This is a genomic window from Streptomyces sp. NPDC085866 (genome assembly GCF_044541035.1).
Lineage (GTDB): Bacteria > Actinomycetota > Actinomycetes > Streptomycetales > Streptomycetaceae > Streptomyces.
The window spans coordinates 688811-773256 of sequence record NZ_JBITSQ010000002.1; the positions used below are offsets into that span (position 1 = coordinate 688811).

Genomic DNA, 84446 nt, shown 5'->3' on the forward strand with positions numbered 1-84446 from the left:
AGTCCGGGTGGAAGTCCACGAAGACCTCACCGGCCAGGTCGTCCGGTGTCAGCACCGCCCCGGCCGCGGCGAGCCGGTGATCGGGATGGCACAGGACCGTCATCGGCTCGCTGGTCAGCGACACCGAGCGCAGCTGGTCGTCGTCCGCCTGGGTCCGGTAGGCGAAGGCCAGGTCCAACCGTCCGGCCGCGACCTCCTCGGCCAGCGCGCCGGAGCCCGCCTGCCGCAGCCGGATCTCCACGTCCGGATGCCGCCGCCGGAAACCTGCCAGCAGTTGCGCCACGTGCACCCCGGCGATGCACTGCTCGGTGCCCAGCGCCAGCGTGCCGCGCAGCACGCCCTGCACCGCCGCCACCGCCTCGTGCGCCGAGCGCACCTGTGCCAGGATCCGCTCGGCCTCCACCAGCAGCGCGCGCCCCGCCTCGGTGAGCGTCACCCGCCGGGTGGTGCGCACGAACAGCGGCGCCCGCAGCTCCCGTTCCAGCGCCCGGATCGACGCCGACAGGCCGGACTGCGACACCATGAGGCGTTCGGCGGCCCGGGTGAAGTGCTGGTCCTCGGCGACCGCGACGAAGTGCTGGAGATGGCGCAGTTCCATGACTCAGAAGCGTATCCGCTGAATTCCATCGGATTCTCCTGTTGGACCACTGCCCGCGGGCCGCGACAGAGTAGACACCGGTTCCCCGGAACCGGACTCACCTGTGCCAACCCCTCTGGAGTCGCGTTGTACACCGCACACCCCGTCCGTTACGCCGACATGCCCTACCGGCGCACCGGACGCAGCGGCCTGAAGCTCCCGGCGCTGTCCCTCGGCCTGTGGCACAACTTCGGGCCCGACCGGCCCGTCGAGACCCAGCGCGCCATCCTGCGCCGCGCCTTCGACCTCGGCATCACCCACTTCGACCTCGCCAACAACTACGGTCCGCCGCCCGGCGCCGCCGAGTCCGCGCTCGGCGAGGCCCTGAAGGCCGACTTCACGCCGTACCGCGACGAGCTGGTGATCTCCACCAAGGCCGGCTACCTCATGTGGCCCGGCCCGTACGGCGAATGGGGCTCGCGCAAGTACCTGCTGTCCTCGCTGGACCAGAGCCTCACGCGGCTGGGCCTCGACCACGTCGACATCTTCTACTCGCACCGCTTCGACCCGGACACTCCGCTGGAGGAGACGATGGGCGCCCTGCACTCCGCGGTGCAGCAGGGCAAGGCGCTCTACGTCGGCGTCTCCAACTACTCGGCGGAGCAGACCCGCGAGGCCGCCCGCATCCTCGGCGAGCTCGGCACCCCGCTCCTCATCCACCAGCCGCGCTACTCGATGCTCGACCGGCGCCCCGAGGACGAGGGCCTGCTGGACGCCCTGGACGAGCTGCAGGTCGGCTCCATCGTGTACTCCCCGCTGGAGCAGGGCCTGCTCACCGGCCGCTACCTCGACGGCATCCCCGAGGACTCGCGGGCCGCGAGCGACAGCCCCTTCCTGAACTCGGACGCGGTCACCGAGGACCTGGTCGGCCGGCTGCGCGCCCTGGACGAGATCGCCAAGTCCCGCGGCCAGACCCTGGCCCAGCTGGCCCTGGCCTGGGTGCTCCGGGGCGGCCGGGTGACCTCCGCCCTGGTCGGCGCGAGCAGCCCGCGGCAGATCGAGGACAGCGTCGGCACGATCCGCAACCTGGACTTCGAGGACGGGGAACTGGCGCGGATCGACGCGATCGTGAAGGGCTGAGCACGCGGGGCGGTGAGCGACCGTCAGGCCGTGAGCCGTTCGCTGACCTCCCAGAGGCGGGCCGCAGCCTCTGGGTCGACGGCGTACGGCAGCACGCCGGGCAGTCCCGATTCCGCCCGCCACCCGGCCTCGTTCTCAGGGGTCACCAGGGGGCTGATGTCGCAGTTCTCGCAGTAGACACCGCCCAGTCCGTCGAGCTGCGGACCGGTGGCGCACCACACGCTGGTCGCCGCTCCCTGCGGGACGGTCTTCTGCTGCCGGGCGGGGTCGCGCACCGGGCGGCCCTGCTCGTCGACGGCACCGGCCGCCCGCAGGGCCTCCTCGGTGAGGTGCTTGGCGAGGCCGGTGTCGATGATCTGGCCGGGGTGCACGGAGAAGGCCCGCACGCCCTCCGCCCGGCCCCGCCGGTCCAGTTCCACGGCGAAGAGCGCGTTGGCCGTCTTCGACTGGCCGTAGGCGAGGAACGGCTCGTAGACACGGTGCTCGAAGTGCAGGTCCTCGAGGACGACCGGCGAGAAGCGGATGCCGCGCGAGGACACCGACACCACGCGCGCACCGCCCGCCGCCACCAGCGCGGGCCACAGCCGGGCCACCAGCCGGAAGTGCCCGAGGTGGTTCGTCGCGAACTGCGCCTCGTACCCGCGCGCGTCCCGGGTCAGCGGGGTCGCCATGATCCCGGCGTTGTTCACCAGGATGTGCAGCGGACGCCCGGAGGCCAGGAACTTCTCGGCGAAAGCGTCGACGGAGGCCGGGTCCATCAGGTCCAGCTGCTCCACCTCGGACCCGTCGACCTCCTTCAGCGCGGCGCGGGCCCGCTCCGGATCCCTGGCCGGTACGACGACCTCGGCGCCCGCCGCCCGCAGGACGCGGCTCGTCTCCAGCCCGATGCCCGAGTAGCCGCCGGTGACGATCGCTACCTTGCCGGTCAGGTCGATGCCCCGGATCACCTCCTCGGCGGTGGACGCGGCACCGAAGCCGGAGTGCAGGGGCTGCTGGGGGGTGGTCATGGCGGGTGTCTCCTCGACGTGATCGATGTCGGCCATGAGACCACCGTAGATGCGTGGATTCGAACGATGAATGCTTGAGAGTGCGCTCTAGTTGCGTGATAGTTCGAACATGGCCATCGATGCTCGCTCCGATCCTTTGTCCGATCCTCTCTCCGACGCCCTCGCCGTCGCCGACGCGCGCGGTGTGTTCTCCGGCGGCTTCACGGCCGGCGGGCGGTGGGCGATCCGGCTGCGGGGGCGCGACAAGCTGAAGGTGAACGTCCTGGCGCGGGGCACCTGTCTGCTGATTGCCGAGGGCGGCGCCGAACCGGTCGCCCTGTCCGAGGGCGACATCGTCGTCTCCGACGGGCGGCGGTCGTACGTCCTGTGCAGCGACCCCGGACTCGAACCGCTCGACCCGGCGGAGGTCGTCGTGGATCCGCGCACCCGCATGGGAGCGCTCGGCGGGGGAGAAGAGGTGGTGTGCGTCTCCGGGCACATCGACCTGAGCCGGGACAGCGGCGACCTGCTGCGCCGGGCCCTGCCCGAGCTGATCCACGTGCGCTCCGCCGCGGCCGAGGCACCGGTGCTGCGCTGGCTCACCGCGCAGCTGATGCAGGAGATGGCCGCCGGCCGGGCAGGTTCCGCCTTCTCCTCGGACCACCTGGCCCAGCTGATGTTCGTCCAGGTGCTGCGTGCCTGTCTCAGTGAGGCGGCGGGGCTGCCGGCCGGCTGGCTGCGGGCGCTGGCGGACGAGCGGCTCGCCCCCGCCCTGCGCCTGATGCACGCCGACCCGGCCCATCCCTGGCAGCTGGAGGAGCTGGCCCGGGCGGCCGTGATGTCCAGGACCACCTTCGCCGTGCGCTTCCGGGAAGCCGCCGGCGTGCCGCCCCTCACCTACCTCCAGAACTGGCGGATGAGCCTGGCCGCCCGCGCTCTCAGGCAGGACTCCACCCCCGTCGCGGCGCTCGCCCGCTCGGTCGGCTACACCTCCGAGAGCGCCTTCAGCAACGCCTTCAAACGCACCGTCGGCGTGGCGCCCCGCCGCTACCGGGAGGCAGCCAGGGGCTGAGCCGCTCCGAGAGGCGTGTGGTCGGCTCCGCTCCGGAAGGCCTGCGCTCACGGCCGCTCCGGAAGGCGCGCGATCACAGTCGCTCCTGGAGGAGTACGGTCACCGTGTCGCCCTCGCCCTTGCCGATAGCCTCGCGTACGTCGGCCTTCACGGGGAGCTTGTGGGTGCCGTCGCCCAGGGCCATGAAGGAGCTCTGGAAGGGGTGGCCGTCGACCGTCCCGCGGACCTTGACCAGTCCCCGGGTGCCGAAGAATTCGACGGACCGCGGCCAGACCACATAGGTCCAGCCGCCTTTCTCCGGGCTTTTGCGCAGGACGGCGGTGAATTCCTCGTCGACTTTCCCCGCCGTGCCCGTGTTCCTGCCGTTGGTGTTCATGACGGTCTCCGCTCGCGGTGATCTTTTCCTGACTTACCGGACCGCCGCGAGCGGGAAAACTCATCGCCGTCTCTGCCTCAGGCCCCCGGCAGCCGGTCCAGGAAGCCCAGCACCTGCCGGATCCGGCCCTCGCCGTCCAGCGTGATCACGTCGAACCCGGCCACCGGCGCCGAGCCGTCCGCCTCGTTCACCAGCTCCCAGCCGAACCGCGCGGTGTCGTGGTGCCCGTCCACCGCGCCGAGCGGGCGGAACGCGAACCCGGGGAACTGCTCGTGGGCCGCGGCGATCACGGCGGCGATCTGGTCGTGCCCGCGGACCTCGGCGAGCGGGTCGGTGTAGCTGCCGTCCGCGGTCCAGGCCGCCGCGACCGCCTTCTTCAGGGCCTCCGGCTCGGTGGCGTTCCAGGCCTCGAAGTAACGGGCGACGGCGCTGTCGTAACTGTTGGTGTTCGTGGTCATGGCGAATCAGCCTCCATCGAGGTCGTATCTGCTGGTCAGGAGCCGGATCCGGGGTTCCGTCGATCCGGTGTGACCACCATGCCCGAGCGACGGGGACGGGTCGATTACCTCCCGGGTAATGACGGAGGCGCCGCAAAGCCGGTGCATAGCCGGTGCATTTTCGGCCAGAACGGGCGGTGAATATGCCAGGAGACTGGCCGGAAAGTCATGGTGACAGTGTTTCGGGAGTGGCGATACTCGAACTTCAGGGGCACTTTCACCGCACGGGAGCCGCACGGAAAGCGAGGGTTCGGCCGGCACCACAGCTATGCGTTCGGGGGAGTGATCGTGCACGACGAATTCCTGTGCCATGTCACCGCGTACGGCGTGTGCGGCGGACAGCGGATCGGCGTACCGCTCGGCACCTATCGCGCGCCGACCCTGGCGCTGGCCCTGTGGTGGCTGCGGGACCGGGCGTCCTGGATCGCCGAGCGGCTCGACCCCAGCCCGGAGACCCCTGCCTTCCCCGCGGGGGCGCTCGTGCCGGTCGCGGACACGGTGGCCGACGTCCCCGCGCTGCTGCGTGCCTGGTGCGCCGACGACGTGCAGCAGGAGTTGGTCGCGGACGAGTTGGCCGGCGGGCGGCTGGTGCGGATCGCTGCCACCGACGACACCACCGAGTACGAGCTGCTCGCCGAGTCCGTGGACGCGCTGCGTATGCAGCGCACCCTCCCGGCGCTCGTCGTACCCGTCGCCTGACACGTGCCGCGGGGCCGCGGGGGTTCCGCGCTCCCCGAGAACCCGAAGCCATGAGGGCGTATATGTGAACGAATCGGTACAATTTTTGCCATGGCGGAGCAGCCGGTCGCCCCGACGTCACTCGAACTCGTTCTGGAGACCGACACGGGCTCCACGGTGATGAGCCCGGGCCACGACTACCACGTCGGACGTGATCCGTTGAGCGACATCGTGTTCGACGATGCCCGGGTCTCATGGCACCACGCCGTGCTGAGCCGTGGCCACGACGGCTGGACGCTCAGGGACGAGCAGAGCACCAACGGCACTTTCGCCGACGGCCTGCGCATCCGGGAGTGGGACGTCCGCCCCGGCAGCGTGATCCGCTTCGGCAATCCCGACGACGGCCCCCGAGCCGTCCCGCTCGGCCCGCGCGCACCCGCCACCGACCGCCTGCCGGGGATCTCGCGTCCCGAGCTGACCGGAACCTTCCACGCGCCGAGCAGCGTTCGGCCGCTGCCCGCGCACACGATCCGGATCGGCCGCTCCGACGGCAACGACCTCGTCGTCGACGACCTGACCGTCTCCCGCCGCCACGCCGAACTGCGCGCCCTCCCGGACGGCGGCCACGAGATCGTCGACCTCGGCAGCCACAACGGCACCTATCTCAACGGCCGACCCGTCACCCGCGCCCCGGTCGGTCCCGGCGACATCATCGGCGTCGGCCATGTCGCGTACTGCCTGGTCGGCGACGCACTCCAGGAGTACGTCGACCGCGGCGAGATCTCCCTCGACGTGCAGGACCTCACGGTCGCCGTCGACCACGGCAGCAAGGTCCTCCTCGACCACGTCTCCTTCCCGGTGGGGGAGAAGTGCCTGCTCGCGGTGGTCGGACCGAGCGGCGCCGGAAAGTCCACGCTGCTGCACGCCCTGACCGGCCAGCGCCCCGCCGACCACGGCACCGTCCTGTACGACGGCCGCGACCTGTACCACGACTACGCCGAGCTGCGCGGGCGCGTCGGCCTGGTCCCGCAGGACGACATCCTGCACCCCCAGCTCACCGTGCGCGCCGCCCTGTCCTACGCCGCCGAGCTGCGCTTCCCCGAGGACACGGCGAGGACGGAACGCCTGGCCCGGGTGGACGAGGTGATCCGGGAACTCGGCCTCGAACAGAGCGCCGGGCAGCCCGTGCACAGCCTCTCCGGCGGGCAGCGCAAGCGGGTCAGCGTGGCCCTGGAACTGCTGACCAAGCCGTCGCTGCTGTTCCTGGACGAGCCGACCTCCGGCCTCGACCCCGGCATGGACAGGTCGGTGATGCACATGCTGCGCGGTCTCGCCGACGACGGCCGCACCGTCATCGTGGTCACGCACAGCGTCCTCAGCCTCGACGTCTGCGACCGCCTCCTGGTCCTCGCCCCCGGCGGCCGGATCGCGTACTACGGCATGCCCGACGACGCGCTCGCCTTCTTCGGTTTCGAGCAGTGGCCGGAGGCCTTCGAGGCCTTCGACCGCGACCACGACCGGGACTGGGCCGGGGAGTACCGCGACTCGCCGTTCCACCGGCACTACGTCGCCGAGGCCACCACCCAGCCCCGCCTCCCGGACTCCGCGCCGGTCGCGCCCGCACCACCGCCCCGCCCCCGCAGCCGGGGTGCCCAGCTCGGCACCCTCGTCCGCCGCTACACCGCCGTCCTCGCCGCCGACCGCACCTTCCTCGCCGTGATGATCGCCCTGCCGTTCGTGATGGGCGCCATGGACCGCGCCCTCGCGGGCGGGAGGCTGACCCCGGACACCGCGATGAACGCGCTGCTCATCCTGTGTGTCGGCGGTGTGCTCATCGGCGCCGCCAACGCGGTGCGCGAACTCGTCAAGGAACGTGTGGTCTACCGGCGCGAGCGCGCCGTCGGGCTGCCCAGATCGGCGTACCTGATGTCCAAGGTCGTCGTCCTGGGCACCATCACGGTCGTCCAGGCTGTCGTCCTCACCCTGGTCGCCCTGCTCGGCGTCGACCTCGGCGCCCCCGGCGGCCACGGCGTCCTGCTGCCTCCCCTGGCCGAGATCACGCTCGCGGTCGCCCTGCTGGCGTTCACCGCGATGATGCTCGGCCTGCTGGTGTCCGCGCTGGTGCGCAAGGAGGAGGTGACGATGCCGCTGCTGGTGCTGCTGGCCATCGTCCAGGTCGTCTTCTGCGGCGCCCTGCTCCCGTTGCACGGCGTGCCCGTCCTCGAACAGCTGTCCTGGCTGGTGCCCTCCCGCTGGGCGCTCGGCGCCATGGCCGGCACGGTCGACCTCGCCCGGATCGTGCCCGGCGACCTCACCGCCGACCCCCTCTTCCGGCACTCGGCCGGCGTCTGGCTGCTGGACCTCGCCATGCTGCTGGTGCTGTCCGTCGGTTACGGTCTCCTGGTCGCCCGGCTGCTGCGCCGGCACGAACCCGCCGTGATGCGGAAGTAGGCGGCGCCATGACGAAACAGCAGCCCCCCGGATTCCGGCCGACCCACGTCGTCCCGCCGAACGGCATGCCCGCCTGGGAGGTCCCGGACCCCTCCCGGCCCACGGTGCCGCTCGACCCGCTGCTGCCCGTGGTGCTGGTGGAGCGGCTCGGCGACTGGGGACACATCCGCTGCGCCAACGGCTGGGCCGCCTGGGTCGACGGCCGCCACCTGATCGCCGTGCCCCAGGACCCGCCCGCCGGCGACGGCCCGCCCACCGGCACCTCCGACCCGCGCCCGCTGCTGGCCCGCGCCGAGGAGGCCCTGGCCGACTACCGGTCCGCGGTGGAGGAACTCGCGGCCGGAGACCTGGACGGGCAGTCCTTCGGGGACCGCACCCGCGGACTGCGCATCGGGGTCGTGCTGGACGGCGAGTCCATGTGGGTGTACGACCCCGAGGAGGAACGGTGGCTGTACGGCGACGGACGGCGGCTGCACACCTACGCCACCGACCGGACCCCGTCGGACGAGGACACCGGGCACGCCCCCACCCGCTTCGCGGCCCCCAAGGGTGAGTCGTGATGGCCCGCCAGACCAGCCTGTCCTCCCGTCGGCCCTCGCAGCTGATCGGGTGCCAGGTGGCCGGTTACCTGGTGCAGAGCGAGATCGGTCGCGGCGGCATGGCCGTCGTCTACCGCGCCCGCGACCTGCGTCTGGACCGCACGGTCGCGCTGAAGCTGCTGGCCCCGGAACTCGCCCGCAACGACACCTTCCGGCAGCGTTTCACCCACGAGTCCCGGGTGGCCGCCGCGATCGACCATCCGCACATCGTGCCCGTCTTCGAGGCCGGCGAGACGGACGGCGTGCTCTACATCGCCATGCGGTACGTCCCCGGCAGCGATCTGCGCCATCTTCTCGACGAACGTGGACCGCTGCCGTTCGAGGTCGCCGTGCGCATCGCCGCGCAGGTGGCCTCCGCGCTCGACGCCGCCCACGAACACGGACTGGTCCACCGGGACGTGAAGCCCGGCAACATCCTGGTCGCCCGGGGCACCGACAGCGAGCACCCCGAGCACGTCTACCTCACCGACTTCGGACTGACCAAGAAGTCGCTGTCCCTGACCGGGTTCACCAGCGTCGGCCAGTTCGTCGGCACCCTCGACTACGTGGCCCCGGAGCAGATCTCCGGGCGGCCCGTCGACGGGCGCTGCGACGTCTACGGCCTCGCCTGTGTCGTCTACGAGACCCTGGCCGGACACCCGCCCTTCGTGCGCGAGGACGACATGGCGCTGCTGTGGGCCCACCAGTACGACGAGCCGCCCCCGCCGAGCGAGTCCCGCCCCGACCTCGTACCGGCCGCCGACGCCGTCTTCGCCAGGGCCCTCGCGAAGAGCCCGGATGCCCGCTACGACACCTGCCTCGACTTCGTCGCCGCCCTGCGCACGGCCCCGACCGGCGGCGTCGGCCACGACGACGGTGAGGGTGACGGAGACGGCGAACCGGACACCGAGACGGACCTGCGGAAACCGGCCGAACCCCCGCAGCCTCCGGAGTGGGCTCGGCCCTTCTTCCGCTAGAGGGGTTCCGAGAGGGTCTCTAAGGCGTCTCGACCTTGCCCCTCCGGTGCACCGGCCGGGCCAGCAGCGCGCCCAGGAAGCCGGCGGCCAGCCCCCACAGCGCACCGAGTCCCACCGCCTGCCACAGCTGGGGTTCGAGGAACAGCTCCCCGGACAGACCGCCGCCCAGCTCGCCGATGCCGAGCAGGGACAGGCCGTAGTGCGCCGAGACCCGGCACAGCAGACAGATCATCAGCACTGTCAGGGCCAGGGCGACGGCCAGCCGCAGGGCGTGCTGCCAGGCCCGGACCCGGGCCGGGGACCGCGCCGCCATCAGGAAGGCGACCCCCGACACCACCACCACCTCCGTGATCAGCAGCCACCACATCCCGTGGTCGTACTCGGTGAGCGTGCGCAGATTCAGCGTGGCGACATCGGGCGTGCGCAGGATCCGGTCCAGGACATGCGGCATCGACAGGCCGAACGGACCCTCGACCCGGCCGTGCCAGGTGGCGCCCTGACCGAGGGTGAGGGCGAGCCAGGCCAGGTTGGGCAGGCCGAGCAGGATCACCGCGAACGTCTCGGCGGCGTGCCCGCGCGTCACCGCCGACATCAGTGCGACGACGAGGCCCAGGACGACATAGGCCAGCAGCAGGACGACCATGGCGTGCGCGGCGGGGCGCACCGACTCCTGGCAACGCAGCAGGCGCCCCGGCAGTGGCGCGCCGGGCGCGACCAGCACGGTCAGCACCAGCACCCCGGCCAGCCACAGCAGCCCGAACAGTACGGTCAGCGGCACGTTCGTGGTGAACCCGACCTTCGGCGTCGCGTCGAACAGGTCGGTGAGATCGCTGAGGGTGCCGTTGCCCACGTCCACGGCGAAGGTCTGCCGGGCGGCGAAGGAGAGGCCGAGCAGGGCGACCAGCCACAGCACCGCGATCCGGGCGGCCCAGCCCGCCAGTTCCCGGGCCGAGGCGACCGCCCGGTGCCGCAGCGGGCGCAGAAAACCCGCGCCGATCACCAGTGCACCGGCGAGGGTCACCGACAGCGGGATCACCGTGAGGCCGGCCCGGGTCTGTGCCAGCACACCGGCGTTGCCGGAGAGTTCGAGCGTGCCGCCCACCGCCGCCACCACGGTCGCCGTCACCACCCGGGCGAAGGCGCCGTCCGGCAGATCCGCCGCTCCGGCCGCCCACAGGCCCAGTGCGGCGAGTACGACCATGACGGCCAGCCCGGCCAGCACCGCGGCCGCGGCCTGCACCCAGCCGTGGCGGGCGATGGGCCGTGCGGGGACGGTCTCAGGGCTCACCCTTGCCACGCTAGGCAGTGCGCGGGCACCCCGCCCGCCGGGTGGCCCGTCCGCGTCGGCTTGCGAGTCACATGGGGCAGGAGCACACAATAGGGGGAATTGTGCTGCCAAAGCACAGCGAACGGTACTTTCTCTGATATAAGCCACGCTTCGCGACGGGAAGCGCGACGGGAAGAAGTGCTCGTGAGCGTCGAACCTCCGTCATCCGGCCGCCCGACGGGACCGCCCTCCGGCCCGCTCTCGGGACCCTCCCAGCCCCCCTCCGGACCGCCCGAACCACCACCCGGCGGAGGCTCCGGGGCAGGGGCCGGTGGACCGCACCGGCCGTGGTGGAGGTCCGCCCCGCGCGTGGCCGCCCTCACCGGCGTCGTGGTAGCCGCGGTCGTGGTGGCGTTGGTCCTCACCCGCCCCGGCGGCGGAGGCACCGCGCAGAGCGGCGAGGTCTTCCTGCAGGCCGCGAGCAAGACCGGCCCGGACCCCTTCACGGAGTCGACCGTGACGGAGAGTTCCGCCCCGCCGAAGACCTCCGCCCCGCCGAAGACCTCCGCCCCGGCCAACACCTCCGCCCCGCCGAAGACCTCCCCGCCGAAGACCTCCGCCCCGGCCAACACCTCCCGGGCGACCACCTCCGCACCCGCACACGTCAACCAGGTGCGCGTGGTCGACGGCGGTGCGCCGGGCCTCTACAGCGGTGTCCAGAGCCGCCCCAGCTGTGACGTCGGGAAGCAGATCAGGGCCCTGCAGGCCGACCCGGCCAAGAACCGCGCGTACGCGGCAGCGGTCGGCGTCCAGCCCTCCGCCGTCCCCAGCTACCTGCGCTCGCTCACCCCCGTGACGCTGCGTGCCGACACCCGCGTCACCAACCACGGCTACCGCAACGGCTCCGCCAGCCCCTACCAGGCCGTCCTCCAGTCGGGCACCGCCGTTCTGGTCGACGGACACGGCGTGCCCCGGGCGCGTTGCGCCTGCGGCAACCCGCTGGCCCCGCCGGTCGCCCAGCGCACCACGACACGGCAGACGGGCGACCACTGGGCGTCGTACCACCCCGCGAACGTCATCGTGGTGCGGCCCACCATCGTGGTCGTCAACGTCTTCGTGGTCTACGACCCCCACCACGGCGACTGGTTCCACCGCCAGCGCGGCGATGACACCGGCCGCCACGACCAGCACACCAAGCCGCCCCGCGACACCCACCCCTGGAGCGTCCCGCCGACGCCGATGCCGACTTCGACCAGCCCCTCGAACTCGTCCTCGTTCTTCCTGTCCTCCTTGTCCCCCTCGCCCTCGTCGCCTTCGTCTCCTTCGCCCTCTTCTTCGTCGTCCTCGACATCGGCTTCGCCCAGCTCCGAGTCGCCCTCGCCGTCGTCGTCACCGACGTCGCCGTCGTCCGAGTCGCCCTCGCCGTCTTCGGAGTCGCCCTCGTCGGAGTCGCCGTCTTCGGAGTCCCCGTCTTCGGAGTCCCCGTCGTCGAAGTCCCCGTCCTCGGAATCACCGACCTCCGAGTCCCCGTCGTCGAAGTCTCCGTCTTCGGAGTCACCGACCTCCGAGTCTCCGTCTTCGGAGTCCCCGAAGACGGAGAGCTCCACTTCGGGAGCGCCGTCCTCGAAGTCATCCGTGTCGGAGCCCCCGTCCAGCCAGGGTGAGTCCCCGAAGACCCAGCCGTCGGCGGAGAAGTCCAGTGCTCAGGAGCAGCCGTCGGCCCAGAACTCGCCCGCCGAGAACTCTCCGGCCGAGAGCCCGCCCGCCGAGAACTCCCCGGCCGAGAACGCCCCGGCTACGTGAGCGGCCCCACAGTCCCGCCCCGGCGGCTGTGACAAAGCTCGCTGTGCGCGGTCGGTGAACGCACCGGGGGACTGCCGGGCCCGGCTCTGGGTACGAGGACTGGTGCAACACTGAACGGCCGGATCGGGCCTCCGGGAGAGACACGCATGACCGAATACCTGGGCGGGGCAGTGATACCGACTGGTTTCGACGTACCCGTGGAGCCGCTGCGACGCGCGGCGCACTACACCGGCGAACCCGGATGCATCGGCGACGCACGGGCCTTCGCGGCCCAGTTCCTGCAGCAGCTGAGGACCGAGTGGTGCGCCACCATCGACAGCCGGGCCGACGGCGAGCTGCTCCTCGTCGTGAGCGAGCTGGTCACCAACGCGGACCGGCACAGCAGCGGCCCGTACATCCTGGAGCTGGAGGGCACGGACACCGCCGTCACGGTGGTGGTGTACGACAGCAGCTCGGCCCTGCCCCGCCTGTTCCCGAAGGACCCCGAGCGCGTCGGCCGGCACGGTCTGGAGATCGTGCACGCCCTGGCCGCGCAGGTGACCGTGGAACGCGTGCCGGTCGGCAAGCGCGTGTGCGCGCGGGTGGAACTCGGGCCCTAGGGTGAGGGGGTGAGCAACCAGGTGAGCAACGAAGCCCGTGTGATCCCGCTCCGCGCGGAGCCGAACCGGACCGAGTCGAACCGGACCGAGTCGAACCGGACCGAGTCGAACCGGAACGAGGCGATCCGGACGGAACCCGCCCGTCCCCAGCCGGTCCGGACGGACGCTCCGGAGCCCGCGCCCAGGGAGCCCCTGTGGCGCGATCTGGTCGGTGAGGTGCTGCGCCGTGAGCGGCTGGCGCAGGAGCGCACGCTCCGGGACGTGGCCGACGAGGCCCGGATCTCCCTGCCCTATCTCTCCGAGATCGAGCGCGGCCGCAAGGAGGCCTCCTCCGAGGTCCTCGCGGCGGCCGCCCGCGCGCTCGGCCTGGGCCTCGGCGACCTGCTGTCGCTCGCGCAGGGCGAACTGACCCGGCACTCCGCCGCGGGCCGCCGTACGGCCGCGGTGCCGCAGCGCCCGTACCAGCCGTACAACGGGTTGTGCCTGGTGGCCTGAGGCGCGGGCCCCGGTCCGCTCAGCCGATGCCCTTCTCGCGCAGCTGCCGGAAGAAGGCCCGGAGGTCGGCGGCCAGCAGGTCCGGTTCCTCCAGGGCCGCGAAGTGCCCGCCCCGGTCGAACTGCGTCCAGCGCACGATGTTCTCGGTCCGGTCCGCCTTGTGACGCAGCGGGATCTGGGGCTCGGCCGGGAACAGGGCGAGGGCGGTCGGCACCGTGGACGGCTCGGCGGGCCGGGTGGTCCGGCCGCGCGCATGGGCCCGCTCGTAGTAGATGCGCGCGGACGAACCGGCCGTGCCGGTCAGCCAGTACAGTATGACGTTCGTCAGCAGCCGGTCCCGGTCCACGGCCTCCTCCGGCACCTCCTCGGAGTCGGTCCACTCCCGGAACTTCTCGACGATCCAGGCGAGTTGACCTACCGGCGAGTCCGTCAACGCGTACGCCAGGGTGTGCGGCCGGGTGGCCTGCAGGACGGCGTAGCCCGTGCCCTCGCGCGACCACTGCGCCCACCGCCGCCACGAGGCGAGGGTGTTCTCCCGTTCGTGCGCGCCGAGCCCGCTCAGTTCCTCGGCGCCGGGCTCGGTGGCGGCCTGGGCGCCCGGCAGCAGGGTGAGGTGGACGCCGATCACCCGGTCGGGACGGGCGCGGCCCAGCTCGCGGGAGACGACCGCGCCCCAGTCGCCGCCGTGTGCGCCGAAGCGCTCGTAGCCGAGCCGCCGCATCAGCTCCGCCCAGGCGTCGGCGACCCGGGCCGCCTCCCAGCCGGGCTGCGTGGTGGGCCCGGAGAGACCGAAGCCCGGGAGGCCCGGCACCACGACATGGAACGCGTCGGCGGCCTCGCCGCCGTGCGCCACCGGGTCGGTGAGCGGCCCGACGACGTCCAGGAACTCGACGATCGACCCCGGCCAGCCGTGGGTCAGGATCAGCGGGGTCGCGTCCGGCTCGGCGGAGCGCACATGGGCGAAGTGGACGTGCGCCCCGTCCACGGTGGTGGTGAACTGCGGCCACTCGTTCAGCTGCGCCTCGGCGGCCCGCCAGTCGTACTCGTGCCGCCAGTACCGGGCCAGATCCCGCAGATAGCCGCCGGGAACGCCGTACTCCCAGCCCGCCCCCGGCAACTCGGCCGGCCAGCGGGTGCGGTCGAGGCGGTCGTACAGGTCGTCCAGATCGCTCTGCGGGACCGACAGTCGAAACGGCCGGATGGTCTCGGCGGACGCAGACGTCATGGCCCGGATGCTAGTACCCGGCGGGCCGTGTCCCCGGCAAGCCGGCCGGTGGCCGGCCGATGAGTTTCGGGGCGTGGGCCGGTCGATACACATGACCGTGTTCCACGCTCCAGGAGGTGCGCATGACCACCGACGGATTCACCACGTGTCTCTGGTTCGACGGCCAGGCCGAGGAGGCCGCCGACTACTACGTGTCGATCTTCAAGAACTCCAGCGTCGGCCGCGTCGGCCGCTTCACCGAGGCCGGGCCCGGACCGGCCGGTTCCGTGGTGGCCGTGGAGTTCACGGCCAACGGCCACAAGTTCGTCGCGCTCAACGGCGGCCCCCAGTTCACGTTCAACGAGGCGATCTCGTTCCAGATCTTCTGCGCCGACCAGCAGGAGATCGACTACTACTGGAACCGGCTCACCGAGAACGGCGGCGAGGGCGGCCCCTGCGGCTGGCTCAAGGACCGGTACGGCGTCTCCTGGCAGGTCGTCCCCGACCGCCTGATCGACATGATCGGCGACCCGGACCCGGAGAAGGCGAGCCGCACCAGCCGCGCCATGCTGAGCATGGGCAAGCTCGACATCGCCGAGCTGGACAAGGCGTACGCGGGCGAGTAGGCCGGTCCCACGGCGGACTGGGCCGCTACCCTGCCTCGGCGAGGATCTCGGCGATCACATGCCGGGAGTTCTCCGCGAGCACCGGGTTGGTGTGCCAGTAGTACGGCAGCTGGATCAGCGAGATCGACAGCGCCCAGCCCCGCCCGCGCGCCCACTCGGCGTCGTCGGCGCCCACGGTCTTGCGGAAGGTGTCGCGGGCGGTCGCGGGCAGCAGGTTCCAGGCCACGATCAGGTCCACGGCGGGATCACCGACCCCGGCACAGCCGAAGTCGATCACCGCGCTCAGCCGCCCGTCGGCCACCAGGACGTTCCCGGGGGACAGATCGCCGTGCATCCAGGCCGCTGGCCCGCCGTGCTCCGGGGCGCGCAGCGCACGCTCCCACAGGGTGGTCACCGTGTCGGTGTCGATCCTGCCGGTGAGCTGCTCCAGGGCCGCACGGGTCGGTTCGTCGCGGGTCGCGAGCGGGACACCCCGGCCGGCGGACGGCCCGTCCCGGAGGTCGGTCCGGCGCAGCGCGGCCACGAACGCCCCCAGCTCCTCGGCCAGCCGCTCCGGCGCCTCGACGGCACCCGCGACCGGGTTGCGGCCGTCCAGCCAGCGGTACACCGACCAGGGCCACGGAAAGTCCTCGTCCGGCTCGCCGAGCCCGGCCGGCTCGGGCGTGGCCACCGGAACGCGCGACCCGAGGAGGGGCAGCCAGCGCTGCTCGTGCACCACGTCGGCCACGGCGCCGGGATGCCGGGGCAGCCGCACCACCAGTTCCGTCCCCAGACGGAACATCGCGTTCTCGGTACCGGAGGACTCCAGACGCCGGACGGGCAGCGACGCCCAGGCGGGGAACTGCCGTGCGACCATCCGCCGGACCAGCGCAGCGTCGGTCCCGACCTCGTCCTCGTGCATCTTCACCGCACACATGGGGCCCCATCCAAGGGCCCGGCGCGTCCCCCTGTCGAGCGAAATACCGAGGGGCGGCGTCGTCGGACACCGCCCCCGCCCGTCGGGCCGCCGGGATCAGACCCGGTCGGCCACGATCAGCAGGTACTGGAAGCTGCCGTTGCGGTACGCGGACAGGAAGGTGTCCTCGATGCCCGTGACCAGGTGGTCCGCCTCCTTGCGCAGTTCCCAGTAGGGGATGGTGGCCTGCGTCAGGTCCTCGACGTGCACCGGCACCAGCCGGTTGCGGGCCATCGCGCGGAAGTACTCCGACCTCGGGTGGATGTCGCAGATGTAGTGCGCGTTGATCAGGGACACCTCGCGCGAGGCCTGCCCGTAGGTGTCGTTGTAGCAGCCGGTGATCACCACGTACCGTCCGCCGCGGCGCAGCAGCCGGGCGTGCTCGGCGAACAACAGGTCCAGCTCGACGTACATGGTGGACTCGTTGTTCCACGACGCGGCGTACGCGCCCGACTCGAAGCCGGTGTCGAGCATGTTGCGGTGGTGGTAGCGCACCTTGCCGTCGATGCCCCGCTTGCGGGCCATCTCGTTGGCGAAGTCGGCCTGCTTGGCGGAGATCGTGACACCGTCGGAGTGGCAGCCGTGGCGCAGGTTCGCCACCACGCTGCCGCCGCCCCGGCCGCAGCCGGCGTCGAAGACGCGGTCGGCGGGGGTGAGCGGGCCGAGGTGGGTGGCCAGCAGCTCGGCCTGGGCGTGCTCGAGACGGTGCAGTTCACCGGTCACCCGCGTCTTGCGCAGATCCGGGTCGGGCTCGTCGAGTACCGACCAGTCGGCGTCCCCGATGCCGTAGTGGTGGTGGTACAGGTCGTCGATCTTTCCGAGTTCGAGGTTGACCGGGTTCTCCTCGGCGTTCCAGTAGTCCGCGACACGGGTCTGGTACGTGGACTGGGTCGGCACCGGAGCTGACGTGGGGGTCTTCCGGGCGACAGGGGCGGTGGTCAACAGTGACTCCTCGAAGTGCGTCTGACGGTGTTTCAGCGAACTGGTGGGATCACCAGTAGTCGGGAAGGTGGTAGCGGGTGGAGTTGGTGGAGTGCCACTCGTGGTTGCCGGCGACCCAGGCGGACAGCCCCTGGGCGTAGCGCTCGACGAGGGGCGAGGTGGCGGACAGGAGGGCGGACTCCTCCTCGAAGGCCTCCATGATCCGGTTGTGGATCTCGACGGACCTCAGATAGGCCGCCTTCAGGCCGCGCCGGTCGTTGGCGGCGACCACCTGGGGCAGATTGAGGTGGTCCGGATCGCTCGCCAGCTCCTTGGTGAAGGAGTACAGGTCGTTCATGATGGTGGTCGCGTTGCACGCGAGAGCGGTGATCCGCTGGATCTCCGGCCGGGCGTAGACCTGCTCGGGCAGTTCGTAGCCGTCCACCGCGTCGACGAGCGACAGACAGGGGCGGAAGTTGTTGAACTGCCGCATCACCAGGTACTCCCAGACCCGCGGCACGTACTTGGTCTCCATCCAGGCGGCCTCGCCCAGGTAGCCCATGTGCAGCCGGGCCATGTCGTGCACGAACCGGTCGGTCTGGCTGGGCGTGGCGATGGCCGCGTAGTCCGCGAGGGCGAAGTGGTACGAGCGCAGCGGACCGTCGGCCCGGATGCCCTCGCGCCACTCCTCCTCCAGCTCCGGGATGCCGTGGAAGGGGTCGAGCGCCGACTGGGCGATGATCAGCGGGCCGCCCAGACCGCGCCGCGATCCGCCCCGGCCCTCGTCCTCCTCGCAGTAGCAGGAGTCGACGATGTTCTCGGCGAGCAACAGCTTGCCCGCGGCGGTGAGGCGGTCCAGGTCGAGGGCGCCCGGATGCTGGAGTACGACGGCTCGGCCGAACTGGAAGTCCGAGAAGTCCCCGGTCCAGGCCTCGGGAAACAGATCCAGGTCGCGGGCCCAGGTCTCGAGCCGGCGGTCGATCTCGGCGGCCTTCTCCGGGTCGGCGGGAACGGCCGGCCGGTGGTGCAGTCCGGGGATCACCCCGGTGCGCCGCGGACGGCGCATGCTCTGGGCGATGTTCGGCGGCCCGGGCAGTGCGTAGGTGTGGGTGGGTGTGCTCATGGCGTGCTCCAGGCCGTCAGTCGGCGGTCCGGCCGAGCTGGACGTTCTCCAGGATCCCCGCGGCGTCGGGAACCAGGATGGCCAGCGAGTAGTAGGCGGTGACGAGGTACTTGATGATGGCGGCGGTGTCGATACCCATGAAGCGGACGTTCAGGCCCGGCTGGAACTCCTCCGGGATACCGGTCTGGTAGAGGCCGATGACGCCCTGGTCGGCCTCGCCGGTGCGCAGCGCGATGATGCTGGTGGTGTGGTCGTCGCTGATCGGGATCTTGCTGCACGGATAGATCGGGACACCGCGCCAGGCCGGGATCTCGTGCCCGTCGATGTTCGCGGAGGCGGGCACCAGACCGCGTCGGTTGCACTGCCGGAAGAAGGCCGCGATCGCCTTCGGATGTGCCAGGAACACCTTGGTCTTGCGGCGCATGGAGAGCAGCTCGTCCATGTCGTCGGGCGTCGGCGGCCCGGTGAAGGAGCTGATCCGCTGGCCGTAGTCGATGTTGTGCAGCAGCCCGAACTCCCGGTTGTTGACCAGCTCCCACTCCTGCCGCTCACGGATCTCCTCGACCGTGAGACGCAGCTGCTGCTGGGTCTGGTCCATCGGGTTGTTGTAGAGGTCGGCGACCCTGGTGTGGACCCGCAGCACGGTCTGGGTGAGCGACAACTCGTATTCGCGGGGGGCGAGTTCGTAGTCCACGAAGCCGCCGGGCAGCGTCTGCTCGCCGACGTGGCCGGCCTGCACCGGGACCTCCGCCTCGCCCTTGCGGTTCATCGGCCTGCGCTGCTGCTCGACGTACGCGTGGAGATGGGCGGCGAGGGACGGCACCCGCTCGGTGAACTCCCGGACGACGTCCCAGGGCAGCGCCAGCACCACGCCCGCCGTCTCGGCCCGCACCGAGGTGAGCCACAGCGGGTCGGACTGACCGACCGCCTCGTCGCCCATCTGGTCGCCGTCCGTGACGACCCCGACGATCTCCTCCTCGCCGTACTTGCCGGCCGCGAACCGGGTGAAGCGGCCGTGCACCACCAGGTACGCCTCCGTGACCGGCTGCCCGGCCTCGAACAGCACCTGGCCCGGGCGCACCTCCCGGGGCTGGAAGCGGGTGGCCATCTCCCGCAGCACGTCAAGGTCGGGGTAGCCGCGCAGGATCGGCAGCTCGGTCAGCGTCTCGGGAACGACCCGGATGTCGTCCGCGCCGTTCTGCTCGAAGTGCACGCGCCCGCGCCCGGTACGCAGCTGCAGACGGCGGTTGACCCGGTACGTGCCGCCCTTGACGTCCACCCACGGCAGGGTCTTCAGCAGCCATCGCGAGGTGATGGCCTGCATCTGTGGTTCGGACTTGGTCGTGGTGGCGAGGTTGCGGGCCGCCCGCGTGCTCAGGCTGGTGAGCTGCCCGTCGGCCGGGAGCCCGGGATCGGGTTCGTCGACTGCGGAACCGGTGGCGATGTCCGGAGTGGACACATTCCCTCCTGCGGAGAGGCGAACGGGGGTGATGGGGATCGGTCGTTGGTGCACGGGGTGCCGGTGCGCTCCGACCAGCCAAACAGGACGCGTGATCTTCGGGTACCGCGCGAAGGGGGCGCTTTTGATCAACGAGTGGTGCAAACCCGCCGGTGAGGGCGTTGCGAGGCGGTGTTCGTGATCATGCGCCGGAACTCTGCCTCCGCACGCGGTGAATCCTCACGTTTGCGTTCAGGAAAGATCATTCACCAGCACCGCTGCCCCGTCGAAGCGCCCGGCCTTGAGGTCCTTCAGGGCCTGTGGCGCCTGCGACAGGGGATACGTGTGCGTCGTCGCACGGACTTTGTGCAGCGCGGCCTTCTCCAGGAACTCGCGGCCGTCCGCGCGCGTGTTGGAGGTGACGCTGCGCAGTTCCTTCTCGTAGAAGAGGTCGCTCTCGTAGTGCAGTGGCGGTACGTCGCTCAGGTGGATGCCCGCCACGGACAGCACTCCGCCGCGGTCCAGCGCCCGCAGAGCGACCGGCACGAGGTCGCCGACCGGGGCGAACAGGATCGCGCTGTCCAGGGGTTCCGGCGGCAGGTCGTACGCGTCGCGCGCCGAGGCGGCGCCCAGTTCGAGGGCCAGCTGCCGGGCGGCCGCGCCGCGCGTGAGGACGTGCACGGTGGCGCCCTCGGCGATGGCCACCTGCGCGCACAGGTGGGCGCTGCCCCCGAACCCGTACAGCCCGAGCCGGCCGCGCGGCGGCAGCGAGGCGCGTCGCAGCGCGCGGTAGCCGATGATCCCGGCGCACAGCAGCGGCGCCAGTGACACGTCGTCCAGAGTGCCCGGCAGCCGGTAGGCGAAGTCCGCCGGCACGGTCGTGTACTCGGCGTAACCGCCGTCGGCGTCCCAGCCGGTGTACCGGGACCGCGGGCAGAGGTTCTCGGCGCCCCGCAGGCAGTACGCGCACGCGCCGTCGGTGTGCCGCAGCCAGGCCACGCCCACCCGGTCGCCCACGGCGAAGCCCTCGACACCCGCTCCGAACCCGGCGACCACGCCCACCACCTCGTGCCCGGGGGTCACCTCCTGCCGGTGCACCGGCAGGTCCCCCTCGGTGACGTGCAGATCGGTGCGGCACACGCCGCAGACGCGCACGTGGACCAGCAGCTCGTCGTCCCCGGGCACGGGCACCGGCCGCTCGACGAACCGGAGGGGATCCTCCTCCACCGGCCCGGGCCGGGTCACCGACCACGCGCGTGCGGTCCCTGCCGTCGCCATCAACTCCGACATTCCGCGCCCCGTCTCGCCGAAGCCCGCCGTCTCCCTCGTCCCCCTCGTCCAGTGTCGGGCAGTTTCACCCGTTCGGCGCGCGGGCCGACCCAGGGATGACTAGCGTGAGAATCGGGACAATCCGCCTCATCGGAGAGGGCCGCGACCATGGCCGTGCAACCTGAAGGAACGCCCTGCTGGGCCGACGCGATGTTCACCGACATCGAGGGCGCCAAGAGCTTCTACGGCGAGGTCCTCGGCTGGACCTTCGGCGAGGCGTCGTCGGAGTACGGCAACTACACACAGGCCTATGCGAACGGCAAGGCGGTGGCCGCCGTCGTACCGCCGATGTCCGGCCAGGAGGGGCAGTCGCAGTGGTGCCTGTACTTCGCGTCGCCGGACGCCGCCGCCACCGCGGCCCGGATCCGGGACAACGGTGGCGAGGTGCTGATGGAGCCGATGCAGGTCGGCGAGTTCGGCACGATGTGCCTGGCTCTTGAGCCCAGCGGTGCCGTGTTCGGTGTGTGGCAGGCGGGCGTCCACGAGGGCTTCGAGGCGACGGCGGTGCCAGGTGCCTACAACTGGGCCGAGGTCTTCACCCGCGACCCCGATAAAACGGACACGTTCCTCACGGCCGTCTTCCCGTACGCGGCGAAGCAGCTCGAGGACGACGGGGTCGACTTCCGTGTCTTCAACCTCGGCGACGACACGGTCCTGGGCCGGATGCGAATGACCGACGAGTTCCCGCCCGAGGTCCCGTCGTACATCAACGTGTACTTCGGCGTCGACGACTGCGACGCGGCCGTGGCCCGGGCCACCAAGCTGGGCGGCATTCTGCGCTTCGGGCCCATGGGCAGCCCGTTCGGCCGCTTCGCGGCACTCAGCGACCCGCAGGGCGCGAACTTCTCCGTGATCGACACCACGACCACCGAGGGCGACAGGCCCAGCTTCCAGGACGTGTGACCAGGCCCGGAGCGGTGACGGGCGCGGTCATGGCATGATCGGCCGCATGCGTGAACGTGTGGTGGCCGCGTGCGACGGGGCTTCGAAGGGAAACCCCGGACCGGCCGGATGGGCATGGGTGGTCTCGGACGACGAGCGGACCCCCGCCCGCTGGGAGGCGGGCCCGCTCGGCCGGGCCACCAACAACGTCGCCGAACTGACCGCGCTGGAGCGCCTGCTGGCGGCCGTCGACCCGGACGTGCCGCTGGAGATCCGCATGGACTCCCAGTACGCGATGAAGGCGGTCACCACCTGGCTGCCCGGCTGGAAGCGCAACGGCTGGAAGACCGCGGCCGGCAAGCCGGTCGCCAACCAGGAGCTGGTGGTCCGTATCGACGAGCTGCTCGACGGCCGCTCCGTCGAGTTCCGCTACGTTCCCGCCCACCAGGTCGACGGCGACCCGCTCAACGACTTCGCCGACCGCGCCGCCAGCCAGGCCGCCTCCGTCCAGGAAGAGGCCGGCAGCGCCCTCGGCTCCGCTGAGCCGCCGCCGTCGCCCGACACGCCCAAGGCGGCCGCCCCGCGCCGCAAGGCGCCCCGCCGGACCGCCGGCGGAGCGTCCTCGCGCACCATCAAGGCGAAGTTCCCCGGCCGCTGCCTGTGCGGCCGCAGCTACGCGGCCGGCGAGTCCATCGCCAAGAACACGCAGGGCTGGGGACACCCGGAGTGCCGTACCGCCGAGGCCTGATCAGCTGTCGAAGGTGTAGAACTTCGTGTGGTCCAGCAGGTCCGACGGGCGCACGTCGTTCCACGGCTTCATCGTGTCGTTCAGGTCGATGACGTCGGGCGTCCCGCCGGTCGGTACGTAGCCGGCATCCGGGTGCCGGCGCTGCCATTCGGCCCACAGCTTGTCGACGTAGGCGTGGTGCAGCCAGAACACCGGGTCGTTGGGGGAGACCCCGGTGGCCATCTGCCCGCCGACCCACACGTGGACCCGGTTGTGCAGATTGACCCCGCGCCAGCCCTCGAGGTTGTTGCGGAAGCCGTCGGAGGAGCTGTTGTAGGGCGCCATGTCGTACGTCGCCATGGCCAGCACGGACTCCACCTCCGCGCCCGTCGGCAGCTCGCGCACGGCCGTACCGAGCGAGCGGCGCAGGAACGTACGGCCGTCCACGCGGACGCTCATCGGCCAGTTGCCGGTGGACCCGGCGAACGGGCCGTCCATCACCCGGCCGTCACTGCTGCGCCCGGTGCCGCCGAGGAAGTCCGGCGCCCACAGCGAGGCGCGCACCGTGCGGTCGGTGCTCCAGTCCCAGTAGGGCAGGGCGACCGAGGAGTCGACCGCCTGCAGGGCCTGCTCGAAGTCGAGCAGGAATCTGCGGTGCCAGGGCAGGAAGGACGGGGAGCGGTGGCCGGTCCGTTCACCGCTGTCGGTGTCGGCCATGATGAAGCCGTTGTGCGTGCGGACGAATTCGTCGTAGCGCCCGTTGCGCTTGAGTTCGAGGACGGCGTTGACGAAGCGGCGCTTCTCGTCGGCGGTCAGAGTGGCCTGGTTCTTGCGAACGGTCATGTGCGTGGTGCTCCGGATGTCCTTGCGGGGGCGGTCAGTTGGCGGGGAACGACAGCAGCGGGGCGCCCTGCAGCTCGTCCACCGCGGCACGGGCGGCGGCGCGCGGCGTGGGCACCGGGTCGTAGTGGCTGACGACGCTGATCCAGCTGCCGTCCGCGTTCCGCATCACGTGCAGTTCCACCCCGTCGACGAACACGGAGTAGCCGCCGCCGTGTTCGTGGTGGTGACCGCCCATGCTCGACGGACGGCCCTGTATCCGGCGGCCCTTGTAGACCTCGTCGAAGGAATCCGGTGCGCCGTGCTGGTGTTCGGCGGCCCGGGCGCCGGGTGCGACGAGCGTGGCGGCCGAGGCCGTGGCGGCCAGGGCGGCCGCCGCGGTGAGCGCGCGGCGCCGGGTGATTTCGGGCATGCGTGTCCTCCTGTGGGGGAGTTCGAGTGGTGACTCCGCATGCCTACCGGGCGGTTCAGGAGGGGAAGAAATCGCCCGGAACCGGTTGGCTGTGATCCGGACAATTAACCACATGTCGTAGAAGATTGAATCAAGATGATCTTACTGCGGTGATGGGCTCTTCTGTCGCGGAACGGGGAATTCCTTGCCGGGGCGTCCGGGAATCCGGTGATCCTTCTCGCCCGTGGTGTGCCCGAGTGGCGCGGGTCACCGCGCCAGACTGACGTGATCCGGAAGCCGGTCGACGGCGCACCGGAACCAGCGTGCTCCGCTGCCTCCCGGGGCGACGCCGACGCAGTCGCATGCGGCGACCGGGCCGAGGGGCCGGCCGTCGGCCCCTGCGCACCCGCCTCCGGCGGTGTCCGCGACCACTCCATGCGCGACCACCCGGGCGCGCCGGAGAGCAAACCTGGCCTGGCGGGCGGGCTGAGTGCGGGGTGAAATCTTGGGTGAATGACCATTCACTCGATAAAGTGAATTCTTATTCACCGAGCAGTCCGAGCCGTTCACAGGAGCGCCCATGGACCACCCCGTCCCGATACCCCAGCCACCCGGCACGTCCACCGCGGCGCCCCGGCTGCGGGACCGCCTCACCATCCCGGTGCTCGCGTCGGGCGGCATTCTCATGGCCGTCATGCAGACCGTGGTCGTACCGCTCCTGCCCGACCTGCCACGGCTGACCCACGCCTCGGCGGCCGCCGTGTCCTGGATGGTCACCGCGACCCTGCTGTCCGGGGCGGTGCTCACCCCCGTGCTCGGCCGGGCCGGCGACATGTACGGCAAGCGCCGGGTGCTCACCGCCGCGCTCGGCCTGATGACCGTCGGCTCGGTGATGTGCGCCCTGTCCTCCGACATCGGCGTGCTCATCGCGGCCCGCGCCCTCCAGGGCGCCGCCGCTTCCGTCGTCCCGCTCTCGATCAGCATCCTGCGCGACGAACTCCCGCCGGAGCGCCGGGGCTCGGCGGTGGCGCTGATGAGTTCCACGGTCGGCATCGGCGCCGCCCTCGGCCTGCCGCTCGCCGCGCTGGTCGTCCAGTACGCCAACTGGCACACCATGTTCTGGCTGACCAGCGCCCTGGGCGCACTCGGCGTGGCGGCCACCTGGTGGGCGGTCAGGGAGTCGCCGGTGCGCGAACCCGGCCGCTTCGACGTCCTCGGCACGCTGGGCCTGGCCGCGGGACTGGTGTGCCTGCTGCTGGGCGTCTCCCAGGGCGGCCAGTGGGGCTGGGGCAGCCCCCGGATCCTCGCGCTGTTCCTCGCGGCCGTCGCCGTCCTCGCCCTGTGGTGGTGGCAGCAGCTGCGCGCCGAGCGACCGCTGGTCGACCTGCGCCTGGTCACCCGGCCGCGGGTGGGCCTGTCCCATGTGGCGGCCCTGCTGACCGGCTTCGCCTTCTACGCCAACTCGCTCGTGACCGCCCAGCTGGTGCAGGCCCCGAAGGCCACGGGCTACGGCCTCGGGCTGCCCATCGTCGCCACCGGCCTGTGCCTGCTGCCCGGCGGCGTCACCATGCTGCTCTTCTCGCCCGTGTCCGCCCGTATCTCCGCCGCGCGCGGCCCACGCGTCACCCTCGCCCTCGGCGCCGCCGTCATCGCCTGCGGCTACGCGGTCCGCATCGCCGACAGCCGCGACCTGTGGATGATCATCCTCGGTGCCACGGTGGTGGCGACCGGCACCACCCTCGCCTACTCCGCACTCCCGACCCTGATCCTGCGGGCCGTCCCGGCCGCCCAGACCGCCTCCGCCAACGGCGTCAACGTCCTCATGCGCACCATCGGCCAGGCCGTCTCCAGCGCCGCCGTCGCAGCCGTCCTCGTCCACCACAGCAGCCCCGTCGGCGGCGTTCCGGTGCCCACACTGCACGGCTATCTGCTGGCGTTCACGATGGCCGGGGCCATCGCCCTGGTTGCCTGCGCCGCGGCCCTGTCCATCCCGGGCGACGGGCCCTGCGACGACACCCGGCGCGCCGGGGGAGCGACCCGGGGCGCGCGCGACGGGGCGATGGAGGGAGCATGAGTGCCGTGAGCACTCCATCCGGCCCCCGAGCGCCCGCCCCGGAAGCCCCCGCGCGCCGCGACGCCGAGGCCACCAAGGCGGTCATCCTCAAGGCCGCCCGCTACCTGCTGGCCCGGCACGCGCACGCCGACATCACCCTGAAGGCCGTCGCCGAACGGGCCGGTGTCAGCCCGCCGTTGATCCTGAAGTACTTCGGCAACAAGGACGCCCTCTTCGCCCGCGTGATGTCCTTCGACACCGACGCGGACGATCTGCTGGACGCGCCCCTGGAGCAGCTGGGCCGCCACATGGTCCGCCACGTGCTGGCCAGCCAGCGCGAGCGAGGCGCCGACCCGTTGGTGCGCATCGCATTCGCGCCCCTGCAGGGCGACCACGGCGAGATCCTGCGCGCCAACTTCCGCGCCCAGGTGACCGAACGCCTCGCCGCCCGGCTCACCGGCCCCGACGCGGGCCTGCGCGCCGAACTCGCCGTCGCCGGCCTCCTCGGGCTCGGGGCGATGTACGGCATCGCGCGCGGCCCGCACCTGCGCGAGACCGACATCGACTCCATCGCCGACCGCTACGGCCCCCTCGTGCAGGAACAGCTGACGCCCGGCACCTGAGTCACTCGTCGGCCCGGGGGCCGGTCAGCAGGGCCTCCGCGCAGCTGCGGAACGCCGCGAGCAGACGACCGTTGTCGCCCGCACGGGTCGCCAGCGCGACATGGCTCGGTTCGACGCCGTGCAGCGGGATCGAGGTGAGGCCGGGGCGGATGCTGATGCCGGGGACGCCCGCCGCGATCGCCACCGCCTGCCCGGAGGCGACGAGTTCGAACTTGTCCTCGATGTCGTCGATGTACGGGCCGTCCGGGGCCGGGCTGCCGTCGGGCCGGGGGTCGATCCGCCAGAACGCGTCCCAGAGCCGGTCCGGCACCCGGGGGAGCGGTTCGTCGGCGATGTCGTCCACGGTGACCGACTCCTTGCCCGCCAGCCGGTGGTCGAGCGGCACGACCAGGATCCGCGGTTCGTCGTAGAGGACCGTCACCCGCAGGCCCTCGGTGACGAACGGCAGCCGGGCCACGAGCGCGTCCACGCGGTGGTCGAGCAGCGCGTCCCGCGCCTCGTTCCAGCGCAGATGCGCGGTCCGCACGTCGGCCTCCGGAAACCTGCGCCGCAGGTCGCGCACCGCCGGGGTGACGAAGATGCCGGTGGTGTAGCCGACGGTGATCCGGCTGGGCTCGGCGGCGGCCCGGGCGACTGCGGCGGCCTGGGCCGCGGCGCGCAACAGCGCCTTGGCACGCGGCAGGAAGACCTCTCCGGCCTCGGTGAGCCGGGTGCCCTGCGGGGTGCGGTCGAACAGCCGGGCACCCAACTGCTGCTCCAGCCGCCGCACTTGACGGCTCAGGGACGGCTGGGCGACGTGCAGGTCGGTCGCGGCGCGGCCGAAGTGGCGGTGCTCGGCCACGACCGTGAAGTACCGCACCAGCCGAAGGTCGAGGTCCGCGTGGGCGGCCGAGTCGGTCATGCCTCAAGCGTACTGCCGTCTGCGTCCTTCCTGGACGCACTCAAGGGTACTGACCTGTGGTGATGCCTGATCTGTATTTCGTCATGCGAAACAGGCTTTGGACCTGGAGGCGGCCTCGGACCAACGATGAGGTCATTCCCACCCAGCATCCGAGGAGCAGATCAACCATGCGTGTTTTCGTCACCGGTGCCACGGGGTTCGTCGGATCCGCCGTCGTTCCCGAGCTCATCGCCGCCGGGCACGAGGTCGTCGGCCTCGCCCGCTCGGACGAGGCGGAGGCCTCGCTGAAGTCGGCGGGGGCCGAGGCACACCGCGGCAGCCTGGACGACCCCGAGGGGCTGGCCCGCGCCGCGGCCGCGGCCGACGGCGTGATCCACCTGGCCTTCATCCACGACTTCACCGACATCTACGCCGCGGGTGCCACCGACCTGCGCGCCATCGAGGCGATCGGCGCCGCCCTGGCCGGCTCAGGCAAGCCCTTCCTGGTCACCTCCGGCACGGGGATCGCCAGGGCGGACGGTGTGATCACCGAGGAGGACGGGCCCGCCCCGGGCAGCCACCGGGCGGCGTCCGAGGAGGCCACGCTCGCGCTGGCCGAGCGCGGGGTGCGGGCCTGCCTGGTCCGGCTCGCCCCCTCCGTGCACGGCCGGGGCGACCAGGCCTTCGTGCCGCGCCTGATCGAGATCGCCCGGGCGAAGGGTGTGTCGGCCTACATCGGCGACGGCGCCAACCGCTGGACGGGCGTGCACCGTTCGGACGCGGCCCGCCTGTACCGGCTGGCCCTGGAGTCCGCGCCGGCCGGCACCCGGCTGCACGCGACCGACGAGGAAGGGGTGCCCTTGCGGGACATCGCCACGGTCATCGGCCGGCATCTGGGCCTGCCCGTCGTCGGCGTGGCCGCCGAGCAGGCCGAGGACCACTTCGGCTGGCTCGGGCGGTTCGCCGCCGTCGACTGTCCGTCGTCGAGCGAGCTGACCCGCAGGCTCCTCGACTGGGAGCCGCAGGGGCCCGGCCTCCTCGCCGACCTCGACGAGGGCCACTACTTCCAGGCGTAGTCAGCGCAGGAGTCGGTCGAGGAAGCCGTTCGAGAACACCCGGTGCGGGTCCAGACGGTCGAGGATCCCGACCGCCTGCTCCCACGCGCCCGTCCCGAACGAGCCGGGCACGGCCGAGCCCAGCACCTCCGGGTCGCTCCATACGGCGTCCTCGGTGTACGCCCAGCCCTTGGACCACTCCACGCGCGCGAGGGCGTACCCGCCGTCGTACGTGCCCAGCAGGAACCGCTCCAGCTCGCGCAGGAACGCCTCCGCGTACGGGGTCCCCGGCAGGGTCAGCACGTCCAGCCACACCGCGGTGTCCCACTCGGGACGGGCCCCGCTCGGCCGCAGCGTGGACAGCAGCGGGGCGCGGGCGCCCTCGACACCCGTGTCGGCGGGATCGTCCAGGCCGGTCACCCGGATCTCCACCGAGCCGTTCACCGGGAACCGGCCCAGCGCCGCGTACGCCTCGAGCCGCTCCCGGTAGCGGCTGGTGAACTCGTGCACCACCCGCTGCACCCCGGCCCGCGTGGTGAGGATCGCGTACCCGTTCGCGGTGACCCGCAGCGTGGTGGGCCGCAGGTACAGCAGGGTGTTCTTGGACGGCCCCCACAGATCGGCGGACCGCGTGGCCGTCAGCCCCAGGGCGGCCGCGTCGAGCTGTGCGTTGCCGAGCGCCGGCGCCAGGTACCAGGCCGCGTCCGTGAACATGCGCCCCACCAGGTCGGCCACCAGGGTCGGCACGCTGTCGGAGAAGGGGTAGTTGTACGGCGAGGTGACGTGCCGTGAGGTGAGAGGTTTGCCGGGGGTGACGCTCCACTCCTTCAGCCAGGGGAACTCGGTGAAGGCGAACCAGATCGTCTCGACCCGGCCCGAGCGCCGCAGGAACGTCTGCAGGGTGCGCCCGCGGGACCCGGGCGCCGCGAACAGTTCGGAGGCCGGGATGTCGGTACGGCTGACACAGCGCAGGGCGCTGTCCGGGCCGACCCGCAGGACCACCTCCGTGACGAAGGACCGGCCGAGATGGGTCAGGAGCGCGGCGCAGTCCGCCTCCGTGCGGTGGAACGTCCGCAGGACATGGGCCCCCGCGCCCTCGTCCCACACCACCGCGGTCAGCTCCAGCACCCGGTTGCTCAGCGAGCCGTACGTCGTGCCGGCCGGCGGGTGCTCACCGTCGGCCGGCACGGCCGTGCCGTGCGCGTCGATCGCCAGGGCGCCGCCGAGGGTGAGGTCGCCGGGTGCGGGTGCGGCGGTGAGGCCGAGACCGTGCGCCTCCAGGAAGGTGAGCAGGGCTTCGAGACTCACACCCGTGCCGGCGCGCACCGCCGACGCGTCTTCCAGCGCCACGCCGGTCAGATGGGGTGCGGTGTCGACCAGCAGGACCCGGGTGTCCGCCGCCGTGCCCTCGGTGATCGTCAGCGGTGACCAGCCGTGCGAGCTGCCCCGCGCACGCACCCGCCACCCGTTGCGCCACGCCCAGTTGACGACGGAGAGCACCTGCTCCGGGGTGGTGGGCGCGCAGGCCCACAGCCCGTCCGCGGTGATCTCGCCCACCCAGTTGCGGTACGCCGAGCGGTGGAGCGCCACCTCGGCCGGAAACCCGGGGAGTTCGGCCGCGGCTCGGGCCGGATCGGCCGCGACCAGCACGGGTACGGCGGCCAGCGCGGTGGCGGTGCGCAGGAAGCCGCGGCGGCTCACGGGAGCCGAACCACCGCTCCGGGAAGGGAAGTTGCTCACTGAACGATCGATCACGGTCTCACGCTAAGGGCCGCTTTACGGCAACCGGCGTTCTGTCGAGTCCTCAATCACTCATGTGGGTGAGACACGCACAGGTTCCTGCCGGAGCGACGTGTTCCGCGGGATGCGAGACCTGGTGACACACTGACGCCATGGACGAACGCGTAATCGGCAGGTCGGGTCAGCGGGCATCGGTCGTCGGACTCGGCACATGGCAGCTGGGCGCCGACTGGGGCGACGTGGACGACAAGGAGGCCCTGTCCGTCCTGGAGGCGGCGGCCGAGTCGGGCGTCACCTTCTTCGACACGGCCGACGTGTACGGCGACGGACGCAGCGAGTCGACCATCGCCGCCTTCCTGGGCGGCCGGCCCGATGTGCACGTGCTCGTGGCCACCAAGATGGGCCGCCGGGTCGAGCAGATCCCCGAGAACTACGTCCTGGACAACTTCCGCGCCTGGAACGACCGCTCCCGCCGCAACCTCGGCGTCGACCGCCTCGACCTGGTGCAGCTGCACTGCCCGCCCACCCCCGTCTACTCCTCGGACGAGGTGTTCGACGCCCTCGACACCCTGGTGGCCGAGGAGCGGATCGCCGCGTACGGCGTGAGCGTGGAGACCTGCGCCGAGGCGCTGACCGCGATCGCCCGGCCGAATGTGGCGAGCGTGCAGATCATCCTCAACCCGTTCCGCATGAAGCCCCTGTACGAGGTGCTCCCGACGGCGCGGGAGGCGGGTGTCGGCATCATCGCGCGCGTGCCGCTCGCCTCCGGACTGCTGTCCGGCAAGTACACCAAGGACACGGTCTTCGCGGCCGACGACCACCGCACCTACAACCGGCACGGCGAGGCCTTCGACCAGGGCGAGACCTTCTCCGGCGTCGACTACGCGACCGGCGTCGAGGCGGCCGCCGAGTTCGCCGCGCTCGCCCCCGAGGGGTACACCCCGGCCCAGCTGGCCCTGCGCTGGATCGCCGAGCAGCCCGGCGTGACTACGGTCATCCCCGGTGCCCGCCACCCGGAGCAGGCCCGGGCCAACGCGGCCGCCGCCAAGCTGCCGCCCCTGCCCGAGGAGACGTTCACCGCGATCCGAGACCTGTACGAGCGCCGGATCAAGGGCCAGGTGGAGCAGCGCTGGTAGGTGCCGTCCGGGCGGTCAGCCGGCCGTACGGGCTTCCAGTGCGGCCAGCTGACGGTCGTGCACCCTGCTGAGGAGCAGCAGCGACAGCACGGCGCCGATCAGGGCGCAGAACATGTCCCACTGGGTGTCCCACACATCGCCCTGGGTGGCGAGGAAGGCGTCCGCGCCGTGCCCGCCGATCACGGCGGCCGCCCACTCCAGCAGTTCGAAGCAGGCGCTGAAGGCGAGGCAGGCGCACACGGTGAGCGGGGCCAGCCAACGGCTGCCACGCAGCGGCGAGGTGCGGCTGAGCAGTTCGCGGACGAGGACGGCCGGGACGAAGCCCTGCATCAGGTGCCCGAACCGGTCGTACGGGTTGCGGGACAGACCGAAGGTGTCCCGCACCCAGTCGCCCACCGGGACCTGCGCGTAGGTGTAGTGGCCGCCGACCGCGAGGACCAGCGCGTGCACGGCCAGCAGCCCGCACAGCAGCCCGGTCAGCGGGAAGCGCCGCCAGACCAGCACCACCAGGGGCAGCCCGACCAGCGCCCATACCGTCTCAAGGAACCAGGTCGTGCGGTCGCGCACGTCCCACGCCGACACGGCGAGGCCCACCGCCGCCACGCCCGCGAACAGGGCGGGCGGCACGCGGCGCGGTGCGGGCAGCGGGGCGGGATGCACTGCGGTCATGGCGGGGCTCCTTGCCGGAGGAGAGACGGAGCCCCCATCGTGGCGGCGGCCGACGAGCCCGGACATGAGTACCGCTACTCAGCCCGGGCTGAGGATGTCCGCCGGGCCCTACGGCCGGCTTCCGCGGGCTCCGCGCAGCGCGGTCAGGCAGGTGCCGATGGCCTGCTGGAGCTCCTCCAGGCGCTGGACCATGTCGTCCTCGTAGAAGTCCTGGGCGTCGTCGAAGGTCAGCTCCTCGAACGCCCGGGTCGCCTTCTGCAGGCTGCTGTAGAACTTCGTCCGCCGCTCCTGGACCCGCAGCTCGGGGTCGGCCTCGACCGTCTCGGCGACGAGGGACTTCAGGGTGTCGTAGGCCTCGGTGGCCCACTCGCCGGTGTCCTCGCCGTCCTCCAGCTCGTCGATCAGCGACAGATGCCGCTCGGCCTCCTCGCGCAGCTCGACGGGCGCGTCCACGGTCTGTCCGGCCGGCGTCCTGAACTGGCCGGACTCGGCGATCTGCCGTACGTAGCCGATCCGGTCGGCCGAACGGCTCTCGCTCGCCACGGCCTTCTTCAGGTCGTCGGTGCGTACGACGTCACGGGCCAGCTCGGCCTGCAGGTCCGGGTCCTCCTTGAGCCGGTCCAGCAGGGCGGAGCGGGCGGCCCGGGCGGTGGAGGGGTCGGCGAGGATCGCGGCGCGCAGCGCGGTGGGGTTCTCGGCGACCTCCAGGGCCTTGGTGGGACGGATGCCCTCGGCCTCGGCGGCCTGGGCGATGGCGGTGCCGCGTTCCGAGGTGGCGCTGTTGCGGGAGACGTAGTAGCTCAGCCACACGTCGGCGTCCGGCAGCTCGACGGCCTGGCCCGGCCGGAGCGCCTCGAAGTGCGGGACCAGCCCGTCGTCGGCCGCGCGGTCCCAGGCCTTGTAGTAGCGCATGACCCGCTCGGGCGAGCAGCCGGCCAGCTCCGCGAACTCCTTCGCCGACACCTTCGGCGTCTCAGCGGCGGCCTGCCCGCCCGGCCGCACGCTGCGCGCCACCATCAGCGCGAAGGCCCAGCCGCCGGTGCGCGCGTAGACGCCGAACTCGCGTGCGTCCCGCGCCACGAGGTCGGACAGGGCCGCCGCGGTCGGCGCGGACGTCTCGGACGGGTCGATCGCAAGGGTCACGGATGACTCTCCTGGAGGCATGTCTCAACGGGGTCGCACTCGGTGCGCGAGTGCGACTGGACAGCCTATATCCACCCATTGGCAATGCTTTGGCGGCCCTGCCTGTCCGGCGCGGGGCGCCGGTCAGCCCTTGGTCTGGCGGAAGGTCTGCAGGAAGGTCCTGAGTGCGAGCTGGTTCCCGGCATCGTCCCAGGCCTTGTCCGCAGTGGTGAAACGCAGGGAGAAGCTGCGCCCGCCGCCGAGCAGGAAGCCGCGCCCGAAGGTGTGCACCCGTGCGTCGCCGGACCCGGACAGCCACTCCAGGTCGGCTGCCCGGTAGCCCTGGTAGGTGGTGGCCCGGATGCTGCCGACCCGGTGGTAGCCGGGGAGCCGCTCCAGCACCGGTTCGACCTCGTCCCGCCACACGGCGACCGGGTCCGGGCCGGCCTGCTCGCTGTAGGTGACGGCGAGGGTCGAGGAGTCGGCGTCGGTGCCGTAGGTGATGCGGTAGGCGTGGTCGGCCCCGCGTGAGGTGGTCAGTCGCTTCCAGCCGTCCGGCAGGGCCACGGAGAAGCCCTCCGGGGCGGTGTAGCGGTGGAAGCCGGCAGGCAGGGCCGGGGACGGTGAACTGCTGGGGGCCGCGGACGGGGAGCTGCTGGGGCTCGGTCCGGTGCTCGTGCTCGTGCTCGGGCTGGCGCTCGGGCTGGGGGCGTTGTTCTCGGGGCGGTCGGCCGGCGGGGCGGCCGTGGCGGTGGGCCGCGGCGGCTCGGCCGCGGTGGAGGTGCCGGGCAGCTGGTGGGTCGCGGCAAGGACGGCCGACGTGATGGTGACGACGGCCAGCGCGGTCCCGGCCACCATCATCCGTCTGCCCCGTTCCTGGCCCACGTGCCGGACGGCCGCGTAGGCGCTGCGCAGCCGGGGCGCGGGCGCGGGATCGCGGTCCGCGTCGGCGTCCTCGTCGAGGGCCCGGATCAGCGCCTCGCGGACCACCGGCCGGGTCAGCCGCTCCCGGGAGTTCTTGCGCAGCAGCCCCTGGACGGACTGGGTGAGCGGGCCGGTGCGCAGCGGGGTGCGCAGGGGCAGCCGGTCCACGGCCTTCAGCGTGGCGTCGGGGCGGCCCCGGTCGCGGAACGGAGGGCGTCCCTCGACCGTCGTGTAGAGGATCGCGCCCAGCGCCCACAGGTCGGCCGCCGGTCCGATGCGCTCGTCGCGGGCCTGTTCCGGCGAGGCGTACGACGGTGCCGTGAGCCTCGGGGCCAGCGTCGCGCCCGCCAGTCCGAACCCGGCGACCACGACCGGCCCCCCGTCCCGGACGAAGACCTGGCCGGGGCTCAGCTCGCCGTGAGTGATGCCCTCGTCGTGCGCGGCCTGGAGCACGTCGAGGAGTTCGAGACCGACCCGCGCCGCCCGCACCGGGTTGAACGGGCCTTCACGGTCGAGGAGTTCGCTGAGAGGGGTGCCGTCGATCCAGTCCGTGACGGTCCACAGGGTGCCCGCCTCCACGACGGCGTCGACGACCGTGACGACCTGGCCGGGGCACAGGAGCCGCATGGTCTCGGAGGTCCGGACGACCCGGGCCGTGGCGCGGCGCAGGGTGTCCGCGTCGCAGGTCTCCGGGAGGCCGATCTGTGCCACCAGGCGGGGCTGGTTCGCCGTCACGTCCTCCGCGTACCACCACAGCCGGTTCGTCTCCCGGGCGAAGACCTCGAGGAGCCGGTACCGGCCGGCGACCAACTCGTGTGCGGAGACGTGCGCCTTGACCATGGTCATCCCTCGCTGAAACCCCTGACTCGTCCTTGCCCACAGGTACGCGGGGGGCGCGGGGGAGTGTTCAAAGAATCCGAAACTCCGGCCCGGTTCCTGCCTTTTATTCAACTCTTCGAAAGCGCTTGCGAGTTTGGGATAACGGCACATGACCGGGCATCGACCTGCGGGTAACCGACGGTAAATGCCCGGGTGCGCCGCCGCGCTCGGAGAGTCCGAGGTCAACGCGGTCTCAGAGGTCGCGGGCCACCAGGAAGTCCAGCAGCCGGAGCATCTCCTCGGCGGCGGGCGGCGGGACTTCCGTGAGCAGGGAGCGAGCGGCGGCGGTGTGCATGCGGGCCTCGGCCAGCGCTGCCCTGCGGCCGCCCGCCCGCTCGATCAGCTCGGCCGCCTCCTCGGTCGGACCGGGGCGGTCCAGTAGCGCGGGCAGGTGGCGGGCCGCGGGGGAGTCGAGCGCGGCCAGGACCGGGAAGGTCTTCTTGCGCTCGCGCAGGTCTCCGCCGGCCGGCTTGCCGGTGACGGCCGGATCGCCCCAGATGCCCAGCACGTCGTCCACCAACTGGAAGGCGACGCCCAGATGCCGACCTGCGCGGTCCAACGCGGTGACGACCGGCTCGGGCGCCCCGCCGAGTGTGGCCCCGAGCGCAGCGGCGCAGCCCAGCAGCGCCCCCGTTTTGTGCTCCGCCATCGCCCGGTACTCCTCGGGCGTGACCCGCTCCGGCCCGCCGAAGGGCCGTGCGGCGAACAGCAGGTCGTCGGCCTGCCCGCGCACCAGATCGGCGAGGGCGGTGGACAGGAGCCGCACGGCACCGGGACCGCCCGGCTCGGCGGCGAGGGTCTCCACGGCGAGCGCGAACAGGGCGTCCCCGGCGAGGACCGCGGGACCCGTGCCGTACGCCTTCCACACCGCGGGGCGCCGGCGCCGGGTGGCGTCGCCGTCCATGATGTCGTCGTGGAGCAGGGAGAAGGCGTGCACCAGTTCCACGGCGACCGCCGCCGGGACCCCGGCCCGCCCGTCGGCGCCGGCCGCCCGGGCGCCGAGCACCGCCAGGGCCTGCCGTACGCCCTTGCCGCCCGGCGCGGCGGCGGGAGCGCCGCCGACCTCGCACCAGCCGAAGGAGTACGCGGCCATCTCGGCCACCCAGGGGTGCAGCCGTCCCACCGCCTCCGTCAGCGCGGGGCGCACCAACTCCCGGCAAAGGTCGAGGATTTCCGGAGCCGAGGGCGGCGCCTGCACCGCAGAGGGGAGCGCGGTCACCGTACGACCTCGGCGTCCAGGCCGAACTCCGCCTGCGCCCGGGCCACCATCTCCCGTGCGTGCCTGAGTCCGCTGCGCTCCAGCACCCGGGCCAGATCCGCCAGTTCGGCCGCCGTCTCGGCGCGGTCGTGACCCAGGTGGGCCAGTGACTTGGCCAGGCCCAGCCGGGCCAGCGCCTCGCCGCGCGGCTCGCTCATCGCCCGGAACTCCTCCAGGGCCAGCTCGTACAGGTCCCGCGCCTCGGCGTACCGCCCCGCGCGGTAGAAGACGTTGCCGCGCATCTTGTGGTTGTAGGCGAGCGCGCTGGACAGGTTCATCGCCCGACAGGTGACCTCGGCCCGCGCCAGCAGCTCCAGCGCCCGCTCGGCGTCTCCGTCGCGGACCGAGAGGACATCGGCGAGCCCGCGCAGCGCCCAGGCGTGACCGCGCCGGTCCTCGGCCCGCTCGGCTATCTCCGCCGCCTCCTCGAAGAGCGCGTACGCCTTGTCGTACTCCCCGGTGTTGCGGTGCATCTGCGCGATGCCCTCCAGCGCCCACACCGTGTGCCGGGCCTCCCCGCGCCTGCGGGCCTCGGCCAGCAGCTGCTCGTGCAGCCGGCCGACCGCCTCGTAGTCGCCCTGGATGCGGCCGGTCTCCGCGAGGCCCGCCAGCGAGTAGCCGCGGACAACGATGTCGCCGCCCTGCTCGCCGAGTTCGGCCGCGAGCCCGAGCAGCCGCCAGGCCAGCGGGAACGCGCCGCGCTGCCGGGCCAGGGTGCCGCCGCTCCACAGTGCCCACGCCATCGCGGCCGTGTCCCCGGCCTCCCGGGCGGACCGGTAACTCGCCTTCCAGGCCCGGTCGGCGTCCCGCACCTGGCCGAGCCGCCGGTGCGCCTCGGCGACGGCGAGCCCGCAGCGGGCCGCCTCGTCGGGGCGACCCGACCGCTCGGCCTCGCGCAGCCGCTCGGTGCCCTCGCTCAGTACATCCACCAGCGAGGAGTTCACGGACAGGGTGGTCAGGGCGCCCTGGTACTCCGGGGCGAAAGCCTTGCCGTACATGCATGCCTTTCTATGCACGGTGTGTATACATGATGTGTATAGCGCGCCGAAAACACGCCCTGACCCCGGGGGCCAGGGCTTGGTCTGTTGTCGGTCAAGACGCCGGTACGGCAAGGGGGGTTGCCTGTGAGGCGTAGATCACGTCACGGGGCGTCAGTGCTGCTGAACCTTCTGCGGGGTCTCCTCGCTCGGCCGCACCACGACGTACCCCTCGCCCTGCAGCATCAGCTGGACGGCCTCCCCGGAGCCGCCGCGCAGCATCGAGCCGAACGACTGGGAGCGGTGCAGGGACGTCTGCAGATGCGCGGTCCAGCCGACCACCGCGTCCGTGTCGACGTACACCGGGTACTGGGCCGAGACCGGTATGACCAGCGGGTTGCCCTCACAGACCAGGCCGAGCCGGCCCTGTCCGCTGAACACGCTGTTGAACAGGCCGCCGCCGGCGATGCCCGAGCCCTTCACGGTCTTGATCTCGTACGACAGCGACGGGTCGAAACACAGGACGTTGCGGCCGTTGACGGTGAACTGGTCACCCTGCTCCACCTCGACGATGAAACAGTTCTGCGCCTCGTGCGCGAACCACACCTCGCCCTGTCCGCGCACCGCCATCAGCGGCAGCCCCTCGCCGGTGACCGCACGCTTGAGCATGCCGCCCACGCCCTGGCCCTTTCGCTCGAACTGGAGACCGCCGCGGTAGGCGATCATCGCGCCCTGGCGGGCGAACATCTCGCCGTTCACCGCGTACTTGATGCACTTGGCGTTCTCGACGGTCATGCCCGGCTCGACGGCCGGGCGCACCATGTGCTGACTGGAAAACAGATCACCCTTCATGCGGGGCATGGTGTCCCGGAAGGTGTCGCTCCGCCAAGATCACGGTATGTACCCGGTCAGCCACCGAACAGCTGGGCCCAGTAGGTGCCCGCCCGGCCGCCGCCGGTGAAGCCGACGCCGATGTGCGTGAAGTCCGGTTTGAGGATGTTCGCGCGGTGGCCCGGGCTGTTCATCCAGCCGTCCACCACCTCGGCGGGGGAGCGCTGTCCGCAGGCGATGTTCTCGCCGATGGTGCGCCGGTGGGAGCCCGCCCTGGCGGCCCGGTCCCAGGGGCGGCTGCCGTCGGGGCAGGTGTGTGCGTAGAAGTCGCGGGCCACCATGTCCGCGCAGTGCGCCTGCGCGGCCCGCGCGAGCGGCGGATCCGCCGCCAGCGGAGCCAGCCCGGCCCTCGCCCGCTCGGCGTTGGTGAGTGCGACGACCTCGGCGACCGTCCGGGACAGCTCGCCCGGCGTCAGGGGCCTGGCCCACACCGCGGTCCAGTACCGGTCGCCCGCGTCGGAGTGGGCCAGGCCGAGATGGGTGAAGCCCGGGTCGAGCAGGGTGTGCCGGGCCTGGCCGGTGTCCAGGCAGTAGGTGACGAACTCGGCCGGGGTGCGTGGCCCGGACACGAGGTGCTCGCCGACGGTGACGTACGCGTATCCGGTGGCCGTGATCCGCTGGTGGACCGAGACGCCGTCCAGGCCCTCGGCGGTGAGCCGACCGGCCGCGGCCATCGCGTCGGAGTGCGCCCGGGCGGCGGAGCCGAGGCGCGGGTCGAGCGCCACCGGTGGTGAGCCGGCCCGGACCCGGGCGGAGTTGACCAGCCCGAGGAAGCCGTCGGCATCCGGACCGGGCCGCGCCTGCGGACCGTCGTCCACGACGTCCACCCCGAAGTCCCGGGCCAGCCCCGCCAGCCCGTCGGCATACCCCTGCCCGATCGCCCGCAGCTTCCAGCCAGGGCCCCGCTGATACAGCTCGGCGAGCAGCAGCACGGTCTCCGGCCCGAGTCTCGGCGGGACGAAGCGGGCCAAAGCGTGCCCGGAACCGTCGGTGACTTCCAGCCGCGGCGCGGGCAACCGCCCAAGAGGCGTGCCCGACTCGGCCGCACTGACGGCGACGGTGACCCGGGTGGCCCCGGCCCTCAGCCGTGCCGGATCGACGTGGAGCGTGTCGCCACGCAGCCGCACCCCAGGCGCACCCGGCTGGTTGTAGAACACGAAGTCCCCGTCCCCGCCGACCTGTCCGCCCCCGTCCGTGACGAGGGCGGACACATCGAAGGACCCGGCAACCCGCAGCACCAGCGCACCGCCCGGCAGGGCCAGATTGCCCCCGGGAGCCAACTCGCTCGTCACATCACAAGGAACGCACGAACGGCCCAGCCGAGTTCCGGCACCTTGCGAGCAAACGGCCAGGTGTCCTGCTCGGGAGGCGCGGGGCTGTTTCGATGTGCGGCTCCGCCGCGCGGGCGCGACCAGCCACACGACCCGCGCCCGGCGACGTGACCCCTACTCCTTCAAATCCCTCTCCGTCACCGCCGAACCGCTCAGTGCCTTCGCCGGCTTGCCGCAGAACGCCGACTCCAACACCCCCGCCAACGTGTTCAGCACCTTCGAGTTGTTGGACGTGTTGGCCACGGCGGTGACGCTCCGCTTCCCGTCCTTCGTGGCGAACGCGTACGTGTAGTACCCCTGCACCGCCCCCGTGTGCCCGTACACCGACACCCCGCACGTCAGATCCCGCCGCCGCAGCCCGAGCCCGTACGCCGTCGTGCTGTTGACCTGGGTGAACCGCTCCATCTCCGCAAGCCGCGCAGCGGACATCAGCTTCCCCCGCAGCAGCGCCGAGTAGAACGTGTTCAGGTCGCGCGCGCTGGAGATGATCGCGCCCGCGCTCTGCGCCCACGACACCGTCTGCGCGGTGGCGTCGACGAGCTGGGCGCCGGCCGTGTCCGGGGTGAGGTACCCGCGCGTGAACCGGCCCGGGATCTTGGTGTCGGGGTGGACGTAGAAGGTGTCGGTCAGCTGCAGCGGCTTGAGGATGCGGTTCTCGTACTCGGTCTTCACGGAGTGCCCGGTGAGCTTCTCGATCAGCATGCCCGCCACGACGAAGTTCGTGTTGGAGTACGAGTACGCGGCGCCGGGCGCGTTGGTGCGGGGCTTCTTCAGGGAGAGCGTGACCAGCTGCTGGTAGGTGTAGACCTTGTTCCGTACCGCCTCGAAGCCGGACACGCTCTGCGCGAACATGTCGTTGCTGTAGTCGTACAGGCCGCTGCGGTGGCTCAGGATGTGCCGGACCGTGATGCCGTCGTCCGGCAGCAGCCTTGGCAGGTAGCGGTTGACCGGGGCGTCCAGGTCCAGCTTGTGCTCGTCGGCCAGCTGCAGCAGGACCACGGCCGAGAAGGACTTGGTGACGCTGCCGATGCGGAAGCGGTCGTCGGTGCTGATGGCCTGCCGTGTGCTGCGGTCGGCGACGCCCCGACTCAGCCGGTACGTACTGCCGTTGTCGTCGATCCGGGCCAGCGCACCGGGCGCGCCCTGGGTCACGGCCGAGCGCAGCACCGCGTCCAGGCCCGTGGTGTCGGGCGCGGGCAGCGCCGCCGGCGTGGGTGCGTCCGCCTGCGCGGTCGCGGCCCGCGCCGGGACCGCGACGAGCGACAGCACGACCGCTCCGAGTACCGCACCCCTGCTCACCCTTGCTGAGACCATCCGGCCCCTCCATCCACGCGGTTTCTGATGCGACATCGGTCACATTCCGGCCTGGGAACCTAGGGGATTCAGGCAACGTCTCCACAGCCGACACACAGTTGGCCGTATCGTGATCACCCTCGCGGCAGGCATTCGTAAAGGATTGTCATAGAAAACCGCGAAATGGATCATTCCGGCTTTACGTGCGCATGACTCATCCGCAAGGGTTACTCCTCGGAGCCCGACCAGCTCCCATGGCGCCCAACAGTGCCATGTCTCAAGGCGGTTGGTGATCCCAGCTGTCTTCGAACGAAGGAACCCTGATCAGATTGCGTAGACCGCACATACGCAGCGTGGCGGTTGCCGTCGCGGTGACGACGGCTGCTACGGGCCTGGCCGGTACGGCCTTCGCGGGTCCCTCCACGGGGGTGGAGCGGTCCGCCGCGTCCGCCGCCTCGACGGCCACGCTGGTGGTGGAGGCGGCGCGTACCGCGGCCTTCGCCCACAACGCGGCGACTGGCGTCTCGAAGGGCGACGAGCTTCACGTCCAGGACGTGATGATCGACCCCGAGGGTGCACGCCACGTCCGCTTCGTCCGTACTCACAACGGAATGCCCGTTCTTGGTGGCGACCTCATCGTCCACCTGAACCGGCAGCTGGCCTACGCGGGTGTCACCCGCGCGGCCGGCAAGTCCGTCAAGCCCGCCACCACCACGGCCAAGCTGACCGCGGGTCAGGCCGCGGCGAAGGCCGCCCAGGTCGCCAAGGGCGACGCGGGCGACGCCGAGCTGGTCGTGGACGCCCGTGGCGGCGCCTCCGCCCTCGCCTACCAGGTGACGGTGACCGACAAGGGTGCCTCCAGCACCGTCGTCATCGACGCCGTCACCGGCAAGGTGCGCAGCAACACGCCCGACGCGGACCAGTTCCTGTCGCCGAAGCTGGTCGACACGCTGCGCAAGCGCGGCGAGACCATCGACCCGGCCACCGGCATCGGCTCCGACGCCACCGCCGGCCTGCTCGGCTCGGGCGCCTCCGGCGCGACGAGCTACCCCTCGACCGCGCACGGCACCGGCAAGACCCTCTTCGTGGGCAACGTCGGTCTGACCACCACGGCGACCTCGCGCGGTCACTACCAGCTCAAGGACCCGACCCGGTACGGCACCGAGACCCGGGACGCCAAGGGCAAGTACACGGAGAGCTTCGGCGCGGGCACGAAGTTCACCAGCACCACCAACGTGTGGGGCAACAACAAGACCAGCAGCCGTGCCAGCGCGGCCGCGGACGCCCAGTACGGCGTGACCAAGACCCTGGACTTCTACAAGAAGACCTTCAACCGCAAGGGCATTGCCAACAACAGCAAGGCCGCCCGCGCGATGGTCCACTGGGGCAACAAGGTCGCCAACGCGTTCTGGGACCCGACCTGCAACTGCATGCTGTACGGCGACGGCGACGGCACGATGTTCAAGAAGCCGCTCGTCGTCCTGGACGTCACCGGTCACGAGCTGACCCACGGCGTCGTGGAGGCCACCGCCAAGCTCGAGCCGACCTACGTCGACTCGGACGGCAACCAGTACGGTGAGCCGGGTTCGCTGAACGAGTCCCTCGCGGACATCTTCGGCTCCAACGTGGAGTTCTACGCGAACAACACGAAGGACACGCCGGACTACCTGATCGGCGAGAAGCTGGGCCTGGACCAGAAGTTCCTGCGCCGTCTCGACCACCCGTCGCTCGACAAGCTCGAGGGCACGATCGACTACTGGTCGCCGGACACGTACTACACCGAGGTCCACGCGGGTTCCGGTGTCTCCTCGCACGCCTACTACCTCCTCGCGGAGGGCAGCGGCAAGAAGACGATCAACGGCGTGAACTACAACTCGCCGACCTACGACGGCTCCACGGTCAAGGGCATCGGCCGCAGCAAGGCCACCGCCATCTTCTACCGTGCGCTGACCCGCTACATGGTCTCCACCACCGACTTCCACCAGGCGCGCATCGCGACGCTGAAGGCGGCCAAGGACCTGTACGGCAGCACCAGCACCGAGTACAAGACGGTGGACAAGGCGTGGGCCGCGGTGAACGTCACCGCCGCCAACACGCCGTCGGCCGCCCACTGACGGACGGCAGCAGCACACCAGCACGACCGGATGCCCCGCCTCGCGCGGGGCATCCGCATGTCCGGAGCCGTGAGCCGGTGCCCGGCCAACTGCCTCCGCAACAACCGCCGTTTCTTTTATTGACAGCGGAAAATAATGGCCATAGGTTCCCGGCCATGCGCTCGACCCCCGCCGCCGAGACGTTCCCGGCCCACACGCCGGCCGCCTCGCAGGTCTTCACGACGGTCCTGTCCCACGGCCCGCTGACCCGCCTGGAGGCGGGCCGCCGTGCGGGGCTGTCCCCGGCCGCCGTCACCAAGGCCGTCCGCCCCCTGCTGGAGGCCGGCTATCTGGTGGAGGGCGCCGACGAGGAGGCCCGCCCCGCCCTCGGCCGGCCCGCCAACCTGGTCCGGGTCAACGGCGAACGGGCCCTGTTCATCGGCGTCAAGGTGACCGGCGACGAGCTGATCGCCGTACTGACCGACCTGTGCTGCCGCATCCGCCTCGCCCGGCGCGTACCCCTGCCGGACCGGGCGACCCGCAAGGTGCTGTCCTCGATCGCGGACCTCGTCCGGGAACTCCTCGGCCACGCCACCGAGTCGGGCGCCCCCGTCCTCGGGCTCGGCATCGCCGTCTCCGGCGATGTCGACCGTGCCGAGGGCGTGGTGCGCTACTCGCCCTTCCTGGAGTGGCGGGACGTGCCCCTCGCCGAACTCGCCGGAACGACCAGCGGGTTGCCGGTCACCGTCGACAACGACGTGCGCGCGCTGACCGTCGCCGAGCAGTGGTTCGGAGCCGGAGCGGGCCTCAGCGACTTCGCCGTGGTCACCGTCGGCGCGGGTATCGGCTGCGGACTCGTGGTCCACGGACGGGTGGTCGCGGGCGCGCACGGCGTGGCGGGGGAGATCGGCCACATCGTCATCGACCCGTCGGGGGCGCCCTGCCACTGCGGCAACCGCGGCTGTGTCGAGGCGATCGCCGGGGACGCCGCCATCGTCGCCCGCATGCGCGAGGTGACGGGCCGTCAAGTCAAGGACAGCGCCGAGGCGGTGGCCCTTGCCCACCAGGGCGTTCCCGGGGCCCGCGAGGTCTATGCGCGGGCCGGAGAGGCCATCGGCCGGGGCATCGCCACCGTGGCCAACCTGCTCGGACCCGAGCGCGTGATCATCTCCGGCGAGGGTCTGGCCGCCTACGACCTCTTCGCCGAGCAGATCCGTGAGGCGTTCACCGCGGCCGCCTTCGGCTCGGCCGCGCAGTGCGACGTTCGGACCCGCCCGCTCCCCTTCGAGGAGTGGGCGCGCGGCGCCGCGGCCGCCGCGATCCAGTCCTTCATCACCTCGACCCCCAGCAGCGGAAAGGGCTGAGCGCCCCGACCCGAACCCACCCAGGAGGTACGGCCCATGTGGTCACCCTCGTATTCCGTCCTGCCCGCACGCGGGCTCAGAGCCGCTGTCGTCCTCGCCCTCACCGCGGGCCTCGCCACCACCGCACCGGCCGCCGCACAGGCCGACACCCGGCCGGCCCTGGCCGCCAAGCCCTACATGGGCTGGTCCAGTTGGAGCATGCAGTCGTCCAAGTACCCCGGTCTCAACCCGGACGGCGACTACAGCTACCTCACCGAGGCGAACGTCCTGAAGCAGACCGACGCCCTCGCCGCCAAGCTGAAGAGATACGGCTACGAGTACGTCAACATCGACGCCGGCTGGTGGCGGGACAGGACCTGGAAGCCCGACTTCGACCAGTACGCCCGGCAGACGCCCGACCCGGTCCGCTTCCCGCACGGCATGAAGGCGGTCGCCGACCACATCCACGCCAAGGGCCTCAAGGCCGGCATCTACCTGCCGGTCGGCCTGGAGAAGGAGGCGTACGGCGACGGCAAGGTGCCGATATGGAACGCCGACGGCTGCACCACCGCCGACATCGTCTACGGAGACCTGCGCACCACCAACGGCTGGGACAGCGCTTACAAGCTCGACTTCGCCAAACCCTGCACCCAGAAGTACGTCGACTCCCAGGCCCAGGCGCTCGCCGACTGGGGCTATGACTTCCTCAAGCTCGACGGCGTCGGCCCCGGTTCCTTCAAGAGCGGCGACAACTACGACAACGTTGCCGACGTGGCCGCCTGGCAGAAGGCCATAGCCGCCACCGGCCGGCCCGTCCACCTGGAGATCTCCTGGTCCCTGGACATCGGGCACGCCGCCGACTGGAAGAAGTACTCCAACGGCTGGCGCGTGGACACCGACGTCGAGTGCTACTGCAACACCCTCGTCAGCTGGGAGAACTCGGTCGACGACCGCTTCGACGACACCCCCGGCTGGACCCGGCACGCCGGACCCGGCGGCTGGAACGACCTCGACTCCCTCGACATCGGCAACGGCGCCATGGACGGCCTGACCAAGGCCGAACGTCAGACCTACGCCACCCTGTGGGCCGTCGCCAAGTCCCCGCTCTACACCGGCGACGACCTGACCAAGCTCGACAGCTACGGCCTCTCCCTGCTGACCAACAAGGAGGTCATCGCCGTCGACCAGGGCGACACGCCGCCCGCCCGGCCGGTCACGCCCTCCGACCCGCAGCAGGTGTGGGCCGCGAAGAACCCCGACGGCAGCCGCACCGTCGCCCTGTTCAACCTCGCCGACTCACCGGCCGCCGTCACCGCCGACTGGTCCGCCCTCGGCTTCACCGGCAAGGCGGGCGTGAGGGACCTGTGGAACCACGAGAACCTCGGCACGTACAAGAACAGAATTACCGAGGCCCTGCCCGCCCACGGCTCCCGCCTGTTCACCGTCACCCCGCACGGCAGCGCCCTGCACACCACCGGCTACGAGGCCGAGTCCGCCGGCAACACCCTCAGCGGCAACGCGTCCGTCGCCGACTGCGCCGCCTGCTCCGGCGGCAAGAAGGTCGGCAACCTCTACCTGGGCGGCAAGCTCCGCTTCGACAACGTCGTCGTCGACAGGCCCGGCACCTACCTGATCAAGGTCGCCTACGTCAGCGGCGACGCGCGCTCGGTGAACGTCTCCGCCAACTCCGGTGGTGCCACCCGCCACAAGTTCCCCTCCACCGGCGACTGGGGCAGCGTCGAGACGGTGAGCGTGCCCGTCACCCTGAAGGCGGGAGCCAACACCCTGACCTTCGACAGCGGTTCGGACTACGCACCGGACATCGACCGCATCGACGTTCCCGTCTCCCCCCGCCTGTGATCGGAGCCCGCCATGGAGAATCCGCCCAGCAGACGCGGCTTCCTCGCCCTCGCCGCGGCCACCGGAGGCCTCGCCTCACTGCCGTCCTTCACCGCGACCGCCGCCCCGCAGCGGCCCACCGCGACTCCCGCGCCCGACCCCCGTCACCAGCTGTGGTGGCGGGCCCCCGCCGACGAGCACTCGCTGATCGAGCAGGGACTGCCCGTCGGCAACGGCCGGCTCGGCGCCCTCGCCACCAACGATCCCGGACGGGACGTCCTGCTCGTCACCGACGCCACCCTGTGGACCGGCGGGCTCAACGACACCCTCGACTCCGACGGCCAGTTCCCCTACGGCCGCGACGACTTCGGATCGCTCACCCTCCTCGCCCGCCTGACCGTCGACATCCCGGACCACGACCTGGGCGCCGTCACCGGCTACCGTCGCACCCTCGATCTCGCCCAGGGCGTGGTGACGACGTCGTACGTCCGCTCCGGAGTGACGTACGAGAGGCAGCTGTTCGCGAGCCGCCCCGACGACGTGGTGGTCCTGCACCTGACCCAGAAGGGCGGCGGCAGCTACACCGGCACCGTGACCCTCGAGGGCACGCACGGCGAGAAGACGGCGAGTGCCACGTCCTTCGCCGGCTCCTTCCGCAACGGACTGCGGTACGCGGCCGCGGTCACCGCGTACGGCAGCGGCGGCACCGTCCGTGTCGACGGCACCCGGGTGACCTTCTCCGGGTGCAAGGATCTGACCGTGGTGGTCAGCGGCGGCACCGACTACGCGCCCGACGCCGCCACCCACTACCGCGACCCCTCCCTCGACCCCGAGTCCCTCGCCCGCACCAAGGTCCACGCGGCCGCCGCCCACCCGGCGGACACGCTGCTGCGCACCCATGTCGCCGACCACCGGGCGCTGTACGGGCGGTTCGACATCCGGCTCGGCACCTCGTCGGACCGGCAACGCGCCCTCGACACCTGGGAGCGGATCAAGGCCCGCGCCCTGGACGACGCGCCGGACCCCGAACTCGAGGCCGCCTACCTGCAGTTCGGCCGCTACCTGATGATCTCCGGTTCCCGCGGCAGCCTGCCGATGGGCCTGCAGGGCCTGTGGCTGGACGGCAACGACCCGGACTGGATGGGCGACTACCACACCGACATCAACATCCAGATGAACTACTGGATGGCCGACCGGGTGGGCCTCTCGCCCTGCTTCGACGCGTTCACCGACTACTGCGTGGCCCAGCTCCCGTCCTGGACCGACCTCACCAGGAGACTCTTCGACGACTCCCGCAACCGCTACCGCAACTCCAGCGGCAGGACCGCCGGCTGGACGGTCGCCATCTCCACCAACCCGTACGGCGGAGGAGGCTGGTGGTGGCACCCCGCGGGCAACGCCTGGCTGTGCAACTCCCTCTGGGAGCACTACGAGTTCACGGCTTCGCGCGCCCATCTGAAGAAGATCTACCCGCTCCTCAAGGGCGCCTGCCAGTTCTGGGAGGCGCGGCTGCTCACCCACACGCTGCCGGACACCGGCCGGGAAGTCCTCATCGCCGACAGTGACTGGTCACCGGAACAGGGCCCGCTCGACGCCAAGGGCATCACCTACGCCCAGGAACTCGTCCGGGCGCTCTTCGGCAACTTCCGCACCGCCGCGGCCGAGCTGGGCCGGGACGCCGGGTACGCCCGTACCGTCGGCGCTCTCCGCGACCGCCTCTACCTCCCGGTCGTCAGCCCGAAGACGGGCTGGCTGGAGGAGTGGATGTCCCCCGACAACCTCGGCGAGACCACGCACCGGCACCTGTCCCCGCTCATCGGCCTCTTCCCCGGCGACCGCATCCGCCCCGACGGCTCCACCCCCGCCGACATCGTTGCCGGCGCCACCGCCCTGCTGACCGCCCGCGGCATGGACAGCTTCGGCTGGGCCAACGCCTGGCGCGCGCTGTGCTGGGCCCGGCTGAAGAACCCCGGCAAGGCCTACCAGCTGATCGTCAACAACCTCCGCCCGTCCACCGGCGGCGGCAACGGCACCGCTCCCAACCTCTTCGACATCTACCAGGTGGAGCAGGGCCGGGGCATCTTCCAGATCGACGCCAACTTCGGCACCCCGGCCGCCGCGGTGGAAATGCTGCTGTACTCCCGCCCCGGCCACCTGGAACTCCTGCCCGCCCTGCCGGACGCCTGGGCCGCCTCCGGGTCGCTGACCGGCGCCGGGGCCCGCGGCGGCTTCGTCGTCGACCTGCACTGGCGGGACGGGAAACCCACCGAGGTGCGGATCCGCAGCATCGGCGGCACCATGACCTCCGTGGGATACGCAGGCACGTCCCGGACGGTCCGCCTGAAGCCCGGCGAGTCCGTCACACTGAAGGACCTCGCGCGGTGACCGGCCGGTTGGGGCGCGTATGCCGGATCGCCGCCGTCCTGCTGGTGGCCGTCGCCTGCCAGTCCGTACCCGCCAGCGCCTCCGGCCCGCTGCCCGAGGCCACCGCCCGGGGCTCCGGAGTCGTCACCTGGGCGGCCGGCGCCGACCGGCTGGGCGAGGGCACGGCCGACAGCGGATACCGGCTGGTCGTGCACACCAGCGTCGGCGGCAGCGACCTGCGCATCCGCCTGTCCAATGCCTTCGGCGACCGCCCGCTGACCCTGGACAGCGTCTACGCCGGCCTGCAGGGCCAGGGCGCCGCGCTCCGGCCGGGCAGCAACCGGCGGCTGACCTTCGGCGGCGCCCGCACGGTCACCGTCCCGGCCGGTGCCGTCGCGTGGAGCGATCCGCTGCCCGGAAAGGTCCCCGCCGCCGTCAACCTGGTCGTCAGCCTCCACACCCCGCAGGCGGGGGGCCCGGCCACCGGCCACGGCATGGCGATGCAGACGTCGTATCTCGCCCGGGGCGACCACACCGCCGAGGCCGGCGCGGCCAACTGGACCGGGACGACCGGATCCTGGTGGTACCTCGACGCCGTCTCCGTACGCCCGCAGAACGCCGCCGCCGGTGCCGTGGCGGTGCTCGGCGACTCCATCACGGACGGCTGGCAGTCCACCACCGACCTCAACCGGCGCTGGCCCGACTACCTGGCCCGGCGCCTCGGCGGAGCCGGTACGGCCGTCCAGGGCGTGGCCGACGAGGGCATCTCCGGCAACAAGGTGCTCGCGGACGGTGCCGGGCAGAGCGCCCTTCACCGGCTGGACCGGGACGTCCTCGCCCTGCCCGGCGTGCGCACCGTCCTCCTCTTCGAGGGGGTGAACGACCTCAAGGCCCACACCGGCGTCACCGCGGCCGACCTGATCGCCGGATACCGCGAGATCGTCCGGCGGGCGCACGCGGCCGGGAAGTGCGTGGTGGGCGCGACCGTCGGCCCGTTCGAGGGCTGGTCCGAATGGGACCCGGCCGCCGAGGCCGTACGCGAGGACGTCAACCGGTTCATCCGCACCAGTGGGGAGTTCGACGCGGTCACCGACTTCGACCGCACGCTGCGCAGCCCCTACGTCCGTGAACGGATCCTGCCCTTCTTCGACAACGGCGACCATCTGCACCCCAACGACAAGGGCATGCAGGCCCTGGCCGACTCCGTCGACCTGGGCAGCCTGGACTGCACCCGCTGACAGCCGGGGCCGACCGGGGCACCCCGACCCGGCCGGCCCGATGCTGTGTCTCCCCGCCGATCCGCCGCCGGTTCAGCGCAGCGTCTCGGCCCAGTCGGCCGGCACCCGGCCCGCCGGTCCGGGTGTCGGCTGGTCGGCCGGATGGCTGACCGGGGGCGCGAGTTCGGGACCGGACTCGTACAGCTCGTTCTTGGCGTAGTTCCAGAACCATCCCTCGCCCGGCTCGAAGCTGCGGATCACCGGATGCCCGGTCTCCCGGTAGTGGCCGGTGGCGTGCTTGGCGGGGGAGTCGTCGCAGCAGCCGATGTGCCCGCAGGTCGCGCACCGGCGCAGGTGGAACCACCAGCCGCCGGCCTCGTCGCACTCCACGCACCCGGTGCCGCTCGGCGCAACGCTCGGGTCGATCGCGGCCTCGTCGCTCATACTGCCTCCTCGGAGGTGGTCGTCAGGGCGGACGTCTCGCCGTCCGGCGCCTCGGCGGTCAGCGGCAGCAGCACCTGGAATCGGGTGTCGCCGGGCACCGACTCGACCTGCAGGGTGCCGTGGTGCTTGTTCACGACGATCCGCCACGAGATGTCGAGGCCGAGACCGGTGCCCTCGCCGACCGGCTTGGTCGTGAAAAACGGATCGAAGATACGGCTCCTGATCTCGGGCGGTACTCCCGGCCCGGTGTCCCGGAACTCCACCAGCAACCGCTCGTTGTCCAGCGCGGTCCGCACGGTCAACGTGCCTTCCCCGCCCGCGCCGTTGATGGCGCACACCGCGTTGTCGACGAGGTTCGTCCACACCTGGTTCAGCTCCGCCGGGTAGCCGGGGACCGGCGGGAGCGTACGGTCGTACTCCTTGACCACCCGGATGCGCGAGCCGATCTTGCCGGACAGCATCAGCAGCGTGCTGTCGAGGAGTTCGTGCACGTCCACCACCCGGTAGGGCGCCCGGTCCAGCTGCGAGTACTGCTTGGCCGCGTCGACCAGGTGCGAGATGCGAGTGGTGGAGTCCTCGATCTCGGTCATCAACAGCTCGGTCTCGATGGTGTAGTTGAGCCAGCCGATCGCCCCGGGCAGGATCTCCTCGTCCACGGCCGCGGCGACCTGCTCCAGCCAGTCGATGTCGAGCCCGGCCTGCACGAAGGTCGGCGCCAGCTGCCAGCCGTAGTCGAGGCCGTGGTCCTCCAGCCACTCCGTGAGCATGTCCTCCCGGTCGGAGGCCTCCAGCGGGCTGAGTGCCGGAGCCTTGGCGACACGCTCGGCGGTGCGCTCCTGGATCTCGATCAGACTCGCCAACGCGTCCCGGGAGAACGGGCCTTCGGCGATGACCGCGAGCTTGTGCCGCATCTTCGCGACCCGCTCCCGCAGGGTCGACGTGGCCCGGACGGCCGCCGCTGCCGGGTTGTTCAGCTCGTGCGTGAGGCCGGCCGACAGAGAGCCGAGCGCCAGCAGCCGCTCCCGCTGCCCGACGGTGGCCTGGAGGTTCTTCGAACCGAAGAAGAGTCCCTCCAGCAGGTGCACGGCCATCGGGAACCACTCGCTCATGATGGCCGCGAAGGTGTCCGCCGGCAGTACGAAGAACCGCGTCGGCTCCGTCACCCGCATCGAGTTGTTGTACGCCTGCCGCACCCGGTCACCCAGGTACGCCTGCATGGCGCCCGCGTACACCCCGCGCTGCGAGGTGCGGGTGACCTCCACGTCGTCGCCGCCGACGCGCCGCGAGAGCACGACCGTGCCCTCGATCATCGCGAAGAAGCAGGTGGCGGGGTCACCCTCGGTGTACACCGGGCCCGGCTGGAACAGCTCCACCCGGCCCTCGCTGCACAGTCGGCCCAACTGCTCCGGCGTCAGCTTCTCGAAGAGGAACAGGGAGCCGATCTCCCTCGGGCTGCACGGCATCAACTGCCCGCTCATGACTGCTCCAGATACCGGTGGACGAGCATCACGGCCATGGCTCCCTCTCCGACGGCGGACGCGACACGCTTGGCGGACTCGGCGCGTGCGTCGCCCGCCACGAACACGCCGGGAATGCTGGTCTCCAGGTGGTACGGCGGCCGGTCCAGCTCCCAGCCGGCCGGCGGCCGCCCGTCGGCGGTCAGATCGGGCCCGGCGAGGATGAAACCGCGCTCGTCGCGCAGCACCGTGTCGCCCAGCCAGTCGGTCAGCGGAGCCGCGCCGATGAACACGAACATCCACTGGGCGTCGACCTGTTCGCTCTCACCGCTCGCCACATGACGCAGCGTCAGCCGCTCCAGACGGTCCGAGCCGTGTGCGGCGTCGACCACCGTGTGACTGCGCACCGAGATGTTCGGGGCCTCGTTGATCTGCTGGATCAGGTAGTACGACATCGACGCCGACAGGTCGGGTCCGCGCACCAGCAGCGTCACCGACTTGGCGAACCTGGACAGGTACATCGCCGCCTGGCCCGCCGAGTTGGCGCCGCCGACGATGTACACGTCGTGCCCCTGGCAGGCGGCCGCCTCGGTCAGCGCGGAGCCGTAGAACACCCCGCAGCCGGTCAGGTCGATGCAGCCCCGGGCCTCCAGCTGCCGGTACTGCACGCCCGTCGCCAGGATGATGCTGTGCGCCGCGATCGCCGAGCCGTCCGCGAACCGGACGATCCGGGCCGCGCCGTTGACCTCCAGTCCCGTCACCTCGCGCGCGGTCAGGATCTCGGCGCCGAACCTGGCCGCCTGCCGCCGCGCCCGGTCGGTGAGCTGGGCACCCGAGACGCCGTCCGGGAAGCCGAGGTAGTTCTCGATCCGGGAGCTCTGCCCGGCCTGCCCGCCGGTCGCCGACCGCTCCACCAGCACGGTCCTGAGCCCCTCCGAGGCGCCGTACACGGCAGCGCCGAGCCCGGCCGGACCGCCGCCGATGACCACGAGGTCGTAGAAGTCGGCCGTGGGCGTCGTCGCCAGGCCCACCCGTGCGGCCAGCTCCGGCGCCTCGGGCTCGACCAGCACCGAGCCGTCCGGGGTGATCACCAGCGGCAGCCGCTGCCCGTCCTGCCCTGCCGCCGCCAGCAGCCGCTGCCCCTCCGGCTCCTCCACCGAGTACCAGCGGTACGGCACCTGGTTGCGGGCCAGGAACTCGCGCACGTCCGACGACCGCGCCGACCACCGGTGCCCCACGACCTTGGTGATGGCCACGGACCGGTAGTCGCTGTGACGCCACGCCTCCAGCAGGTCGTCCAGCACCGGATAGAGCTTCTCCTCCGGCGGGTCCCAGGGCTTGAGCAGATAGTGATCGAGATCGACGACGTTGATCGCGTCGATCGCCGCGCTGGTGTCCGCGTACGCCGTGAGCAGCACGCGCCGCGCCCCCGGATACACGTCCAGCGCCTGTTCCAGGAACTCGATGCCGTTCATCTGCGGCATCCGGTAGTCGGCGAGGATCACGGCCACCAGGTCGCCGCGCAGCTTCAGCTCCCGCAGCGCCTCCAGGGCGGACTCTCCCGACTCGGCGCGCACGATCCGGTACGACTCGCCGTAGCGCCGCCTGAGGTCACGGGCGACGGCGCGGGAGACCCCCGGGTCGTCGTCCACGGTCAGGATGACGGTCCGCGCTGCGTCGGCGGCCTGTGCCATGCGTCTCCCACCCCGAGTGATCGCTTCCACGGGACGGTGGACCATCTGGAGTGCAGTCCACCGCACCGGTTCCCGCCCATCGTATGTTCGATCGCCCCGGTTCGCTCCGGGATACGGCCCGGTAGGACAGCCACCGACGGCAGGACCGCGGCGTGGTGAAGACTGGCCCCACGGACACGGAAGGCTGGGAGGCCCGCGCATGACACGCCCGATCACGGCAGGGGTGGACGGTACGGAGGAGAGCCTGGCCGCGCTGGACTGGGCGGGCCGGGAGGCCGTACGCCGGGGGCTGCCCCTGCGCGTGGTGCACGCCTGGCGCTTCCACGAGGGCCTGCACGCGGCCGACCGGGACACCCAGCACGGCTGGGTGTCGGACAGTGTGTCGGACGCCGTGCGTACCTTCTCCGCCCGGCATCCGGAGCTTCGGACGAGCGTCGACGTGGTCGAGGACGGGGCCGTCGAGGCGCTGGTCTCCGCCGCTGCGGAGGCCGAGATGCTGGTGCTCGGCTCGCGCGGGCACGGCACGGTGGTCGGGTTCCTGCTGGGCTCCGTCGGCCAGCAGGTGATCGCCGAGACGAACCGGCCCGTGGTCCTGGTGCGCGCCGGGAACGAGCCGGCGGCGGAGGCGGCCGGACGCGACGTCGTCGTCGGCCAGCAGGGAGGTCCGCAGGACAGCGCGGCCGCGCTGCGGTTCGCGTTCGAGACGGCGGCCGCCCGCGGCGCCACCGTCCGGGCCGTCCGGGCCTGGACGATGCCGCCGGTCTTCGCCTACAGCCCCGGTTCGCTGAAGCTCCTGGACGACGTCGGCGGGCTCGAACCGTACGAGCGCAAGGCCCTGAGCGAGGCGCTCCAGCCGTGGCGCGAGCGCTTCCCGCAGGTGCCCGTGGCCGAGCACATCGAGATGGGCAGCGCGGGGCAGGTGCTGCTCTCGGTGGCCGGCGGGGCCCAGCTGATGGTCGTCGGCCGGCGGGCGCACCGCACGGCCGTGGGCGCCCGGATCGGCTCGGTCGCCCACGGCGTGCTGCACCACGCCGAGTGCCCGGTCGCGGTGGTCCCGCACGAGTGACCCGGCACAGGACCCGGTGCGCGTGATCTAGTCCGGGGTCGTCGGCTCCAGCGTCGCGCGGGCCTTCGGCAGGACGTTCGCGATGTAGTCCTCGACCGCGGTGTCGAGGCCTATGTCGTGCTGCGCCTGCTCGGACAGGTACCAGCGGTGTTCGAGCAGCTCGTGGTAGATCTCGGCCGGGTCCATGGTGCCGCGCAGCTCCAGCGGGACGGCGCGGACAGTGGGCCGGAACACGTCCCGTACCCAGCGGTGGGCGAGCACTTCCGGGCGCGCGGCAAGGGGGTCGCCGGGTGCGTAGTCGTCCTGGGTGGCCATCCAGCTCTCCAGGTCGTTGAGCAGCCGCCGGGCCTGGTTCTCCTCGGTGTCGAGGCCGGTCAGGCGCAGCAGCTGGCGCTGGTGGTGGCCGGCGTCGACGACCTTGGGCACGAAGGTGACCGTGTCGCCGTTCGAGGAGTGCTCGATCTGCATCTCGGCCACGTCGAAGCCGAGGTCGTTCAGGCGGCGTATCCGGCGCTCTATGTAGTGGTACTTGCCCGCCGGGTACACCGAGGTGCGGGTCAGCTCCTGCCACAGGCCGCCGTAGCGGGTGCAGATCTCGTGGCCGAACTCGACGGGGTCGACGGACGGGTGCAGCGCGCCCGACGCCTCCAGGTCCAGCAGCTCGCCGCTGATGTTCACCCGGGCCAGGTCGAGGTCGTACTCCCGCTGCCCGGGGCTGAGCCGGGGGTGCAGGTCGCCCGTCTCGGCGTCCACCAGGTACGCGGCGTAGGCGCCCGCGTCCCGGCGGAACAGCGTGTTGGACAGCGAGCAGTCGCCCCAGGCGAACCCGGCCAGGTGCAGCCGTACCAGCAGCACGGCGAGGGCGTCCATCAGGCGGTGCATGGTCGCCGGGCGCATGGTCGTCTCGAACATCGAGCGGTACGGCAGCGAGCCGCGCAGATGCCGGGTCACCAGCACCGGCTCCAGCGGGGCGCCCGCGCGGTCCGTGCGGCCGGTGATCACCGCGAGGGGGTCGACGGCGGGGATGCCCAGCCGGTCCAGGTCGCGCAGCAGCTCGTACTCGCGCAGGGCGGGCCGCTCGGCCAGCTCCTTGACCGCGATCACCTCGTCGCCGGCGTGCGCGTAGCGCACGACGTGCCGGGAGATGCCCCGGGGGAGCGGCACGAGGTACTCCTCGGGCCACTCCTCCAGGGGCACGTCCCAGGGGAGTTCGAGCAGGAGCGCGGGGTGCTCCGGGTTCGTGGCGCTGATCTGCAAGGCCATGGGACGAACCCTAAGGCCCCGTCCGGCATCCTCAGGAGGCGCGTTCCCCGGCCTGTTCGGCGGCGGCCCGCACGGAGCCCCGGTGGACCGGGCCGTGCCCGGGCAGCAGGGTGTCGCCGTCGAGCGCCCCGATCAGCTCCAGCGAGGCCACGGCCCGGGAGCGCTCGTGGTGGAAGAAGTCGTGCAGCATCTGGGGGCCCTTGAGCCGCGAGGTCGCGTGGCCGGTGGCCAGGGCGTCGCCGGAGATGACGATGCCGGCGTCGGGCAGGTGGTAGACGCAGTGGCCGTCCGTGTGGCCGGGGGTGTGCACGGGGACGGGCCGGCCCGGCAGGTCGAGCGCGCCCTCGGCCGGGAACGGCTCGGGCGCGGTGACCGGGTTGTGCTCGATCCCGCCCACCCGGATCACGTGCACCGCCCACGGCACCACACCCGGCCGCCAGGCGTTGCGCACGACGTCGCCGATCGTGGCCTGCTGGAGGAACTCCCGGCGCGCGTGCGGGACTTCCGCCGGGTGCAGGTAGACCGGGGTGCCGTAGGCGCTGCGCAGGTACTCGGCGGAGCCCACGTGGTCGTTGTGGGCGTGGGTGATCAGTACGGCGGCGACCGCTTCGGGCGAACTGCCCACCACGGCGAGGGATTCGAGGACGCCCTGCCGGTCCCCGGGGTACCCGGTGTCCACCAGCGTGACGGCGTCGCCGTCCTTGAGGATCACCCAGTTGGTGTTGTGGCCGTGCACCAGGTAGGTGCCGTCGGCGACTTGGCGTACGTCTGCCTGCATGATCTCCCCGAGGCCCAGAACGACCGGTCGTCGGGGACAGCCAACCAGATGGCGCACCGTCCTGCGCAAGAGGGCGGCCGTCACGGGCCGGTCACTGTACGCCGTGCGGCCGGAACTGGATGCTGATGCGCGGTCCCGTCGCGCGGGCGGTCTTGGGGACGCAGTGCTCCCAGGTGCGCTGGCAGGAGCCGCCCATCACGATGAGGTCTCCGTGCCCGAGCGGCCGCCGGACCGTTGTGCCGCCGCCTCCCGCCGGCCGCAGCAGCAGGTCCCGGGGCGCGCCGACGGAGAGGATCGCGACCATCGTGTCCTGCCGGGCACCCCGCCCGATCCGGTCGCCGTGCCAGGCCACACTGTCCCGGCCGTCGCGGTAGAAGCACAGCCCGGCGGTGGTGAACGGCTCGCCCAGCTCCTCGGCGTAGTGCGCGGACAGGGCCGCGCGGGCCTCGTCCAGGACGGGGTGCGGCAGCGGATCCTGCGCCGCGTAGAAGGCGAGCAGACGCGGTACGGCCACCACGTTGTCGTACATCTTGCGGCGCTCCGCCCGCCACGGGACCTCGGCCGCCAGCTGTTCGAACAGGGCGTCGGCACCGCTCAGCCAGCCCGGCAGCACGTCGATCCAGGCGCCCCGGCCCAGCTCGGTCCGGTGCAGCCCGTCGAGCGGGCCGAGCCGCAGCTCGTCGGTCTGGTCGAACAGGGAGCCCTGCAGTTGCGTGGACATGGATCCAGCGTACTCCTGAATCGAAAATACGTTCCCATTATGGAGGACCTTTCGATACAGCGATGTATCGGATACATTCCCGTATCGAACGGAGGGCGACGGAGGTCTCGGCGATGACGGCGCAGGACACGGTCCGGCGGGTCACCAAACGGCGGGCGCGGACACGAGCCAACCTGCTCGACGCCGCCTTCGCGGTGTTCGCCGCCAAGGGTTTCGGCCGCGTCTCCATCGAGGAGGTCTGCGAGGCCGCCGGCTACAGCCGGGGCGCCTTCTACTCGAACTTCGCCACCCTGGACGAGCTGTTCTTCGCCCTCTACCGGGAGCGCGCCGACCTCATCGCCGCCCAGGTGGCCGACGCCCTCGGCCAGGACGGGCCCGACCTCGACGTGCCCGCCTCCGTGGACCGGGTCACCGAGGTCCTGCTGCTCGACGTGGACTGGCTGCTGGTGAAGACCGACTTCCTGGTGCACGCGGCCCGCGACCCGGCCGTCGCACACGCCCTCCTCGACCACCGCACCCGGCTCCGGGAGGCCATTGCCGACCGGCTCTTCCGGGCCCGCGGCCACACCGAACTGCCCGCCGTGCTCGGTGATGCCGACGGCGCCGCCCGCGCGGTGGTCGCGGCCTACGACGGCGTCACCACCCAGCTGCTGCTGGACAGGAACGTCGACGCGGCCCGCAGCTGGCTCAAGCAGCTGCTCACCGCCCTGCTGACCGACGGCAGCGGCACCACGGCATGAGCCGCAGACGGAAGTAGACGCAAGCAGACGCAAGCGGAAGGAAGGAACGGACGCCATGGACGCGGACGTCATCGTCGTCGGAGCGGGCCTCGCCGGCCTGGTCGCGGCGCACGAACTCACCAGCCGGGGCCGGCGCGTCGCCCTGGTCGACCAGGAGAACGCCGCCAACCTCGGCGGCCAGGCGTTCTGGTCCTTCGGCGGGCTCTTCCTCGTCGACTCGCCCGAGCAGCGGCGCCTCGGCATCAAGGACTCCTTCGACCTCGCCTGGAACGACTGGCGGGGCAGCGCCCGGTTCGACCGCCTGGAGGACGAGGACTCCTGGGGGGTGCGCTGGGCCCGCGCCTACGTCGAGTTCGCGGCCGGCGAGAAGCGGTCCTGGCTGGAGGGGCACGGCATCACACTGCTGCCGACCGTCGGCTGGGCCGAGCGCGGCGACCTGCGAGCCGACGGGCACGGCAACTCCGTACCCCGCTTCCACATCGCCTGGGGCACCGGTACCGGCGTGGTCGAACCCTTCGTCCGGTACGCCCGGCAGGCCGCCCGGGACGGGCTGCTCACCTTCTACCACCGCCACCAGGTCGATGCACTCGTCGTCGAGGACGGCGCGGCCCGCGGGGTGCGCGGCACGGTTCTGGCCGACGACACCGCGCCGCGCGGCGTGGCCTCCAACCGCGACCGCGTCGGCGACTTCGAACTCACCGCCCAAGCCGTGATCGTCACCACCGGCGGCATCGGCGCCGACCACGACATCGTCCGCCGCTACTGGCCCGAGCGGCTCGGCACACCCCCCGCCGAGATGGTCACCGGCGTCCCCGCCTACGTCGACGGCCGGATGCTCGACATCAGCGCCGAGGCGGGCGTGCGCCTGGTCAACCGGGACCGCATGTGGCACTACACCGAGGGCCTCCAGAACTGGAACCCCATCTGGCCCGGCCACGGCATCCGCATCCTGCCCGGACCGTCCTCCATCTGGCTCGACGCCCTCGGCCGCCGGCTGCCCGACCCCTGCCTGCCCGGCTACGACACCCTCAGCACCCTGAAGTACCTGCGCACCACCGAGGACATCGCCGGGTACGACCACTCCTGGTTCGTCCTCACCCGGAAGATCATCGAGAAGGAGTTCGCGCTCTCCGGCTCGGAACAGAACCCCGACATCACCGCCAAGGACCGAGGGGCCGTGCTGCGCGACCGGCTGCTCGGCAAGGGCGCCCCCGCACCCGTCCAGGCCTTCCTCGACAAGGGCGCGGACTTCGTCACCGCGGACACCCTGGAGCGGCTGGTCGAGAAGATGAACGGCCTCACGGACAAGCCCCTGCTGGACGCGGCCGAGATACGCCGCCAGATCGAGGCCCGAGACCTGCAGATCGCCAATCGCTACAGCAAGGACTCCCAGGTCCAGGGCATCCACAACGCCCGCCGCTACATCGGCGACCGCCTCGGGCGGGTCGCCGCCCCGCACCGCATCCTCGACCCGGCAGCGGGCCCCCTGATCGGCGTCCGGCTGCACGTCCTGACCCGCAAGACCCTCGGCGGCATCCAGACCGACCTCGACTCCCGCGCCCTCGGCTCCGACGGCACGCCAGTCGGCGGCCTGTACGCGGCGGGCGAGGTGGCCGGTTTCGGCGGCGGAGGCGTCCACGGCTACAACGCTCTGGAGGGCACCTTCCTCGGCGGCTGCCTGTTCTCGGGCCGCGCGGCGGGCCGGGCGGCGGCGAAGCAGACGGGCTGACGTCAGCCTTTCAGCAGGTCCGCCAGCACCGTGGCATGGCTCTGCTCCGGCGTCTTGGACGCCGTGAGCAGCGTCACCGGCCCCTTGCGGGCCGACTTCCTGAGGCCGTCGAGGAGTTCGGCGGCCTCAGGGGCGCCCAGCTCCGCCTCGTAGCGGCCGCGGAACTCCTCGTACGAAGCCTCGCCCGCGTGGTACCAGCGGCGCAGCTCCGTCGACGGCGTGAGCCCCTTGGGCCACTCGTCGACCTGCGCCGCCTCCTTGGCGAGGCCGCGCGGCCACAGCCGGTCCACCAGCACCCGCAGGCCGTCTTCGGGCTCCGGCGACTCGTAGATCCGGCGCACCCGTACGCTCACGGTCTGGCTCCCCTCGGTCGCGGACGGCTCTGCGAGCGTACTTCGTCCGCCCCGTGACACCGGGCGGCAACGCGGCGTGACTTGACCTGAATGAGGGGGAAACGGAGACAGTCGCGGCCCTAGTCTGTGGACGAATGATCATCGTCACCCCCAAAGGAGCGCCCATGACGGCAGCGCACAGACAGACCTCACCACGACGCACCGCTGTCCTCCGCCGTGAGGCGGTCCTCGCCACCGTCCCCGTCGCCGTGGCGGCACTGCTCGGTGCTGCCGGGCCCGCGTCGGCCGGCACCATCGGCGCCTCGGGCGCCGGTGACCCCTACTTCCCGCTCAGCGGCAACGGCGGCTACCACGTCAAGCACTACGACCTGACGCTCCGCTACGACACCACCTCCCGGCAGCTGGACGGCAAGGCGGTCCTCACCGTCCGCGCCACCCAGCAACTGACCCGCTTCGACCTGGACCTCAAGGGCCTGAAGGTCACCGGCGTCACCGTCGACCGCACCGCCGCCGGCTTCCGCCGCAACGGCCAGGAACTCGTCGTCACGCCGCACCACACGCTGCGCAAGGACCAGGAGTTCCGGGTCACCGTCACCTACCACGGCACCCCCAAGGCGGTCACCGACCCGGACGGCTCCGCGGACGGCTGGATCCGCACCGACGACGGGGCGTTCGTCGCGGGCGAGCCGCAGGGCGCGATGACCTGGTTCCCGGGGAACAACCACCCCAAGGACAAGTCGTCGTACGACTTCACGATCACGGTCCCGAAGGGGCGCACCGCCGTCGCCAACGGCGTCCTGCGCGGGCAGCACACCGCGAACGGCCGCACCACGTTCCGCTGGCACCAGGCCGAGCCCATGGCCGCGTACCTGGCCACCGCCACGGTCGGCAAGTTCAAGGTCGAGCAGTACACCACCCACGACGGCATCCAGGTCTACAACGCCGTCGACGCCCGGGAGGCGCGCACGGCCGCGCCGGTGCTGAAGAAGCTGCCCTCCGTGCTGGAGTGGGAGAGCAAGCTGTTCGGGCCGTACCCGTTCCGCGCGGCCGGCTCCATCGTCGACCACGCACCCGACGTCGGCTACGCCCTGGAGACCCAGAGCCGGCCCGTCTACGACTCGGCGCCCGACCTGAGCACCCTCGTCCACGAGAGCGCCCACCAGTGGTTCGGCGACTCCGTCTCGCTGACCGCCTGGAAGGACATCTGGCTCAACGAGGGCTTCGCGACCTACGCCGAGTGGCTCTACAGCGAGCAGCACGGCGGCGACAGCGCCCAGAAGACCTTCGACGCGCTGTACGCCCGCTCGGCGAACGACGGCCTGTGGGCCTTCCCGCCCGGCGACCCGGGCAGCGGCAAGAACCTGTTCGACACGCCCGTCTACGCCCGCGGAGCGATGGCCCTGCACGAGTTGCGCAAGGCGGTCGGTGACCAGGACTTCTTCCGCATCCTGCGCGCCTGGGCGACCGAGCACCGGGCCGGGCACGGTACGACGGCCCAGTTCGTGAAGCTCTCCGAGCGGGTGTCCGGCAAGGACCTGGACGGTCTCTTCCACACCTGGCTCTACACGAAGGGCAAGCCGAGCAAGGCCTAGAGGCTCCGCTGCCGGAACCTGACGGGTTCCAAACATGTGTCGGCCAGGGTCGACCCATGATCGATCGCAGAGCCGCCGTCGCTCTTCTCGTCTCCCCGCTGCTGCTCACCGGCTGCGGCGGCGGAGCCGAGGCGACCGAGCGTCGCACCCCCGCCGCCCGTCCGGCGCCGACGGCCACCCCCACGCCCACCCCCGAGTCCGTGGTGGAGTCGGCACCCCGGCGGATAGCCGGCCTCGGCCCGAAGATCCACGCCGCGATACCGGACCGCTCCCGGCAGGCCGTCGTCGTCACCGGGCGCGGCAGGAACTCCCCGCTGTCCACGGTCGTGCTGCACGAGCGCACCGCCACCGGCTGGCAGCCGGGCACCGAGTGGCCCGCCCACAACGCGCTGCGCGGCTGGAGCGCCCACCACACGGCCGGAGACCTGCGCTCCCCGGTCGGCGTCTTCACCCTCAGCGACGCCGGCGGCCTGCTGGCCGACCCGGGCAGCAGGCTTCCGTACCACCACTCCAGAGGGTTCGTCTCGCCCGGCACCGGCTTCGAGGGCGAACCCCTCGCCGGGTCCTTCGACTACGTCGTGGCCATCGACTACAACCGCAGGCCGGGCACCTCGCCCCTGGACTGGACCCGCCCCCTGGGCCCGGGCCGGGGCGGCGGAGTCTGGTTCCACGTCGACCACGGCGGCCCCACCCACGGCTGCGTCAGCGTCGCCAAGTCCCACATGAAGGACCTCCTGCGCACCCTCGATCCGGAGCGGCATCCGGTGGTCGTCATGGGCTACGCCGACTGGCTCGCCCTCTGAGCGGCCTAGGATCCGAACTCGTGTGCGCACATGTGCTGGTCGCCGAGGACGACGAGAAGCAGGCCGAACTGATCCGCCGCTCCCTCCTGGCCGAGGGGCACACCGCCACGGTGGTGCACGACGGCGCCGCCGCGCTGGACGCGGCCCGGCGCCTGAGACCCGACCTGGTCGTGCTCGACCTGATGCTCCCGGTGATCGACGGCTTCGGGGTGTGCCGGGTGCTGCGCGGCGGCGAGGACCCGGACATCCCCGTGGTGATGCTCACCGCCCGCGCTGCCGAGGACGACGTGCTGCTCGGGCTGGAGCTCGGCGCCGACGACTACATGACCAAGCCGTACAGCCCACGCGAGCTGATGGCCCGGATCCGTACCGTCCTGCGGCGCAGCGGGCGCGTCGGGAGCGTCCGGGACGACGATCCGGTCGTACGGGCCGGGGGGATCGGCGTGGACCCCGTACGGCACGAGGTGCGCTGCGACGGCAAGCCGGTGGAGTGTACGCCGGCCGAGTTCCAGATCCTGCTGACCATGGCGGGGGAGCCGGACCGGGTGTTCTCCCGGCGGCAGTTGCTGCAGTGCACGCGCGGCTTCGACCGGGCCTCCACCGAGCGGGCCGTCGACGTGCACATCATGAACCTGCGCCGGAAGATCGAGGCCGACCCGCGGCGGCCGGTCCGCCTGGTGACGGTGTTCGGCGTCGGCTACAAGCTGGCCGGCGGCCGGCCGTGAAGCGCCGGGTACCGCTGCGCAAACGGCTGCTCGTCCGGCTGCTGTTCGTCTCGGCCCTCATCGCCGTCTGCTCGGTGGCGGCCACCGCCTGGCTCGCGGTGACGACCACCACCAGCGCCCTGAAGGAGGAACAGGGCCAGGACCTCGCCGCCGACAACAGCATCCTCGCCCAGCTCAGCGGGTACGCCGCCGCACACCCGGACTGGCCGGGCGTCCAGCGCACGGTCCGTGACCTGGCCCGCACGACCGGCCGGCGCATCGCCCTGACGAACGCGGACGGCACCCTGGTCGCCGACTCCGCGCCACGCGGCACCCCGCTGCCGCCCCGGCCCGCCGCCACCGTCGACCCCCTGCGCACCGACACCTACACCGACAGCGGGAGCCAGCTCAGCGGCATCGACCCCCGGGTGGTGGGGCCGTACCGGGTCACGGCCAAGGAGCGGGTCCGGCTGGACGCGCTGGCCGCCAAGCGCAGGCAGTGCTACGAGGAATTCGGCGTCGACGGCACGGTCGTCCGGACCCCGAGCGGCCGTCCCGTGGTCAGCACCCCGGAGGGCACCGACATCTCCTACGCCTCGCAGCAGTGCGCGGACGGGCAGCTGAACACCCCCACGCCGACGGAGGAGCAGGCCCTGACCGACCTCACGGCGCTGGCCCGGCCCTGCCTGAAACGGGCGGGACTGGACATCGGCGGCCGGCTGTTCCTCACCTTCGACCCCAGCGCGAAGAACCCCTTCGGCGGCGGCTTCCTGGTGTCCAAGAGCCCCCGGGTGGCCGACAGCAAGGCCGCCGTACAGGCGTCGCAGAACTGCGTGCTGAGCGCCCGCCGCATCCAGCTGGAGCCGTATGTCGCCCCGGTCGCCGAGCTGTTCCTGGGCATCGGGGACCAGAACCCCTCCCGCTTCGACATGTCCACGGGCAACAAGGCCAAGGTGGTCGGCGCGGCCGGGCTGGTCCTCGCCGTGACCGTCGCCGTGACCGCCGTCGTCGCCGTACGGCTCGTACGACCCCTGCGCGCACTGACCGCGGCCGCGCAGCAGCCGCCCGAACTGCATGTGCGGGTGCCGGTGACCACCCGGGACGAGACCGGCATCCTCGCCGAGGCGTTCAACGACCTGACCGAGCGACGCGAACGCCTGGAGGCCCAGCGCAAGGCGATGGTCAGCGACATCGCCCACGAACTGCGCAGCCCGCTCACCAACATCCGAGGCTGGCTGGAGGTCGTCCGCGACGGCGTCGTCGACCCGGACCCGGCTCTGCTCGCCTCCCTGCACGAGGAGTCGCTGGTGCTCCAGCGGATCATCGACGACCTGCAGGATCTCGCGGCCGCCGACGCCGGCACCCTGCGCCTGCACCGCGAGCCGCTGCACGCAGGCGAGCTGCTGGACCAGGTCGCCGCCGCCCACCGGGTCGCCGCCGACGCCGCCGGGGTCGCCCTGCGCACCGAGACCGAGGACGCCGCCTGGCTGGACGCGGACCCCGTGCGCATGCGGCAGGCGCTCGGGAACCTGGTCTCCAACGCGCTGCGGCACACCCCCGCCGACGGCACGGTCACCCTGGCTGCCCGCATCGACGGCGAGTCGGTCCTCCTGACCGTCACCGACACCGGCTCGGGCATCGATCCCGAGGACCTGCCGCACGTCTTCGACCGGTTCTGGCGCGCCGAGAAGTCCCGCAGCCGCCGCACCGGCGGCAGCGGCCTCGGCCTGCCGATCGTCCGCCACCTGGTCGCGGCCCACGGCGGTACGGCGCAGGCGGCGAGCGAGCCGGACGCGGGCGCCGTGTTCACCCTGCGGCTGCCGGCCGCTCCGGCACCGGTGGACGCCCCGTGATCCGACCACGGGACGCCTCCTCAGCGCGGCCGCCGTGCCCCCATGCGCCGGGCCCGGGCGCGGCGTTCCGTCTCCGTCATGCCTCCCCAGACGCCCGCGGCCTGTCCGGTGTTCAGTGCCCAGCGCAGGCACTCCTCGCGGACGCCGCAGCGCCCGCACACCGCCTTCGCCCGCTGTGTCTGCACCAGCGCCGGTCCCGTGGTGCCGATCGGGAAGAAGAGGTCGGGTTCCTCGCGGCGGCATGCGGCGCGGTCTCGCCAGTCGTCCATCAACGTCACCTGCGATCGAGGTCGTACCTGCCCCTGGAAGATGCGTACTCGCCTTCGGGTCACCTGTCGATGCGTGGTGAAACAGCGGATTCCGGCCGCGTCACTGTTCCCGGACGCCCCACGGGGAGCCGTAGTCGGTCAGCAGGTCGAGGAACGGGCGCGCCGGGAAAGCCTCCGGGCCGAGGACTCCGGTGCCCGACCAGGCGCCGGTGGCGAGGAGTTCGAGGGCGACGACCGGATTGACCGCCGTCTGCCACACCACCGCCTGACAGCCGTACTCCGTCATGGACCACTCGTTGTCGACGACGTGGTACAGGTACACCTCGCGCGGCGCCCCGTCCTTCGTGCCGCGCACCCAGGTGCCCGCGCACGTCTTGCCGCGCATCCGGTCGCCCAGCGTCGCCGGATCGGGCAGGCACGCGGCGACCACGTCCCGCGGTGAGACGGCGACCGGTCCGTCCGGGCCGGGCACGGTCACCGGCTCGGTGCGGTCGAGTCCCAGCCGGTGCAGGGTCTTCAGCGTCTCGATGAACTCCCCGCCCAGGCCGTACTTGAAGGTGACGCGCTGCGCACCGACCCAGCGCGGCACCAGCAGCACCTCCTCGTGCTCGACGTTCACACACTCCACCGGGCCGATGCCCTCCGGGAAGTCGAACACCTCCGGCTCGCTGAACGGGGGCGTGGTGAACCAGCCGCGCCCGGCCTCGTACACGACCGGCGGGTTCAGACACTCCTCGATGGTGGTCCAGATACTGAAGGAGGGCGCGAAGTCGTGGCCGTCGACGGTGAGGTTCGCGCCGTCGCGGATGCCGATCTCCTCGATGGTGTCGAAGAGTTCGTCGGCCGCGTGGCGGGCGAACACGTCCGACAGGCCGGGCTCCACGCCCATGCCGACCAGGGCGAGCGCGCCCGCCTTCTCCCACTCCTCGGCCAGCGCGAACTGCTCGTCGCCGAGCTTGACCCCGCACTCCTCGTACGGCCGCTCGGAGTGCGGACGGGATAGGGACATCGCCATGTCGACATAGCCGGCGCCGGCGGCGCGTGCCGCACGGAACAGGGGCATGACGAAGCGCGGGTCGGTGGCGTTGAGCAGGACGTCGCAGCCGTGGCGGGCGAGCAGTCGGGCCACTCCGGCCTCGTCGGAGGCGTCCACGCGCTCGGCGCGGAACCGGCCTCCGGCGTCGCCGAGGGCCGCGACCGCCGCCTCGGCCCGGGCGGGGTCGTAGTCGGCGACCACCATGAGGTCGAGGAACGGACGCCGGGCCGCGATCCGGGTGATGGCGGTACCCACACCGCCGGCTCCCACGAGCAGTACACGCATGACGAAACTCCCTGCCTGACACGGACGTAACGGAACGGGGCAGGCGCGCCTTGCCCGGAATCCAACGCCCCGGCATGGCGTAAGGTCAATGGCGTTGGCATAAGGAGCGCAGGGAGGATCCGCCGTGCCCAAGCCCGTGGTGCCCGAGGAGAAGCGCCGCCGGCGCCGTCCGACCCGCAGCGGCACCGTGCTGTCCGAGCCGCTGATCGTCGAGACCGCGCTGCGTCTGCTGCGCGAGCACGGCAGCACCGGGCTCACCGCGCGCCGCCTGGGTCTCGCCCTGGACTGCGACCCCAGCACGCTGTACCGGTACTTCCGGGGCATGGACGACCTGACCCTGGCCATCGGTGACGCACTCATCGGTCAGGCCCTGGCGGGCTGGGAGCCGACGGGACAGTGGCGGGCGGACCTGCGGACGATCGGGCTGCGCATCCACGCCGCGTACGTCGCGCACCCGCAGGCGGCGCTGCTGACCGCCAGCCGGGTCACCGGGCGCGCCCAGGAACTGGCCGCCGACGAGGCGGTCCTGGACGTCCTGCGCACGGCCGGGTTCTCCCTGCCGGAGACGGTCCGCGTCTACCACGCCTTCATCGACCAGACGCTGGCCTTCGCCGCGCTCGACGCCGCGTCCCTGGCCCTGCCGAGCGCATCCCAGCGGGCCGACGAGGACAAGTGGCACTCGACCTACGCCCGGCTGCCCCGCGCCACCCACCCCCGCATTGCCGAGGCGGCCCCGCTGCTGGCCCGGCGGATGGTCACCAGCGCCTACCCGACGGCCCTGGAGATGCTGCTGGACAGCGCGGCCGGGCGGCTCGACCCACAGGCACCCTGACCGCCGCCGTCACCGCCGCAGTGCCTCGGCCGCCGTCGCCGTCACCGCCTCGGCCAGTGCCGTCAGCGCGGGGGAGTCCAGTTTCCACTGCTGCCAGTACAGCGGGACGTCGACCCACTCCCGCGGGGCGAGCACGACGAGGCGGCCCTCGTCCAGCAGCGGCCGGGCCTCGGGCTCCGGGATCATGCCCCAGCCGAGGCCCGCGGCCACCGCGTCGGCGAAGCCCCCCGAGGACGGCACGTAGTGCCGCAGCCGGCCGGCGCCCGTGCCGCCCAGCCGCCGCACGAAGTCGTCCTGGAAGTCGTCCTTGCGGTCGAAGAGCACGACAGGGGCCTCCGGCAGGAGATCCCGCAGCGGCCCGGCCAGGTACCGCTCGGCGAACCCGGGTGCGGCCGCGGCCACATACCGCATCCGGCCGAGCGGGCGGACCGAGCAGCCCGGCACCGGGTCGGGCGAGGAGGTCACGGCCGCCATCACCAGGCCCTCGCGCAGCAACGCCGCCGTATGGGCCTCGTCCTCCCGGTGCAGCTCGTAGCAGAGCCCCTCCACCCGGGTGAGCGCCCCCAGGAACCAGGTCGCCAGCGAGTCCGCGTTCACCGCGACCGACACCCGCGTCGGCTCTCCGGCACCGCTCAGGCCCAGTTCGCCGCGTGCGTCCCGCTCCAGCCGGGCCAGCTGCCGGGCGAACCGGACCAGCACCGCCCCGGACTCCGTCGGGCGCACCGGCTTGGTGCGCTGGAGCAGCACCCGGCCGGTGCGCTGCTCCAGCGCCTTGACCCGCTGACTGACCGCCGACGGCGTCACATGCAGGGCCGCGGCCGCCGCGTCGAACGTGCCCTCGTCCACCACGGCGAGCAGCGTCCGCACCTGCTCCAGGGGAAGCTCCTCCATCACAATTGCTAAGGATACGTAAGAATCTTTAGCTGTACCTGCAGTGATCGTTTGCCTAACGTCGACGATATGAACCACGCACTGACGGCCGCGGCCGCCGGATTCGGCACCGGCCTCTCCCTGATCGTCGCCATCGGCGCCCAGAACGCCTTCGTCCTGCGCCAGGGGGTGCGCCGCGACGCCGTCCTCGCCGTGGTCGGCATCTGCGCCCTGTCCGACGCGCTGCTCATAGCCCTCGGCGTCGGCGGGGTCGGGGCAGTGGTGGTGGCCTGGCCGGGCGCGGTACGGGCCGTCGGGCTCATCGGCGGCGCCTTCCTGCTGTGCTACGGCGCCCTCGCCGCGCGCCGTGTCCTCAGGCCCGGTACCGGCCTGCGCGCGGAGGGCGAGGCGGTGGGCTCACGCAGGCGCGCGATCCTGACCTGTCTGGCGATGACCTGGCTCAACCCGCACGTCTACCTGGACACCGTGTTCCTGCTCGGGTCCCTCGCCGCCGACCGCGGCCCGCTGCGCTGGACCTTCGGGCTCGGCGCGGCCCTCGCGAGCCTTTGCTGGTTCGCCGCGCTCGGCTTCGGCGCGCGGCTGCTCGGCCGCTTCCTCGCCCGGCCCACCGCCTGGCGGGTCCTGGACGGCCTGGTCGCCGTCACCATGCTCGCGCTGGGCGCCATGCTCCTCGCCGGATCCTGAGGCACCGGATCCTGAGGCACCGCATCCTGAGCCGCCCGCTCCACAGACACCGGATCCCGGAACAACCGGTTCGGCAGGCGCAGAAGTTGCTGCCATAGTGAGGCTCGAAATCGAAAGATGTATCGAGCAACCAGGATGCCCGTGGACACGAGCGAGAGCAGCACCGAACCCGACACCGAGACCGACAGCCCGGCCGCCCAGGCCCCGCCCCGGCGCAGCTGGCGCCGCTGGGCGATGGACACCCGGCCGCTGCGCATCCCCGCCTACCGGCGGCTGTGGTCGTCGACCATCGTCACGGCCGTCGGCAGCCAGCTGACCGCGGTCGCCGTACCCAAGCAGATCTACGACATCACCCACTCCTCGGCCTGGGTCGGCTACGCCAGTCTCGCCGGTCTGGTGCCCATGGTGGTGTTCGCGCTGTGGGGCGGGGCGGTCGCCGACACGATGGACCGGCGCAAGCTGCTGCTGGTCACCAACAGCGGGATCGCCGTGACCTCGGTGCTGTTCTGGACGCAGGCCGTCACCGGCCTGGACTCCGTCGTGGTCCTCATGCTGCTGCTCGCCGTGCAGCAGGCGTTCTTCGGCCTCAACTCCCCGGCCCGCACCGCCTCCGTCGCCCGCCTCGTCCCGGCCGAGCAGCTGGCGGCGGCGGGCGCGCTCGGCTCGACCGTGATGCAGACCGGCCTCGTCGCGGGTCCGCTGCTGGCCGGTGCGCTGATACCGGTCATCGGGCTGCCCGAGCTGTACCTGATCGACGCGCTGGCGCTGTGCGTCACCGTGTGGGCGGTGTTCCGGCTGCCCGCACTGCCCCCGCTGGGCGACGGGCCGGCCCGTCGGGCCGGGATGCGCGAGATCACGGCGGGGTTCCGCTACATCTCCGGGCACAAGGTGCTGCTGCTCTCCTTCCTGGCCGACATCGTGGCCATGGTCTTCGGCATGCCCCGCGCCCTGTTCCCGCAGCTGGCCGCGCAGACGTACGGCTCCTACGGCGAAGGGCTGGCGCTCGGTGTGCTGTTCGCCGGGATCCCGGTCGGCGCGGTGCTCGGCGGCCTGTTCTCCGGCGTCTTCTCGCGGGCACGGCGGCACGGCTGGATGGTCATCGGCGCGGTCGTCGGCTGGGGCGTGGCCGTCGCCGGGTTCGGGCTGAGCACCAACCTCTGGCTGGCCGTGACCTTCCTCGCCGCGGCCGGGGTCGCCGACATGGTCTCCATGGTGTTCCGCGGGGCGATCCTGCTCTCCGCCGCGACCGACGAGATGCGCGGCCGAATGCAGGGGGTGTTCACCGTGGTCGTCGCGGGCGGTCCGCGCCTGGCCGACGTGCTGCACGGCACCGCGGGCTCGGCGTTCGGCCCCAGGGCGGCCGTGGCGGGCGGCGGTGCGCTGGTGGTGGTGGTCATGCTGGGGCTCGCGGCGGCGGTCCCGGCGCTGCGGCGCTACCGGATCTGAAGCGTCCCGTAAGGGGCGCGGGGCTGCGTCGATGTGCGGCTCCGCCGTGTGGGCGCGACCAGCCACGGCGGCGCCGCAGCGGATCCACGGCACATCGCGGTACTTCCGGCGGAGCTCAGAGCGGGCCGCTGCGCCGCCGGATCGTGTACTGCTCCATCAGCTTGCCGCGGGTCGTCTCCAGGCGGTGGGCGAGGACCTCGGCGACCGTGCGCACCAGCGAAAGTCCGAGCAGCGGGTCCTCCACGCAGAGCGCGAGCACCGAGGGTCCGTCGAACTCGTAGGCCCGGACGTTGCTGAAGGCGACGGCGCCGAAGTCCCACTCGTACGGCGGGAACAGCCAGGACCAGCCGAGCATGTCGCCCGCGCCGAGCGTGGCCACGGTGACCCGCTGCCGGGAGGTGACCTGCTGGTCCAGGTGGACCGCGCCGGAGCGGACCACCCAGAAGCGGTCGGCGGTGCCGCCCGCCTCGAAGATGCGGGTGTCCTCCGGGAAGGACACCTCCTTGGCCAGCTCCATCAGCCGCTCGCGCTGGGCCTGCGGGAGGGCGGTCAGCAGTTTTATCGCTTTGGTCATGGCGCGGGACTCCTCGCCGGCAGCGGTTCGGGTGGTTTCCCCAAGCCCATTTCAGCCGCTGCCGCCGTCCGGGGCACCTCGAAGGAAGCGGGTTTCTGTCGGCGATGTGCCGCGGAGGAATGAAAAAGCCCTGGCTGGACGGGGGAGACCAGCCAGGGCCGTATGCGGTGGCAAGGGAGGACGGTTCCGGTCGACTCCGTCACCACTTATGGATGAACGGTAAACCATCTTGCCGGAATCCGCCCAATCGAGAACGGGTCACGTGACTCGTTTCACTCCGGACGACACACCGGTGGCCGAAGGGCCGGCAACCCGTGTTTGCCGCCGGGGCGGACGGGCAGGCGCAACCTGTTTCCGTCCACGCCCTGAAACAACCCTTCAGGAGCGATGCCGCATGCTGACCGACACTTCCTCCGTCGCCCCGGTGCGGCGGTCCCATGACGACGCCCCCGACACCGCGGCCCTCTTCGCGCGGCTCGTGGAACTGGACGACGGCCCCGAGCGGGACGCCGTACGCGACGAACTGGCGACCGAGTGGCTGCCCATGGCCCACCGGATCGCCGGCCGGTTCCGCGACCGCGGGGAGTCCACCGAGGATCTGCGCCAGGTGGCCGCGCTCGGCCTGGTCAAGGCCATCGACCGGTACGACCCCTCCCGGGGAGCCTTCGAGAGCTATGCCGTCCCGACCGTCACCGGCGAGGTGAAGCGGCACTTCCGGGACCGGATGTGGGCCGTGCGGGTGCCCCGCCGGGTACAGGAGCTGCGCAACCGGGTGCGCCTGGCCCGCCGCGAACTCACCCAGCGCCCCGGCGCACCCGAACCCACCGCCGCCGACATCGCCGCGCACACCGGCCTCACCGAGGACCAGGTCACCGAGGGCGTGGAGGCGCTGGAGAGCTTCAGCGCCCTCTCCCTGGACGCCGAGCCGGCCGCCGGCGACGACGGCCACAGCCTGGCCGACACCCTGGGTGCCACGGACTCCTCGTACGACGTCGTCGTCGACCGAGAGGCCGCCAAGGAGGGGCTGCGCCGGCTGCCCGAGCGGGAGCGGGCCATCCTTTACATGCGCTTCTTCGAGGACATGACGCAGAGCCACATCGCCGACCGGCTAGGCATCTCCCAGATGCACGTCTCCCGGCTCATCAGCCGCAGCTGCGCCCGCGTGCGTGCCGTGGCGCTGGGACAGCGGCAGTGCGGCCGGACCGCCGGGTGACCGGCCGTCACTTCTCGGACCGCTCCCGCGCGATGCCCAGCGGCCGGGCCAGACCCGACACCGCCTCGTCCAGGCGCTGCAGATGCCGCAGCACCCGGTCGGTCACCCGGCCGTAGCGCGGGGTGCGCAGGGTGCCCGGTTCCAGCATCGACGCGATGCTGGGGCCGGTCTCGATGCCCGCCGCCGAGCGGGGGTCGGCGACGTGTGCGGCGATCGCCTCGATGTTGTGCACGATCCGCCGGCCGGCTCCGCGCAGCCGGGGATCCGCCGCGATCGACGGGTGCGTCGGCAGCAGCTCGGCCGTGGCCGCGAGCGAACGCGCGTGGTAGGCGCAGGTCTCCAGCAGGGCCACCACGTACCGAGCGGTGTCCCGGCGGCCGCGCTGCGGGGCGATCGGGTGGGTGAGCGGCTGGGTGGCGGCGTGCAGGTCGGCCAGCGCCTGGTCCAGGTCGCGGGCCCGGTCCACCAGGTCGGCCGGCGGCGCGCCGCTCAGCTGGTCCATGGCGGCCCGGGTGACGTCCGCCAGCTTGTCGAGGACGTCGACGAGCAGGTCGTTGGTGCGCCGGTCGGTGTGGACCGGCAGCACCACCGCCGCCGCGATCATCCCGCAGGCCGCGCCCAGCGCCGTCTCCTCCACGCGCAGCACCAGCACCGACACGCTGTAGGTGCTCAGCAACGTGTACAGCAGCCCCAGCATCGCCGTCACGAAGAACGACATCAGCGTGTAGGACAGCGGCGCGGTGAAGAACATCGCGAAGATGCACACCAGCACCAGCGCGAACGCCGTCCAGGTGTGGTGTCCGACCAGCCCCGCGAGCCCGATGCCGGCCACCACGCCGAGTACCGTGCCGACCAGCCGCCGGTAGCCCTTCACCAGGATCTCGCCGGTGGACGCGGTGTTCAGGAAAACGATCCAGCAGGTCAGCACCGCCCAGTACCAGCGCTGGCTGGACAGCAGCTCACCGCCCGCGATGGCGAGGGCCGAACCGACGGCCACCTGCACGGCGGCCCGGGTGGTGGGCCGCCCGAGCCCGGTCGGCTCCGGCTTCTCGGGCTCGGCCTCCTCGCCGCTCTCGATGGCGGCGTCCTCGGCGTCCAGCTCCTCGCGGGACCGGGCCGTCGCCGGTGTGTCGTCGGACTCGTCCTGCGGCCCGTCCAGGGCGATCCGCAGCCCGAGGACGGCCCGCGCGGCCTCGCCGAGACCCCGGAAGACGTCCTGCACCGCCGGGGACGCCTTGGGCAGGTTCTCCTCCTCGCGGTAGCCGAGCAGCCGGTTGCGCACCTGCGCCAGCGCCGTCCCCGAGGCCTCGCCGACCGGCCGCAGCACCAGCAGGCGCAGCGCCTCCAGGTCCCGGCGCAGCACGGCCGTGGCCTCGTCCCGCATCGGCAGCTCGCCGCCGGTCGGGAGGGGCGCGCCGGGCAGATGCAGGGTGAGCGTGTCCGTCCGTTCGGCACTGCGCGCGGTGAGCAGCAGCAGACCGAGCCGCTCGGCGGCGATCTCGGCGTCGGCGATACGGCGCTGCAGCAACCGTGCCGTCGCCTCGTCGGAGGTGCCGCCCTCCAGCCGGCCCTGGATCATCAGCGCCGTCTCGTGCAGCCGGGCGGTGCTGGTGCGCAGGTGCGCCAGCACCTTCTCGACCTCGTCGGGACCGGCGTCCAGCAGCTCGATCTGGGCCGCGATCAGCTGCCCGAGCCGGGCCCGGAAAGCCCGGCGCAACCGGTCGAGGGTGCCCGCCGGGGTCTGGGGCAGCAGGACGAAGCGGGCGGCGGCGCTGCACACGAACGCCACGGTGATCACGCCGTACAGGGCGGGCAGCGTGGACGTGGTCGCGTGCACGAACAGCGAGAGGAAGTAGATCTGGAAGCCGATGAGGCCCAGCGCCGTGCCGCGGTCGCCGAACCTGCGGCCGTAGACGGCACAGAAGATGAGGGCGACGAAGAACACGTCGCCCACGACGACCCGTTGGTTCAACAGCGCGCCCAGCGACACCGAGGCGAGCGCCACCGGCAGGCCCAGCGCGAGGGTGACGGCCTGCTGGGAGCGCTGCTTCTCGCGGAGGGCGAACGTCGCGACCATCGACGCCATGGCACCCGCGACGAGCTGCGGGACCGGGACCCGCAGCAGGGCCAGCACGGCAAGGGTGAGGACGATGGCGGCCACCGTGCGCAGACCCGCGGTGAGCCGCAGCAGCCCGGGATCGGACGCCGCGAGCCGGTCCCACGTCCGTGCCCACCCCGACCGAACCGCTGCCCTCACGCCGCCGCGCTCTCTCCCGTGCCAGAACTTGATCTCCGTCCCAGCATGGCACGGCGACCCGGCCCGCCGCCCCGGGCCGACCTGCTACTTACCCTCGGCCAGCGTGTACGCGACGAGCGCGTTGGCGTGCCCGTGCCCGAGACCGTGCTCGGACTTGAGCCAGGCCACCAGCTCCATGTGCTTGGTCAACGGAGAGGAACGGATCAGCTCCTGCCATGCGGCGACCGGACGGCCGTACTTCTTCTCGATCGAGGGGAAGTAGCTCGCCGGGCCCTTCACGGTCTTCTCGGTCATGGCGGTGTGTCCCATCCGTGTGACGTGTGCTGATCACCGGAGAAGACCGCCGACCGACCGGGAAGTGATCGGCGATCTCCGGTGATCTGGGTCACATCAGGAAATCGCGGTGTCGCCACCCTCCACCCGGGCGCGGACCTGTTCCGGTGTCAGATAGGTGTCCGTGTACTCGAAGTCCTTCAGCCGGGGCGGTTTGCGGGACTGGAAGCCGGTGCGGACGAAGTCGTCGCCGGCGACCGCGTTCAGCAGCCAGTTGGTCATGACGCGGGTCTTGGCGACGTTGGTGCGCAGCGCCGACCAGTGATAGCCGCGGGCCACCGCCTGGGCGGGCACGCCCCGCAGCTCGATGCCCAGCGGCTTGGACACGGCGTCCTTGCCGCCCAGGTCGACGACGAGGCCCAGGTCCTTGTGCACGTACGGCACCAGCGGCTCGTTGCGCAGGGTCGCGATGACGTTGTCGGCGACCTTCCGGCCCTGGCGCATGGCGTGCTGGGCGGTGGGCGGACAGACCGCGTTCTCCTCCTCCTTGGTCTTGTCGGGCACGGCGGCCGCGTCGCCGAGCGCGAACACCCCGTCGTGACCCGGCAGGGTCATCTCGGCGGTGACGGCGAGCCTGCCGCGGACCGTCTCCGCGCCGAGCGTGGCGATCAGCGGGCTCGCGACCACACCCGCCGTCCAGATCAGGGTGTGCGTCGGCACCACCCGGCCGTCGGTGAAGGTGACCTCCTCGGCTCCCGCCTTGTCGATCGACACGCCCAGCGAGACATCGATGCCGCGCCGCCGCAGGATCTCCTGTGCGCTGCGGCCCAGCTTGTCGCCCAGCTCCGGCATGAGCTTGGGCGCGATGTCGATGAGGTGCCACCTGATCAGGTTCGGGTCGAGACGCGGATAGCGCTGCACGGCCGCGTGCGTGAGCCGTTGCAGACAGGCCGCGGTCTCGGTCCCCGCGTATCCGCCGCCGACCACGACGAACTGGAGCCGCGCGGCCCGCTCGGCCGGGTCGTCGCTGGCGTCCGCGAGGTCCAGCTGCGAGATGACGTGGTCGCGGATGTAGGCGGCCTCGGCGAGGGTCTTCAGCCCGAAGGCGTGCTCGGTGAGCCCCGGGATGTCGAAGGTGCGGGTCACGCTGCCCGGCGCCAGCACGAGGTAGTCGTACCGCTCGTTGACGTCGTCGTCGGTGATGGTGCGGATGACACAGACCTTGGACTTCAGGTCCACGCCGATCGCACCGCCCGGGATGATCCGGGTGCGGTACTTCTTGCTGCGGCGCAGCGAGACGGCGATCGACTGCGGTGTCAGCACACCGGAGGCGACCTGGGGCAGCAGGGGGAGGTAGAGCTGGTAGGCGAACGGCGTCACCAGAGTGACGTCGGCCTCCTCCGGGGTGAGTTTCCGCTCCAGGCGGCGGACGCACTCGACTCCGGCGAAGCCTGCGCCAACCACCAGGATCCTGGGTCGTGTCACGGTGTTCATCCCTCTCTGCGGCTCCAGGCGGTCCGACTCCACGCCGTTCGCGTGCCCGGGATCGCTGCGGCCACACCGATCCCACCGTGCCCCGAGCCGTTCCGCCAGCTGGGTGCGGCAGGCAGACGAACGCGTGGGCACCAGCATGCCCCTGCTGAGGCCCGTAGTAACCAGATCTCGCACAGATACACGTCGTACTCATGGACACCACGCGCGACGTTCCCCGTCACCAGGGCAGGAACACGTGGATGTCCTTGCCCCGGTCCTCGACGACGACGCTCACCTGACTGCACAGCGTGTGCACCAGGTGCCAGCCGATCCCGCCGCCGCCCGCTCTCGGCTGGAACGGCCGCGGCTCCGGCCGGGTGGTGCTGGTGTCGTGCATCGTCACGTGCACCCCGTCGAAGGTGCGGCGCATCCGCAGCCCGAAGGGCCCGGGGGCGTACTGGACGGCGTTGGCGGCCAGCTCCGTGACGACCAGCAGGATGTCGTCCCAGCACTCGGGCGTGCCGGGCGGCGCGTCCCGGGCCAGGGCGCACAGGAACTCCTCCGCGGCGAGCCGCGCCCCCGTCACATTGCGCAGCTCACCCGGGAAGGAGAACGCCCGCTCGGCCCACTCCTCCGAGGGCGGTGTGTCGTCCCCACGCGGCTCCGTCGCCATATCGCATTCCCCGGCCCCGTCCGGTCGGGGCCGGCGGCCCCTCGCGACCAGGGCGGTCGTCGTTGCTGATCACTCCACTGCTGCGGGTTCCCACAGCCGGGCCGGATTACCCGTCCGCCCGGCCCTGAGCTCCGTACCTGCACCTCCTAGCGGAAGACGTTGTCCGACTCGTCCCAGTCGGCCGTCTCCTCGGGACCCGGCCGCCTTGCCGCGCGCGACCGGGCCTCGTACATCGCGTCGATCTCGGCGGCATAGTGGCGCGCTATGGCGTCCCGGCGCAGCTTCATGGACGGCGTCAGCAGCCCGTTGTCCGGGGCGAACGGCTCCGGGAGGACGCGGTAGACCCTGATGGACTCCGAGCGGGACACCGCACTGTTGGCCGAGGCGACCGCCCGCGCGATCTCCTCCCTCAGCGCGTTCTCCTCCCGGGCCTCCCGGCTCGGCGACTCGCCCTGCAGGGCCAGGCCGGCCCGCCAGTGCGCGAGGAACTCCGGGTCCAGCGTGATCAGGGCCCCCACGCACGGCCGGTCGTCGCCGACGACCACCGCCTGGTGCACCAGCGGATGCATGCGCAGCCGCTGCTCCAGCGGGGCCGGCGCCACGCTCTTGCCGCTGCTGGTGACGATCACATCCTTCTTCCGGCCGGTGATCGTCAGATAGCCCTCGGAGTCCAGCCGTCCGATGTCCCCGGTGGCCAGCCAGCCGCCGTACAGCGTGGTCCGCGTCCGCGCCTCGTCGCCGACGTATCCCTGGAACACCGACGCGCCGCGCACCAGGATCTCGCCGTCGTCGGCCACCTGGACCTCGGTGCCCGGCAGCGGCCGGCCCACGGTCCCGGACTTCTCCCGGCCCAGCGGCTGCATGGTGATCCCGCCGGAGGTCTCCGTCAGGCCGTAACCGTCGTGCAGGTACAGCCCGATGCCCTCGTAGAACAGGGACAGTTCCCGGCTGAGCGACGAGCCGCCGGAGGTGCCCCGCACGGCGCGCCCCCCGAGCGCGGCCCGCAGCCTGCGGTACACCGTCCGCTCGTACAGGGCGTGTTGCACCCGCAGATCGAACCCGGGACCCGGCCCGAGGCCCAGCCGCCGACGCTCCTCCGCCTCGGCGTAGTCCCGCGCGGTCTGCGCCGCCCGCTCGAACAGCGCACCCCGGCCCGCCTGCTGAGCGGTCCTCAGGAAGGTCTTGTACAGCTTCTCGAACACCGACGGTACGCCGTAGAGGTACGTCGGCCGGAACGTGCGCAGCGCCGATGCGAGGGCTTCCGCCGTCATCTCCGGTTCGTGCGCCATCAGGACCCCGCCGCGCACGCACATCACCTGGACCATGAGCCCGTACACATGGGAGAAGGGCAGGAAGGCGAGCACCGACGGCTGTTCGCCCGGGGCCGCCGCGGTGTGCCCCCAGCCGGCGAGCAGGATGTCGCAAGGGTGGGCCAGGCCGCGGTGGCTCAGTGCGCAGCCCAGCGGACGGCCGGTGGTGCCCGAGGTGTAGGCGATGACCGCCGTCGCGTCCGGCAGCACGATCCGGCGCAGCGACTCCACCGTGGTCAGCGGGATCACCGCACCCTGCTCGGCCAGCCGGGCCGGAGCGTCCGCGTCCAGCTGCCAGACGTGCTTCAGCCGCGGCAGCCTCGCGCACACGGTGCCGACCGTCATGATGCCCTGCTCGTCCTCCACCACCACGGCCACGCAGTTGGCGTCCCGCAGGATCCACTCCACCTGGTCCCGCGAGGACGCCGGGTGGATCGGGACGACCTCCGCGCCGACGGTCCACAGCGCGTGGGCGAACACCGTCCACTCGTAACGGGTCCTCGCCATCAGGGCCACCCGGTGGCCGGGGGAGATCCCCGCGGCGATCAGGCCCTTGGCCAGGTCGACCACTTCGTCCCGCAACTCGACCGCCGTCACCTCCTCCCACACGCCGGGCGCCGCGTCCGTGCGCCGCGCGAGGAGGGGCAGCGTCGGATTGCGGTCCGCGGTCTCGAAGATGCTGTCGGCGAGCCCGCCGGTCATCGGCGGTACGGCTGATGGAGCGAGGGCGTTGTCGCGCATGCGCTGCTCCCGAGGTGTACGGAGGGTGACTCCGCCGGTCGGCTCAGTTGCCGGCGGTGCTCGAATGTAGCCCAGGCAAGCGGTTTCGGGGCCAGGAACAGGCAAGTCGTGATCCGCTGATGATCTGTGCGTGTCCAGAGGCCGTTGAGCACACGAGTCACCTGAACCCCGACCCCGGCGACCGCCCCTCAGTCCTGGGTGTGCCGCACACAGGCGGTCACGACGTCCCGCAGGCTGCCCGTCCGCTCCATGAGCAGCCGCTGCTCACGGGCGCCGTTGCCCCGGCGCAGCACCTTGGCGACGGCCTCCTCGACGCCGGCCGCGTCACCGCTGTCGGTGAGCGCGTCCCCGGTGTGCTGCAGCAGCGAGTACAGCACCCGCGCCGCGGGCCGGGGCAGCATGGTCACGGGGTCCAACAGGTCCTCGTCCAGGCCGGACCGGGCGGCCTGCCAGGCGGCGAGCCTCAGCAGGCTCACACTGTGGTCGAGCGGCGGCCGGCCCGCCCGCCACTCGCGGGCCGCCGTCTCCACCAGGGCTCGGGCCAGCGTGGCGATCAGGACGGTGGTGTCCGCGCGCAGGCACACGTCCGCCACCCGGATCTCCACCGTCGGGTAGCTCGCGGACAGGCGCGCGTCGAAGTACAGCATCCCCCGGTCGAGGATGACCCCGCTGGCCACCATGTCCCGCACCAGCCGGTGGTACCGCTCGGCCGAGCCGAACAGCTCGTTCGGACCCGCCTGCGGCCAACGCCGGACCACCCGGCCGCGGTAGCTCACGTAGCCGGTGTCCCGGCCCTGCCAGAACGGCGAGTTGGCGCTCAGCGCCAGGAGCACCGGAAGCCACGGCCGGATCCGGTCGAGGACGGCGACGCCCTCCTCGTCGGACTCCACCGAAACATGCGCATGACAGCCACACACGAGCTGGTCCTGGGTGGTCATCCCGTACCGCCCGGCCATCCACTGGTAGCGCTCGTGCACGGTGAGCGAGGGGGTCACCGGCATCGGGTACGTGGCGAGCGCGGCGACCGCGCAGCCGATCTCGCCGGCCAGCCGGGACGCCTCCTTGCGGCAGCGCACGATCTCGGCGCCGAGGTCCGCCATGTCCGCCTGCGGATGTGTGGCGAACTCCAGCATCTGCCCGAACAACTCCTTCTGGAACACGTCCTGTCCGGGATCGTCCTGGGTGGCACGGACGAGGACTGCGGCCGACAGCGGCTTCGGCTCCCCGCTGTCCGGGTCGACCAGAAGGAGTTCCTCCTCCACTCCGACAGTGCGCACGTGGGTCGCCCTTCTGTTCGTGACGAGGAGCAGTCGTAGGTCTGTACGACCCTGACTGCCCCCCGGAACGGGCAGCCGACACCTGTGGGTTCAGCGCACGGGCGTCAACCAGACAGTGGCGAGCGGCGGCAGTGTGAGCCGGAGGAACCCGTCCTCGGGCTTGATCGCCCCCGGGGCGCCGACGCCGACACCGCTGCCGCCGTAGCGCGCGTCGTCCGTGTTCAGCGCCTCCTGCCAGGCGGGGACCTCGTCAGGGACCCGGAGACGGTAGTCGCCACGGACCACGGGGGAGAGGTTCGACACGGTCAGCAGAGGGGATCCCCCGGTGTCGAACCGCAGGAACGCGAAGACGTTGTCGTCCGCCGCGTCACACTGCACCCACCGGAAACCGCCCGGATCCGTGTCCCGCTGCCACAGCGCCGGTGTGGCCCGGTACAGCGTGTTCAGGTCCCGGACGAGATGCTGTACACCCCGGTGGTCCCCCGCGGAGTGGTAGTCCTCGTCCAGCAGCCACCACTCGGGGCCGTGCGCCTCGGACCACTCGGCGCCCTGGGCGAACTCCTGGCCCATGAAGAGCAGTTGTTTTCCGGGGTGGGCCCACATGAAGCCCAGGTAGGCGCGGTGGTTGGCCCGCCGCTGCCACCAGTCGCCCGGCATCTTCGACACCAGGGCCTGCTTGCCGTGCACGACCTCGTCGTGGGAGATCGGCAGGACGTAGTTCTCGGTGTAGGCGTACACCATCGAGAAGGTCATCTCGTTGTGGTGGTACTTGCGGTGCACCGGCTCGTGCTGGATGTACTCCAGCGAGTCGTGCATCCAGCCCATGTTCCACTTCAGTCCGAAGCCGAGCCCGCCGCTGTCCGTCGGCCGGGTCACGCCGTCCCAGGCGGTGGACTCCTCGGCGATGGTGACCACGCCCGGGCAGCGCCGGTAGACGGTGGCGTTCATCTCCTGCAGGAAGGCCACCGCGTCCAGGTCCTCCCGCCCGCCGAAGACGTTCGGCGCCCACTGCCCGGAGTCCCGCGAGTAGTCGAGGTAGAGCATGGAGGCGACGGCGTCCACCCGCAGCCCGTCGATGTGGAACTCCTCGCACCAGTACACGGCGTTGGCGACGAGGAAGTTGCGCACCTCGGTGCGCCCGTAGTCGAACTCGTACGTGCCCCAGTCGGGGTGCTCGGCCCGCCGCCAGTCCCCGGGCTCGTACAGCGGCTCACCGTCGAACCGGGCCAGCGCCCAGTCGTCCTTGGGGAAGTGGGCCGGCACCCAGTCCATGATCACGCCGATGCCCGCCCGGTGCAGCGCGTCCACCAGGTACTTGAAGTCGTCGGGTGAGCCGAGCCGGGGCGTGGGCGCGTAGTAGGAGGTGACCTGATAGCCCCAGGAGCCACTGAAGGGATGTCCGGCGACCGGCATCAGCTCGACATGGGTGAAACCCATCTCCGCGACGTAGGCGGGCAGTTCGTCCGCCAGCTGGCGGTACGTCAGCCCCGGGTGCCAGGAGGGCAGATGGACCTCGTACACGGAGAACGGCGCCTCGTGGACAGGCGTGTCGCCCCGGTGGTCCATCCATTCCGCGTCGCCCCACTCGTACCGCGACACCGCCACGACCGAGGCGGTCGCGGGCGGGAGCTCCGTACGGCGGGCCAGCGGGTCCGCTTTCAGGAACCGGTCGCCGTTGCGGGAGGTGATCTCGAACTTGTACCGGGCGCCCTCGCCGATGCCCGGTAGGAACAGCTCCCACACGCCCGACGCGCCGAGCGACCGCATCGGGTACTGCGTGCCGTCCCAGTACGTGAAGTCACCCGCGACCCGCACCCCTCGGGCGTTCGGCGCCCACACGGTGAACCGGGTGCCCGCGACCCCCTGACGGGTCATGGGCTCGGCGCCGAGCGCCCGCCACAGCTGCTCGTGCCGGCCCTCGCGGACCAGGTGCAGGTCCAGCTCGCCGAGGGTGGGCAGGAAGCGGTACGGATCCTCCACCTCCTGCTCACCGTCGTCGTACGCGACATGCAGCGTGTACGACGGGATCTCGTCGTACGGCAGCACGGCGGCGAACAGACCACCGCCCTCCGACGCCAGCGGGCTGTGCATCCCGTCGACGACGACGCTGACCTTGCGGGCGTTCGGGCGCAGCGCCCGGAACAGCGTGCCGCCCGGCACCGGGTGGGCGCCCAGCAGGGCGTGCGGGTCGTGGTGCGCGCCGCCGAGCAGACGGTCGCGGTCGCCCTGGTCGAGCGGGGCGGCCGCGGACGGAGCGGGTCCCGCCGGCCTGGGAAGTGCGGTGTCGTTCCGTGTCACGACGTCAGCCTCCCCACACCGCGAGCCGCTGGATCGCGGCCATCGGAACCGGTAGCCAGTCCGGACGGTGTCTCGCCTCGTACAGCACCTCGTACACCGCCCTGTCCGTCTCGTGCGCGCGCAGCAGCGCGTGCTTCTTGCGTGGATCCCACCCGGCGCGGGCCGCATAGCCCGCGCAGAACGCCTCGCGGCAGCGGCGCGCCCACTCCGGCCGCCAGGGGCGGCGCTGCCGGGCCGCGTAGTCGAAGGAGCGCAGCATCCCGGCCACGTCCCGCACCGGGGACTGCGCGGCCCGCCGCTCGGCCAGCGGCCGGGACGGCTCGCCCTCGAAGTCGATGACGAACCAGTCGCGCCCTGCCTGCAGCACCTGTCCGAGGTGCAGATCGCCGTGGATGCGCTGGGCCGGCGGCCCGGTGTCGCACGTGGCCAGCGCACCGAACGCGGCCCGCAGGCCCGGCACGAAGGGCCGCAGCGCGGGCACCGCGTGCGTGGCCGCGTCCAGCCGCGCGCACATCGCCTCCGCGGTACGGCCGTTCTCGCCCGGCCCGGCCGGCGGGAAGGCGTCGGCCAGCGCGAGGTGGACCTCGGCCATGGCCCGGCCCAGCTCCCGGGCCTCGGCGGTGAAGTCGTCACCCGTGGCGAGCGCGCGCAGCGCCAGCGTCCAGCCGTCGGTGGCGTCCGGCAGGAACGGCTGCAGGACTCCCAGCGTGGCCGGGCTCGGAGTACTCGTGCTGAACCAGGCGACCGGCGCCGGCACCCGTGCACACCCCTGTGCGGCCAGCGCGCCCGGCACCTCGAGGTCGGGGTTGACGCCCGGCTGGATGCGCCGGAAGAGCTTCAGGATGTACGCGTCGCCGTAGACGATCGACGAGTTGGACTGCTCGGCTTCCAGCAGCCGCGGCGGGAGGCCACCGGGCAGATGGATACCCGGGGCCTTCTCGAAGCACAGCGGACCCGATGTGCCGGGCTGTCGCAGCCGCTCCAGGAGCAGATGGGCCGAGCGCGGGTCCTGCAGCGCGTCGTACACGGCGAGGCCGGCGAACGGACCCTCCTCGACGCGGCCGACGTACGCCCGCTCCAGCCGCGGTGCGAGGTGCTCGCGCACGCCCAGGAGCAGCTGGTAGCAGTCGCCGGGCGGCGGCGTGCCGCCGGGAGTGGGCACCGGCGCGTGCGAGGCGTGGACCAGCAGGTGCAGACATCCCGGGAACAGCTCGCTCATGGACAGCAGCGACAGATCGGTGACGGGCCGGTCCTTGCCCGCGAACCAGCGCTGCAGGGGCAGCCACTCGCGCAGCAGCCCGCTCAGCGAGGCCAGGGGCCGGTCCGTGGTGGTCGCGGCCCTCGGCCGGGGGGTGATGGTCTTCGGCATGGTGACGCGTCCTTTCCTCGGCGCCGGTGTTCAGCGGCGGCGGCCGATGCGGGATGCGACTCGGGTGAGCCGGAACCAGTAGAAGCCGTGGCCCGCGAGGGTCAGCAGGTAGGGCAGTTCACCGATGGCGGGGAAGCGCACGCCGCCGATCAGCTCGACGGGGTGCCGTCCGTCGTAGACCCGCAGATCCAGTTCGGTGGGTTGTGCGAACCGGGAGAAGTTGTGGACGCACAGCACCAGGTCGTCGCCGTATTCGCGGAGGAAGGCGAGGACGGCGGGGTTGGAGGACTGCAGTTCGGTGTAGGTGCCCAGTCCGAAGGCGGGGTTCTGCTTGCGGATCTCGATCATGCGGCGGGTCCAGTGGAGCAGGCTGGACGGCGAGGACATGGAGGCCTCGACGTTGGTGACCTGGTAGCCGTAGACGGGGTCCATGATCGTGGGCAGGAACAGCCGGCCGGGGTCGCAGGAGGAGAATCCGGCGTTGCGGTCGGGGGTCCACTGCATGGGGGTGCGTACGGCGTCGCGGTCGCCGAGCCAGATGTTGTCGCCCATGCCGATCTCGTCGCCGTAGTAGAGGATCGGTGAGCCGGGCAGGGAGAGCAGCAGGGCGGTGAACAGCTCGATCTGGTTGCGATCGTTGTCGAGCAGGGGGGCGAGGCGGCGGCGGATGCCGATGTTGGCGCGCATACGCGGGTCTTTCGCGTATTCGGCCCACATGTAGTCGCGTTC

74 protein-coding genes and 1 pseudogene (1 of these 75 cut by a window edge) are annotated in these 84446 nt (G+C 71.9%); 32 read left to right on the forward strand and 43 right to left on the reverse strand.

What is annotated here, in order from left to right; all coding sequences use genetic code 11:
• Nucleotides 1-598: the 5' portion of a LysR substrate-binding domain-containing protein gene (locus ACIF83_RS06435; protein WP_399723915.1), read on the reverse strand. 317 nt of this gene lie to the left of the window's left edge; 598 of the gene's 915 nt are visible here — the first part of the coding sequence; its start codon is at nt 596-598; the stop codon falls past the left edge of the window.
• 126 nt (nt 599-724) lie between these two features.
• On the opposite strand from ACIF83_RS06435, the gene mgrA reads away from it, so the two are divergent.
• Complete coding sequence (gene mgrA / locus ACIF83_RS06440; protein ID WP_399723918.1) at nt 725-1717, forward strand: L-glyceraldehyde 3-phosphate reductase; 993 nt, start codon at nt 725-727, stop codon at nt 1715-1717.
• A 23-nt stretch (nt 1718-1740) separates the two neighbouring features.
• Here the strand turns inward: mgrA and ACIF83_RS06445 are convergent, their stop codons facing one another.
• Nucleotides 1741-2724 (reverse strand): oxidoreductase, encoded by a 984-nt coding sequence (locus tag ACIF83_RS06445; RefSeq protein ID WP_399724072.1) that lies wholly within the window; start codon nt 2722-2724, stop codon nt 1741-1743.
• 109 nt (nt 2725-2833) lie between these two features.
• Here ACIF83_RS06445 and ACIF83_RS06450 point away from each other — a divergent pair, with 109 nt between their 5' ends.
• A complete protein-coding gene (locus ACIF83_RS06450) occupies nt 2834-3775 on the forward strand; it encodes an AraC family transcriptional regulator (protein ID WP_393476815.1) in 942 nt (313 codons plus the stop codon).
• Nucleotides 3776-3848: 73 nt separating this feature from the next.
• On the opposite strand, the gene ACIF83_RS06455 is transcribed toward ACIF83_RS06450, so the two are convergent.
• Nucleotides 3849-4151, reverse strand: a complete 303-nt coding sequence (locus ACIF83_RS06455) for a DUF1905 domain-containing protein (RefSeq protein WP_399723921.1) — start codon at nt 4149-4151, stop codon at nt 3849-3851.
• Nucleotides 4152-4228: 77 nt separating this feature from the next.
• Nucleotides 4229-4609: a nuclear transport factor 2 family protein gene (locus tag ACIF83_RS06460; protein WP_399723924.1), complete on the reverse strand. Its 381-nt coding sequence runs from the start codon at nt 4607-4609 to the stop codon at nt 4229-4231.
• A 327-nt stretch (nt 4610-4936) separates the two neighbouring features.
• Between ACIF83_RS06460 and ACIF83_RS06465 the strand changes: the two genes are divergently transcribed.
• From ACIF83_RS06465 to ACIF83_RS06480, 4 genes are all read left to right on the forward strand, one after another.
• Nucleotides 4937-5347: a hypothetical protein gene (locus tag ACIF83_RS06465; RefSeq protein WP_393476807.1), complete on the forward strand. Its 411-nt coding sequence runs from the start codon at nt 4937-4939 to the stop codon at nt 5345-5347.
• A gap of 90 nt (nt 5348-5437) precedes the next feature.
• Entirely contained in the window at nt 5438-7777 is a 2340-nt protein-coding gene (locus ACIF83_RS06470; protein ID WP_399723929.1) for an FHA domain-containing protein, read from the forward strand.
• A gap of 8 nt (nt 7778-7785) precedes the next feature.
• The gene (locus ACIF83_RS06475; protein ID WP_393476802.1) at nt 7786-8337 is read left to right on the forward strand and encodes a hypothetical protein; all 552 of its coding nucleotides are present in this window, start codon (nt 7786-7788) and stop codon (nt 8335-8337) included.
• Complete coding sequence (locus ACIF83_RS06480) at nt 8337-9332, forward strand: serine/threonine-protein kinase (RefSeq protein WP_393476799.1); 996 nt, start codon at nt 8337-8339, stop codon at nt 9330-9332. Before ACIF83_RS06475 ends, ACIF83_RS06480 begins: the two co-directional genes overlap by 1 nt.
• A gap of 19 nt (nt 9333-9351) precedes the next feature.
• Here ACIF83_RS06480 and ACIF83_RS06485 read toward each other — a convergent pair whose 3' ends face one another.
• Nucleotides 9352-10620, reverse strand: coding sequence for a streptophobe family protein (locus ACIF83_RS06485; protein ID WP_399723933.1), 1269 nt, complete (start codon nt 10618-10620; stop codon nt 9352-9354).
• 183 nt (nt 10621-10803) lie between these two features.
• Between ACIF83_RS06485 and ACIF83_RS06490 the strand changes: the two are divergent.
• The 3 genes and pseudogenes from ACIF83_RS06490 to ACIF83_RS06500 form a co-directional block, all read left to right on the forward strand.
• Nucleotides 10804-12150, forward strand: a pseudogene (locus ACIF83_RS06490) (DUF6777 domain-containing protein); the annotation flags it as partial.
• A gap of 398 nt (nt 12151-12548) precedes the next feature.
• Nucleotides 12549-13001 (forward strand): ATP-binding protein, encoded by a 453-nt coding sequence (locus ACIF83_RS06495; protein WP_393476793.1) that lies wholly within the window; start codon nt 12549-12551, stop codon nt 12999-13001.
• 9 nt (nt 13002-13010) lie between these two features.
• Nucleotides 13011-13496 carry a helix-turn-helix domain-containing protein gene (locus tag ACIF83_RS06500; RefSeq protein ID WP_399723936.1) on the forward strand — a complete coding sequence of 162 codons (486 nt, stop codon included), beginning with the start codon at nt 13011-13013 and terminating at the stop codon, nt 13494-13496.
• 19 nt (nt 13497-13515) lie between these two features.
• Here the strand turns inward: ACIF83_RS06500 and ACIF83_RS06505 are convergent, their stop codons facing one another.
• On the reverse strand, nt 13516-14721 hold the full coding sequence (locus ACIF83_RS06505) for an epoxide hydrolase family protein (RefSeq protein ID WP_398138221.1): 1206 nt from the start codon (nt 14719-14721) through the stop codon (nt 13516-13518).
• A gap of 122 nt (nt 14722-14843) precedes the next feature.
• On the opposite strand from ACIF83_RS06505, the gene ACIF83_RS06510 reads away from it, so the two are divergent.
• Entirely contained in the window at nt 14844-15326 is a 483-nt protein-coding gene (locus tag ACIF83_RS06510; RefSeq protein ID WP_393476785.1) for a VOC family protein, read from the forward strand.
• Nucleotides 15327-15351: 25 nt separating this feature from the next.
• On the opposite strand, the gene ACIF83_RS06515 is transcribed toward ACIF83_RS06510, so the two are convergent.
• From ACIF83_RS06515 to ACIF83_RS06535, 5 genes are all read right to left on the reverse strand, one after another.
• Nucleotides 15352-16242, reverse strand: coding sequence for an aminoglycoside phosphotransferase family protein (locus ACIF83_RS06515; protein WP_398138223.1), 891 nt, complete (start codon nt 16240-16242; stop codon nt 15352-15354).
• A gap of 96 nt (nt 16243-16338) precedes the next feature.
• Nucleotides 16339-17223 (reverse strand): geranyl diphosphate 2-C-methyltransferase, encoded by an 885-nt coding sequence (locus ACIF83_RS06520; protein ID WP_393476779.1) that lies wholly within the window; start codon nt 17221-17223, stop codon nt 16339-16341.
• Nucleotides 17224-17272: 49 nt separating this feature from the next.
• Nucleotides 17273-18325 carry a family 2 encapsulin nanocompartment cargo protein terpene cyclase gene (locus tag ACIF83_RS06525; protein WP_398138224.1) on the reverse strand — a complete coding sequence of 351 codons (1053 nt, stop codon included), beginning with the start codon at nt 18323-18325 and terminating at the stop codon, nt 17273-17275.
• A gap of 16 nt (nt 18326-18341) precedes the next feature.
• A complete protein-coding gene (locus ACIF83_RS06530) occupies nt 18342-19784 on the reverse strand; it encodes a family 2B encapsulin nanocompartment shell protein (protein WP_398138225.1) in 1443 nt (480 codons plus the stop codon).
• A gap of 231 nt (nt 19785-20015) precedes the next feature.
• On the reverse strand, nt 20016-21041 hold the full coding sequence (locus tag ACIF83_RS06535) for a zinc-binding alcohol dehydrogenase family protein (RefSeq protein ID WP_398138226.1): 1026 nt from the start codon (nt 21039-21041) through the stop codon (nt 20016-20018).
• A gap of 159 nt (nt 21042-21200) precedes the next feature.
• Between ACIF83_RS06535 and ACIF83_RS06540 the strand changes: the two genes are divergently transcribed.
• Entirely contained in the window at nt 21201-21995 is a 795-nt protein-coding gene (locus ACIF83_RS06540; RefSeq protein ID WP_393476767.1) for a VOC family protein, read from the forward strand.
• A 34-nt stretch (nt 21996-22029) separates the two neighbouring features.
• Nucleotides 22030-22722, forward strand: a complete 693-nt coding sequence (locus ACIF83_RS06545) for a ribonuclease H (RefSeq protein WP_393476764.1) — start codon at nt 22030-22032, stop codon at nt 22720-22722.
• Here the strand turns inward: ACIF83_RS06545 and ACIF83_RS06550 are convergent, their stop codons facing one another.
• Both ACIF83_RS06550 and ACIF83_RS06555 read right to left on the reverse strand, forming a co-directional pair.
• Nucleotides 22723-23544: a tyrosinase family protein gene (locus tag ACIF83_RS06550; RefSeq protein ID WP_399723945.1), complete on the reverse strand. Its 822-nt coding sequence runs from the start codon at nt 23542-23544 to the stop codon at nt 22723-22725. It abuts the gene before it with no gap.
• A gap of 34 nt (nt 23545-23578) precedes the next feature.
• Nucleotides 23579-23953: a tyrosinase cofactor gene (locus tag ACIF83_RS06555; RefSeq protein ID WP_399723948.1), complete on the reverse strand. Its 375-nt coding sequence runs from the start codon at nt 23951-23953 to the stop codon at nt 23579-23581.
• Between the two features lie 559 nt (nt 23954-24512).
• Between ACIF83_RS06555 and ACIF83_RS06560 the strand changes: the two genes are divergently transcribed.
• Nucleotides 24513-26006, forward strand: a complete 1494-nt coding sequence (locus ACIF83_RS06560; protein WP_399723951.1) for an MDR family MFS transporter — start codon at nt 24513-24515, stop codon at nt 26004-26006.
• Entirely contained in the window at nt 26003-26608 is a 606-nt protein-coding gene (locus tag ACIF83_RS06565; protein WP_393476756.1) for a TetR family transcriptional regulator, read from the forward strand. The genes ACIF83_RS06560 and ACIF83_RS06565 overlap by 4 nt, the downstream gene beginning before the upstream one ends.
• Nucleotide 26609: 1 nt before the next feature.
• Here the strand turns inward: ACIF83_RS06565 and ACIF83_RS06570 are convergent, their stop codons facing one another.
• The gene (locus tag ACIF83_RS06570; protein WP_393476754.1) at nt 26610-27509 is read right to left on the reverse strand and encodes a LysR substrate-binding domain-containing protein; all 900 of its coding nucleotides are present in this window, start codon (nt 27507-27509) and stop codon (nt 26610-26612) included.
• A gap of 167 nt (nt 27510-27676) precedes the next feature.
• Here ACIF83_RS06570 and ACIF83_RS06575 point away from each other — a divergent pair, with 167 nt between their 5' ends.
• The gene (locus ACIF83_RS06575) at nt 27677-28564 is read left to right on the forward strand and encodes an SDR family oxidoreductase (protein ID WP_398138229.1); all 888 of its coding nucleotides are present in this window, start codon (nt 27677-27679) and stop codon (nt 28562-28564) included.
• Here ACIF83_RS06575 and ACIF83_RS06580 read toward each other — a convergent pair whose 3' ends face one another.
• The gene (locus ACIF83_RS06580) at nt 28565-30298 is read right to left on the reverse strand and encodes a cholesterol oxidase substrate-binding domain-containing protein (protein WP_399723956.1); all 1734 of its coding nucleotides are present in this window, start codon (nt 30296-30298) and stop codon (nt 28565-28567) included. It lies immediately after the preceding gene.
• 137 nt (nt 30299-30435) lie between these two features.
• Here ACIF83_RS06580 and ACIF83_RS06585 point away from each other — a divergent pair, with 137 nt between their 5' ends.
• Nucleotides 30436-31419 (forward strand): aldo/keto reductase, encoded by a 984-nt coding sequence (locus ACIF83_RS06585; RefSeq protein ID WP_399723959.1) that lies wholly within the window; start codon nt 30436-30438, stop codon nt 31417-31419.
• 15 nt (nt 31420-31434) lie between these two features.
• Here ACIF83_RS06585 and ACIF83_RS06590 read toward each other — a convergent pair whose 3' ends face one another.
• The 8 genes from ACIF83_RS06590 to ACIF83_RS06625 form a co-directional block, all read right to left on the reverse strand.
• Entirely contained in the window at nt 31435-32088 is a 654-nt protein-coding gene (locus ACIF83_RS06590; protein ID WP_398138232.1) for a DUF2238 domain-containing protein, read from the reverse strand.
• A 108-nt stretch (nt 32089-32196) separates the two neighbouring features.
• Nucleotides 32197-33231 (reverse strand): hypothetical protein, encoded by a 1035-nt coding sequence (locus ACIF83_RS06595; protein ID WP_393476739.1) that lies wholly within the window; start codon nt 33229-33231, stop codon nt 32197-32199.
• A 123-nt stretch (nt 33232-33354) separates the two neighbouring features.
• Nucleotides 33355-34980, reverse strand: a complete 1626-nt coding sequence (locus tag ACIF83_RS06600; protein ID WP_399723963.1) for a serine/threonine protein kinase — start codon at nt 34978-34980, stop codon at nt 33355-33357.
• Between the two features lie 226 nt (nt 34981-35206).
• A complete protein-coding gene (locus tag ACIF83_RS06605; protein ID WP_399723966.1) occupies nt 35207-36232 on the reverse strand; it encodes a polyprenyl synthetase family protein in 1026 nt (341 codons plus the stop codon).
• On the reverse strand, nt 36229-37269 hold the full coding sequence (locus ACIF83_RS06610) for a tetratricopeptide repeat protein (RefSeq protein WP_399723969.1): 1041 nt from the start codon (nt 37267-37269) through the stop codon (nt 36229-36231). The genes ACIF83_RS06605 and ACIF83_RS06610 overlap by 4 nt, the downstream gene beginning before the upstream one ends.
• 153 nt (nt 37270-37422) lie before the next feature.
• A complete protein-coding gene (locus tag ACIF83_RS06615; protein WP_393476728.1) occupies nt 37423-38100 on the reverse strand; it encodes an AIM24 family protein in 678 nt (225 codons plus the stop codon).
• A 56-nt stretch (nt 38101-38156) separates the two neighbouring features.
• Complete coding sequence (locus tag ACIF83_RS06620; protein WP_398138235.1) at nt 38157-39431, reverse strand: CAP domain-containing protein; 1275 nt, start codon at nt 39429-39431, stop codon at nt 38157-38159.
• Nucleotides 39432-39584: 153 nt separating this feature from the next.
• Nucleotides 39585-40784 (reverse strand): serine hydrolase domain-containing protein, encoded by a 1200-nt coding sequence (locus tag ACIF83_RS06625; protein ID WP_393476722.1) that lies wholly within the window; start codon nt 40782-40784, stop codon nt 39585-39587.
• Nucleotides 40785-41116: 332 nt separating this feature from the next.
• On the opposite strand from ACIF83_RS06625, the gene ACIF83_RS06630 reads away from it, so the two are divergent.
• The 5 genes from ACIF83_RS06630 (at nt 41117) to ACIF83_RS06650 (ending at nt 49640) form a co-directional block, all read left to right on the forward strand.
• The gene (locus ACIF83_RS06630; protein WP_393476719.1) at nt 41117-42877 is read left to right on the forward strand and encodes a M4 family metallopeptidase; all 1761 of its coding nucleotides are present in this window, start codon (nt 41117-41119) and stop codon (nt 42875-42877) included.
• Between the two features lie 155 nt (nt 42878-43032).
• Nucleotides 43033-44220, forward strand: a complete 1188-nt coding sequence (locus ACIF83_RS06635) for an ROK family protein (RefSeq protein ID WP_399723974.1) — start codon at nt 43033-43035, stop codon at nt 44218-44220.
• Between the two features lie 36 nt (nt 44221-44256).
• Nucleotides 44257-46059 carry an alpha-galactosidase D gene (locus tag ACIF83_RS06640; protein ID WP_399723977.1) on the forward strand — a complete coding sequence of 601 codons (1803 nt, stop codon included), beginning with the start codon at nt 44257-44259 and terminating at the stop codon, nt 46057-46059.
• Nucleotides 46060-46071: 12 nt separating this feature from the next.
• Complete coding sequence (locus tag ACIF83_RS06645; protein WP_399723980.1) at nt 46072-48423, forward strand: glycosyl hydrolase family 95 catalytic domain-containing protein; 2352 nt, start codon at nt 46072-46074, stop codon at nt 48421-48423.
• Entirely contained in the window at nt 48420-49640 is a 1221-nt protein-coding gene (locus ACIF83_RS06650) for an SGNH/GDSL hydrolase family protein (RefSeq protein WP_399723983.1), read from the forward strand. Before ACIF83_RS06645 ends, ACIF83_RS06650 begins: the two co-directional genes overlap by 4 nt.
• Before the next feature lie 72 nt (nt 49641-49712).
• Here ACIF83_RS06650 and ACIF83_RS06655 read toward each other — a convergent pair whose 3' ends face one another.
• Genes ACIF83_RS06655 through ACIF83_RS06665 form a run of 3 tightly spaced genes read right to left on the reverse strand, consistent with a single transcriptional unit; the run spans nt 49713 to nt 53214 of the window.
• Nucleotides 49713-50063 (reverse strand): UBP-type zinc finger domain-containing protein, encoded by a 351-nt coding sequence (locus ACIF83_RS06655; RefSeq protein ID WP_393476706.1) that lies wholly within the window; start codon nt 50061-50063, stop codon nt 49713-49715.
• Nucleotides 50060-51541 carry an ATP-binding protein gene (locus ACIF83_RS06660; protein WP_399723986.1) on the reverse strand — a complete coding sequence of 494 codons (1482 nt, stop codon included), beginning with the start codon at nt 51539-51541 and terminating at the stop codon, nt 50060-50062. The genes ACIF83_RS06655 and ACIF83_RS06660 overlap by 4 nt, the downstream gene beginning before the upstream one ends.
• Nucleotides 51538-53214, reverse strand: coding sequence for an FAD-dependent oxidoreductase (locus ACIF83_RS06665; protein ID WP_398138242.1), 1677 nt, complete (start codon nt 53212-53214; stop codon nt 51538-51540). Before ACIF83_RS06665 ends, ACIF83_RS06660 begins: the two co-directional genes overlap by 4 nt.
• Before the next feature lie 199 nt (nt 53215-53413).
• Between ACIF83_RS06665 and ACIF83_RS06670 the strand changes: the two genes are divergently transcribed.
• Nucleotides 53414-54280 (forward strand): universal stress protein, encoded by an 867-nt coding sequence (locus ACIF83_RS06670; protein WP_398138243.1) that lies wholly within the window; start codon nt 53414-53416, stop codon nt 54278-54280.
• Nucleotides 54281-54307: 27 nt separating this feature from the next.
• Here ACIF83_RS06670 and ACIF83_RS06675 read toward each other — a convergent pair whose 3' ends face one another.
• From ACIF83_RS06675 to ACIF83_RS06685, 3 genes are all read right to left on the reverse strand, one after another.
• Nucleotides 54308-55543, reverse strand: a complete 1236-nt coding sequence (locus ACIF83_RS06675; RefSeq protein ID WP_399723991.1) for a DUF4032 domain-containing protein — start codon at nt 55541-55543, stop codon at nt 54308-54310.
• Nucleotides 55544-55574: 31 nt separating this feature from the next.
• The gene (locus ACIF83_RS06680; protein WP_399723993.1) at nt 55575-56321 is read right to left on the reverse strand and encodes an MBL fold metallo-hydrolase; all 747 of its coding nucleotides are present in this window, start codon (nt 56319-56321) and stop codon (nt 55575-55577) included.
• A gap of 91 nt (nt 56322-56412) precedes the next feature.
• Complete coding sequence (locus ACIF83_RS06685) at nt 56413-57042, reverse strand: alpha-ketoglutarate-dependent dioxygenase AlkB family protein (RefSeq protein ID WP_393476691.1); 630 nt, start codon at nt 57040-57042, stop codon at nt 56413-56415.
• A gap of 113 nt (nt 57043-57155) precedes the next feature.
• On the opposite strand from ACIF83_RS06685, the gene ACIF83_RS06690 reads away from it, so the two are divergent.
• Nucleotides 57156-57782, forward strand: a complete 627-nt coding sequence (locus ACIF83_RS06690; protein ID WP_399723996.1) for a TetR/AcrR family transcriptional regulator — start codon at nt 57156-57158, stop codon at nt 57780-57782.
• Nucleotides 57783-57837: 55 nt separating this feature from the next.
• Complete coding sequence (locus ACIF83_RS06695) at nt 57838-59511, forward strand: FAD-binding dehydrogenase (RefSeq protein ID WP_393476686.1); 1674 nt, start codon at nt 57838-57840, stop codon at nt 59509-59511.
• A gap of 2 nt (nt 59512-59513) precedes the next feature.
• Here ACIF83_RS06695 and ACIF83_RS06700 read toward each other — a convergent pair whose 3' ends face one another.
• Entirely contained in the window at nt 59514-59864 is a 351-nt protein-coding gene (locus ACIF83_RS06700; protein WP_393476683.1) for a DUF488 domain-containing protein, read from the reverse strand.
• Between the two features lie 164 nt (nt 59865-60028).
• Here ACIF83_RS06700 and ACIF83_RS06705 point away from each other — a divergent pair, with 164 nt between their 5' ends.
• Genes ACIF83_RS06705 through ACIF83_RS06720 form a run of 4 tightly spaced genes read left to right on the forward strand, consistent with a single transcriptional unit; the run spans nt 60029 to nt 64816 of the window.
• The gene (locus tag ACIF83_RS06705) at nt 60029-61456 is read left to right on the forward strand and encodes a M1 family metallopeptidase (protein ID WP_398138245.1); all 1428 of its coding nucleotides are present in this window, start codon (nt 60029-60031) and stop codon (nt 61454-61456) included.
• A gap of 56 nt (nt 61457-61512) precedes the next feature.
• Nucleotides 61513-62259: a L,D-transpeptidase family protein gene (locus tag ACIF83_RS06710; protein ID WP_399724001.1), complete on the forward strand. Its 747-nt coding sequence runs from the start codon at nt 61513-61515 to the stop codon at nt 62257-62259.
• Between the two features lie 20 nt (nt 62260-62279).
• Nucleotides 62280-62984 carry a response regulator transcription factor gene (locus ACIF83_RS06715; protein ID WP_399724004.1) on the forward strand — a complete coding sequence of 235 codons (705 nt, stop codon included), beginning with the start codon at nt 62280-62282 and terminating at the stop codon, nt 62982-62984.
• On the forward strand, nt 62981-64816 hold the full coding sequence (locus ACIF83_RS06720) for a sensor histidine kinase (RefSeq protein ID WP_399724007.1): 1836 nt from the start codon (nt 62981-62983) through the stop codon (nt 64814-64816). The genes ACIF83_RS06715 and ACIF83_RS06720 overlap by 4 nt, the downstream gene beginning before the upstream one ends.
• 20 nt (nt 64817-64836) lie before the next feature.
• On the opposite strand, the gene ACIF83_RS06725 is transcribed toward ACIF83_RS06720, so the two are convergent.
• Together ACIF83_RS06725 and ACIF83_RS06730 are read right to left on the reverse strand one after the other, a co-directional pair.
• Nucleotides 64837-65085 (reverse strand): WhiB family transcriptional regulator, encoded by a 249-nt coding sequence (locus ACIF83_RS06725; protein WP_393476669.1) that lies wholly within the window; start codon nt 65083-65085, stop codon nt 64837-64839.
• 100 nt (nt 65086-65185) lie between these two features.
• Nucleotides 65186-66406 carry a saccharopine dehydrogenase family protein gene (locus ACIF83_RS06730; protein WP_398138247.1) on the reverse strand — a complete coding sequence of 407 codons (1221 nt, stop codon included), beginning with the start codon at nt 66404-66406 and terminating at the stop codon, nt 65186-65188.
• 124 nt (nt 66407-66530) lie between these two features.
• Here ACIF83_RS06730 and ACIF83_RS06735 point away from each other — a divergent pair, with 124 nt between their 5' ends.
• Nucleotides 66531-67238: a TetR/AcrR family transcriptional regulator gene (locus ACIF83_RS06735; RefSeq protein WP_393476664.1), complete on the forward strand. Its 708-nt coding sequence runs from the start codon at nt 66531-66533 to the stop codon at nt 67236-67238.
• Between the two features lie 9 nt (nt 67239-67247).
• Here the strand turns inward: ACIF83_RS06735 and ACIF83_RS06740 are convergent, their stop codons facing one another.
• A complete protein-coding gene (locus ACIF83_RS06740; protein WP_399724011.1) occupies nt 67248-68132 on the reverse strand; it encodes a LysR family transcriptional regulator ArgP in 885 nt (294 codons plus the stop codon).
• A 66-nt stretch (nt 68133-68198) separates the two neighbouring features.
• Between ACIF83_RS06740 and ACIF83_RS06745 the strand changes: the two genes are divergently transcribed.
• Both ACIF83_RS06745 and ACIF83_RS06750 read left to right on the forward strand, forming a co-directional pair.
• Entirely contained in the window at nt 68199-68813 is a 615-nt protein-coding gene (locus ACIF83_RS06745; protein ID WP_399724013.1) for a LysE/ArgO family amino acid transporter, read from the forward strand.
• A gap of 141 nt (nt 68814-68954) precedes the next feature.
• Nucleotides 68955-70259: an MFS transporter gene (locus tag ACIF83_RS06750; RefSeq protein ID WP_399724016.1), complete on the forward strand. Its 1305-nt coding sequence runs from the start codon at nt 68955-68957 to the stop codon at nt 70257-70259.
• A 115-nt stretch (nt 70260-70374) separates the two neighbouring features.
• Here ACIF83_RS06750 and ACIF83_RS06755 read toward each other — a convergent pair whose 3' ends face one another.
• On the reverse strand, nt 70375-70833 hold the full coding sequence (locus tag ACIF83_RS06755) for a cyclic nucleotide-binding domain-containing protein (protein WP_386578654.1): 459 nt from the start codon (nt 70831-70833) through the stop codon (nt 70375-70377).
• Between the two features lie 394 nt (nt 70834-71227).
• Here ACIF83_RS06755 and ACIF83_RS06760 point away from each other — a divergent pair, with 394 nt between their 5' ends.
• Complete coding sequence (locus ACIF83_RS06760; RefSeq protein WP_393476653.1) at nt 71228-72046, forward strand: SigB/SigF/SigG family RNA polymerase sigma factor; 819 nt, start codon at nt 71228-71230, stop codon at nt 72044-72046.
• 7 nt (nt 72047-72053) lie between these two features.
• On the opposite strand, the gene ACIF83_RS06765 is transcribed toward ACIF83_RS06760, so the two are convergent.
• The 9 genes from ACIF83_RS06765 to ACIF83_RS06805 all read right to left on the reverse strand — a co-directional run.
• A complete protein-coding gene (locus ACIF83_RS06765; protein ID WP_398138250.1) occupies nt 72054-74303 on the reverse strand; it encodes an FUSC family protein in 2250 nt (749 codons plus the stop codon).
• 84 nt (nt 74304-74387) lie between these two features.
• Nucleotides 74388-74597 (reverse strand): DUF4287 domain-containing protein, encoded by a 210-nt coding sequence (locus ACIF83_RS06770; protein WP_399724019.1) that lies wholly within the window; start codon nt 74595-74597, stop codon nt 74388-74390.
• 96 nt (nt 74598-74693) lie between these two features.
• Nucleotides 74694-76070: an NAD(P)/FAD-dependent oxidoreductase gene (locus ACIF83_RS06775; RefSeq protein WP_393476645.1), complete on the reverse strand. Its 1377-nt coding sequence runs from the start codon at nt 76068-76070 to the stop codon at nt 74694-74696.
• Between the two features lie 217 nt (nt 76071-76287).
• Nucleotides 76288-76722, reverse strand: coding sequence for an ATP-binding protein (locus tag ACIF83_RS06780; protein WP_393476642.1), 435 nt, complete (start codon nt 76720-76722; stop codon nt 76288-76290).
• Between the two features lie 146 nt (nt 76723-76868).
• Entirely contained in the window at nt 76869-78773 is a 1905-nt protein-coding gene (locus ACIF83_RS06785) for an AMP-dependent synthetase/ligase (protein ID WP_398138253.1), read from the reverse strand.
• A 188-nt stretch (nt 78774-78961) separates the two neighbouring features.
• On the reverse strand, nt 78962-80050 hold the full coding sequence (locus tag ACIF83_RS06790; protein WP_393476636.1) for a glutamate--cysteine ligase: 1089 nt from the start codon (nt 80048-80050) through the stop codon (nt 78962-78964).
• Between the two features lie 90 nt (nt 80051-80140).
• Nucleotides 80141-82348, reverse strand: a complete 2208-nt coding sequence (gene glgB / locus ACIF83_RS06795) for a 1,4-alpha-glucan branching enzyme (RefSeq protein WP_399724025.1) — start codon at nt 82346-82348, stop codon at nt 80141-80143.
• 4 nt (nt 82349-82352) lie between these two features.
• Complete coding sequence (locus tag ACIF83_RS06800; RefSeq protein ID WP_393476630.1) at nt 82353-83717, reverse strand: maltokinase; 1365 nt, start codon at nt 83715-83717, stop codon at nt 82353-82355.
• A gap of 30 nt (nt 83718-83747) precedes the next feature.
• Nucleotides 83748-84446, reverse strand: a 699-nt coding sequence (locus tag ACIF83_RS06805) for an alpha-glucosidase C-terminal domain-containing protein (protein ID WP_399724028.1), incomplete at its 5' end; no start/stop codon positions are given.

Coding starts and splice junctions, on each gene's coding strand:
- ACIF83_RS06610 (WP_399723969.1), bottom strand. CDS start 37,269: ATGTACGGCAAGGCTTTCGCCCCGGAGTACCAGGGCGCCCTGACCACC.
- ACIF83_RS06730 (WP_398138247.1), bottom strand. CDS start 66,406: ATGCGTGTACTGCTCGTGGGAGCCGGCGGTGTGGGTACCGCCATCACC.
- ACIF83_RS06685 (WP_393476691.1), bottom strand. CDS start 57,042: ATGTCCACGCAACTGCAGGGCTCCCTGTTCGACCAGACCGACGAGCTG.
- ACIF83_RS06655 (WP_393476706.1), bottom strand. CDS start 50,063: ATGAGCGACGAGGCCGCGATCGACCCGAGCGTTGCGCCGAGCGGCACC.
- ACIF83_RS06510 (WP_393476785.1), top strand. CDS start 14,844: ATGACCACCGACGGATTCACCACGTGTCTCTGGTTCGACGGCCAGGCC.
- ACIF83_RS06640 (WP_399723977.1), top strand. CDS start 44,257: ATGTGGTCACCCTCGTATTCCGTCCTGCCCGCACGCGGGCTCAGAGCC.
- ACIF83_RS06455 (WP_399723921.1), bottom strand. CDS start 4,151: ATGAACACCAACGGCAGGAACACGGGCACGGCGGGGAAAGTCGACGAG.
- ACIF83_RS06585 (WP_399723959.1), top strand. CDS start 30,436: ATGGACGAACGCGTAATCGGCAGGTCGGGTCAGCGGGCATCGGTCGTC.
- ACIF83_RS06475 (WP_393476802.1), top strand. CDS start 7,786: ATGACGAAACAGCAGCCCCCCGGATTCCGGCCGACCCACGTCGTCCCG.
- ACIF83_RS06800 (WP_393476630.1), bottom strand. CDS start 83,717: ATGCCGAAGACCATCACCCCCCGGCCGAGGGCCGCGACCACCACGGAC.
- ACIF83_RS06590 (WP_398138232.1), bottom strand. CDS start 32,088: ATGACCGCAGTGCATCCCGCCCCGCTGCCCGCACCGCGCCGCGTGCCG.
- ACIF83_RS06470 (WP_399723929.1), top strand. CDS start 5,438: ATGGCGGAGCAGCCGGTCGCCCCGACGTCACTCGAACTCGTTCTGGAG.
- ACIF83_RS06505 (WP_398138221.1), bottom strand. CDS start 14,721: ATGACGTCTGCGTCCGCCGAGACCATCCGGCCGTTTCGACTGTCGGTC.
- ACIF83_RS06545 (WP_393476764.1), top strand. CDS start 22,030: ATGATCGGCCGCATGCGTGAACGTGTGGTGGCCGCGTGCGACGGGGCT.
- ACIF83_RS06535 (WP_398138226.1), bottom strand. CDS start 21,041: ATGGCGACGGCAGGGACCGCACGCGCGTGGTCGGTGACCCGGCCCGGG.
- ACIF83_RS06550 (WP_399723945.1), bottom strand. CDS start 23,544: ATGACCGTTCGCAAGAACCAGGCCACTCTGACCGCCGACGAGAAGCGC.
- ACIF83_RS06480 (WP_393476799.1), top strand. CDS start 8,337: ATGGCCCGCCAGACCAGCCTGTCCTCCCGTCGGCCCTCGCAGCTGATC.
- ACIF83_RS06555 (WP_399723948.1), bottom strand. CDS start 23,953: ATGCCCGAAATCACCCGGCGCCGCGCGCTCACCGCGGCGGCCGCCCTG.
- ACIF83_RS06575 (WP_398138229.1), top strand. CDS start 27,677: ATGCGTGTTTTCGTCACCGGTGCCACGGGGTTCGTCGGATCCGCCGTC.
- ACIF83_RS06725 (WP_393476669.1), bottom strand. CDS start 65,085: ATGGACGACTGGCGAGACCGCGCCGCATGCCGCCGCGAGGAACCCGAC.
- ACIF83_RS06615 (WP_393476728.1), bottom strand. CDS start 38,100: ATGAAGGGTGATCTGTTTTCCAGTCAGCACATGGTGCGCCCGGCCGTC.
- ACIF83_RS06710 (WP_399724001.1), top strand. CDS start 61,513: ATGATCGATCGCAGAGCCGCCGTCGCTCTTCTCGTCTCCCCGCTGCTG.
- ACIF83_RS06625 (WP_393476722.1), bottom strand. CDS start 40,784: ATGGTCTCAGCAAGGGTGAGCAGGGGTGCGGTACTCGGAGCGGTCGTG.
- ACIF83_RS06445 (WP_399724072.1), bottom strand. CDS start 2,724: ATGACCACCCCCCAGCAGCCCCTGCACTCCGGCTTCGGTGCCGCGTCC.
- ACIF83_RS06600 (WP_399723963.1), bottom strand. CDS start 34,980: ATGACCATGGTCAAGGCGCACGTCTCCGCACACGAGTTGGTCGCCGGC.
- ACIF83_RS06450 (WP_393476815.1), top strand. CDS start 2,834: ATGGCCATCGATGCTCGCTCCGATCCTTTGTCCGATCCTCTCTCCGAC.
- ACIF83_RS06785 (WP_398138253.1), bottom strand. CDS start 78,773: ATGCGCGACAACGCCCTCGCTCCATCAGCCGTACCGCCGATGACCGGC.
- ACIF83_RS06670 (WP_398138243.1), top strand. CDS start 53,414: ATGACACGCCCGATCACGGCAGGGGTGGACGGTACGGAGGAGAGCCTG.
- ACIF83_RS06780 (WP_393476642.1), bottom strand. CDS start 76,722: ATGGCGACGGAGCCGCGTGGGGACGACACACCGCCCTCGGAGGAGTGG.
- ACIF83_RS06770 (WP_399724019.1), bottom strand. CDS start 74,597: ATGACCGAGAAGACCGTGAAGGGCCCGGCGAGCTACTTCCCCTCGATC.
- ACIF83_RS06570 (WP_393476754.1), bottom strand. CDS start 27,509: ATGACCGACTCGGCCGCCCACGCGGACCTCGACCTTCGGCTGGTGCGG.
- ACIF83_RS06675 (WP_399723991.1), bottom strand. CDS start 55,543: ATGGCCTTGCAGATCAGCGCCACGAACCCGGAGCACCCCGCGCTCCTG.
- ACIF83_RS06680 (WP_399723993.1), bottom strand. CDS start 56,321: ATGCAGGCAGACGTACGCCAAGTCGCCGACGGCACCTACCTGGTGCAC.
- ACIF83_RS06525 (WP_398138224.1), bottom strand. CDS start 18,325: ATGAGCACACCCACCCACACCTACGCACTGCCCGGGCCGCCGAACATC.
- ACIF83_RS06755 (WP_386578654.1), bottom strand. CDS start 70,833: ATGACCAAAGCGATAAAACTGCTGACCGCCCTCCCGCAGGCCCAGCGC.
- ACIF83_RS06540 (WP_393476767.1), top strand. CDS start 21,201: ATGGCCGTGCAACCTGAAGGAACGCCCTGCTGGGCCGACGCGATGTTC.
- ACIF83_RS06665 (WP_398138242.1), bottom strand. CDS start 53,214: ATGGCACAGGCCGCCGACGCAGCGCGGACCGTCATCCTGACCGTGGAC.
- ACIF83_RS06560 (WP_399723951.1), top strand. CDS start 24,513: ATGGACCACCCCGTCCCGATACCCCAGCCACCCGGCACGTCCACCGCG.
- ACIF83_RS06705 (WP_398138245.1), top strand. CDS start 60,029: ATGACGGCAGCGCACAGACAGACCTCACCACGACGCACCGCTGTCCTC.
- ACIF83_RS06695 (WP_393476686.1), top strand. CDS start 57,838: ATGGACGCGGACGTCATCGTCGTCGGAGCGGGCCTCGCCGGCCTGGTC.
- ACIF83_RS06760 (WP_393476653.1), top strand. CDS start 71,228: ATGCTGACCGACACTTCCTCCGTCGCCCCGGTGCGGCGGTCCCATGAC.
- ACIF83_RS06460 (WP_399723924.1), bottom strand. CDS start 4,609: ATGACCACGAACACCAACAGTTACGACAGCGCCGTCGCCCGTTACTTC.
- ACIF83_RS06660 (WP_399723986.1), bottom strand. CDS start 51,541: ATGAGCGGGCAGTTGATGCCGTGCAGCCCGAGGGAGATCGGCTCCCTG.
- ACIF83_RS06495 (WP_393476793.1), top strand. CDS start 12,549: ATGACCGAATACCTGGGCGGGGCAGTGATACCGACTGGTTTCGACGTA.
- ACIF83_RS06635 (WP_399723974.1), top strand. CDS start 43,033: ATGCGCTCGACCCCCGCCGCCGAGACGTTCCCGGCCCACACGCCGGCC.
- ACIF83_RS06745 (WP_399724013.1), top strand. CDS start 68,199: ATGAACCACGCACTGACGGCCGCGGCCGCCGGATTCGGCACCGGCCTC.
- ACIF83_RS06690 (WP_399723996.1), top strand. CDS start 57,156: ATGACGGCGCAGGACACGGTCCGGCGGGTCACCAAACGGCGGGCGCGG.
- ACIF83_RS06515 (WP_398138223.1), bottom strand. CDS start 16,242: ATGTGTGCGGTGAAGATGCACGAGGACGAGGTCGGGACCGACGCTGCG.
- ACIF83_RS06775 (WP_393476645.1), bottom strand. CDS start 76,070: ATGAACACCGTGACACGACCCAGGATCCTGGTGGTTGGCGCAGGCTTC.
- ACIF83_RS06565 (WP_393476756.1), top strand. CDS start 26,003: ATGAGTGCCGTGAGCACTCCATCCGGCCCCCGAGCGCCCGCCCCGGAA.
- ACIF83_RS06645 (WP_399723980.1), top strand. CDS start 46,072: ATGGAGAATCCGCCCAGCAGACGCGGCTTCCTCGCCCTCGCCGCGGCC.